The sequence below is a fragment of the Faecalibacterium sp. IP-3-29 genome (assembly GCF_023347335.1).
GTDB classification, from domain to species: domain Bacteria; phylum Bacillota; class Clostridia; order Oscillospirales; family Ruminococcaceae; genus Faecalibacterium; species Faecalibacterium duncaniae.
Map to the genome: position 1 here is coordinate 2,522,881 of NZ_CP094471.1, position 115,343 is coordinate 2,638,223.

Consider the following 115,343-nt stretch of genomic DNA (forward strand, 5'->3'; position numbering starts at 1 on the left):
TTGGTTCGGGTTTGCTATGTAGCGATAAGAAAGTCAAAAATTTGCTCCGACTCCTTCGGGAGCCGAGCTGGAACTCTAAGTAAATATGTTATATTAAATTGTTGGGATAGACTACCACAAAAATCGCAGTGTGTCAACGTGAACTTGTCGGGGCAAGGCCCCTCCATCTTGCTACGCAAGACCGTTCTGTCGCTTAAAAGCCCCACTGGGGCTTTCATTGCTGCGCTACGCTTCGCAAACGCGAACTTTTGAGAACACGCCATTTTCGGCAGATTGCGAGAAAATGCTCTGAAAACTTTGGCGAAAAGAGAGAGCCGGATGGCTCGTTTTACTTATTTGTTTTTTACCAGCAGTGACTGATACGGTTCCAGCTCCACATCCGCCAGCCAGACGGAAGTGCCTTCCGGGGTGTGGTACTCGCCACCCAGAGCGTCCAGACTTGCCCCCGCCGGGTACTCGGTAAAGTTGAACAGTCCCACCAGCGTTTCCTCGCCGCGCTTGCGCACCAGCGCCAGCACACCGGGGTTGTGGCTGTCCCATGTGGTCACCCACGCATCCGGGGCAAAGCAGGGGTCTGCCCGCATTTGGCGCAGCTGCTCCATGCCCTGCCACAGCTGGTTTTGCAGTGTGCCCTTTCGGGTGCGCTGCTTGGCATCTTCCCAGTTGAATTTGCTGCGGTGCAGGTTGCGGCTGTCCTCCACACGGTCAGGGTCGTTTTTGTAGTCCCAGCCATTGAGCTGTGCAATTTCATCCCCGCAGTTCAGCATGGGGAAACCCTGCAAAAACGCCATGGCAGTGTGCAGCAGAAGATCACGCTTCACGGCGTAGTCCAGTGCGGTCTTATCGTCCTTTTCCAGTGCCTGTTCGATACCGCACAGGCTGGCGGTGGTGCCGCAGCTCCGGGCATCGCCGGTGGCGGGGTCGTAGTTGTACAGCTCGCCCTTTGCCCAGCTACCGGGGAAATTGCCCTCGTAGAAGTGGTAGAGATATTCTTTATGCTTCTGCGGGTCGATGCTCAGCCGTTTTTCCACCGCCTCGTCCAGACCCCAGCCGATGTCATCGTGGCAGCGCAGATAGTTCACGAACCAGCAGTTGTCCGGCAGGGCGTGCAGGGCATCCAGCTGCGCCTTCAGCAGCCGGGTATCCCGGCTGGCAAGGGCACCCCACAGGTTGACCATGGTGGACACGTTGTAGAGCATGTGGCATTCCGGCTTTTCCGGGGTGCCGAAATAGGCGGCAAGCTCCTTGGGAGCCATGACTACCTCGCCCTTGAGGATGACCGCCGGGCAGACGCATTCCAGCACCATGCGGAGCATCCGCACGATGGTGTGCACCTGCGGCAGATTGCGGCAGGTGGTGCCCAGCTGCTTCCAGATGTAGGGCACGGCGTCAATGCGGAACACCTCTACGCCAAGGTTTGCAAGGTGCAGAATGCTCTTGGTCATGTCCACGAACACCGCCGGGTTGGCGTAGTTCAGGTCCCACTGGTAGTCGTGGAAGGTGGTCAGCACCCACTTGTGCATTTCTTCGCACCATGTAAAGTTGCCGGGTGCGGTGTTGGGGAACACCTGCGGCACGGTCTGCTCGTACTGGTCGGGGATGGTGCGGTCGTCATAGAGATGGTAATAGGCCTGAAACCACGGGTCGCCCGCCTTTGCCGCCATGGCCCAGCGGTGGGTGCTGGCGGTGTGGTTCATGACAAAATCCAGACACAGGCTGATGCCGGCTTTCCGCAGTTCACGGGTCAGGTTTTCCAGATCCTTGTTGGTGCCAAGGGCAGGGTCTACGGAATCGAAATCCTCCACTGCATAGCCGCCATCGTTGTGGGGATGGGGCATCTGCAGCAGGGGCATCAGGTGCAGATAGGTCAGCTTCTGCTCCTTGAGGTAGGGCAGTTTCTTTGCCAGTTCTTTCAAATTTCCGGCAAAGAGGTCGGTGTACATGGTCATGCCGAACATATTGCCCCGCTTGTACCACTCCGGGTCGGCAGAGCGCGCCTTGTCCAGTGCTTTCAGCTCGGCACTGCGGGCGTTGTAGGCTTCTGCCATCTCCCGCTCCAGAACTTCCAGCCCTTCCCGGTTGTGGTACAGTTCCATGAACAGCCATTCCAGTTCGTCCTTGTGCTTGGCAAACCGGGACTCAAATTCCTGTTTTGTTGCCATGGTTCAGCCCTCCACTTCTGCAAGGGTGGGCATGGCGGGGATGGCACCGTGACGGCTGGTGGTGATGCTGGCAGCCTTGTTGGCAAAGGCCAGAATGCCTTCCAGCTTGTCCACGGTCAGGGTGTTCAAATCCTCCTTGCAGAGCTTGGACAGAGCAGCCCCAAAGAAGGTATCGCCTGCGCCGTTGGTGTCGCCCACCTTGCAGGGGACGCCAGCCACATGGCCGGTCTTGTCCCCAAAGCGGTAGAATACGCCGTTTGCACCCAAGGTGACAAAAATCAGCCGGATGCCGTTCTGTGCCAGTTGTGCCGTGCCGCTTTCGCAGTCGGTGGTGCCGGTGAGCAGGGGCAGCTCTTCATCAGACACTTTCAGAATATCCACCAGCGGCAGGGGAGCCTTCATCTGGGCAATGGCATCCTCTTTGTTCTTCCAGAGGTTGGCACGGTAATTGGGGTCATAGGTGATGGTAGCCCCCAGTTTTTTGGCACGGGCGGCAGCGTCCAGCGTAGCGGTACGGGAGGGGTCAGCGGTCAGGCTGACAGAACCGAAGTGGACGATTTTGGCAGCTTTCAGAGCCTCGTCCGAAATATCCTCTTTGCACAGCATCACGTCAGCGTTGGCACTGCGGTAGAAGCTGAAATCCCGCTCACCGGTGGCATCCACCGAAACAACAGCCATGGTGGTGGGGTGGTCTGCATCCACAGCCATGCCGGAAACGTCCACCTTGTTCTCTTCCAGAACCTCTTTCAGGTAGCGGCCAAAGGCATCCGCACCCACCTTGCCGATAAAGGCGGTCTGTGCGCCCAGCCGGGCGGCAGCCACAGCCAGATTTGCCGGGGCACCGCCGGGGTTTGCGGCAAACTGAGGAATGCCCTTTTCATCCTTGCCGGTCTGGGTCAGGTCGATCAAAACTTCGCCAATCGTTAAAATGTCCATGGTTGCTCTCCTTATCATTCATCATAGTGGGGTGTCTGCTCCGGGAACTGCTGGCTGATCTTTTCTTCAATGCCATAGGCGGCATTGAAATCGTTGTACAGCAAAAAGAAGCAGACGAACCAGATAAACCACACACCGAGGAAAGGCACAAGAAAGCCCGTCCACGGCAAAAACAACACAAACAGCAGCCACCATACCAGCTGAAGTACGGCTGCACCCAGAACGTGCTTGCCGTATTTCAGGCAGAATAGCACGGCATTTTGCAGGCGGTGAAGGTTGCTTTCTTCAAACAATACCACCTGCGGCCAGAACGCAGTAAACAGCATGAACAGAATCAGCAGCCCGGCCAGAAAAACAGCCATGGTTCCGATACCGGGCAGACGCTCCCCGGAGAACAGCACCATGCCGAAAAACAGCTCGATGCCAAGTGCCAGGCTGAACACCACACCGGGCAGAAGGGATGCTTTCCAGTTTTGTTTCATGCCCTTGCAGTAGTTTTCCCACCAGCCCCGGGGCGCATCCCGGTAGCTGCGGAACAGCGCGTCCATCATGCAGGAAATGGCCGGCCCCACCAGCAGTCCGCCCACCACGCAGACCGGGATCAGCACCAGCAGACTGGAAGAAAGCAGGGCGTACCCCACCCCCAGCCCATAGGGGATGCACAGACCCAAGGTGACAAAATCCGCAAAGAGAAAGCTTTTCCAGTCTCGTTCCAGCAGCTCCTGATACCGGGGCAGACCAGTGGCGCGTTGACCATGGATGACCGGGTCACTCGGAAAGAATAAGCCCATTTCTACGCCTCCTTAATAGGTGCAGCCGTTCAGAAATTCGGTCAGTACAGCCAGTGCATCGCCGGTGTAGCTCTCCTGACAGGAAAGCTCCCACTCTATGGCACTGGTGCCCTTCTGTCCAAAGGCGGCAACGCCAAAGGCATAGGGGTTGCTCTTGTCCTGATAGGCAAACTGAATGACAGTGTACTCCTGCCCGGCGGCAGTCAGGGTCTGTGTGTCAGAAATATCGTAGTTCTGCTGTGCCAGCTCCTGCCAGCCGGAAACAGCGGAAGCTGCCTTTTCTTCGGTCTTGTTTTCCTGTACCACCAGCGTCAGCTGGGCATCATAGAGATCGACTGTCTTACCCTCGCTGTTTTCATAGGGCTGGGGTTCTCCGTTGACCCAAGAAGCATAGTACAGGCCGTTGGCGGCAAGGATATCCTTGTTGTCCAGCAAGGTGAAGTCCTCCGGCGGGGCAGGGGCAACCAGCGTTTTGCCTACCGGAGCCGTCCCATCCGCATTTACCAGCGGATCACTTTTCAAATTTTCATCCTTCACACCGCAGCCAGTACAGAGAACTGCCGCCAGCGCAAGTGCTACAACACACAACCAGTTCCGTTTCATGGAGTTGCTCCTTCCGTCAGAATCTCCCACAGCCGCTGTGCTCCTTCCCGGGCAAGGGCGGCTTTTTCGTTCTTGGGCTCTTCATAAAAGGCCCTGCGGCCTAAAAATAATCCGTTTACCAGTTCTGCGCTGCTGCCAGTAACGGTGGTTCCCAACACGGTGGTCTGATACGTTCCAAGGTCGTATCCGGCCAGCACCGGGCAGTCTGCCCAAGGCACGGTCTTTCCGGCGGCGGTATAGTCGTTGTCGCCCGGCGGAGTGCCGTCCCAGTTGGCAAGTGCCTGATAGTCCAGCTGAAAATGCGCCGGGTCATCCAGCAGCAGAAAATAGCTTTCCTCGGCGTTCATATCCGCCAAAAACTGCATCTGTGCGGCAAGCGCGTAAGTAGAAGCGTTTTCCACGTCCTCAGTGTCGCTGACATACTGGTTGAGCTTGACCGAAACGATTCCGTCGCCGTTCAGATCTTCGCCATACTGCGCAAAAGCGGCTTCGATGGCGTGGGCTGTATCCTCCGGCAGAGCACTTTTGCCCACATAGGCGATCTGATAGTCCGGCAGGGTTTCGCCCCAGTGCAGGGCGTTGCCCAGCCAGCTGATGCCGACCCAAAGCGCCACAGCCGCAATAATAAGGTAGAGCCAGTGGTAATGCAGCCAATTTTTGAACCAGTACCACCGGCCTTTTTCCGGGGCGGTCATGCCTTGGTGGTGCCGCCGTAGGCGTAGCGCACCGGCAGACACAACAGGGAGGGAGTGTTAGCGTGGGAGTCCTGCAGCACCAGATCCACGCAGGTCTCTGCCATGGCTTCTACCGGCTGGATGATGGTGGAGCAGTAGTAGTCCTGATCTCCAAAGGCGCGCAGACCGTCGTAGCCGATGACCTGCACATCCTCCGGTACGCGCTGCCCCATCCGGCGCAGCATCTTGATGACGGCGACCGCCAGCTTGTCGGTGACGCAAAAGATGCCGTCAAAGGCCAGCCGTCCGTCCTTCAAGTTCTCTTCTAGAAAGTGCTCGAACTCACTGAGCGGCGCGTCATCCATCAGGATCTTTTGGGTGCAGGGCAGCTGCATGGCTTCACACTCTGCCACAAAACCGTCCCGGCGTTTGTTGGTCTCGCTGGTCAGCGGGGAGCCGATGCGCAGGAATGCCAGATTTTTGCAGCCGTTTTCCACCAGCTTCTGGGCCGCCAAGCGCCCGCCGTTGTAGTTATCAGAGGCCACGCAGGTGGTGCTGCCACTGAGATAGCGGTCGATGGACACCGACCGCACATCCGGGGGAATCTTCAGGTCGGGGTTGTAGGTCAGGGCAATGATGCCATCCACCTTGTTCTGCGCCACCATCTGCACCATTTCCTGCTCCTTGGTGTAGTCGTATTCCGTATCGCACAGCAGCATCCGATAGCCGCGGTTCACCAGCGCCCGGTTGATGTAGTGTGCCACCATACTAAAGAAAGGGTTGAGCAGATTGGGCAGGATGACCGCCACGGTGTAGGTGCGGTTGTTCTTCAGCCCCTTGGCGTAGGCGTTGATGTGGTAGTCCAGCGTCTTGATGGCCTGTTCTACCTTTTTACGGTACTCGTCACCCACTGGGATGCCGTTGATGACCTTGGATACAGTGCCCAGAGAGACCCCTGCCTCCTTGGCCACATCCTTCATAGTAGGGGCGGTGTTCTGTTTTGCCATGCGGGCCACTCCTTTGTTCGTGAAACGTTTCTATTTCAAGTGGATATATATCAAAGGAAATCTTGCTGTATTCCTGCTAACTCTGAGGTTCTTGCAACTTCAGTATAGCATGGTTTTTCCAGAATGTAAAGACTTTTTTCGTGAAATTTCATGAACCGTTTCACGAACGCACGATGATGCATTTTGCACAAAAACATCCTACCGCAAGTGTGCAAAACGTTGAAAACATGGATACAAGGCATTTTTTGCGTAAAATCCTGTTGACACAAAAACGCTGGCGTGTTATCTTTGTGTTGCAAGCCGTGTAACGTTTCACGGGAAACGACAAAAAACGCTCCCCGAACGGCAGGGAACCCCGCCCACGGGCCTGTGGGCAGCGTAAAAACAAGAAGGAGGAGTTTTTATGACGCAGACCTCGCCAGCTGCTGCACGTCAGCTGGACGCTATCCCGGTCCACCGCAAAAGCCTCAGCCAACGGCTGCGGGAAAACTGGCAGCTCTATGTGATGCTGCTGATCCCGGTGGTGCTGACCATCGTTTATAAGTACTGGCCCATGTACGGCATCCAGATCGCCTTCCGGGACTTCAAGGCAAGCCGGGGCATCACCGGCAGCGAGTGGGTCGGCCTGTACTGGTTTGAACGGTTCTTCACCGCACCCAACTGTGTGCGCATGATCAAGAATACCGTGCTGCTGAGCCTGTACAGCCTGCTGTGGAGTTTCCCCATCCCCATCATCCTGTCCCTGTGCATCAACCAGCTGCGCTTTGCAAAGTTCAAGCGGGTGGTGCAGACGGTGCTGTATGCACCCCACTTCATCTCCACCATGGTCATCTGTGGTATGATCAAGATTTTCCTCAGCCCCTCGGGTGGTCTGCTGAACCTGATCCTGGGCACCAGCGTGGACTTCCTCTCGGAGAGCGCCGCCTTCCGCACCATCTATGTGGCATCCGGCATCTGGCAGGAAGCCGGATGGGGTACCATCATTTATATGGCTTGTCTGGCTGCTGTGGATACCAGCCTGTACGAAGCCGCTAAGATCGATGGCGCGTCCATGTTCCAGCGTATCCTGAACATTGATATCCCGGAACTGGTACCCATGATCGTGCTGCAGCTCATTATGAGTGTAGGCAACCTGATGAACGTGGGCTTTGAAAAGGTGCTGCTGCTGCAGACCGAACTGAACAAGGCCACCAGCGACATCATTGCCGTGTACGTCTATGAACAGGGCATCATCAACGCCAAGTACAGCTATTCCACCGCTGTGGGTCTGTTCAACACGGTGGTCAACATCATCCTGCTCATCATCGTCAACCGCATCGCCAAAAAGGCGGCAGACGTCAGCTTTGTGTAAAGGGGGCGAACCGTTATGGCAAAAAACATTGCAGCATCTCGTCAAAAGAAGCCCGGCGGTCTGTCCGATAAGGTCAGCGACATCGTTCTGGTGGTCATCTGCGCCGCCGTCATGCTCATCGTGGCCTATCCGCTGTACTACGTTCTGGTGGCGTCCTTCTCAGACCCCTACGACGTGTACGCCGGCAAGACCTTCCTGCTGCCCAGCCAGTTCACCCTGAAGGGCTATCAGGCTGTGTTTGCAGACAGTGCGCTGTTCTCCGGTTTTATGAACAGCATCAAGTACACCGTCATCGGCACCATCTACTCGGTGGTCATGATCTATCTGGTGGCATATCCGCTGAGCGTCAAAGACCTGCCCGGACGCAAATACATCAGTCTGTTCTTCGTCATCACCATGTATTTCGGCGGCGGTCTGGTACCTACTTACCTGATCGTTAAGGAAACGGGTCTGCTGGGCAGTATGTGGGCACTGTTCCTGCCCGGTGTGGTGGCTGTGGGCAACGTGATCATCGTCCGCAACTTCTTCGAGAACAACATCCCCCGGGAACTGCTGGAAGCCGCCGAGATCGACGGTGCCTCCAAGTGGACCGTCTTTGTAAAGATGGTCATCCCTCTGAGCCGTTCCATTATGGCCGTTATGGTGGTGTACAGCATGGTGGCCTACTGGAACGACTGGTTCACCGCTCTGATCTACCTGAGAGCCGATCAGGCTCCGCTGCCGCTGGTGTTGCGCAATATCCTGATCAAGAGCTCCACCAGCGCCAGCCAGTCCTCTATGGTAGCGGGCGGCTTTGCAGAACTGAATAAGCTGACCGAAATGATCAAGTTTGCTTCCATCATCGTGGCAGCTGCCCCCATGCTGATCGTTTACCCCTTTGTACAGAAGTATTTTGAAAAAGGCTTCATGGCAGGTGCAGTCAAGGGCTAAAATTGCGACCGCGGCCTGCGGCCGAAACAGGGAGCAATTTTTGGCGCAGCGGTCTGCAAGACGCGAGTGCCGCCCAAGGCACGAAGCGGATGCAGGGCACCGCAAGAGGTTTTAAACGACCGCAGCCTATTCCAGAAAACGAAAAGAACCTGATATAACATTACAGAAAAGGAGAACAACCATGAAAAAGATGATCTCTCGCCGCAATTTCCTGAAGGTTTGCGCCGTTGCCGGTTCTGCCGTGGCACTGTCTGCCTGCGGCGGCAGCAAAAAGGCCGCTGCACCCGATCCCTCCAACACCGACCAGACCAGCTTTGACATCGTGGGCGGTCAGTCTGCTCTGAGCCCCGGCTACAACGACAACGAGGTGCTGAAGAAGCTGGCAGATAACGTGGGCGTTAAACTCAATTACGAGACCATGAGCGACTCCCTCAGCGAGCAGGTGAACATCCGCATTGCAGGCGACCAGCTGCCGGACGCCTTTATGGGTGTAGGCTTCTCCAACTACGATATCGCCAACTACGGTGCAGACGGCACCTTCCTGGACCTGACCCCCTATATCAACGCCGAGATCATGCCCAACCTGACCAAGATCCTGGACGAGCATCCCAACATCCGCGCCGCTATCACCATGAGCGACGGCTGCATCTACGGTCTGCCCGCTGCCGAGCAGATGGGCACTGCCGGTATCGGTGACGACGAGGATTACAGCATCTTCACCATTCCGCAGTTCTCCATGATCAACAAGCGCTGGCTGGACGAGCTGGGGCTGGAAGTGCCCACCACGCTGGACGAGCTGCACACCGCCCTGAAGGCCTTCAAAGACAACGATATGTCCGCCAAGGTCTACGGCAACGCTCCCGGCAGCACCATCCCCATGTCCACCGGCTTTGACGAGTGGTGCTGGGGTCAGAACATCTTCTACGCAGGCTTCGGATTCACCAACTGGCCCAACGATGTGTGCAACGATCTGGTGCTGCAGAAGGACGGCAAGTGCCGCTTTGTCTGCGCCGAGGACAACTACCGCAAGGCGATCACCTACTTCCACGACTGGTACGCCGAGGGTCTGATGGACGTGGAGATGTTCAGTCAGGATACCAACCAGCTGCTGGCTAAGGGCGCACAGGGCTATCTGGGCGTTTCCACCTGGTGGTACATCGAGGAGCTGATGGGCGATTACTCCAAGGACTATGTGTTCCTGCCCGTACTGGACGGCCCGGACGGCACTCACAACGTCACCGTGCGTACCGGCGGCGGCACTAACAGCGGCAACCTGAACGTGACCAACAAGTGCCAGAGCCCCGCCAACCTGCTGAAGTTCTTTGACCAGTGGTATGACGGCGAGACCGTGATGCAGCTGCAGTACGGCCCCATCGGCGTGTTCTTCACCGAGCAGGACGCCAACGGCAAGTGGAAATCTATCACCGAGGAAGAGGCCAAGGCAAAGTACAACAAGGGTGCCGGTGAGCTGAAATCCACCTACGAGGTCTGGGGTCCCAAGCTGATCCTCAGCGAGTACTACGACAAGTACTTCTACATGGAGGACCGCGCCATCGAGCGTCTGACCGACCTGAAGGACTTCTGGATGCCCTTTGTGGACGACACCACCACTTACCCCATCGACTGCGTGTTCACCAGCGAGGAACTGGACACCATTGACCGCTACCGTGCAGATTTTGAGAATGCAGTCTCTGAGCAGGAAGGCCTGTGGCTGAAGGATGGCGGCCCCTCTGATGACGAGTGGAGCGCATACCTCGACACCCTGACCAACAGCTGCGGCATGGACAAGCTGCTGGAAGTCTACCAGAACGCTTATGACCGCTACAAGGCCAACGTCTGATTTTGAGCGACAAGGAGGCATCCGCGATGCCAAGTGAAATTTTGAACAAAGCCCGTGCCTACGAGGCCAAGCACGGCGCTGCCATTTCCCCGGCGGAACGCCCTGCTTACCACATGACCCCTTATGTGGGCTGGCTGAACGACCCCAACGGCTTCTCTTATTATAAAGGGAAGTATCACCAGTTCTATCAGTATAACCCCTACGATGTGCGTTGGGCGCCCATGCACTGGGGTCACGCCGTCAGCACCGACCTGCTGCACTGGGAGTATCTGCCCTGTGCGCTTGCACCGGATTCTCCGGCAGACAATGGCCCCGGCTGCTTCTCCGGCTCGGCCACCCAGATGGATGACGGCAAGCAGCTGCTGATGTACACCAGCGTGGTGGCAGAAAAGCAGCCCAATGGGGAGATGCGGGATATCCAGACCCAGAGTATTGCCATCGGTGACGGTCTCGACTACGAAAAGCCTGCCTGCAACCCGGTGCTGACCCAGAAGGATCTGCCGGAAGGCTTCAGTAAGTTTGATTTCCGGGACCCCAAGATCTGGCGTGAGGCCGATGGCACCTACTCTGTCGTCACCGTCTGCCTGGCCGAGGACGGCAGCGGCGCAGCGGCACTGTTCCAGAGCAAGGACGGCTTCGACTGGCACTTTGTCACGGTGCTGGAACGCTGCAACAATCAGTACGGCAAAATGTGGGAGTGCCCGGACTTCTTTCCGCTGGATGGCAAGCAGGTCTTGATGCTTGGCCCCATGGAGATGCTGCCCAAGGGCGAGTTCCACAACGGTCACAACGTGATTGCCTTCATCGGCAACTACGACGAAGCCACCCACACTTTCACCAAGGAAAACGTGCAGCTGATGGACGGCGGCATCGACTTCTACGCCACCCAGACCACCCTTGCCCCGGATGGCCGCCGGATCATGACCGCATGGCTGCAGACATGGTCGGACACCGAGGATAAGCCCAAGGGCTGCAAGTGGTTCGGGCAGACCATCTGCCCGCGCGAGCTGCACATCAAGGACGGCCGCATTGTTCAGGCCCCGGTGCGGGAGCTGGATGCCGTCCACGGTAAGCGCACTTTCCACGAAAATGTGACGGTGCAAGGCGAAACTTCTCTGGAAGGCATCAAGGGCCGTGTGGCCGACCTGACCGTCACGGTGCAGCCCGGCGAATACCGCTCCTTTACCCTGAAGCTGGCCGCCGATGCAGACCATCACACCAGCCTGACCTACGACCCCTACACCTCGCAGCTGACGCTGGATCGCAGCTATGCCGGTTCCCGTGCCGACATCGTGCATACCCGCAGCTGCAAGGTGCGCAGCCAGAACGGTGCGCTCAAGCTCCGCATCCTGCTGGATAAGAACAGCATCGAAGTTTTCGCCAACGATGGCGAGCAGACCATGACCGCATGGATCTACACCCCCCAGTCTGCCGACGGCATTGCCTTTGCTGCCGATGGCGAAGCAACTGTTACAGTGGAACAGTTTGAGCTGAATCTGTAACCTGATATTCCCTTCATTTCTCCTTCATCAATACAGCCCCGCTTTGGCTTCTCCTTCGCCAAAGCGGGGCTGTGTTTGTTATGTCATGGATTTTCCAGCCTGCCGTGGTCACAGCCAAGTGACAGGTAGTGCTCAATCTCCCCTCTCAGCACAAGCTGAGCATACTCCAAAGGCTTATTGTATAGCAGTCAGTCCAGCTCTGCCCGCTGTGCCGGGGTGTTGCCGTATTCGTCCTCCACGGCGATGCAGTCGATGGCAAGGGTAGTGCCACCCTCGAACCGGGCTTCCACCCGGTTGGTGTCCATGTTGTAGAGGCAGGAAAGCAGTTTGTTCATAAGAAAGCCTCCATGTTTTTCACATTTACTTCTTCTGCGGTGGAAAGTTCCGGCTTGTCCGTTTGCAGATTCATGAATCCGCTTTGTGATGCAGCCCTTTGCAGGTCTGCACCCATCCACCACACGCTCCAATTTTACGCTAAATGCGAACAACGCTCTTTTTGCTCTGCACAAAATCCTACATCGTTTGGCGTAAAATTGGCGTATGGCGTAGTTTTCGCTGGAAATCCGTCAAAAGAAAAAGCCCGAAACTTCTCAGTACATCAAGAAGTTTCAGGCTTTGTTTTGCTTAAATTGGGAATTTACTGCTCAATCGGCTTCATCGTGGGGAACAGCAGAACATCGCGGATGGAGGCGCTGTCGGTGAGCAGCATGACCAGGCGGTCCACACCGAAGCCCAGGCCGCCCGTGGGGGGCAGACCGTACTCCAAAGCGTTGACGTAGTCGTAATCCACCTGAGCCTTGCAATCGGGCTCAATGGCCTTGCGCTCGGCGACCTGACGCTCAAAGCGGCCCTTCTGGTCGATGGGGTCGTTCAGCTCGCTGAAGGCGTTGCCGTACTCGGTGCAGTCGATGAAGTACTCAAAGCGCTCGGTAAAGGCGGGATCATCCGGTTTGCGCTTGGCCAGCGGGCTGATCTCGACAGGGTAATCATAAATGAAGGTGGGCTGGATCAGCTTGTCCTCAACAAAGGCATCGAAGAACTCGGCCAGAATGGCACCCTTGGTGGGAACCTCGGGCAGCTCCACATGATGCTCCTTGGCAGAGGCAATGGCATCCTCGTCGGACTTCCAATCGTTGAAGTCCACGCCGGAATACTTCTTGACAGCCTCCACCATGGTCAGGCGCTCCCAGTGGCTCATATCGATCTGCTTGCCCTGATAGGGAATGACCATGCTGCCGCAGATCTTGAGGGCCAGGCGCTTGTACAGCTCTTCCACCAGATCCATCATGCCGTGGAAATCGGTAAAGGCCTGATACAGCTCGATGCTGGTAAATTCGGGGTTGTGCTTGGGGTCCATGCCCTCGTTGCGGAAGATGCGGCCAACCTCATACACGCGGTCCATGCCGCCCACGATCAGGCGCTTAAGGTACAGCTCAGTCTCAATGCGCAGCACCATGTCCATGTTCAGGCTGTTGTGGTGGGTGTAGAAGGGGCGGGCGGAGGCACCGATCTCAAAGGGGGTCAGGATGGGGGTATCCACCTCCAGGAAGCCCTTCTCGTCCAGATAGGCGCGGATCTCCTTCAGGATCTGGCTGCGCTTGACGAAGGTATCCTTCACCTCGGGGTTGGCGATCAGGTCCACATAGCGCTGACGGTAACGCATCTCGGTATCGGTCAGGCCGTGGAACTTCTCGGGCAGGGGGCGCAGGCTCTTGGCCAGCAGGGTCAGCTCGGTGGCACGAACGCTCAGCTCGCCGGTCTTGGTGCGGAACACCTCGCCCTTGACACCGATGATATCACCCACGTCCAGCTTCTTGAAGGCGGCATAGGCCTCCTCGCCCAGCTCGTCGCGGCGGACATACAGCTGGATATCGCCCTTGTCATCGCGCAGGTGGGCAAAGCTTGCCTTGCCCATCACGCGCTTGGACATCATACGGCCAGCCAGCGCGACCTGCTTGCCACTGTCGGTCTCGTTGGGCAGATCCTTGAACTCTTCCTTCAGGTCGGCAGAGTATGCGTCCTGGGGGAACTTGGTCAGGGTGAAGGGGTCGTTTCCGGCAGCCTGCAGGTCGGCCAGCTTCTGGCGGCGCACCTGCACCTGCTCGCTCTCAGACAGGCCCTGAGCGGGGTTTCTCTTTTGCTCTTCCATGGTTTCCTCCCATTCAGGCTCAGTTTGCGGCGTGGGTGATGGCCAGCACTTCGTACTCGACGGTCTGGCCGGAGGGCAGCAGGACCTCAGCCTTCTCGCCCACGGCCTTGCCCAGCAGAGCGTGGCCCACAGGGCTCTCGTCGCTGATCTTGCCGTTGATGGGGTCAGCCTCGGTGCGGCCAACGATATCGTACTCCTCGGCCTCATCATCGCCGATCATCTTGATGGAAACGTGGGTGCCAACAGAAACGCTGTCCACGCTCAACTCGCTCTCGTCGATGATCACAGCGTTCTTGACCATCTGCTCCAGCTCGGTGATGCGGTTTTCCACCAGACCCTGGGTGTTCTTGGCTTCATCGTACTCGCTGTTCTCAGAAAGGTCGCCGTGGCTGCGGGCTTCCTTGATCTCCTCGGCCAGCTCCTTGCGGCGGACCGTCTTGAGGTATTCCAGTTCGTCCTGCATCGCCTTCAGGCCGGAAGCGGACATCTTGATTTCTTGTGCCATTTTGGATCTTCTCCTTGTCTATTGGATTGACGCAGCCGCAAAGCCGCGCACGAATGCTATTATGACTGTTCTATTATAATAGCAAGCCGGGAGCTTGTCAATAAAAACCACGGCGCTAGAGCGGAAAAAGCGGCGGTTTCGGCTCCCGCCCCTATGCAGAAGCGCCCCACCGGTTCCCCGGCAGGGCGCTTCCACAGGTTATTTGGGAATAGAGAATGGTTCGGTTGTGGGGGCAACCCCCCAGTCGCTTTCAGCGACAGCCCCCGCTAATAGGGGGGCCCTTGGCATGGCGGATAGTTTCACCTTTTTGCCAAGGCCGCCCCTATTAGGGGCGGTGGCATCCCGAAGGGATGACGGTGGGGTTTACTTTTCCTGTGCCTTATTCCACACGCGGATCACTTCAACACGGCTCACGGAATCGGTATCCACATAGGTCTCGCCGTTGTCCTTTGCGGCCTTGAGCAGATCGTTTTCCACAGCCCAGGCAATGGCCTTCTGGGTATCGGTGGCATCAGCGGGCAGAACTGCGGCGGGTGCGGGCTTACCGGCATGGTTCCACACCAGCAGGGCCAGCTCGGCACGGTTTGTGGGGATGGCAGTACCGGCGGGCAGAGCGGTTTTCAGGTACAGCTCCGTACCCAGCTGGTAGCCCGTCCAGCCAAGAACAGCTGCACCTACACCGGCGGTGGCCACGACAGCCACAGTTCCCAGCACGTCGGGTTCTTCCACATCGGCCATGCGGTACATTGCACGGATGGTCACACCCGTATTGGGCATGATGAACTGTGTCTTTTCAGCACTGGCATCAAAACCACCGGTCAGCTCAGTATTACCGGTGATTTCCCAGCGGTCAAAGACCATACCGTCAGGAATCAGAGTGGCATCTGCTTCCAGAATCACAGTATCACCAGCACGGGCGGCAGTGATCTCCTTATCCTTTGCGCCGTCGGCAGTTACGCTGTAAGCCTTACCGTCGGTCAGGTTCAGAGGGTAATAGCCTTCCTCGCTCTGTGCGGTCAAGATGATAGTGCCTTTGTCCTCACCGTTCAGCTTCAAAGTCAGCGGGTTGGTATGCTTCTGCTCTTCGGTCAGGGTGAAATCGGTATCACCGGCAACAGACCAGCACTTGAAGCCATCTGGGGCGGTAATGGTGACTTCCTGCTCGCCGACAACACCGGCGGTGGTCATACCGTTCACGGTGCCGCCATTCACAGTTACCCAACGGACAGCAGGGTTCTGCTCACCAAAGTTTGTGTAACGGCTGAATACACCGCTTTCAATTGTACCATTGTTGGTAAAGTAACTTGTGGCAGTGACATCCTTAACAGTGCCATTGTTGGTTACACTATTTCTGATGATGCCGTTCTGGAGTATGCCGTTATTTGTGATACGCCATTTTACTGCATTGTTTTCAAGATCAGCAGTGTACCAATCTTCAATTGTCATGGCTTTGTTCAGTTCTTTGGTCTCCACACCGCTGTTATAAGTCCAGCCATCATACGGGCTGCCGAAATACGAACCGAGGCTATCAACCGGTAGACCGTTTTCGATTTTTAAGGGAGTTGCGATTTTGCTGACGGTAATTTCGACATCTCTGTCGGTCGGCATGGTAAAAGTCAGGGTAGCATAGTCTCCATCACGACCAGCAACAGCACCGGGCAAAGTGGTTTCATCTACTTTCTCACCATTGATGAACCAACCACTAACTTTCTTTCGAGTATCTTTGAAAGCGATTGTTACTTTTGGATCACCAACGGTATATACATGATCCTGTAAGTCTTCATTAATTATGCAACCTTGAGCAGTCAATTCGTGTGCGTCTGTCAAATTTGACTTTAATTTGAATACTGCACGATTAATTGTACCCGAATTGGTTTTTATCATTTCATAGTAAGTTCCGCCATTGATAACGCCACCGGCACTATTAATGATTTGATGTACATAGCAATCGTTTATCGTACCGGAGTTATTAACATATCTATACTTTCCGCCATTGATAGTTCCCTGATTATATAAAACAATTTCATTCCGGATTTTTGACCCCTTATATGAATAACCAGAAGCGATAGTCATTGTACCAGAACCAGGCTTGTTTCTATATGGTGTCCACCACCAACCTTCACCAGTGCATTTATCAAGTGGACCAGTAGCGTTTGTTGTAATATTTGTTCTAGTGACAGTTACACCATTAACTACAATTGAGCCAGGTGTCTCGTCTGGTACTTTTGGATACCCTTCCTCGGTAATTTCAAGACCTCCGACTTCAGATGGCACGATATCATTTCCAGCTGCAAACGCCGCAGTGGGCAGAATGGTCAGAGCCATACCAATCGCTAAGACAGCGCTGACAAGTCGTTTCAACTTCATATCGTTTTCCTCCTTTTATGAATTACTCCCAAAATATAACCATGCCCGCACAAAGCAAAAAGAGCGCCGCACCGGCCAAATGGCTGGTACAACGCTCTGCGTTTTGTACTTTGGGAATCTACCGCCCCTTGAGGTGATGCCCATGTGCGGTATGGTTGAGAAAGTGCGGCTGGCTGCCATATTACAGGCCCTTTAGCTTTGCGTCGCAGCCTTTCGACTGGTTTGCCGATTCTTCTGTTTCAATGTGGCATTTTACACAAAAATCATAAGACTTTTTTTTTTTTTTGTCAATAACCCAAAACCATCTTTGGCAAGTTGCACAAAAAGGGAAGTATCTGTATGGCATTTTCGGATAGCAGCATCTCCCCGGGGAGAAGTGTTCCGTTTGGGAAAAGGCGGCGTGTTTTCTCGCTTTTTCGTTGAAATATGCCAGGTTTTATGATATAGTAGTAGTCGTTTTTACGTTTCACTCCCCTATTCTCCCTGCGGAAAGGAAGCATCCATGAACCTGACAAAGCAGTTCTTCAAGTATGTGTCGCAGAATATTTTCGGTCTGATCGGCACATCGTGCTATATTCTGGCCGACACCTATTTCATCGCCCAGGCGGCGGGCACCGACGGCGTGACCCTGCTGAACCTCTGCCTGCCCATGTACAACCTGATCTTTGCCTTCGGCTCGATGATCGGCCTGGGTGCGGCCACCCGGTACGCCATTCTGCAGGCGCAGGGCGAGGCGCGGGCGCAGCGGTTTTTTTCCAACGCCATCCTCTGCGCCTGCCTGATCGCCATCCCGTTCATGCTGGCAGGCGCGTTCTGCCCGGGCACGCTTCTGCAGCTCATGGGCGGCGATGGGGACATTGTGGCGCTGGGCCTGAACTACACCCGCATCTTCCTGCTGTTCACGCCCTTCTTCATGTGCAACTACATCTTCTCGGCCTTCGTCCGCAACGACGGCGACCCGTCCCTTGCCATGGTGGCCACCCTGAGCGGCAGCCTGTTCAATGTGGTGTTCGATTACATCTTCATCTTCCCCATGGGGCTGGGCCTGCCCGGCGCGGCGCTGGCAACGGCCATCTCGCCGGTGCTCAGCATCGCCATCTGCAGCCGCCACTTTTTTCAAAAGAGCAACACGCTCACCTTTGTCCGGCAGGACCCCTCGGCCCGGCTGCTGGTGCAGAGCTGCCAGCTTGGTATCTCCGGTTTTGTCGGGGAGCTTTCCTCTGCCGTGACCACCACCGTGTTCAACTTCCTGCTGCTCCGGCTGGCGGGCAACGTGGGCGTGGCCGCTTACGGCGTAGTGGCAAACTTTGCGCTGGTGGCAACAGCCATCTTCAACGGCGTGGCCCAGGGTGCCCAGCCGCTGATCAGCCAGTGCTACGGCAAAAACGAGATGACCGGAGCAAAAAAGCTGCTTCTGCTGGGCTGCGGCACTGCGCTGGCGCTGGCGGCGGTGTTGTACAGTGCCGTGTTTGGCTTTACCGATACCTTTGTTGCCCTCTTCAACAGCGAGAGCTCTGCACTGATGGCCGAATATGCCCACAGCGGTATGCGCATCTACTTCCTGGGCTACTTCTTTGCAGGCTGTAATATTGTTGCGGCGGGCTATCTGGGTGCGGTCAACCGCCCCACCGAGGCCACCATCACCTCGGTCAGCCGGGGCGTGGCCGCCATCGTCACCTGCTCGCTGATTCTGAGCGCCCTGTTCGGCATGAACGGCGTGTGGTCGGCCTTCCCCGCCGCCGAGGCCATCACGCTGGCCCTGACGGTGTTCCTGCTCAAGCGCCCGCAGTCTGTGTGCGGCTGAACGCCTCCACGGAAAAGAGCCGGGTGCTGCCCCGGCTCCTGAACATTTTAAATATACAGTGCCTGCTCCCGCTGGCTTTCCGCCGGGCTGAGGGGCCGTGCTGTCTGACCGGCCAAGGCCCGCCACTGTGCGGGGGATTGGCCGGTCTCTTTTTTGAACACCCGGCACAGGTAGTTGGCCCCTGAGAAGCCGCACAGGCTGGCAATGACATCCAGCGTGTATTCCCGGTGCAGGAGCAGCCGCATGGCAGCTTCCACCCGCACGGTGGTCAGGTATCGCCCCGGGGGCACCCCCACGGCGGCGGTAAAGGTGCGGACAAGGTGGCTCTTGGAGACTCCCAGCCGCTCACTGAGCTCTTCCACGCCGTACAGGCCAGCGTAGTTCTGGCGGATATCCTCAATGGCGGCCTCCACCAGCGGCGGCAGGGGCGGGGCGGCGCTGTCGGCCCCCGCAAGCTCACAGAGCAGGGCAAAGGCCAGCTGGCTGGCAACCCGGCTGCGGGGTGTATCGGCCTCGGCGGCAAGGCGGCCCAGCAGCTCTGCGGCGGCGGGGCAGGTCTCGCCCCGGGCCAGGAACGGCAGCTCCGTCAGCCCGGCAAGGAACTGCACCGCCGCCTGCCCGGTCAGCTGGATGCAGAGCAGGTGGCTCTCCCCTTCCGGGGTCAGGGTCAACGGGGCGCGGCTCAGCACCAGATGGCCCGCCGCCGCGCTCTGGGGCGGCAGGATCAGTGCGCTGCCCGCCGGGGAGGGCGAGGCATCGGTCAGGCTGGCAGTGCATCTGCCGCTGGAGATCAGGCAGACCCACAGCCCCTCGCCGGTCAGGGTCAGGGGGTCTTTGGGCTGGATATCCCGCACCACGCCAAGGGCTGCGGTGCTTGTCCAATCATAAAGCAATATCTGACACCTCAAATCAATAAAATGCTATTTTATATCACAAAGTTATCTGTTATTATAATATCAACGAGAGCGTGCACCGTCAAGGTGCCGTAACATAGAAAAATTTTAATGGAGGCAATGACCTATGGCTTCGATTAGCTGCCAGCACATCTACAAGATCTATCCGGGCGCTACCGCTCCTTCTGTTACCGACTTCAACCTGGAGATCCAGGATAAGGAGTTCATCATCTTCGTCGGCCCCTCTGGCTGCGGCAAGTCCACCACCCTGCGCATGATCGCCGGTCTGGAGGAGATCTCCAAGGGCGAAATGTACATCGGCGGCCGCCTGATCAACGACGTTCCCCCCAAGGATCGTGATATCGCCATGGTGTTCCAGAGCTACGCTCTGTACCCCCACATGACCGTTTACAAGAACATCGCTTTCGGTCTGGAGCTGCGCAAGACCCCGAAGGACGAGATCGACCGCCGCGTTCACGAGGCTGCCAAGATCCTGGAGATCGAGCACCTGCTGGACCGCAAGCCCAAGGCTCTGTCCGGCGGCCAGCGTCAGCGTGTTGCTCTGGGCCGTGCAATGGTTCGTAACCCGGCAGTCTTCCTGCTGGACGAGCCCCTGTCCAACCTGGATGCTAAGCTGCGTACCAGCATGCGCACCGAGATCATCAAGCTGCACAAGAAGCTGGCTACCACCTTCATCTACGTTACCCATGACCAGACCGAGGCTATGACCATGGGCGACCGCATCGTTGTTATGAAGGACGGCATCATCCAGCAGGTCGATACCCCGCAGAACCTGTACGACATGCCCTGCAACATGTTCGTTGCCGGCTTCATCGGCAGCCCCCAGATGAACTTCCTGGACGGCACCGTGACCAAGAACGGCGATCAGTACGCCATTGACCTGGGCGGCGACACCATCCCCCTGCCCAAGGAAAAGACCGCTGACGGCAAGCTGGATTCCTACGTTGGCAAGAAGGTCAAGATGGGCATCCGTCCTGAGGATATCGACGACGAGCCCGAGTTTATGGCAAAGCACCCCGACTGCCACCTGGAGGCTCAGGTCGATGTGTCCGAAATGATGGGCGCTGAGATCTACCTGTACCTGGAGTACAAGGGCAACAAGATGACCGCCCGTGTCGCTCCCACCTCCAAGGCACGCAACGGAGACACCGTCCGCGTTGCATTTGATCCGCACAAGGTCCACGTCTTTGATGTCGAGACCGAGCAGACCATCCTGAACTAAGTTCTCCAGGGATCATCTTTTGATCCTCCTAATAAGCAAAAGCCGCCGGGAAGCGATTTCCGGCGGCTTTTGTCTAAGAGAACACACATTGGAACATTATAAGGGAGATTTCACCATGGAACACATGATGCTTCTGGTCACCTACCGTATGCTCCCCGGCCAGCGGGACGCTTTTCTGCAGGAGGTCGCCGCTGCCGGAATCCTGGCAAAGGTCCAGCAGGAGGACGGTTTTGAGCGCTACGATTACTACCTGAGCGCCGCCGACCCGGACGAGCTGCTCATCGTTGAGGAGTGGGACTCCGAAGCCCAGCAGCAGGCCCACGTAAACACCGACCACATGGCCCAGCTCCGCGCCATCAAGGAGAAGCATGTCGCTTCCACCGCGATGCAGCGCATTGCCAAAGCCGACTGAGCACGAGAGGATAGAAAAGCACCCGCGGCCTGCTGGCTGCGGGTGCTTTTTCCGAAGGAGAGAACGGAATGCTCAGCCCTTGACGCCGCCCAGTGCAACACCACGGACGATGAACTTGGACAGCAGCAGATAAACAATGATCACAGGCAGGATGGCAATGGCCACCAGCATATAGACCTTGCCCATATCGAACTTGAGGAAGTCGGCACTGCGGAGCTGTGCAATGAGGATGGGCAGGGTCTTTTTGTCTGCCGTATCCAGCACCAGTGCGGGGATGAAGTAGTTGTTCCAGCTGGACACAAAGGAGAAGATGGCCTGCACCGCCAGAGCGGGCTTCATAATGGGAAGCACGATATGGTTGAAGGTGTAGAACTCCCCTGCGCCATCGATGCGGGCGGCTTCCACGATCTCCATGGGCAGGCTGGCATCCAGATACTGCTTCATAAAGAAGAACACCGCCGGGGCCGCAATGCTGGGGATGATGAGGGGAATGAAGCTGTTCTTCAGGCCCATCTTTGTGATGAGCTGCAGGAAGCCCAGCGCCGAGACCTGGGTCGGCATGGTCATAATGAGCAGGATGATGGCAAACGCCGCCTTTTTGAACCGGAAGTTATAGGCGTAGATGCCGTAGGCTGTCAGGGCCGAAAAATAGACGCTGAGGGCAGCCGAGCAGCCGGACACGATCAGGCTGTTCCGCACACCAGTCAGCACCGGGATGTTGGCATCTGACAGCACATTTTTCAGGTTGGTCATCAAGGATCTGCCCGGCAGAAAGGAAAAGCCCTTCTGGATCTCAAAATGGGTACGGGTGGAATTGATGACCAGCACATAGAAGAAGAACAGGCATAAAAAGCTCAGCAGCACCAGCGCCGCATAGCACACCGTGCGGCGGGCCGCAAGGGTCGCTTTTTCGGATTTTGTCTTGACTGCGTGTGACATTATGCTTTTCCTCCCTTCACCTGTTTGGCCGCCTGCCTGCGGGCCTTGCGCTCGGCCCTGCTCAGGCCGTCGTCCTCCTTGGTCAGGGCCATGTAAACGATCACGCAGAGCACTGCGCACACCAGGAACAGCACCACCGAGACCGCGCCGGCCATGCCGTAGTTCTTGCTGAACAGGTGGTTGTTCAGGTACATGATCATGGTGGTGGAGGTGCGGTCGGGGCCGCCCTTGCCGTTGGTCAGGATCTGCGGCACATCGAACATCTGCAGGCCGCCGATCATCGAAGTAATCATCACATAGACCAGGATCGGCCGAATGAGCGGGATGGTGATCTTCCAGAACATCTGGTTCGGGGTGCAGCCGTCCAGCTCCGCTGCCTCATACAGGGTGGGGTCCACGCCCATGATGGCCGCCATCAGCATGATGGTCGTATTGCCGAACCACATCAGGAAGTTCATCAGGCCGATGAGGCCGCGGTTGCCCCAGACACTGTTCAGGAAGCTGAAGGGCTCCTTGAGGATGCCCATGCCCACCAGTGCAGCGTTCACGGGGCCGTTATCCGAGAACAGGGCAAAGAACAACATGGCAAATGCCGAAGCCATGATGAGGTTGGGCATGTAGATGACTGTCTTGAAGAAGGTCTGGCCCTTCAGCTTCAGGCGCAGGTCGGTGAACCAGGCCGCCAGCAGCAGCGAGATGGCGATCTGCGGGATGAAGCCGATGATCCAGAGCAGCAGCGTGTTGCCAAAGTATTTGGGCAGGTCAGTTGCAAACAGGGTGATGTAGTTCTTCAGGCCCACAAAGGTGGGGCCGATGATCTTCAGGCCGCTGCGGTAATATTCAAAAAAGCTGTAATAGATCGTAGACCCCAGTGGAATGAGCTGGAACAGCGCAAAGATGAGGAAGAACGGTGCAATGAAGATATAGCCCCACTTTGCATAGCTGATCGAGCCGTTCTTCTTTGGTTTTGCTCCCATAGTAACTGCCCTCCTGACGTACACTGCCCAAAGCAAAACGGGGCGGGCGGGATCAGCGTCCGGCCCGCCCCATTCAGATTCGGTTCAAAAGGTTTTCAGGTTCCGGCTGCGCTTATGCGGGCCAGACCACATCGGTCAGCTCGGGGTACTTTTCCTTGATGGCGGTCTCGAAGTTTGCCTTTGCGGTATCCTCGTCCACCGTGCCGGTAAAGTAATCCTTGAAGGCATTCTGGAAGCTCTCGTTCAGGCCCTGATCGTACGGGCCTGCGTTGGACATATCGATCTTCTTTGCAGCTTCTGCAAACAGGGCAATATGGTTCTGGCCGCCCAGGAAGTCGGAGGCATAATCGCTGTTTGCGATCTCTTCCATGGCCTTCTCGTTGTTGGTGTAATCCTGCGTATCCAGGGTGATCTGCTTCATAATGGCTTCGTCGCAGGTCAGCTTCTGCATCACGTCGCGGATGATATCGGTATTATCGGTACCGGCTGCCGCGCAGATCCAGGTGCCGCCCCAGTAATAGGGCTGAGGGCCTTCGCAGACTGCGTAATCGCCGTAGATGCCGTTGCCCACTTCTTCCTTGCCGCCCTCGGCCACAGGGGTCTCCAGAGAGTTGCCCAGCAGGGTGAAATTGATGCCCCAGGTGGAATAGAAGAAGCCAAACACCTTGCCGCTCGGGCCCTGATCGGCTGCCCACTGGCTGTCCCACAGGCTGGACTTATTGTTGTAGCCCTTATCGGTGTACTCCTTGGTTTGATCGACCCACTTCATAATGTTGGGGTCTACCTTGACGGTCGTGCCGTCCACCCAGGGAGCGTCCACGTTGTTGGAGAAGGTGCGGTAAGCATCATCGAAGCCGGACAGCATCTTGTAGCCCTTGGCATAGGCCTGTGTAGCCACCTCGTTGAACTTATCCCAATCGGACAGATGGCTCTGCACCTCGGTGGGATCATCGGTGCCCAGCACTTCCTTGGCGATGCTGCGGCGGTATGCGAACAGACCGGGGGTCGCCTGCCAGGTGGTGCCGCGCTGGCTGCCGTCCACGCTGACAATATCCTTGGTGTACTGGTACTGACCAGCCAGATCGGCATCGGTCAGGCCGATGTCTGCCTTGACATCCAGTGCGTAATCGGAATCCACATACTTCAGTGCGTAGTCAGCCTCGATCAGGAAGATATCTACCTTGTCATCATCGGCGGCGGAGTCCTGATTCAGCAGGGCCTCATCCAGCTTATTCTGGTAGTTGTTGTTCTCGTTGGCGTTGATGGTCCACTTGACAACGGTGCCATCTTTCAGGGTGGTGGTGGATTTATCCTCAGCAATGGAGGCGACCTCGGGGTAATAGTTATTGAAGCGGCCCTGGAACTCGTCGTTCCAGCACCAGATATTCAGCACCTTGCCCTGAGCTGCCGGAGCAGCGGAAGCGGCGGAAGAAGCTGCGGCAGAGGATGCCGCGCCGGTAGAAGAAGAGGAGCCGCCGCATGCGCTCAGCGCTGCACTGATGGTAACTGCACCGGAAGCCAGCAGGAAATTACGACGCGAAATCTTTCTCATAATGAAAAACCTCCTTCAATGGTTTTCGTGAAAAAGCGTTTCAAATTCAAGGCTCCGGTTCGCCCGGAACCAAATCCAACCCATTCATTCGATGCTGCGCACCGAGCCGCCCTCCAGCAGTTTTCCTGTCACCGGGATCTGCTCGGCCAGCGTCACACGGGGGTGCTCGATCATCTGCACCAGCTTATCTGCTGCCATCCGGCCCAGCATTTTGGTGTTCTGCTGCCAGGTCACCAGCTGGGGTTTCATCACGCGGGAGAGGTAAATGCCGTCATATCCCATCACGGAAATATCCTCCGGGATGCTCAGGCCCGCTTCCTGCAGAGCGATGCAGCCGCCCATGGCCGAGAAATCATCGGGGAAGAGGATGCAGGTGGGCCGCTGGAGCAGTGCCAGCAGGGCCCGGGTCTCCTCGGCACAGCGGTCGGGATCGTGATACACACCGCTGCGCACATATTCTTCGGGGACCTGCAGCCCCAGCTCCGCGCAGCTCTTGTAGAAGCCCGCCAGACGGTTCTCCGTCACCGCCGTGCGCTCGCCATGGATAAAGGCGATGCGGCGGTGGCCGTTGGCGTAGGCGTACCGCACCAGCGCCGAAAGCCCGTTGACATTATCGGAAAGGACCGCCATCCGGTTGTTGAACACATGGTCGATGGTCACCACCGGCACATCACTGTTGACCAGCTCCACCACCTGCGGATCGTTGAAATCCACGCAGGCGATCACCGCTCCGTCCACGCCCCGGTAGTGGCAGTGCTCCAGATAGGTCATTGTTCTGCCGCCGAGGTTCCGGTTGACAAAGGTGATATCGTAGCCCAGCTTTTCCACCTGCACCTTGAAGCTGTCCAGCACCGCCGAGAAGTACTCGTGGGCCAGGCCGCTCTGCCGCTCGTCCACAAACAGAACGCCAAGGTTGTAGGTACGGTTGGTTTTCATCGCGCGGGCCGCCATATTGGGCACATAGCCCATCCGGCGGGCCGCCTCGCGGACACGGTCGCGGGTCGCAGCAGAGATGTCCGACTGGCCATTGAGCGCTTTGCTCACCGTTGCCACCGAGACACCGCATTCACGCGCCAGATCTTTTAAGGATGACATTTCGCCGCCCTCCCTCACAGGGACCCGCTCAGGGCTCCCGAGCGAATCCTAAATCGTTTTCGCAATTTCAATATAGCGCATTTTGCACTAAAAATCAAGCAGAAGAAGAAAAGTTTTATCTCAAAAGGCTACATTTCAGCAGGTTGCGAGATTTCATTTCCTCAGAATTATGCAGTCTGCATCGTTTTCGTTACATTTCGTTACCGTTCGATAATTTTTTCGTTCCCATACCGGTTTTTACCCCTGAACCAGCCCGCTGCACCCTTGTTGTATATTTCAGGTCCGCTCTTGATTTTTCCCGCAGGATAGACTATTCTTAGGGTGACAAGTGCCTTTCCCACCCTTGGGCCGCAAGTTCTAAATCGTTTTCGCCATCAAATGATTTCAGCATTTCCGGTTTACCCTATAAGGAGGAACAAGGCTATGAGATTCGGACATTTTGATGATGCGCGCCGGGAATATGTGATCGACACGCCCCGCACTCCCCTGCCCTGGATCAACTATCTGGGCAGCGAGGACTTTTTCAGTCTGGTGTCCAACACCGGCGGCGGTTACAGCTTTTACCGGGATGCCCGGCTGCGGCGGCTGACCCGCTACCGCTACAACAATTCCCCGCTGGACATGGACGGCCACCGCATCTACATCAACGATGGCGGCACCATCTGGAACCCGGGCTGGCAGCCCGCCAAGACGGAACTGGACCGTTACACCTGCCGCCACGGTCTGGGCTACACGATCCTGCAGGGCGAGAAAAACGGCATTGCGGCCGCTCAGGAACTTTTTGTGCCCCGGGGCGATGCCTGTGAGATCGACCGGCTGACGCTGGAAAACAAGACCGCTGCCCCCCGCACGCTGGACGTGTTCAGCTATGTGGAGTTCTGCCTGTGGGATGCCATGGACGACAGTTCCAATTTCCAGCGCAACTTTTCCACCGGCGAGGTGGAAGTGGTGGAAAGTGCCATCTATCATAAGACAGAGTACCGGGAGCGCCGGGATCACTACGCCGTGTTCTGGGCCAACGCCCCTGTTACCAGCTTCGACACCAGCCGGGATGCCTTCTGCGGCGTGTACGGCGGCCCCGCCGCACCGGAAGCGGTCAAAGCCGGTCACTGCTCGAACAGCATTGCCCACGGCTGGGCTCCGGTGGGTGCCCACCATTTCCATCTCACGCTGGCACCGGGCGAGAAAAAGAGCATCATCTTCGGGCTGGGCTACATTGAAAACCCGGTCGGGGAAAAATTCAGCGCTCCCGGCATCATCAACAAAGCCCGGGCCGAGGCCATGATGGCCCGCTATGCCACCGACGCACAGGTGGATGCCGCCCGCAGGGCACTGGCCGACTACTGGCAGGAACTGCTCTCGGGCTGGCAGCTGACCTCCGGCGAGGAAAAGCTGGACCGGATGGTGAGCCTGTGGAACCAGTATCAGTGCATGGTCACCTTCAACATGAGCCGCAGTGCCAGCTATTACGAGAGCGGCATCGGCCGCGGCATGGGGTTCCGGGATTCCTGTCAGGATCTGCTGGGCTTCGTCCACATGATCCCTTCCCGCGCACGGGAGCGCATTCTGGATATTGCTGCCACCCAGTTTGAGGACGGCAGTGCCTACCACCAGTACCAGCCCCTGACCAAAAAGGGCAACCGCGACGTGGGCAGCGGCTTCAACGATGACCCGCTCTGGCTCATTGCGTGCACCGCCGCCTATCTGCGGGAGACCGGTGACTGGTCGATCCTGGACGAGCCGGTTGCCTTTGACAACGACGTGACCAGAGCACAGCCCCTGATGGAGCATCTGCGCCGGAGCTTCCGCTACACCCATACCCATCTGGGCCCCCACGGCCTGCCGCTGATCGGCCGGGCCGACTGGAACGACTGCCTGAACCTGAACTGCTTTTCGGAGCACCCGGGCGAGAGCTTCCAGATCACTGGCCCCAGCGAGGGCCCTGTGGCTGAGAGCGTGTTCATTGCGGGCATGTTCGTGAAATACGGCCGCGAGTACACCGAACTCTGTGACCACCTGCACCTCACCGAGGAGGCCGCCAGTGCCCGCACCGCCATTGACGCAGTAGAACAGGCCACCCTGACCGCCGGCTGGGACGGCGCATGGTTCCGCCGTGCCTACGATGCCTTTGGTGCCCCCGTAGGCAGCAGGGAATGCGACGAGGGGCAGATCTTCATCGAACCCCAGGGCATGTGCGTGATGGCCGGGATCGGCCGGGAGACCGGTCAGGCCGAAGCCGCACTGAAGAGCGTGGAGGAGCGGCTGGACACCCCGTACGGCGTGGTACTGCTCCAGCCCGCCTACACCACCTACCGGCTCAATCTGGGCGAGATCTCCAGCTATCCCCCGGGCTACAAGGAGAACGCCGGTATCTTCTGCCACAACAACCCCTGGATCAGCTGTGCTGAGACCGTGCTGGGCCACGGTGACCGGGCCTTTGCTGTCTACAAAAAGACCTGCCCGGCCTATATCGAGGACATCAGCGAGATCCACCGCACCGAACCCTACGTTTACAGCCAGATGGTGGCAGGCCGCGATGCCCCCACCTTCGGCGAGGCCAAGAACAGCTGGCTGACCGGCACGGCGGCATGGACCTTCGTGAACGTGAGCCAGTACATTCTGGGCATCCAGCCCACTCTGGATGGCCTGCGCGTTGACCCCTGCATCCCCCACACGCTGGCAGGCTACACCGTCACCCGCCGTTACCGGGGTGCCGTGTACCACATCCGGGTGGAGAACCCCCACGCCGTGCAGAAGGGCGTGCAGAGCGTCACCGTGAACGGTGCTCCTATTGCAGGCACCCTCCTGCCGCTGGCAAAGGCCGGTGAAGGTGTGGAAGTTGTCGTGACCATGGGCTAGGCGCATAGCTTCTGTTTTGTAGAATTGTAAAGCTCCCGTTTTTCAGCTTTTTCTGAGAAGCGGGAGCTTTTGTTTGTGATTCATTGAATTCACAGTGGATTCGTGCTATTCTACTAATAAATCTGAAAAGCAGCGGGAGGATTTTCTATGAATGCGCATAAAGCGACAATCACCAGCATTTTTGATGGAACCACATTGATTGAGATTCCATTTTTTCAACGTTCCTACGTCTGGGACAAATATCTTTGGGAGCGCTTCCTAAATGATATGGAATTCACGGTCAAAACAAAGTCCCCACATTTTCTTGGTACCCTGATTTTCAAAGACAACGGAACGCCAAAATCGTCCGAGCCTTATTCCACGCAGTTGCTTCTGATCGATGGTCAGCAGCGATTGACAACATATCTCATCTTCTTGAAAGTTCTCTGTCTAAAGTTAGGGCAGTCTCTTACATTTGATTCTCATTATCGATTTCCAGACACGAATGATTTGAGCCTTCAGCATGGAAAAAACGATCGTCCCGCCTTTGAAAAGGTAATGGGTATGACCGCACCAGTTTCTATTACAGATGACTTTTCAAAATCCCGTGTCGTTCAGGCTTACAATTTTTTTGTAGAATCATTGGATACATCCAAATTAAATTACACCACGATCGTTGGAAAAACTCACTTTGTTCGGATCGACCTGGATGCGAATGATGATGAACAGCAAATATTCGATTCTCTGAACTCTCTTGGAGTCAGCCTGACCACCTCTGAACTGCTCAAGAATTATTTTTTCAGTCGTAATAACCTGACAGATTATCAGACGATCTGGGAGCCTGTCTTTGATAATAGCGCCGCAACAAAAGAATACTGGGATACCATTATAGAGACCGGCCGCATTCGCCGTCCTCTGATCGACATCTTTTTTGATGCTTATTTTCAATTGTTCATCCAAAATAAAAAATACAGTATCAGCACAGAGGACAAGTTGATTTATGCCCGCACAGATCGACTGTCAAATTCCTATCAGAGCTTTGTGGACAACTACTGCGGCGGAAGCAAACAGATCATCCTTTCCTCTCTGAGGGAGTATGCCGAGTTGTTCCGTAAGACATTTCAGCCGGATATCTGCGATACTACAATTCCATCCACATTTGGTATCGAGCGGCTGAATGTGGTTATCTTCGGTCTAAAAACAACAACGCTGATTCCGTACGTTCTCTATCTTGCCAAGAATATTTCTGATACGAATGCTCTGAACCAGATGTATGGTATTCTTGAAAGCTACGTTATGCGTCGTATCGTGACCCATGCAACATCTAAAAACTATAACAACCTTTTCCTTTCTTTGATTGCTAATGAGATTCTGGATGCTGACGATCTGCGCACTCGATTACAGGCCGCTAGTGGAACGAATTCTTATATTCCGACAGATACTGAACTTCGGGATGGTTTTGAACATTCTAAACTGATGAACCTTTATTCTAAAGGTGTTCATTATCTGATTGAAAGCCACATCCACCCCGCTCAGAGTGCTGTCGTGCTGCATGGTTTCAACAATTACAGTCTTGAGCATCTGATGCCCAAAAAATGGCGCAACAACTGGCCCGCCTGCCCTACCCCGCTGGACGCAGAAAAAAGAGATTCTATCCTTCTGACTCTGGGAAATCTCGCAATCATCCCACAGTCTTTGAACGCCTCCATCCGGGACAGTGACTGGAGCACAAAGAAAGCCGGAAAGGGCCAGGAAAAGCCCGGTCTTACGCTCTGCGCATCGGGCCTTTCCACGCTTCAGGATGCCCTGACAAAAACGGACTGGAACGAGATTGAGATTCAGGCCCGTGCCCTCTGGCTTTACAAACAGGCACAAAGTCTCTGGAAACTTTAAACCATTCAAAAAATGCCGCCGCACGAATTTGTGCGACGGCATTTTCAGCTTCAATTACAGCATCCTGGAAAGGAAAGCCTTCAGACGAGGATGCTTGGGGTTCGAGAAGAGCTCCTGCGGGGGCTCATCTTCCTGGATCCTGCCCTCATCGATGAAGATGACGCGGTTGGATACCTCGCGGGCAAAGCCCATCTCGTGGGTGACCACCAGCATGGTGATGCCGGTGTGGGCCAGCTCCTTCATCAGCTCCAGCACCTCGCCGACCATCTCAGGGTCAAGGGCGGAGGTGGGTTCGTCGAACAGGATGACATCCGGGTCCATGGCCAGAGCACGGGCAATGGCAATGCGCTGCTGCTGGCCGCCGGAAAGGCTCTTGGGGAACACATTGGCTTTATCGGACAGGCCGACACGGGCCAGCAGCTCCTCGGCGCGCTTGGAAGCCTCCTCCTTGCTCTTGAGCTTGAGCAGCTCCGGGGCCAGGCAGAGGTTCTGCTTGACGGTCAGGTGGGGGAAGAGGTTGAAGTGCTGGAACACCATGCCCATCTTCTGGCGCACGGCATCGATGTGGGCATCATCCACCTCGATGCCCTCAAACTTGATGGAGCCGCCGGTGGGGATCTCCAGCCGGTTCAGGCAGCGCAGGAAGGTAGACTTGCCGCAGCCGGAAGGGCCGATCAGGCAGACCACATCGCCGCGGTAGATGTCGATGTCGATGCCCTTCAGGACATCCAGGGTGGGGGTGGGCTGCTTTGCGCCCTTTTTGGCCTCACCGCCGTAGGTCTTGGTCAGACCACGGACTTCCAGGATCTTTTCAGCATGATTAGCGGTCACCTTGCGCCATCCTCCTCTCAAACTTCGACAGCAGCCATGTAAAGAGCATGACTAAGACCAGATAGACCACTGCAACGCCCAACAGGGGGAACATGGCCTCGTAGGTACGGTTCATAATGCCCTGCGCCGCATACAGCAGCTCCTTGCCGCCGATAACGGTGATGAGCGAGGTATCCTTGAGCAGGACGATGAACTCGTTGCCCAGTGCAGGCAGCACCGCGCGGATGGCCTGCGGAATGACAATGACCACCATGGTGGTCATGTAGTTCAGGCCCAGGCTGCGGCCGGCTTCCATCTGGCCGGGGTCCACCGCCATCAGGCCGCCGCGGATGATCTCCGAGACGTAAGCGCCCGAGTTGATGCCCAGTGCCAGCGCACCGACCATGGTAAAGTTGCGGCTGTTGGAAAAGATGACCATGCTCATAATGAGCAGCTGGACCATCATGGGGGTGCCGCGGATGATGGTGGTGTACACCTGACAGACGGCATTGAAGAAGCCCAGCACCGGGTTCCTGCGGCCGGGACGCTGCTGGTCGTGCGCAACACGCACCAGTGCCACCACACTGCCCAGCACCACGCCCAGTGCCAGCGCAATGGCGGTGACCAGCAGCGTAGTGCCCACGCCCTGGATGTACTGCACCCAGCGGTCGTTCAGGATGAACGCCTGATAGAATTTGAAGAACATTTCCTGCCCGAAGTCCAGCTTCGTGCCGCTGTTGAGCAGCTCTTTCAGCAGTTCGTATTGTGCGGCCATTCGCATCCTCGCTTTCTAAAATTGTTAGAATTTTGTAACCTGTTCTTTCCAAAAAAGGGGAGGTGCCCCAGATGGGGCCGCCTCCCCGTGATACAAGGTACAGCTGAATTATTCAGCGGTGATGTACTTGTCCACGATGGACTGCAGGGTGCCGTCAGCCTTCAGCTCTTCCAGAGCGGCATTGACAGCATCCTCCAGAGCGGAACCCTTTGCCAGACCGATGGCGTAATCCTCCTCGGCGTAGCTGGTGTCCAGAATGACCAGACCGGGGTTGGCGGCAACGAACTCCTTTGCAGGGGCATTGTCGATGACAACTGCATCAACCTGGCCATTGTTCAGAGCCTGCACAGCGGTCAGGCCGTCGTCGTATGCGACCACAGCGTCATCGCCAAAGTCATCAGAGCAGTAGATGTAGCCGGTGGTGCCACGCTGGGTGCCGATCTTCTTGCCTGCCAGATCATCGGGAGAGGTGATATCAGAGCCCTCGGGAACGATGATGGACTGGATGCCGGTAGCGTAGCTGTCGGAGAAGTCCATCACAGCCTTGCGCTCGTCGGTCACGGTAACGCCAGCCATGACAATATCGGCCTTGCCCTGCTGCACGCTCAGCAGTGCTGCGTCGAAGTCCATATCATCGATCTGCAGCTCCAGGCCCAGCTTCTCAGCAATGGCCTTGGCGGTGTCGATGTCGATGCCCTCAAACTCACCGGCATCGGTGGTCATCTCGTACGGAGGGAAGGCAGCGTTGGTGGCCATGGTCAGCTTGCCAGCCTCAACGGTGGTCAGCTCAGCGGCAGCGCTGGTGGAAGCAGCCTCGGAAGAAGCTGCACTGCTTGCAGTGGAAGAAGCGGTGCTGGAGGCGGAACCGCCGCAGGCAGTCAGAGCCAGAGCGGCAGCGGTCAGACCAGCGGCAGCCAGAAAGCTGCGGCGATTGATCTTTTTCATATTCAAACACTCCTCTGTTGATTGTATAATTTTTCACTTTCCCGGCACGATGCGCTTCATCGTGTCATCAAGGAACAGGATTAGTATATGTTGTACAAATAAAAAAGTCAAGTGTTGTGCAAAAAATCGGAACAAATGAAACCCTTTTGAAAACATTTATACATACAGCGGCCCATTCTTAATGCATATATACATTTTTGGCTCGGTATTTTTGCCTTTCCATTGCGTTCTGCCGTTGAATGCTCCCGCATAACCAACGAGACCGCCCGGTGGGCGGTCTCGTTTTTGTTTTATCGGCGTTTCTGTGGCAGGGGGATGCCCAGCACCAGGGCAATGCCCACGGCCAGCGCCACGGCGATCTTGAAGGTGGAGATGCCGTTTGCCAGCGCCAGAGCGTTGTCGCCCTGAATGAAGTAGTAGGCGCTGTAATAGATGCCCGCACCGGGCACCAGCGGAAAGATGCCGGTGAGCAGGAACACCGTCACCGGTGCTCTGAGGGTCATCGCAAGGATGCGGGCCAGCAGCGTCAGCGGAATGACCGCCAGCAGCGAGGCCGCAAAGGCTTCCATCCCGAACAGCTCCGCGATCTCGTATACCAGCCACCCCACTGCGCCCACCAGCCCGCAGTAGGGCAGGGTGCGCCTGGGGCAGGCAAAGAGGATGGCAAAGCTCAGGGTGCCCGCCCCGGCCAGCAGGAACTGCAGGGCCAGACGGCCCAGCTGCTCCCCGGTGAAAAGAAGTTCTGTCATACCACGGCCACCCCCTTCAAAAAGGCATAGAGACTCAGCACAAGGCCGGTACCGATGGCGATGCTGGCCGCAATGAGCAATGCGTCGATCATCCGGATGGTGCCGGACAGGTAATCGCCCTGCACAAAGTCCCGGATGCCCATGGTAAAGGCGATGCCGGGGGTCAGGATCATCAGAGTACCGATGATGGCGTGACTGGCTTCAGTGCCCAGCAGGCTGCAGCCCAGAATACAGCACAGGGTGATGAGGGCGGCGGTGGAGATGGTTCGGAACCCGCCCCCCACGCCGTGCCGCCCGCAGAACAGCAGGTAGGCGTTGGCCGCAACACCGGCCGCAGCGGCGGCAAGCCCGGCTTTCAGGTCGCCTCCAAAAATCAGCGCAAAGCAGAACGCGCCGCCCATGCCCGCCGCAAGCTGCACCCAGTCCTTCGGAAAAGGGATGCACCTGGCCTGAGCCAGCCGGGTCTCGGCCTCATCGATGGTGTCCACTTCCCCGGACGCGATCTGGCGGGAAAGCTGATTCACCGCCGCCACCCGCCCCAGGTGGGTGGTACGGGTGGGCACGTTGCGCACCTCGCTCATCTCCGCCGTGCCTGCGCTGGCAAAAATGCCGTTGGTCAGCACATAGACATGGAACTCCCGCAGGTGGAAGCTGGCCGCCATGATCTCCATGGTCTGCTCCACCCGGAACACTTCTGCCCCGTTCTCCAAAAGGGTCTGACCGGCCGCCATAATAAAATCCATGATGCGGCGGCGCTGTTCCCCGTCCGGATACAATTCCCTCTCTGCCATGCTGTGGTCTCCTTAAAATTGGCATAAAAAATGACCGCCTCAACGTTTCAGTGCCTGAGCGGTCATTTTTCTTGACGAATCTATTTGTAGTATAGTCAATCTCCGGCGGCTTGTCAAGCAGGCACGCCGTTTTTTCAGAACTTGAACAGGTTCACGATCCGCTGCCACAGGCGGGTGAAGAAGTTGCCTTCCTGCACATCGGCGGTGGTCTGGGCGGTAACATCCGCAGCGGCGACCGTCTCACCGGTCTTATAGATGAACTTCACGCTGCCGGAAGCATCCTCGGACTTACCGGCAAAGCTGGTGTAGTCCTCCAGACGGCTGGTCATCTCGTCCAGCACGGTCTTCAGGCCGTGGATCTGCTCCTCGTCCAGAGCACCGGTCAGCTTGGAGATACCCTCCTCATTGAACTGGTTCAGGCCATCGTTCAGCCGGACCGTGCCATCGCTGAGCTGGCCTGCGCCATCATTCAAGGTGGTCACGCCGTCATACAGGGTCTTGGTGCCATCGGCCAGCTGGGCGGCACCGTCCTTTGCGGAGTGGGCACCGTCAGCAGCGGTGGCAACACCATTGGTGTACTGGTTGACACTGGACACGAAATACTGGATCTGCGCCAGGCTGTTCTTCAGGGCACGGACATCTGCGATATCCTGGCTGTTCTCAGCCTGATACTTCAGCTCGTCATGCACGGTCTGTTTTGCGCTGGCAGTGCTCAAATCAAGCATGGCGCTGAACATGGAGGGGTCGTAGCTCTGCATCAGCCGCAGAGCAGCTTCCAGGTCGTGGTTGGTCTTGGTTGCGGAGAGATACAGGGCAATGTCCAGCTGGCTGTCCTTGAAGCTGGGCTCCTGCTCCCAGACGGTGCGCACCATCTTCTTGCGGGCAGCGGCCAGTGTCTTTTCGTTCATGGTCAGCACTTCGTCAATGACGGAAGCGTAGTTGTGCCAGGTCATGGGGGTGTCGATCAGGCCGCCCTCCATCAGGGTGCTGTTGGCAGAGGCCAGAACACCATCGGCCACCTGCTGGGCACCGGCCTGCAGGGCAGCGTTATTGGAGCTCAGGGTATCCAGACCGTTGGTCAGCTGGCCCAGACCATCGTTCAGGGTGGAAGCGCCGCTGTTCAGCTGAGAAGCGCCGTCCAGCAGGGCCAGGGTACCGTTGGCCAGCTGGGAAGCACCGTCCACCAGTTGGGCGGCACCATCCATCAGCTGGTTCATGGCATCGTTCAGCTGGCTGATGCCATCGGTCAGCTCGTTGAGGCTGCTCAGGTCAAAGGCATTGGTGCCCAGCGCATCGGCGTTGGTGGCACAGGCCAGCATGACCTGCGGCGCGGTCAGGTTCTCAACATCGGCTTCCACGGTGACGCTGTCCTGCAGATAATCCTCCACAGTGGACAGGTCATCGGGCAGCAGGCCGTCCAGAGAGTCCTTCACGCCGGGCAGGCAGACAAAAGCGGCCACGCTGCTCTTGGCGGCGGATTCCAGCATTCCGTGCTCGGCGCTCAGGTTGGTGGCATCCTGACCAAAGATCACGCCCACAGCAGTGATGAGCGGGGTGACAACGGTGCGTTCCTTGCCGTTGACGGTCACGGTGCCGGTCTCGTTGTTGGTCAGGTCGACGGTCACGGTCAGGTGGCCGCTCTTGCCGATCAGGTTCTCAAGGCTGTCGGTCACGCCGTCCAGCGTATAGGTGACATTTGCGGTGATGGGCAGGGCCTTGTCGGTATTGCCCTTATAGTACACGTCGGTGTCGTCGGTGTTCCAGACCAGCTTTTCGCCGTCCTGGGTGAACGCGGCATCGCTCTCGGTGTTCTGGATATCGGTCAGAGTGCTCTCATCGGTGACATTGGACAGGCCGGAAGCGCTGTACAGGTGCTCGCTGACGGTGGTGGACTTGATGGAGCCGTCGGCGTTCATCACGGCGTAGACCGTCTCATCCTTGGAATAATCGGCCTTGGCGGCTGCAAAGGCGGGCAGGGTCATGCCTGCGGCGAGAGTCAGCGCCAGCGCCGCACTGGCGAAACGAAGCGATTTTTTCATGGTAATTACTCCTTATCAGACTTCTTGGCGTTGGAAGATTCAGGGACCAGCCAGTGCATGGTGGTGTGGCGGATGACCCAGTCCAGCAGCATCAGGGCGGCGGGCAGAACGACCAGAATGACAGCCATACTGATCAGTGCGCCGCGGGAGATGAGCCGGCAGATGCTCTGCAGCAGCTCCATCTTACTAATGGCGGCCACGCCGACGGTTGCGGCAAAGAAGGTCAGGCCGCTGGTCAGGATGGACTGGCTGCAGTGCTCCAGCGACTGCTGGGCAGCTTCCTGCGGGGTGCGGCCATAGCTGCGCTCCTCGTGATAACGGGTGGTCATCAGGATGGAGTAGTCCACAGTCGCGCCCAGCTGGATGGTGCCGATGACGATGCTGGCGATGAAGGGCAGCTGGGTACCGGTGAAGTACGGGATGCCCATATTGATGGAGATGGCGGCCTCGATGCTGGCAACCAGCAGCACAGGGATGGACAGGCTCCGGAAGGAGATCAGGATGATGGCAGCGACCGCCATGATCGACCAGACGTTGACGTTCTTGAAATCCACGTCCGCAACCTCGATCAGATCCTTGGTCATGGCACCCTCGCCGGTGATGACACCGTTGGGGTCAACCGCCTTGATAAGGTCGTTCATCTCGGTCAGCTGGTTGTTGATGGCATCGGTGCCGGTCTTATAGGAGCTGTTGGCCAGAATGAGCTTGTAGCCGCCGGACTGCAGGATCTCGGTCACGCTGTCGGGCAGCAGTTCGGTCTGAAAGCCCGGACCGGTGATGGAATCCAGGCTCACCACCTGGGTGATGCCGTCCACGTCCTTGAGCTCATCGCAGAGGTCAGATACCTGCGTTGCGGTCAGGTCCTCATCCACCAGAATAAAGTGGGAGGTGGTCATGCCAAAGTCCTCGCCCAGCTTGTTGGTGCCAACGATACCGGTCAGATCCTGGGGCAGCGAGTCGAACAGGGTGTAGTAGACCTCAGTCTTTTGCTGGGCCACCACAAAGGGCACCAGCAGCACAAGAAAGACGACCACGATGGGCATTGCGTGCTTGGAAACAAAGTAGCTGAGCTTGGTCAGCTTGGGCACGATGGTGCGGTGCTTGTACTTTTCGACCTGCTGATCAAAGGTCAGGATCAAAGCAGGCAGAATGACGATGGTGCAGATGACACCCAGCGCCACACCCTTTGCCATAACAACACCGATATCGCGGCCCAGCGTCAGCCGCATGGCGCACAGTGCCAGGAAGCCCGCAATGGTGGTCAGGGAGGAAGCGGTGATGGAGGTCATGGTCTTGCAGATGGCGGTCACCATGGCTTCCTCGTTGGAGGAGCGGAGTTCCTTTTCCTCCTGATAACGATGGAGCAGGAAGATGGAGAAGTCCATCGTCACGCCCAACTGCAGCACCGTGGAAAGCGCCTGGGTGATGTAGCTGATCTGACCCAGGAAGATGTTGGTGCCAAAGTTGTACGCAATGGGGAACAGCAGGCCCAGCATGAACAGCACAGGCGTGATGGTGCTCTCCAGCGAGAGGAACAGCACCAGCATACTGGCACCCACAGCGCACAGGATGTACAGCGGCATCTCTTCATTGATCAGCGCCTTGGTATCCTGCAGAATGACGCTCATGCCGCCAAAGTAGCAGTCGTGCCGCAGCACCTGTTTGATCTGCTTGACGGCGTTCATCGTCTCGTCGCTGGCGCTGGGCGCATCAAACCGGACGATGAGCATGGTGGAATCATTTTTACCGAACATGAACTGCTGGACATCCGCGGGCAGCATCTCGGTGGGGATGCTGGGGTCGATGACATCGCTGAGCCAGAAGGTCTGTGTGACACCGGGCACCGCATCAATGTCCTTCTTCATGGCGATCAGTTCATTGGTAGGCAGGCCTTCCACCGTGATCATACCGGTGGAGGCCAGATGGAAGTCGTCCTCAAGCGCTACCTCGCCGATCATGGAGTCAAGCTCCTGCGGCAGATAGGTCAGGACATCATAGTTGATGCGGGTAGCAACCGCGCCGATTGCGGAAGGGATCAACAGCAGGACCGCTACTGTTAAGATCAGCTTGCGCAGACGCACGATGCTCTGTGCGATCTTTTTCATGGGAACCCTCCATACGAAAGTTGATTGGATCTGCCCTAAAATGACCCGTGGTCATTTCTGAGCAAGCACTATTATAACCAATCGACGCAAGGTGTCAAGATAGAAAATGACCAAAAGTCAGTTTTCTTATCACAAAGCAAAAATTGTATAGCTTGTCCGGGGGCTTTTGCTCTTGCGCTCTTCCCTTCTCCCTGCTAAAATATTGTTTACACGACAAAACAACGTCAGAAAAGAGGATGCAGCAAGCTATGAGCACCGTGGAAGGAAAGAAACAGGAAAAGCGCCGTGCGCTTCTGGACGCAGCTTACGAGCTGTTTCTGGAGCGGGGCACCTCCAAGACCAGCGTGGAGGATATCACCTCCCGCGCCAAGGTGGGCAAGGGCACATTCTACCTCTATTTTGCCGATAAGGGTTCGGTCACGCAGGCCCTGCTGGCCCGGGTGAGCTACCAGCTGCTGGACAACGCCTGTGCCGCCGCCGAGCAGCACGCCGCCGAGCTTACCAGCTTCCCCGACCAGATGATCTTTGTCATCGACCATATCATCGAAGCCCTGCGCGCGGACACCCTGATGCTCCGCTTCCTGGAGCGCAGCTTTGTCTGGCCCGGGCTGGATCAGATCGAAGCCAGCGGCGAGGCCGAGCCGCTGATGCGCAAGGTCCTCCAGACCGTGATGTGCAGCCCCGAGATGGCGGGCCGCACTGAGCGGGAGATCTACCAGCGCATCACCGCCCTGGGCAGTATGTGCATATCGGTGTGCTACACCTCTGTATTGGAGGGCAAGCCTGACAACATCGACAACATGAAGCCCATCCTCTACGACATCATCCGCCGGGCGCTCTGAGCACCTCTCCCCTGCCAGCCCCCGCAAAGGGGCCTTTGCGCCAATCCCTCGGGGCAAAAAACGGAAAAGGCAGACTTTTTTCAAAAAAGCCCTTGCAATTGCGCGAAAAATGTGGTATTATATTCAAGTCGATACGACATCTGGACGGTTAGCTCAGCTGGTAGAGCATCTGCTTGACGTGCAGGAGGTCACAGGTTCGAGTCCTGTACCGTCCACCATACAGTTCGTACTCGAACCCGATTCTTTATGAAAAAGGGTTTGGGTACGTTTTTTGTTTATCGGAAGTTCTGCGGAAGGACTACTCGGAACGGTAAACGAGCAAAGGCAGGGTATCACTATGATAGTGGTATCCTGCCTTTTGCTTTGCGGAATCAAGTTCGCTTTGTGCGAACTTGGTCGTCCCCCTATATGGCGCGTTTGGGAGTAGTCGCTGCGTACGTGCGTACCGGGAGCCTGTACACCTCTGACAAGGTGTAACACACTAGACTTTGTGCCAAAGTCTGTGTGCCAAGGGGCCAAGCCCCTTAGAATCCCTGCGGAGCGTGTACGCACGTACGCAGAAAAATGGCAAAATTTCACTATATCGGGGTGTTCTTTCATTGGAGAGTATGGTATACTCGGCTTAGTTCAACAAATAAGAATTTGAGGAGATAGAATCGTGAGAACATATGAGAATAAGGATGAACTTAAAAACGAGATAAATAAAAGCTTTGCAAAGTATATATCAGAATTTAATGATATTCCGGAACCTTTAAAAGATAAGAGGATTGATGAGGTTGATCGAACTCCAGCAGAAAATCTTGCTTATCAGGTTGGATGGACAACGCTCATTCTTAAATGGGAAGCAGACGAAAGAAAGGGTCTTCAGGTCAAAACTCCCTCCGATAATTTTAAGTGGAATCAGCTTGGTGAATTATATCAATGGTTCACAGATACATATGCACACCTGTCACTGCAAGAGCTGAAAGACATGTTGAATGAGAACATTGATTCTATTTATGCAATGATCGATTCACTAAGTGAGGAAGAATTGTTTAAACCACATATGAGAAAATGGGCCGACGAGGCAACTAAAACAGCCGTCTGGGAAGTATACAAATTCATACATGTTAACACAGTGGCTCCGTTTGGAACCTTTAGAACGAAGATCAGAAAATGGAAAAAGATGGCACTATAACTTCCAGTTTGCTGTACTCGTTCCTAGCAGGGTTTGGGGCAGGCACGCCCCAACAAGAAGCTGTCCCAAAGGGGCAAGAATTTTCAAGAATTGAAAATTTGTGGCCACGGGACGATTCTTGCTCTCACCTTTTTCGCTGCGTTTCGCAATTTTCACATTTCAATCTGCTCGCAGATTGTTGACAAGCTGCGCTTGACCCGATACTATAAAGGCAAGTCGAATACGCGCCAAGGAGGTGCAACCATGACCGCCGTGATCTACGCCCGCTATTCATCTGACAGCCAGCGCGAAGCGTCCATTGAAGGACAGCTGCGCGACTGCAAGGACTACGCCGAGAAGAACGGCATCACCGTGGTCGGCACCTACATTGACCGTGCCTACTCCGCCAAGACGGATGACCGCCCGGACTTCCAGAGGATGATTAAGGACAGCGCAAAGAAAATCTTCGATGTAGTTCTGGTCTGGAAGCTCGACCGCTTTGCCCGGAACCGATTCGATGCCGTGAACTACAAGTACCAGCTGGAAAAGAACGGTGTCCATCTGGTGTCTGCTATGGAACCCATCTCGCAGGGGCCTGAAGGCATTATGGTGGAGAGTATGCTGATCGGCATGGCGGAATACTATTCCGCCGAGCTCGCCCTGAAAGTGGCGCGCGGTGAGCGCGAAAATGCCCTTCAGTGCAAGTATAACGGCGGGATCGTTCCGCTGGGCTTCACCATTGGCAAGGAGGACAGGCTGTACCATATCGACCCGGAGACAGCTCCCATTGTGCAGGAGATCTTCACCCGGTACGCCAACGGCGAGCCTGCCGAGAAAATCGCAGCATCCCTGAATGAGCGAGGGCTGCGCACCCGCACCGGGAAGCCGTTCGTAAAGAACAGCTTCTTCCAGATCTTCCGCAACCGCCGCTACATCGGCGAATACCGCTACAAGGACATTGTGACGCCGGGCGGCATTCCGGCTATTGTTGACCAGGATTTGTTCGACCGGGTGCAGCAGCGTTTCGAGCAAAACAAGATCGCCCACGGTCGGCCTGCAAAAGAGGATGTGAGCTATCTGCTGACCACTAAGCTATTCTGTGGCAAGTGCGGCACCCTGATGGGTGGCGAAAGCGGCACCAGCCACATGGGAAACACCTACTACTACTACAAGTGCGGCAACGCCAAGCGCCACGGCAAGGCGCACTGCGACCTGAAAGCCATCCGCAAGGAGCCGCTGGAGCGGTTCGTAGTGGACACCGCCATTAAGGTGATTTTTAACGACGAAATCATCGAACGGCTGATAGATTTAGTCATGGAAGCCCAGCAGAAGGAGAACACCCGGCTGCCTGTCCTGAAAGACCAGCTCCGGGACACGGAGAAGCGGCTGACAAACCTTCTGGAAGCCATTGAACAGGGCATCCTGACCCCGACCACCAAGCAGCGCTTGGACGAGCTGGAAGCCCGGAAAGAAGCTCTGAACACCAGCATTCTGGAAGAAGAACTGAAAAAGCCCGTCCTGACCCGTGAGTGGATTCGGTTCTGGCTTGAAAAATTCCGCAAGGGTGACGTGGGCAGCACGGAACACCAGCGGCAGATCATTGATACCTTTGTCAACTCGGTCTACGTTTTTGATGACCGGGTCGTGCTCAATTTCAACTTCACGGACGATTCCAAAACCATCTCCCGTGAAGAGGTGTTGGGTTCGAGTGCTGTGGACAATGCTCCACCAAACGTAAGGCCGTTTACCTGAAAAGGTAAGCGGCCTTTTCTTTTGGGTAGCTTAAGCGAGCGACAACCACCAGCTCTGCTGGTGGAATAAAAACGGCTTTAGCCCTAGACAAAGAGAAACCTCCCCGTAGAATAGAGTGTGGGTTTGCCAACCACATTCTAGGAACAGGGAGGTTTATCTTTGAAATGAAAGATAACAAAGACGTAGATAGTTTAAGCCATACCACGTGGAGATGTCAATACCATGTAGTGTTTGCACCGAAATATCGGGGAATGGTAATTTACGGTCAGATCAAAAAGGATATAGGGCAGATACTGCGCCAGTTGTGCGAACAAAAAGGTATTGAAATCATTGAAGCGGAGGCCTGCCCTGACCATATCCACATGCTGATAAGTTTTCCGCCGAAGTACAGCATTTCCTACGTCATGGGATATCTCAAAGGAAAGAGCAGTCTCATGATTTTCGACAGACATGCAAATCTGAAGTATAAGTATGGCAATCGGCATTTCTGGGCCAGGGGATACTTCGTGGATACGGTAGGAAAGAACAAAAAGAAAATCCAAGAGTACATTAAAAATCAACTGCAACAGGACCAGATTGCCGATCAGTTGAGCTTTAAGGAGTTCGTAGACCCGTTTACGGGTAGCAAGGAAACTAAGGCGTAAATAAAAAGGCCCCTTGAGGGACCTGCCACGAGAAAGGAATGCAGTTGACAGACCCATTCGTGGCCCCTTAAGGGGCTTTGCTAGTATTATGCCCTTCTAGGGCTTACTCAAGCCACCGGCTCAGCCGGTGGTTTTGACTTCTTCTTCCATTGTGTACCTCCAAATAAAAACAGGACAATCCATTTGGACTGTCCTGTAAAAAGTGAAGGGGAGCATCCAAAGATACTCCCCAGTAGATAATTATTTTTTCCTTACCATGCAACGCTTTTTGAAGAATGCGATGCCGTAGCAGAGAATGTCATCATAGTCATCCCTGAAATCTGCCGCATACATCCGGTCGTCGATTTGCTGAATGGCGGTATCACAGGCATCTGGCAGAGCATCCAGAGTTTTGGCATACTTGGCTTCAAAAATTGCCACGCGGCCATTGCGGATATCCTTTACGATAACATCGCTACGACCCTCGCCATGCTCTTTGTTGGATTCTACCACATAGCCAGCACCAGTAAAGATGCCTGCAAGGAAAGCGTGGTAAAAATCCTCCCGATAGTCATGGTAGCTGATGGTCATGCGCAGCAGCTTGGTCATTTCTTTTGTCAGAGCTTCGCTGTTTCCGCTCCAGACTGCATCAAACAAAGGGCTGCGGTTCCATGCCTTTGCACTGTCATCAAACCATTTGCTTACAGTGGTTTCAAAAATTTCCCGAATCTCTGCATTTGGAATCATCAGCGCAGAGCAGCCATCCGGCAGCGAATCTGTCAGATCCTTATCCCGCACCTTGGTCAGATAGCCTGTCAGATACAGCACACTCCAAAGATTTTCCTCAGAGGAGTGCAGATAATCGTAGGTCAGGTTTTCTTCAATATGCTGGACAATGGAGCCGCCAGCCATCAGCGTTTCGAGCTTCGTGGTGATATTGTCACCTGCATAGTCGATAAAAGAACGGATAATAGCATTATCGCTGGTGTTTTTCCAATAGCTTTTCGGCTTCTGTGCTACACCATACTGGAAATCTCGCAGATAACTGATCACGTCCCACGGACAATAAATGTCTGCATCGCCAAAATGATAACCGTCGTACCATGCCTTGATTTCAGCAGACTGTGATTCAAGACCAGCATCTTTCAGCATTTGATCTACATCTGCCTGTGTGAAACCAAAGGATTCGCTCAGCCGGGGAGAAAGAATCGTATCCGAAACGAAATTGTTCGTCCCGGTAAAAATGCTTTCTTTGGCAATTTTCAGGCAGCCAGTAACAACAGCAAAGTCGAGGGAGGTGTTGTCTTTGAGCGTGGTGCTCATCATAGCCCGCATCACGTCCAGCATCTGCGAATAATATCCGTTGCTGCTGGCTTTGGCAATGGGAACATCATACTCATCCAGAATGACGACCGCCGACTTTTTGAAATGGATTTCCAGCATCCGGGTCAATAGCAAAAAGCAGCTTTTGGTTTCATCCATTGATGCAGTGCGTCCCAGAATCCGCTTAAAGATGCCTTTGTCATCGTCGGAAATAGCATCGTCGTCCAAAAGAAACTGATAATCCTGAAATGCAAATGCCAGCTTCATGCACAGCATTCCATAGGCACTTTCAAAGGTCAGACCGTCCGTGTCCTTGAAAGAGAAAAAGACCACAGGACACTGATTCATCCACTTTTTGCAAAGTTCCGTATTTTTGGAGATCGCCAATCCCTCAAACATCTGCTTGCTGTCTTTGGTGATGTCCAGAAAATTTGCGAGAGTGCTCATACCGAGAGATTTTCCGAAACGACGAGGGCGAGTAATCAAGTTGACTTTAGGAATGCCGCCATCCAGAATCTCTGCAATCAGATTGGTCTTATCAATATAATAATATCCTTTGGTACGAATCTCTGAGAAATTTGAGATCCCAACAGGAAACTGCAAATCTGCCATGCAATGCTCCTTTCCGCTCATAGAGATGAGCTTTCAGAACTTACTACTGTAAGTGTACCATGAAATATAGAATCATACAAGAATCAAGTGACATCGAAATAGAGCAGTTTTATTATGCTACGTTCAATCTGGTGGCTTTATAGCAGTCTGCGCACATTCCATCATGGGTAGCTGCAAGTTCTGCCGCCTGCATGATGGAGCCATCTTTCAACTTAACTCTCTTGATGGGTTGATTACAGCGGACACAGATGCAGGGCATGGGCGGCTGTTCCTGCTTCGGGGTAGAGGATCTCGGTTTCGGCTGCTTTTGAGGTTCAGCCTCCGGCTGCGGTGCAGCATCTTCCGGCAAATCCTCTCCGGCATAAACGTACAGGCCAAGGCCAAACATAGCAAGGTTCTTCACCAAGCACCGCATGATAGCTTTATTCACATCGAACATGGAGGCTGCTTCTACGGTGCGTTCTTCCATGCCGATCTTTTCACGGCGGCGGGTCTGCGGATTGTAGTCCCATTTCGGGGTGGTATAGGTGTAAGGCACAGCTTTCATGGCTTTGTTTGCGCCATCCAGTACAGGCAGCCACATTTCGTGCGAAATGCCCTCAATCGTGACCGAGGTATACACCATGAAGCCGGTTATGGGGTCATAAACATAGGGCAGACCGTTGAATTTCTTGACCTCATAGCTGGCAGCGGGATACAGCTTCTTCACCTCTGCCCAGGCATACGCCCAGCTCACATACTTCAGCTCGGTATTGCCGGACTTCTTGACCTCCACATGGTCTTTGAAGTCGATAGCAAATAATTTTACGAATGGATTTTCCATAAGAATGCCTCCAATTCTGATAAAGAAAAAAGGGCACAACAGCGTCAACTGTTGTGCCCCATGATGTGAAAATTACGGATTGAGCAGAAAATCAATGATGTTTCGATGAATGATTCCGTTTCGGCTTAAATTCATCAAATCACCACTGATAACATACTTAGGATAGTTGTCGTGCAGCCGCTCAAGATTACCGAACTCCCGTTCTTCATCGGCGGGAGTGATCAGGTAAGCAACCTGAATATAGAGCTTTTCATCTCCACGGTAGCAGATAAAATCAATTTCGGTGTCGTCCATCTTGCCGACATGAACTTCATAGCCACGGCTCCGCATTTCCAGATATACGATGTTCTCATACAGCTTGTTGCTGTCAAGCTTTTCGCTTTTCTTGATAACATTCCGCAGGCCAAGATCGACTGCATAGTACTTTTCTGTGCTGGACAGGAGCGCTTTTCCTTTGATATCATAGCGGCTTGCATTCAGAAGGATAAAGGCTTCCTTGAAATAATCAACGTAGTTCAGTACGGTAGCAGTGGTTGTCTTGATTCCTTCCGAAACCATGCGTCCACTGATATTACGGGCAGAAAACGGATTGCCGATATTGTCCAGCAGGAATGCAAGGACATTACGTAATGCGGTCTGTTCGCGAATATTGTGGCGTAGCATGATGTCACGGACAATGATAGCCTCGTAAAGATCGTCCAGATAGGTGGTGATTGAATGATCGTCAGGGAGGAAGAAACGCTGCGGAAAACCGCCGTACTTCAAATAGTCTGCGAAGAGCTTTTCGTCCGAAGTATAGGTTCCGTTTTCAATGCATTGCTGTTTTGCTTCGGCCAGCGAAAAGGGGAAAACCTGAATCTGGATGTATCGTCCGGAAAGATAGGTTGCCAATTCGCCGGAAAGCAGCTTGGAATTGGAGCCGGTCAGGTAAATATCACAATCGAAATCGACACGAAGAGAATTGATTGCAATCTGCCAGCGCTCCACCTCCTGAATCTCATCCAGAAGAATATAAATTTTGCCGGTGCAGCCTTCCGCTTTTTCTGCGATGTAGTCGTAAAGCGTTTCTGCAGTACGGGTGCTGCGGAAGCGCATGGACTCAAAATTGGCCTGAATAATGTTCTGTGCGGGAATGTTGCGCTGAAGGAGCACGTCCTTGATCTGACCGAGAAGGACTGTTTTTCCACAGCGCCGGATTCCAACCAGAACTTTGATCAGATCCTGATCGATAAAAGGAATGATCTTATCCAAATAACTTTTGCGCAGAACCATCGTGCATCACCTCATATTCTTATCTTAGCATACAATTATTGTTGTGTAAACAGTATTGTGCTTTTCTATTAAACAAAAATAGCTGAAGCGCAAATTTTGTGTGTCTATAGGCGTACAAAAATTATGCTGCATGGATAATGGTAAACCTGCGGCTGCTTACATTCTTGCTGTACCGATTGAAAATATCGGGCTGTTCTTTCTTCAAACGCTGGGAGTCTACCCGTTTACTTTCGGAGGATATCCACGACACCTTATAGCCCGGTGCTGTGCCATAGGCGGCATCCTGCATTTGCAGCTTGATCTGCTGCTCAATAGCTGTTTTCTCCTGTCCCATCTGCTCGATTTGATCAGAAAGCTCCTGCCGCTTGTCCAATAGATTGCGGATGGGATTCAGATCGGCAGTTTTGTTTCGATCATCTGCAGAGTACAGCTGATTGATCTGCTGCGTATCCCCTTCGCTTCCGGTAGGTACAGGCGGAATTTCGGGCATCACGTTGTATTTCCAGAAGTGCTCTTCTCTGGCAATGAGGTTGTTCAGAACTTCTTTGTCGGTTGTGATCTTGTGAATCACCAGCTCCTTCCCGAAAATCAGAGCAGCAATGTACCAGCAGTCAAAACCGCTGACAGCCAGATAGTGATTGACCTGAGCCATGTAATGTGCAGGGATTTTTCCATCAGCCCATTTGTCCGCAGAAAACGGCGAGACCGTTTTGCACTCCAACCCGGCTTTCTGCCCAACGATCAGGCGGTCAAAATCTGCCAGAAGCAGCGGATGTTCCTCACTCTGGTAAATGGCATTTGCTCGGCGTACCTTCAGACCGGTGGCCTCGGTGAAGCGTTGTACTACATAATCCTCCAAATCACGGCCCTGCCGCATGGCTTCGTTGTCGATATTTTCAATGGTATCGCTGATTTTATCGTGGTACACCTGAAATGCCGAGCGGTAGGGATTCAGGCCAAGGATAGCCCCGGCATCCGTGCCGGTAATGCCGCATTTGCGGTAGCGGAGCCAATCCTCTTTGGACAGGTTCAAAGTTGAAATCAATCTTTTCATGCGCTTTGCATCCTTTCTTTCATAATAGATTCGCAAGAATGAAGTCATATTCCACCAAGTCTTTCATGATGGTGGAAAAGTCGCTGGCCAATGAATGGCAAGAGCCAACCCACAGGTCATAAAGAAAATCCAGAATATTATTTTGCACCCTGAGATGGTTCCAGTAGCGCTCCTCCAGTCTGCCCTCGGATTCCAAAACAATAATGGCGGTGCTGATGGTACTTTTCATCGTGATCTCATAAGCCATGGTAACGCTGATTTCAGAAGCACTCTTCTCAACGTTGTCAAAAAATTCCGTGAATTCCCTGAAAATGCGGTTATTTACATCATTCATGGCTTGCTCCTTTATGCTGCGGCCAGCACCATCTTGTAAGCCTTGTCGATCATGGGGTTGCCCTCTGCGGTGCGCAGGAACAGGTTCTCGTTGTAGTTTTTGGTCTTGCGGAGAGGATCTGCGTGGGTAGCAAAATCAGAGACTGCGTTGATAAAGCGCCAACCGTTTTTGCCGACCCATTCCAGATCCGGTGCGTTATAATAGCGAGCCTTCAGATCTTCCTGCAAGCGCAGGTTATTCTTCCGCTGGCAATCGGACAGGTCCTCAGAAATCGGGAAAAACTCATTGATGAACTCCTGCACCTTGTGATCGGATAAATCGATGCGAGCCAGCTCTTCGCCACGGTTGCCGAGTTCAACCATATAGTTGCTGGCCAGCTGCAGGGTTTCACGGGCATCCTGCACGCGGAGCAGAACATTTTCGGTGTGGCGTGCAGTCCAGCTGCGCTTTGCTGTATTCAGCGCAAGGTTCAGAGTATTCTGGCAGACCACACGGATTGGAGTCGTGGCCACTTTCACACCAGAACTGCCGTCATGACTGTTGAAGATCACAAGATATGGTACTACCTGATCTCCAGCGATAAGATATTTCCTCGGAAGCCTTGCCAGCATCCAGACCTTCTTGCCGCCCTGCAAAGAACCGGCAGTTTCGTAAGTAACACCTTCACCCAGCAGGTCATCGGTGAACTGAAATGCTTCTTCGTTCTGCACAATGCGGTAGCGGTCAGATACCACGCCCAGAACAGCATCATCAGTGCTGCGGACATTTGCGCGATAGCCGGGGATCATAGCACCCGTGCCGGAATAGATATTACGGCTTTCCACCTGCCAATCCAGACCGGCCAGTTCCAAGGCTTCACGGCTTGCAGGGGCATCCATGATGATACGGCCAAGGCCGTGCCAAGGGGTCTCACGGACAGAGAACATCGTTTCAACATTTGCGGGCATAGTAAAATCTCCTTTTCAGTGTACTGTGATCAATTGTTGTTTTCCATTTCTTCAGCGATGCGGACGAGGACTTCCACCAGGACGGTGCCAACCTCTTTGACGATTTCGGACCAAAAGTTCATAATGCTTTCTCCTTTCTGCGCAGCTGCGCTTTAAAATACGATGGTAATAATGATAGTGATGGTGCGGAATAACAAAGTGCTCACCTCCAGACATAAAAAGCCCCTGAGTCTTTCGACTCAGAGGCTTTGGATCATGATTATTATATCTGGGTGAAAAATGGAAATTTGAGAAAGCTAAAGAGAGGAATTTATCATAAAAAATTATAATGCAGGACGAATTTGCGCTAAAAGAAGTTGGTCCGCCGGAAGCCACGGAACAGAATCAAGCTCCTCTTTAGTCAGCCAGCGTGCAGCCTCGGCTTCTTTCAGCACCAGTTTGCCGGAGACCACCTCACACCAGAAACAGTCCATGGAAAGATGAAAGGTCGGATAATCGTATTCAATGGTACCAATCAAATCGCCTACCGCGATCTCGGCATCCAGCTCTTCCCTGATTTCTCGTTTCAGCGCCTGCTGCGGGGTTTCACCCGGCTCGATTTTGCTGCCCGGAAATTCCCATCCGCCCTTATACTCACCGTAGCCGCGGGCGGTGGCATAAATTCTATGTTTCGTCTGAATATCGTCGCAGATCACGGCTGCAACAACGCGAATCATTTTCATGAAAATCTCCTGAATTATTTTTCATAATAGAGTGGATAACCCAGTTTTCTCAATTTGGATTCGATTGCTCCTGTAGAACGTTTTAGAATCAAAGAAATTCGTTTGATGCTGTTCCCCTGCTGGTGGAGCCGCAGTAATTCACGTTCTTCTTTTTGCGACCATGCTGTTCCAGCGCGAGAATAACGCTCTGCCTTTTTGTTTCGAGGAAGAGACTTCAGATATTCAGCGGTAGATTCAATGGAGCAATGTTCCAATACGATTTTTAATGCTTCTTGAATTTCTTCCTGAGCACAACTATCATTTTCAGACAGAATCCAACCGGTTAAAGGATTAATACCTTTTGCAAGAGTTTCAATTATGGTGCGAGCCAGCATATCGTCCATAGTATGTTACCCCACGATCAATTTGTTGGTCTTTTTGAGGAACTTTGCAGGAATCGGGCGGTCCAGCTTCCATGTGATATTCATGGGACGGGAGCCCTCATGCTTCACATAGTTCACCGTGCCCAGATAGGTATACGCTCCTGCACCGCCAAAACGGGCATCTGCCTTGAACTCACGCACGAACAACAGCACACGGCTTCCTTTTTCCCGGTGATGGATGTAGCGCTGCCCGGTGGCAGAGTTTTCGGCGGTGGTGCTCTGGCTCTGCCAGTGGAACAGGCTTTCATTAATGGAATAATCCTTGTACATGGTGGTGGGAGAGTAATCCTTGTCCGCTTTGTTCAGGGTCACAAAGAATACGTCCAGCTGCTTTTCCGGCAGCCACTTCACGCCCTCGCGGACAGTGGCGGGCTTCAAAAAGTCCAGTGCTACCAGCAGCTGGTCGCGGGTATAGGTGCAGTGCAGGTCCAGCGGACAATCAAAGCCTACATCCACAGGTTCGTCGATAAAATCAATGCGGTCATATTGATACTGCAAAAGTGCCTGCAGTTCCCCCAGCAAAACGGGACTATCCGAGAGGGCATACAGGTTATCGAGAACTTCTTCATCCTCCCAGCTTTCTGCAGCCTTACCCCAGAGAGTTACACAGAACATTTGCATCATCCTCTTCTCTACTGGTGATAGAGCCGCAAAGTCGGTGTTGTCCAATTTTGGCAGAAGCCCCAGCAAAAAACGAATCCACCTGCGGGAATCGATGACCGCAAAGCGTGCAAAGGCTTTGGTCATAGTTTCTTCCAAAGGTTCTGTAAAATCGGATGCCGCCCCTGCGCGGACGCACAGCCTGCTGAAGCAGACCTTTTTGCTGTAAATTGCACGGGGGTCAAGATGATAGTAGTCGAGGAAGTTCCCCAGTGTCAGGGGCAGGCCGGTATCCTCGGTGAAGGCAGCCGCCCGCGCCACAAGCCCGGAGGTGCGGTCATAGGAGGCGCTGATATTATCCAGCACATATTTTGCAGCAATTTTCTCCAGCTGAATGTAGCAGCCCTTAGGCGCGGAGACAAAGCCCTCCTTGAGCTCCCGACTGACGCTTCGGGTGGTGTTGGAGAGCAGTGCTGCGAATTTCTCCTCAAAATTATACTTTTTGTTGGCCTGCCCGATGAAATTCAAAACAGTCAGGCAATCCTTGTTTTCTGCCAGACGTAAGCCTCGCCCCAGCTGCTGCAAAAACACGGTCAGCGACTCGGTAGGACGCAGGAACAGCACCGTGTTTACCTCGGGGATATCCACGCCCTCGTTGTAAATGTCCACCACAAAGAGAAAACGGAGTTCCCCGGAAACCAGCCGCTGCTTGGCGGCGTTGCGCTCCTCGTCAGGAGAGTCGCCGGTCAGTGCCATAGACGGGATGCCGTGGGTATTAAAGTAGCGCGCCATGAATTGGGCATGAGCGATGGAAACGCAGAAGCCCAGACCCTTCACCTCGTCGATATCGGTGACATATTTCAGGATGGAGTTCACCACAAGGTCAGCGCGGCGCTCCGCCACCATGCCGCTGAGGGTGTACAGGTTGGATAGCTCGTTTTTGTCGTAGCCGCCGGTACGCCATTTCAGACTGCTCAGATCTGCGGTGTCAGTGACGCCGAAATATTGGAAGGGACAAAGTAGTTTCCGGTCAATGGCCTCCGGCAGACGGATCTCGGCGGCAATGCGCCCGCCGAAATAGTCCAGAACGCTTTTGCCGTCCATACGTTCCGGGGTAGCAGTCAGCCCCAGCAGGATCTTCGGCTGGTAATACTCCAGCAGCTTCTGGTAGGTGGGCGCAGCTGCATGGTGGAATTCGTCTACAACGATGTAATCGTAGAAATCCGCTGCCGTTTTAGCGGCAAGCTCCTGAGAATTGAAGGTCTGGATGGAAACAAACAGATGATCAATGCTGTCGGCTTTGTGGCTGCCCACATACAGTTCTCCGAAATTGGCATCCTTCAGCACCGCCCGGAAGGTGTACAGGCTCTGCTTCAGAATCTCCTCTCGGTGTGCCACAAACAGCAGACGGCAGGGCTGCCCCGGATGCTGTTTGCAGAAGCGCTTGTAATCCAGTGCGGAGATCACAGTTTTGCCGGTGCCGGTGGCGGCGACTACCAAGTTGCGGTTGTAACCCCGAACGGTGCGCTCGGCATCCAGTCGGTCCAGAATTTCCTGCTGGTAGGAATAGGGCAAAATATCCAGGGTATAGATCCCGCTGTGGTCGGCCTCGCTGTATTTTTCGGCTTTCAGGGCGCGGGTCAGCCTTTCCCGCTGCCCTTCATCGTAATATTCAAACTCGCTGGAGTTCCAGTAGCTTTCAAAGGTGGCTGCGATCTTTTCGATGGTCTCCGGCAGGTCCTTTCGGGTCACCTTGACGTTCCATTCCAGACCGCTGGAAATTGCCGCATTAGACAGGTTGGAGGAGCCAACATACGCTGTGGTAAAGCCGGTGTCCCGGTAAAACACATAGGTTTTTGCGTGCAGGCGGGTACGCTTGGTGTCATAACTGACCTTGATCTTTGTATTGGGCAGCGCGCGCAGCTCCTCGATGGCTTTTACGTCCGTAGCGCCCATATAAGAGGTGGTGATGATGCGCAACTCACCGCCGCTTTGCACAAACTGCCGTAGCTCGCCCATGATGAGGCGCAAGCCGCTCCACTTGATAAAGGAGACCAGCATATCAATGCGGTCGGCGGAAACGATCTCCTTTTTCAGCTCCGTGTACATCTGCGGCTCATGGATAGCGCCGGTAAACAAGGAACTTTGCGCAATGGAGGTCTCCGGGCGGTCAAGGTCCTTTGCGCTTTTTCCTGTAGCAAGGCGCGGGTCATTCTGCTGCAAAAGCGCAAGAAGCTGCTCTGCCCGCTGGTCAACACCGAGCGCGGCAAAGTCAGCTTCCTGTGTGGTGTTCTGGATGGTGGTCACGATCTGGTTTGCCAGCTGGATCTGCGCCTCGATGCCGCCGCCGTTGTCCTGCACGTTCTCAAGACCCTTCTGCACCACGTCGGTCAGATACTGCGCCAGCACCTTGGCAGCCTCCGCCGTGTCGATGGGCGCAGTAGACTTGCGGGCTTCCGGGATCTCTGCAAGCTCGCGGTTCAGTGCGTTATTGATGACCTGTTCGTACAGACCGGGGTAGAGCATAGGTGCACTTCCTTACCGTTTTCTTTTATTATAGCGCCCGTTAGAAGAATATTCAATGATCGAGGATAAACCGCATCTGATTGAAAAAGAAGTTCTTAATCTCAGAAAATATACGGTATCTGCATTGCTTTTATTAAAAATAATAGAGCTCGTGATAATTTGTATGATGCTACAATAAAAAGAGACTGATGCAGTGCAACAGTCTCTCGATAGCAATGAGGCTTATATAACGGGTGTTTTTTTATAAAAATCCACAGCAGTGCCTCCCATTCCAAGAGTGGTTTTGATGCCAACTCCGCCATGGGATGCAAAAGAGAGCAACGCGTTCCAAAGTTCCAGAAGCGGCGGTGCAAGGCGTGCCTCGATGGTCACATTGCCTTGAAAGGCTGGAATGCGCGTTTCTTTCAACAGATAACGTGTGGTATGGAGATTATAATCCACAATATGAAGCCCCTGCTGTAAAGCTTGCAGTGCATCAGGATCGATAAGGGCATATTCTGGAAAGGCAGTGTTCCAATGCGCAATCAGACTTTGCAAAAGCAGAGTTTCCTGCGGGAAAATAGTATAGCGGCCGGACTGCTTGAAGGCGCAAGGCGACAGAAAAGCAATTTTGGCACGGGTTTCGCTGTGGGAACGTCCAGAACGGATCAGTTCTTCAGCGGAGACTGCCGGAAAGATGCGAACCTCTGAAACGGGGAGTGTTAATTCATGCAGAGGGATTTCCTTTGCAGATTCCAAAACGGGGAAAACTACCTGTCGAGCAGCGTCATTCAGCAGATTGACCGTCCAGATCAAAGACTGCTTTTCCGGTGAAAAACATAGAAAATGCGCAATGGGATGTTCCCCTTGCAGATGCATCTGCTCTCCAAATTCAGAAGAAATCTGTGACATCAGCCAGCCATACAGACGATAGGACCACGACTGGGGAATCCGCACATCATTGGGCGGAGATAAAACCAGTTGAATCTGCTGGATCATAAGATACTCACCCCGCAATATCCATAGGGATAAAGCCGGCCACGAAAGCGAGCATATTTCATGGTGTGCGGGGAAATGCCATTTTCGGCATCACGCTCATGCTTGTGGTTGCGGAACATTTGTTTCATTTGTTCTGCCGTCCAGCGCAGCCCCTCTTCTTCACCCAGATAGGGGTACGCCAGCGACTTGGCAAAAAAGCCGGAGCCGCCGCCAAGGATCAGGTGTGGCTGCCGCGGCAGGTTGACTGCACCGCTTGGCGGAGTGAAGTGCCTGCTATACGTCTGCGCATAATAAGTATCAAACTGCTGAATGGCCTCCAGAAGGGACTCCTTGGTAATGCGCCCCTTCAGCACCGACTGATCCAGCGTCAGCTTGAAGCGTACCTTAGTACCAGACGCTGCGCATTCCCGACACATGGGGATGCCGCGATTACTGCCCTTCGCAAAGGAACCGTTCACAAGTGCATCAAATTTTCCGACAAGGACCATCTGCGTATCCGGGATGGGGAGGCTGTCGGAAACTTGAATGCCACGGAAAATGCTGTTAACGGCGTCCGAAGCGATGTTTCCATCTTTCAGAGTGTGCAGATGCAGCTGGTTGACATATTTCTCTTCCGGAAAGGTGGCCCGGCGGTTTGGCGCAAGGCTGTGTCCGGTACTGCGGTCAGCCAATACCGCACTCAGCAGCCATGCGGTACGCAGCGCACCCTTGATGCTGCTGCCGGGAATGTAGGCGTGGCCCTGTGCATCACGCTGGAAGGCATGGATCTCTTTCAGCGAGTGCTCAGCATCCAGAGCATCTCCCACCTCGATCTGATAGCGCGTCAGTGTTTTCAGTTCTGCATCGGAAATGCCGCAGTCTTTGCTCAGAAATGCCCAGAGATTGGACTGCTCGCTAAGCATAAACTGCCCGTACTTGTCCACCAGATCGTGCTCGACCAGAAAGCTGAAAAATTTTTGCTCGTCCAGAAAGGAGACTTTGCCATTGCGGGTGTTGTACATGTACTCTTTTTTGGTATAACTGCTGCCATTGCCAACAAACAGAGGTGCCCATACATTCAGAGTAAGGTCAAAGATCTGCAGATGATCCTGCTGAATCATAATGTCACCCCCATAAAGATCGGTTTGGAATAGCGGTATACCGGATGCACATCCGACAAACCAACATCATACAAAGCACCCTGATAACGATTTTGCAGGACAGATCCTGCCGAAAGGGCATACTGCGTTTTTTTCTTCAGTGGAGTTTCCACACGATCGGAGGCCATAAAGCCGCTGCGGCGCACCAGCTGGAAGGAGGCACCCTCTAATGCATTATCCAGTTCATCTGTCTGCGGCAGGCTGGTGCTCAGCAGCAGATAAGGAGCATGCTCGGCAGAAAGAGCGTGATACATCCACTCCGTCTGATCGTCAAAAGGTTCGTTCAGATAAATCTTGTCTACAATATGGAACTTTCCATAACCAGAGCTGACTTTGCCGCCGATGCCGGTAGCGCCCAGCCAATCCAGCAAATACTCCAGATCTTCATCCTGACCATCTTCGGTAAATCCGCAGATGAAATACAGTCCGCAGTCCGGCGCAAAACGGAACAGTCCAACCTGATACGGCGTGGTATCCCCCTGCATGGGAACGGCTGCCTTGGTCTGCTCATAGTGGGTGCCAAAGCTTTCCGGTTGCTCGTCAGGGGTGAAATGACCTTCATGCAGGCTTCTGGCGTAGCGGTCAAATTCCAACACAGGGACCCATGCTAGCTTTTTTACCTTTTTACGCAGGGTGGTTTCCACTTCCTCAGTGGATTCCGATGCGGCAATGGGCTTTGGCAGGTAAAACGTTTCGCCATACCAGGGCATTGTATCGCTGAGCAGGAATTTTCCCTGCCGGACCTGCGCACAAAGCTGTTCTAGGGCTTCTTCTCCATGCTGGACGAGGGTCTCATGGCAGAAGGCAGAAAACAGGGTATCTGCCCGCAGGGTTTCTTCGGAGGTATAAAGTGACAATGCGGAGTCGGCTCCTCCGAAATGAACAGCTGTGTCAAACTGCAGCTTAAGCAGAAAATAGTTCATAACTATCCACCTCATCAAAGAGGGATTTCAGGCGGCTGAGATCCACCTGCGCGCCATAGCCTTCCAGCGCAAAGTTTTTCAGGCTGACACGGCCGCTGCCGCGGGAACCATGGCCGCCCAGATAATCCATCTGCAGCAGCTTCATGCCTTTGGCCAGAAGAGAAAGATCCTCCTCGACCTGTGCCGGGTCGGTCACATCGTAAACGATGCTGACACCGAACTTTGCGCCGGCGATCACACGCTCAATCTGGCGGGGATTGGCCACGGAGTTTGCACGGGAAATTGCGTTCTCGGTCTTGACCTCGGTCACACCCACATTGGAAAGCTCTTTGGCATTGGACAAAAAGGCATCCGCAAACTGCAGGCGGGAACGACGCACCGGTTCCGAGGAACCGAACAGGCGGAGGATTTGCTCGGGGTCTTTGTCGCAACTTCCGGCTTTTGCCATTGCTTCGATATCCTGATATGTGCTGCGAGCCAGCAGGGTACGCAGCTTGCCTTTCAGACTGCTGCCGGGTACGATGGGATAACCGGTATAGGGGTCACGCACCACCGGGCTGTCCACAGCACCAATGGCAGAAAAGGCAGAGGAACCGCCGATGTGCATACCAGTGCGCACTTCCAGATCGCACCGGATCAGAATTTTTCCATACATATAATTACCCCTCCTTGCTGCTAAAGTAGCAGTGAAAAGCCACCAGCGCTTCCATGTAATGAGCAAAACGGATCAGATCCGCACGGTCATCGGAAATGCCTTTGAGGTATTCCAGCAGGTTTGTCTGCCTTACAAAGGTCTTTACAGTATCATCACGATTGTCACGTCCACACTCGTAAGCCACCCGCACACGCATCAGGTTGAGCTTGACCACACTTTCGGGTCGCAGTTTCTCCTCGGTGCGGATGTTTTCCTCGTTATAGATATCTGTCACAAGGCTCAGCAGGTTGCGGATCTTGCTAGTGGTCACTTTTTTGGGCTGGCTCATCAGGCTGCGCATAATACGCTCGGCTTCGTCTACATAATCTTCCGGCACCTTTTTCGGCGTGATCTCCGGCGGCAGCTCTTTCTGCGGTCCATAGCTGCTACGGCTGTTATAGCTGCTGGAACCGCTGCGGTTTCCGTTGTAGCTGTTGCTATATCCGCTTCGGCTGTTGTTATAGCTACCGCCGCCATAGCTGCGGCCATTATCATTCCATCCTGCCATCTGTGTCGCCACCCTTTCTGTTCTGATAGACATAAATATAAATTGCGGTGATGAGCTGGTGACGCTGCACGGCGTCTAAAGCCCAGTCCATCATGCTGTGAGAAAATTGCTTGTAGAGCGGATAGTCCGGCGCGCTCTTTTTGGGGGAGAGCCGCGCCAGCAGGTAAGCGTACCGTGCAAGGTTGATGCGGTCGTTTTCTGCTTCCCGCAGCAGTGCCAGCAGGTTGTAGAGCAGGGCGTTTCCGTGCTCAGCGTTATCCCTGCCGAAGAAGCTTTGCAGGCAGCCGACCTTTTCGGTCAGGACCTTTGTGCGGAACGTATCCCACGCATAGATATGTCCCTGCTCCGGCTGCACCAGCAGATTGCCCTTTGCATCCCGGACCGCTTTGCGCTCCGGCGTGAACAGTGCCACTGCATTTTTGCCGGGCAGATGCTTGGCGGCTTCTTCCAGCGCGGCGGTTTCCTCGGCGGAAAGCCGGATGGGGTAATGGTCATCAAAGATGCCGATGCCTGCGCTGAGTGTCAGTGCCCCGCAGGAAAATGCAGTGAAATTACTCTGGATGCGCTGTGCTGCTTCCAGAACATCGTTCCATGCGCCCACAAGGAACACATCATCGCCACCGGCGTAGACGATGCTTACATGCAAGCCCTCTAGAATGCCGTTGATGTAGCACTTGAAAAACAGCGACATCTGCCGGGAGAACGCCGAGGTGCGGGACAAGGTAACATAGTGCATCCGTTTGACCGGGTCTTTCTCGTTCTCCTGTTCAAAACCGGAGATGAAGGCATGGCCGAGGTTATCCACATCCATACGGCAGACCGAAATGCGGCGCACGCCCTCGGACTGCTCTGCCAGTTCTTCCATGCTATTGCTGGCGGTGTAATCGCCAACATACAGGTTGGTGCTGTAAGTAAGGCCGGTGGACGGTACATTTTTGGTATATACACGCGCGACCGGCTCGCCGGAAGCCAGCCGTTTGCGGGCAGAGAGCTGATCCGTCAGGGACAGATATTCGCTGCCGCCATCCAGTGCAGGCAGCGTGCAGTCATCGGCAGCCGAGGGCTGACGGCTTACTACCAGAACGCGCTTGTTCTGGATCTTAATGGAAAGATCTACGAACAGTTTGCACCAAGGGCAGAGATCATCCTTCAGGTTGGCACTGGTGCCGCACACCTTGCATTCCCGGCCATCCGGGTAAGCGGCGGTACTGTTCAGCTGCCGCAGATCCTCTGCGGTATAGCGGTGGAACTTGTGCTGCTCCAGCAGACGGTTCACCCGGCGGAACAGCTCTTTGTAGGGGCTTTTTTCAGCCGGGGTATTGGTCAGGTCGTTGCCGGAGCACGGTGTCCATGCGTTGGCCAGAAACAGCTGGGTGCCGAACTGCTGCTGCAGCCAGCGGTTGAACTGCCGGTTCCACCGGGTCAGGGTATCGGCCACGGCGGCAGTATTGGGCAGCAGCACATAGCAGTGCCCGCCGCCGCTGTAAATCAAGTTGGCGCGGGACACGCCGCACCCGGCCAGAAGCTCGTCCAGATAGTGCTCCATGAGCAGCTCCAGAAAGAACGACCGGCTGCGCAGGGAGCGCAGGGCGTTTTCGGTATGGACAGTATAAAGGAACTTCTGAATGCGGGAAAAATCGGCGGTATAGAGCAGAAACGCGCCCTTCTGGCAAAAATCCTTCTCCTGCTCAAAAAGTGCCTTGCGCAGGTCGGTGATGTTGGTTGCCTGCACATATTCGCTGATGCATGCCGCAATGGCTGCGGTGGTCTTGGCGTGGTCGAACAGGGAAACATCCGGGCTTTCGCCGGTAAAGGTGCTGGACGGAAAACAACTGAACTGCGTTTCCAGCAGCCCCAGCAGCGAGTTGATCCACTCCGGCTGCGGCTGCAGATCCGGCAGACACTCGCTCAGCTTGCGTACGGCATCTGCATAGACGGAAGCGGAAAGCGGCTGCTGCTGCCGTGGCAGCTTCAGGCTGCCGTCCTGTGGCTGCGCAGGCATCATCCAGCCGGGGTGAGAACCGTTCAGGTGGGTGAACACCGAGTCCAGCGGAAGATCCCGCCGGAAGGAACTGCTTTCGCCTTCGACCTCCCGGCGGTCTGCGGCGGCAGAAAGATCATCTGCCAGATAAACGATATAGGCCGGGGAATCGGCTGGCAGAGCCTTTGCAGCACCGCGCAGCGCGGCGGCGTGGTGGTAGCGCACACAGTCCAGCGCCGGTGCCCAGCCTGCACCGAACAAAACGCCGTGCAAAAACTGGTAGCCCTGTTCACTGTGGCTGCCGCGCTGCCCACCGGCACGGTACACCGCTTTGCCGGTGTCGTGCAGCAGTCCGCCATAGGTGGACTGCAGGGTGAGAACGTTCAAAATACCATCTCCTTTACGGATTGTGGAACAATTGCACAATAAACGGAAAACGTATTTGCTGATTTTGTAAGAGATGCTTGGAATTGGCTTTATTATAACACATTTTGTAGCTATGCAAAAGCCGCAGCAGAGAAAATATCACAGCAGCTGCAATCGTTCCGTTCATAGAGGGACAGCCCATGGAAGACAAAGAGTTAAGATTTGCAAAAGAAAAACTCCGCATCTTTTGGTGCGGAGTTTTTTGTCCCCTTACGGGGATAAGTTACAATCAATCGCAAAGCTAGCAAGCGCAATCGCAAGATTCGCGTTATCGTCCCCTTACGGGGATGGTACTAAAATCTCTATCCAGACTGCAACAATAGTCCAGTTTTCGCCCCCTACGGGGATGGTACCCAAGCGGTTGATTTGGGAGGCCTTGCTTGCCCGTCTTCGCCCCCTTACGGGGATGGTACTCAAGGATGAGCGTAAGGCGTATGTTGAGCGGGGTTCTCGCCCCCTTACGGGGATGGTACCCACGGCGACGCAGATGCCGCCCTGCTTCTCGGGTTTTCGCTCCCTTACGGGGATGGTACCAAACACGCAACAACATGGAGGTACAAGATTATGGTTTTCGCCCCCTTATGGGGATGGTACCAAGAAGCCGATGGTTCGAAAGGTCTGGTCTCAATTTTCGCCCCCTTACGGGGATGGTACCATTCAGGCCAAGCCGAATGTACCGCATTGTTAGTCTTCGCCCCCTTACGGGGATGGTACACTAAATATATCACAGAATATCGTAAAATGAAAGAGCTGAATGCCTGAAAAATATTCACTTTATTGAAATGAAGTAAATCCGCGCGAAAAGGACAACGATAAATTCTGAATCATAACTGTGCCGTGGAGGATAGAAAGAAAACCCTCTTTCAGGGCGAGCCATAGCGGCGGAAGCCTGCAAAGGCGAAGATGCTGCGCTTCAGGGTGCTGCCGTCCGGGTAGGTGGTCTCCTGGCTCTTGCGGCGGGAGCAGGCGGCCAGCGTGGGGATGCCCGCGGCTTCCAGACGCTGGGCCACCCGGTACACAAAGGTACACTCGCCCTGACAGAGCACGGCATCCGGGCTAAGGTGCAGGATGAGGTCAGTATATACCGTGGCAAGGGAGTCCAGCACGGCCTCGTTGGTGGCGGGGTCGATGGCAGGAAAGGCAAGGTCTATCACCTTGCCGTAGACCTGTGCCGCAGCCTTTTGCTCGGCACTCCACAGGGCAGAAGGATGATTGGTAAAGTTGATGAGCATAGGGCATTCCTCCTTGACATTGCAAAGAGAAAAAGCCCATGGAATGCGGATAGTTAAGCAAGAAACTTAAAATTACTTTTTCTTAAAAATAATGCTCATTACACCCAACGCAACGAGACACATGAAAAGCGTGTACATAGCGTGTACATAGAATGACATCATCTCCCCTGTCTTGTTTTTGTTTGCCCCCTTACGGGGATAGTACTAGTATGATGAACGTCAAGAACATGGAAGTCGGATTATCGCCCCCTTACGGGGATGGTATGATCGAGCAGGCAGAGCACGAAATTCAGGGCACGTTTTCGCCCCCTTACGGGGATGGTATACTAAATATATCACAAAACATCGCAAAACTGAAGAGCCAGAGGCTAGAAAATGTTCACTTTATTGCAATGATGTGCTTTTGCGCTGAAAAGAACGGCCATAAATTCATTCAGCCTGCCTTGTGCGCGGGGCGGTTTCATGGTATGATGCTGATAATGGATCTTATAAAAAGGAGTGTTGTCCTGTGCTAAAGACTTATATCACCACCGTACCTTTGCAGGGAAAGCTGGACCCCATGCTGTACCAGCGGGAGCGGGCAGATGCGCCTACGGCTACCTGTTTCCCCATCGTGCAGGTGATGCGGGATACCCTTGAACCCGGGGACACGGTGCAGCTACTGGCCATCCGGCAGGAAAATGCCGATACCGCCCGCAACTATCGGCAGCTGTTGGAAGAGCTGCCGCAGCTGGGCATTGCAGAAGATCAGGTGCGGCAGATCGACCTGCCGGAGGATCAGCGCCCGGAAACGCTGATCGGCCTGTGCCGGGATCTGGTGGATGCCCTGCCGCAGGTCACCCGGGTGTATGCCTGCATCACTTACGGCTCCAAGAGCATCCCGGTGGTCACGCTGACGGCATTGACTTGTGCCGAAGCTACCCATACGGAGCTGGAAGTAGGCGGTGTGTATTATGGTGAGGTCAAGCGAGAAAACGGACAGGTGCTCAGCGCGCGTCTTTACGATATGGCAACACTATATCAGCTTGCCGGGCTGGTAGGTACCATGCGTGACAGCAAGACCGCCGAACAAGTGTTCCATCAGCTGATTTGGATGAACGAGCACCGGGAGGACTAAGCAGCGATGAATGATGTGAAAACATGGGCGGACATTGATGCTTCGCCGCTGCTGCAGCTGCCGCCGGAACAGCGTAAAAAGCTGCACGATGCCAATGATGAACGGTTCCGCACGTTCTGGGCGGAATGCTTTCTGACCACACAGACTCCCGGAAGGGGAGAAGATGCATGGAACAGCGTGGATTTCTGCAAGGCGTTTCTGGATGCGTTTGATTTTTGGGAAGCAAAGCCGGGGCAGACCTTCAGTATGTATCTGCGCACCGCTGTCCGTCATGCACAGGCACACGACCAGCAGCAGGAAGAAATGGCTGTGACGGGTTTCGGACGCGAGACGAACCGCAAAATCAAAAAAGCGCTGGAGTACATGGAAAAGAACGGAATTATAGAGAGTATGCTCTGTCGTGACCCGGAAAAAGAACAGGTGATCGCCGATATTGTCGGGGTGGGCGTAAAGACCCTGCGGGAAGCACTGCGCAATAAGCAGTCGGTACTCAGTCTGGACGACACTGGTGGAGAGGATTCGGCGCTGGGCGACCGGGTAGTTTCCCAAGAAAAAAGCGTGGAAGAAAAGGTGGAGCAGAGCAGTGAAATGCTGGCATGGCTGCACCGCGGCATAGGGCTGATGAACCTGCAGCAGAAGGAAAAATACGGCAAGACAGCTGGCCCGTTGTGGAGCAGCGTGCTGATGGGCTTTCTGCGCAACAATGACGCACTGGATCCGGCAGAGGATGCACCCGCGCGGCTGGCAAACTGCGATGATCTGCGTCCGCTGGAACAGGACAACTGCCTGTGGGATATCCTGCTGCTGCACCGGTATGTGGAATTTACGGTTCGGCCGCCCTATGCACCCAAGGCACGGGAATGCGCTGCCGTCCATGCGCTGCTGGAGCCGGGGCGCAACCCGGCGCAGGATAAGACCGTGGCAGAGTTTCTCGGGGTGAGCAAAGCGGCTGTATCGCAGCGGCGCAAAACATGGCAGCAAAAACTGATGCAGATGAAAGCGGAACAGGAGGAGGTATAAGATGGAACGCAGTGTATTGCTTTTATATATGAGCCCCTTCGGCAAAAATCCGAACATTCATACCCAGACCAACGAAGCGGCGGTTTTGGAGCTGAAAAAGCACAAGGAAGGTCCGGATTGTATTCTGGCACTGTGCAGTGAGCTGGTGCGCACCAGCCCTACCGTGCATCTGCCGGACGGGAAAACCTGCACCACCGTGGAATATTTCCGGGATGTATTCCTGCCTTCGGCGGGCATTCCGGCAGAGCGGCTTGTGGTGATCCCGGTACCGGACAGCATGGACGACAAGGCACAGTTCCGGGCTGTCTCTCTGCTGCTGGGAAAAATTGAAGCGGAAAATACCCTTTCCATCGACCTTTCCGGCGGCATGCGGGACACGGCGATGCTTCTGGTAACAGCAGCTCGCTGTATGCGTGACCTGCGCGGTGTGGAGACCCGCAGGGTGATCTACTCCGAACTGCTTCCGGATGGCACTTCCCGCATCCATGACAGCAGTCAGCTGTACAGCCTGTTCGACCTCATCACGGCCATGGACGAGTTCTTTTCCACCGGCACTGCACAGAAGCTGAAAGGCTATCTGTGGAGCGAGGGCGAAAGCGACCCGGCTCTGCACACACTGCTGGCCCGGATCAACCAGTTCTCGGATGATCTGGCGCTGTGCCGGGTGCAGGCGCTGAATGAAGACCTGAGCCAGATCGCACAGGCACTGCAGGCGCCGCCCAAGGAGAGCAAAAATCTGACCAGCTTGTTCTTCCACCTGCTGAATGACCGCTTCCGCACAGAATTTGAAGGTCTGCTGGCTTCCCCCAAAAACAATCTTCCTGTGCTGGTAAGCTGGTGCGCAGAACACGGCATGTACCAGCAGGCGCTGACATTGCTGTGCGAGCAGATGCCGGCCTATGTCTGCCGTCATCTTTTTGTGCAGCCTACAGAAACCGGCTGGGCATATCTGGCAGAACAGAATCAGAATAAGGGCAAGGCGTGGGTATATCCGCTGTTCCACTTCCATTTCTGCCGCCTGACTTTGATGCAAAAGGAGTATCCCTATACAACGGATCTGCGCCTGACCCACAGCAAGGACGATGCAGATGGCAATATGTTGTTTGGTGTGGCAAATTCCAAAGAAATGCATGCCTATATGGATACGATCCTCGCTTCCGGTCAGCTGGTGATCGACCCGGAGGTCCGGTGGCAGATCGAGGACGCGGCACTGTTCTACCAGCGTGTGATGCAGTACCGCAACCAGATCAACCATGCCAGTGATACGGCTTTTGGTCTGCAAAGCGACCGTATTCTTCCGTTGGACACAGCCCACATCGAACAGACCCTGCAGGATGTGGCCGATTATCTGCAGGAGATCCGCCCCATGAAGCCGGATGTTCCGGAAGGCGTCAAGGCGCTGCCTGTCACAAAGACGATTCCGGCAGGCGCAGTTCCCAACTTGTAAAATAGAATATAAGAAAAAGCAAAGCACCTCCGCTGCTGGCAAACGCCAGTGGCAGAGGTGCTTTTTTGTCCCCTTGCGGGGATAAGTTACAACATCCGGCTTCTAATGCTTATATTCGTGGAAAGCTGTTTCCGTCCCCTTGCGGGGATAAGTTACAATGGGAACAAGCTGGATGTGGCAGTGGATACGCACGAGTTTCCGTCCCCTTGCGGGGATAAATTGTAATGTCATGGAGCAGGCTTCTGGGCGGATTGACCGGCTGTTTCCGTCCCCTTGCGGGGAACTCATTGGATATCAAGAAGCATGGGCAGACTACCGATGGTTTCCGTCCCCTTACGGAGTATAAATTTACTATATCACACATTGAGTCAAAAGAAAAGAACCATACACCGGAGAAGCGCGAATGGAGTAGAAAAGATAAGCCATAAAGATCACCTCGATTCGGCAGAAGGGGCGTCAAAGCCCTGAATGGGCAAGCCGAGGAAGTATTCCTCGATGCGGTCCCAGAGCTGCTCGCTGGAAAAGCCGCTGGTGAACAGCCAGCTCATCAGCCGCACAGCATCGGTGTGGCGCTGGGCAATGCGCTCCAGCAGGTGGTTGCGGTAAAAGCCGCGGTCAGCCAGCTCCAGGGTCTGGGTCTGGTTGATATAGAGGTACAGGCGGCTGTTGGAGCCGCCCAGCAGGGCAAAGTGGAGCAGGTCCAGCTCCTCCAGCACGCCCAGAGCCGGGGTCAGACGCTCGCTGCTCTGTACGGAATCGTTCACCGGCAGATAGCGGCAGGTCTCGCCGCTGTGCAGAACAGCAAAGCTCTGCTCCAGCCAGTGGAAAAACTCGCTGATGAACGGGTCCACGACGCTGTACTCTGCGCCTTCCTGCGTGGTGCCGCGGCGCAGCACACGGGTGCGCTGCAGGCGGGGCGAATGCTGCTGCCAGGACTGCACAGCCGCCAGCACCACGCGCACTGCACTGGTGGCACGGGTGCTGCTCAGACCCGCGGCCTGCGCCAGCCGGGCGGCGGCATCCCGGTCGTAGAGATACTGACCGCTGCGGGCAGCCTCGAAGAAGATCTCCTTCAGGGCGCGCAGCAGTACGGAAAACCGAGCATCCGCATTGGCGTGCCACTCCAGCGTTAGCTGCATGGCGGGGGTCAGGTGCAGCTGGGCATTCAGCGGCAGCTTATCGCTGTGGGTGTACAGCAGATACTTGAACTGCGGGAAGGAAAAATCGTTCTGCCAGCGGCTGCTCCACAGGCGGGCAAGGTCTACGTCGTAGACTCCGGCGGCCTCATCCTGCAGGGTGGCAGCACCGGTACAGATGCGGTTGACTGCAGCGGCATCGGCGCTGCCGAGCAGGAAATACCCGTGGGTGAACAGAGGAGAGGGCCGCATGATGAAGGGCGCATAGCCGCGTGCTTCGCTGTCCTTCTGGATCAGCAGCATGGCGGTCTTGACCTTGGCCAGCGGGTCCTGCTGGTGTTCGCCGTTAGGGCTGGCAAAGATGTAGGCGAAGCTCTCGGCGTCCACCAGAAGCTCGTTGCGGTGCTTGGTGGCAGTGGCCGGCTGGCTGGCGCGGTGCTGGCGGTACAGCTGCAGCACCTTGCGCATCACCTGCACCAGCTGCCAGGGCTGAATGCTGGAAAGGCCGTGCAGGCGGTTGATGTGCTTGAAGTCGTTGGCCATGTGCTCGTATACGGCACGACCGTGGATCTCCGGGTCACGGGCGGCGCGGCCGATCTCCTGTGTGTAATCACACAGGTTGCCGGTGGGGGCAAAGTGCAGCACAAGGGCAATGTCCGGGATGTCGATGCCCATGCCAAAGGCCTTGGTGGCCAGCATGATCCGGCGCTTGCCGCTGCGGAAATCCTCCAGATTCTCCGCTTTGGCTTCGCCGGAAAGCTGCGCGTGGTAGCGGGTCACAGCATTGCCCAGACGCTGTGCAAGGCAATGGGTGTAGAAGCGCTCCAGCAGACTGACGGTGGGAAAGTAGATCAGGGTCTTCTGCCCCTGCTCCAGCGCGGTGGTGATCTGCCCGGTCAGAGCCTGGAACTTGTCCAGCTCGTACTCCCGGCGGCCGGTCACGCGGGGCACCTCCCGGATGCACAGCTCGATGTTGCGGCGGCGCACGCAGCCCAGATAAACGATGGGGTCCGGCGACATGTGCAGGCTGCGCAGGGTCTCGCGGTACATGTCCTCCTCGCCGCCATAGGTGGCCGTGGCCGTAAAGGTGGCGGTGACAAAGGCATGCTGGCGCGGACCGTTCAGCTGCTGTTTGCGCAGCTTGTTCACGTAGTCACCCAGAAACCAGTAGTCCGGGCGGAACTGCTTGCCCCAAGTGGTCACAATATGGGCCTCGTCCACGATCAGCAGGCCGATGGCACGGTCACCGATCAGGTCGGAGATATCGCTGCGGCTCAGCAAGGACTCCGGCGAAAGATACAGGATGTCGCAGCGGCCCTCCTGCACCTCCTGCGCAATGGTCTTTTTGACCATGGGCGGGATGTCGGAGTTGATGGTGCGGGCCTTGGCGTAGCGGTGCTTCTCCATGCCCTGCACCTGATCGTTCATCAGGCCGATCAGCGGCGAGATCACCAGCGTGACCATCCCGTATTTCTCGGCCAGATCAATGGCCGGGATCTGGAACATCACGCTCTTGCCCGCACCGGTGGAGGCAGTCACGAACAGGTCGCGGTAAGTCTGCCCCGCGCGGCAAAGCTCTGCCTGCTGGATGAGGTCATCGATGATGTCCTCTTGGGTGATGGTGCGCAGCTTCTTCTCGCCGCGATGCAGAGCGTCCAGGTCGTAGACATCCAGCGGGAGAAAGTCCGGGTAACCCCAGTGCTGCTGCAGAAGGGTGCGCGCCTCCGGGCAGACGGGGCGCTCCGGCTGCATTGTCTGCGCATGCGCTCTGGAAAGCTGACCCGGAAAAGCGCCAGCCAGCGCCGCAAGGCTGTCGGCAAGACCAGCCTCATCGCCGATGAAGCTGTCGGCTGAAACGCAGAGCGTTTTGCCACGGCGCAGCTGCTGCACAAGGCAGAAATAATTGGCTTCTCCGGTAAGCGCAAAGGTAGAACTGCTGGCGGCGGTTTCGGGAACCGTATGTGGTGCTGCACCAAACGATACGCGCTCGACCTGCGGGTACTGACGCAGCAGAGCGTCCAAAGGAATGCAGCAGGCAATGCCTTCCTCCGTATGCAGCAGGTTGGAGTAGACACGCAGGCAGGGTTCAATGCCGGGCAGCGGAGTATCCTGCGGCGTTTCCGGGTCAAAGTGGCTCAGAAGGCCGGACTGCATCTCCGGCGTAAGCGTCACAGACACAGGGAGCAGCGTGCGGTAGCAGGTGTTCTGCACCAGAATGATGTGCGGGAACTCCTGCGCAAGGGTATCGGCATGCAGGGCAAACTCCTCTGCGGTGATCACACAGGGGTTCTGCTGCAGCAGACTGCTCAGGTAGCGGGACAGGCGCTGCTGCAGCAAAGCATCCAGAGAAGGACGCGGAAGACCGGCGTCCTCCGAAGAAAAACCCCACAAGACAAACAGAGTATCCTCAGCAGCATGGGCGGAAAGATAAGAACAAAGCAATGTATTCATGGCAAAATCCTCCATCAGGTCAAAAAATCAGGCAGCAAAAAGAGTGAATGAGGAGCGGCGCTTCAGCATCTCCCGCAGGTGGCGCTCGGCACGCACCTGAATCTGGCGGATACGTTCCCGCGTGACGCCCAGCTGCGCACCGATCTCGTCCAGTGTACGGCAGCGGTCATCCGGGATACCGTAGCGCAGCCGGAGAACAGTGGACTCGCGTTCGGGAAGCTGAGAAAGAAGCAACCGGACTTCCTGAACGGTCTCGTTCTCGCTCACAGTGTCCACAGGATCGGGGCTGACGTCATCCGCCAGAAGCTCCGCAAGCTCGGTGTCGTGGCTCTCGCCGACCATAAGGTTCAGGCTGGTAACGTTGAGGTAAACGAGCATGTCGCTCAGGTAGTGGCGCGCCTGCTCCACTGTGCAGGAGTGACCGCTGCTGGCTTCAGCTTCGGCAATGGCATGCCAGAGATCCGGACCATCTAGCTGCATACAGGTAGTGCAGACGACACGCACCCGGCAGAGCGTGTCAAAATAGTGTACCGGGATGCGTACCGTAAGGCCGGTGTTGATGGCTTCGCGCAGGATGGACTGGCGGATCCAGTAAGCGGCGTAGGTCAGGAAGCTGTAGCCCTGCAGCGCATCGAACCGCTGGATCGCAGTAAACAGTCCCAGAATGCCGTTCTGGAAGTTATCCTCCTCGGTCAGGCAGCTATGGGCGAGCAGCTGCGGAACTCTGCGGGCCATCAGGTGGACAAAACCGGCGGTCTTGCGCACGAGGATCTCCTTGGCGCTCTCATCACCCTGTTGTGCCAATACGCAGAGCTGCTCGTTGGTCATGGACCAAAGCTGCTTGGAGGTAAAGTCGCTGCGGCAGAAAGAAGCGGCCTTTCTGCTGCTGGGTATAGCGGCGCTGGTATCCACTAGGATGCCAATCCCCGCCAGCTCGGCCAGCAGATGTTCTTGCTCCTGCTGAGAACAGGAGCCAAACAGCGCCTCAAAGCCTTGCGCAGACAGGTGATTGCCGTTCGTCAGCATCGGGCGTACACGATTCAAAACTGCATTATATTCCATGGTAAAACCCCGCTTTCACTTCCAACTGTAAGTGTCTTCGCTTAGTAGAAGCCCATGGATGCAATAGAGTTAAGTCTTTTGAGAAAAAAATTTATGGTTATCTTTTTGGAAATGTCAGTCAAATAAAAAATCAATGAGTTCTCTTATAAAGGTATAGAATTAAGCAGCAAGGACAGAAAACCTTGCCAAAGAAACAAACTATACAGAGCTTTTTGCGTATGATATAATAAAATTATAAATCTTAATTGGGAATATCGTTTTAGGAGGCCACCATGGAGCCAATGAAAGCAACCAGTGTCAACAGCCGTGCAGAGGAGCTGTTTGTACAGCTTTTCTGTGAGGCTTTTGGACCTGAGAAAACCGAAAATTTGCAGGTCCAGTACCCCTGCGTGGACATCTATGGACGGCATCGCTATATCGACTTTGCGCTGGAATCTCCTGAATCCAAAATTGCGATTGAGATAGACGGCGAAACCTACCATAACCCAAGCAAGGTGTCTGAGAACAAGTATGCGGATGACCTCCTGAAGCAGAATAGCTTGATTTACGACAACTGGAAAGTATACCGATGGATTTATAGCCAGCTTGAAAAGCAACCGGAAAAGATTAAGGATGAGCTGATTACCTTTTTGGGCAGCAGTCCCATGTTCAAGGCATTTGAAGCAGACCTGCCGGTGCAGATGGGACTGACCATCGAACTTCGGGATTACCAGCAGGAAGCCATCGACAACCTCAAGAAGATGCGTGAGGACGGCAAAACCATTGCGCTGCTGTACCATGCAACCGGCGTAGGTAAAACTATCACAGCAGCAACGGATGCCAAGGCAGTGGGTGGGCGCACGCTGTTTCTGGTCAACGCCCTGAAGCTGGCATCTCAGGCAAAAGAGACCTTTGCTAAGGTCTGGCCGGAAGCGACTTTGGGAGAGTACACCGGAAGTCAGAAGGATATGACCCAGACGGTCATTTTTGCAACGGTGCAGAGTATCTCCAAGGATCTGGAAAAATTCTCCCCGACAGATTTTGATTATTTGATCGTGGATGAATGCCACCATGCAGCGGCTAATACTTATCAAAAAATCTTTACCTACTTCCATCCGAAGTTTATTCTGGGCTTGACTGCAACACCGGAGCGCAGTGATGGCGAGGATATGCTGGAGTTGTTTCAGAATGTTGCCCACAAAATGGACCTGAAGACTGCAGTGGAGCGCGGTGTACTGGTGCCGATTCGCTGCATCCGGGTCAAAACCAACATTGATCTAACCGATGTGCGAATCAATGGTATCAAATACAACTCGCAGGATCTGGAAAGTAAGCTGTTCATTCCGGAGCGCAATCAGTTGATTGTTGATACCTATCTGAAGTACGTGAATGGCAAGAAGACTGTGATTTTTTGCGCAAGTGTAGATCATGCGGCGGAGATTGCGAAGCTGCTGCGCGACAATGGGGTGAAAGCAGAGGCTGTTTCCGGGCGTGACCGGGTAGAAATCCGGGATAAGATCCTGAAAGATTACGAAACCGGTTCGACGAATGTTCTTTGTGCCTGTGACTTGCTGAATGAGGGCTGGGATAGTCCTCATACCACAGTGCTGTTCATGGCACGACCCACAATGTCTAAAACAATCTATATGCAGCAGCTTGGGCGAGGCACCCGCCGCTGTCCGGGAAAAGATGACCTGCTGGTGATTGATTTTGTAGACAACGCCAATATGTTCAATATGCCATACAGTCTGCATCGGGTGCTGGATATTTCAAAATATCAGCCCATGGCCTATGTACTGGCCCCGGAGAACAAGCGGAAGCTGGATCAGGACATGCTGTTCAAGGGAGAAAAGCCGGAAGCGTGGCTGGATGTGCCAATCGACGTGTCCGACTATGAGATCATTGACCTTTTCAACTGGCAGAACAGCGTCAAGGATATGATCTCGCAGATTGAGTTCGTCCGGATGGTGGATGTGCAGTCCGAGACGGTGGAACGCTACATTAAGGACGGAAAAGTCAAACCGGACCTTTCGATTCCCTTTGGTGATAAGCGGATGTTCCACTATCTCCGGGAGGAAAGCATCCGCAACATTGCGAAACAGTATGGCTGGGATCTCATTACGCCGCAGAATATGGCGGACAAGTTCATGAAGTTCATCGAAACGATGGACATGAGCTACTCCTACAAGCCGGTGCTGCTCAAAGCAATCTATGAGTATATGGACACCAGCGGCAGAGTCGCTCTGCCGGACGTGGTGGACTACTTCATCGACTTCTACGAGGACCGCAAGGCGCACGGGATGATCGCAGAGAAATCCACCAGCATTTATCAGAAGGGCGGTTATACCCGGAAGGATGTGGAGAAGAACATCCTCTCCAACCCCTTCAAGCGCTTTGAGGATATGCGATTCCTGATGCGCTGCAAGGACGTGGAGACTATCGAGGTAAACCCGATCATCTTCCGCAAGCTCACACGGGAAGATTGGCTGCATATTGTGGATGTCTGCGATAAGAGCCTTGAAAAATATTATTTGCGGCTCAAAAAATGATATGAACTTCGATAATTGACTGCGGGTGACGTGCATGATGAAAATAGTGAGAAATATGATTCGGTGTAAAAAGTGCGGGGACAGTATTGAAAGCTGTTCTGTACATGATTTCAAGTTTTGTTTTTGTGGATCATGTGCTGTCGATGGGGGAAATGAGTATCTCCGTAGGAGTGGAAACACGGAAGACTGGGAAGAATTATCTGAAACGCAAAGTGTAGACGATTGAAAATTAAGTTGAGAACAATCTTTAAAGCCGAAGTTCAGCGGCAAGCAAAAAAAGCTCTTGGCCTTTAATATAGGGGCCAAGAGCTTTTTTACATCTTGTCTTGGAACATAAAAGAAGGTACAATGGTAGAAAAGAGAACGTGCATCAGTCAAATAAGGTGGTGGAGGCGATGGGCGTACATTATGCACACGGAAAGATGTGTAGCACATGTGAGTACAGTTGGTGAGTGTAAAATTTATTTTGAAGATTTCATGCCCTACGGTCTGGTACTGAAAGAAGCGAATGACTTTGATGCTCGTGTGATCAGCTTCTATTCTAGGGGCATTCAAGAGTATTGCCAGCAGCGGTGCAAAGAGTGATTAGATGTTGGAGGAATTTGAAAATGTGGTTGGATAATGCTTCAGAAGTAGATATCTTGTTTTATGAACCATATGCAAACGTCATTGCAGACATTTCTCAGAATCCAAATTACAAACCATTAACCATCGGAGTATTTGGAGTCTGGGGTGCTGGAAAATCAACCCTTCTTAAATTGATAAAACAGAAAATTGATGAGAAAGCACAGAAAAAGGAAAAAACATTATGTATTAATATTAATGCTTGGATGTTTGAGGGATATGAAGATGCAAAAGTGGCTTTGATGGAGGCACTTTTGCGTGAAATTAAAGAACACAAAGACATTCCCTCTAAAGTAAAAGACGGCATATCAAAATTGTTGAAAAAGCTTGACTTATTTAAACTTGCGACGAAGGCCGTATCGGTAGGGGCACCTCTGATTGCATCGGCTGCAACGGGAAATCCAGTGCCTTTTATGATCAGCATTTCTACGAATGCTGAAGCAATTGGCGAGAGTGTTAAGAATACAGCTAATGCTGTTCAGTCGATTCGGGATGATTATATTAAAACTGACGAAGTAAATGATGAAAATAGTGTTGTTAATAATGTCAGAAAATTCAGAGAAGAATTCCAAAAGGCTCTTGAAGATGATGCAATTGAAAATATTATTGTCTTAATCGATGACTTGGACAGGTGCCAGCCAGATCGAATTATAGAGACATTAGAGGCAATTAAACTTTTCTTGTCAGTAGAAAAAATGACTTTTATTATTGCAGCAGATGAAAATGTTATTCAGTATGCCATAAGAAAAAAGTATCCACCAATTGAAAATTACACAGTGAATTTGGATAAAGAATATATCGAAAAAATTATTCAATTGCCAATTTATATACCAGAACTGTCATCAAAAGATATAGAAAATTATTTGATGTTCTTGGTTGTACAAGAGTACTGCCCAAAGGAGCAGTTTGAAGCTTTTTTAGAAAAGATAAAAAAAGAAAAGCTTCTCATATCGGATGATGTTATCGATGTGCAGAAAATAAAGGAAAAGGCGATGGATTTTATTGGAGATGAGAATAAAAGAAAATTTGAAGAAACAGTAGATGTTATTGCCGGAATAAAAGCCATTGTTGCAGGAAATTTAAAAGGTAATCCTAGACAAACAAAACGATTTTTAAATACCTATATAACAAAAAAGAAATTGGCAGAATTGTATTTTGGAACTGATGAAGGCGCTCTTGACACACGAGTATTGGCCAAACTCCTTGTTCTTCAAAAGCTGGATAATGACTTGTTTATACAGTTAAATGAGTGGAATAAAAGATTTACAACGGAAAATGAAGAATTTAAAGCAATGCTTGAGTGCATAGAATCGCCTGATAATGAAAATGAGAAATTTAAAGCATGGAATATTCCTTCGATAATTAAATGGGTTGAATCTGAGCCAAAACATTTGGAGAAAATACGTTTGGATCGGTATTTCTACTTGACAAGGGAATCTCTAAAAAAGGCAGATGTTGATATTTCAACGCTTTCGGCAGCTGCAAAGGATGTCCTGGAACATATTGGAAGAGCAGCGCGCGGATTGATGCCTCAGATTGTAGAGAAGATAGCGGCTTTGAACGCGGTTGATCAGTCAAAGGTTTTCGAGGTCGTCACTCCTAAAATCAAGAAGGGTGAAATTGAGTTTTATATTATAAGAAGCTTGTTTGTGAATTTTGAGGCGTATAGAGATAAAATCTGTAATGCATTGGAAGGATATTCAAAAAAGATAACGCTTAGAAGTGTACCGGCGATTAGAGAAATGAGAGCAGCAGATTTAAAAAAAGTAGATGATCTTCTTGCTACTTGGGAAAAATCGGGGATACTTGAAAAAAAGATTATGGAAGAAATAAAAAAAGAAGGAAAATAAAAAATGGGAACTTCTAAAGGATATATTCCGCCGACTAAACCAGAATGGAGTAATGCCAAAAGGGCTATATCATCTTTTTTACGAAATCGGGATGCAGATTCAAGAGTAAACGCTATTCAGAAATTTGGTGAGGCAATGAGTTCTGGAGCTGCAGTTGGCACTACATCATTTGCCAACGCTGTTGGTAATATTTTGGGGTTTGCCTATGATATTAGACAGCAGGGCTTAGAACAAGGTTTGATCGATTTTGGTCGATCAGATTTAATTGAAAAATCTTCGAATGAAATATTGCATGAACTACTTTATCAATTTACAAATAATTCCTCTTCGCTAGAAGATTCATTGGCGGCAGATTCACTATCTCAGGCTCTTGATAATTTGCAAATAGATTCCGTAGATCAATTGGGAAATGTGGATTTGGACAGTTTGTTAAGAGAAATGGTTACCTCATTTGTGCAGATCAGTTTCGATGTGAATTTTGAAGAGAAAATAGGAAAAGGTCGTACAAGTAACGAAAAATTTGAGATATTAGATGAAATGCATTCATACATAGCTGATGCACTACATGATTCATTGTCTGATAAGGAAATAAAGCAAATTAATCTTAAGGACATCGGTGCAGCAAATGTTGTTAAAGAGGCATTGAACGAAGCATATGATGTATGCACGCGTTTTTATGGGGGGACAGCCTAATGAAATTTTGGATAAAAAAAGAAAACGATGCGGACCCGGACATTGAATGGAATGACGCTTATATTCTTACATTAAACAGGGACTCAAAAAGCACTATCTATTCTGGATTGCCCAATATATGGTATCATTTGGGTCAGCAAAGAATGAATTCGATTTACGAAGATTTATTTGTAATAGGACTTAGTGTGTTTGCCTTAGATAAAAGGATTTCGAGAAGTCTATTTTTGGATTCATGGACACGAAAAATAGAGGTTTCTATTCCAGTTTTAGAGCGGGACAAATGGGATAATTGTAAAATCCAATGGAGCAAGATTCTTTCTTTTTTGACAGGAGATGAGTGGAAGGTTTCTTTTCGGCAGGCGACTACGGAATACGGTTCACATAAGAACAAAAATAGAAAATATATAGATTTATCTGGATGCGATTGTGTTAGCTTGTTCTCTGGAGGTCTGGACTCATATTGCGGTGCGATAAAACTATTGCAAGAAGGACACTCTCCAGTATTGGTTGGGCATAATGAATATCCAAAGCTTCGTTATATTCAAGAACAATTCTGTGAAAATTTCAACGAATGCTTTCCTTCCCAAAAATCAGTTTTTCTTGGCTTTACCGCTGGAGCAAGAGCGCCATTTAAGACGGATGAGCAGTTGTGCAGAGTGGAAAATACTTCTAGAGGACGTTCTTTACTGTTTTTATGTGCGGCGGTTTCTATTGCTGGCATCATGGGAAAACAAGTTCCGGTGTATATACCTGAGAATGGATTCATTGGCTTAAATGTGGCTCTTACAAATGGCCGAAAAGGATCCTGTAGTACTAGGACAACGCACCCTTATTTTTTAAATTCACTAAATGAGCTGATTGCAAGTGTTGGAATTCAAAACCATATTTCTAATTTCTTTGCTTTTAACACCAAACGAGAAATTGTGAATATGGTTTCCGAAACAGATGCATTTAAAAGGTGCTATAAAAATACTATTTCATGCTCGCATCCATGTGTAGCTAGATACAATCGTGTGGGTTCTAGAGAATATCCTGTAAACTGTGGATTTTGTTACCCTTGTATTATTCGGAAGAGCTCTTTACAAGATGTTGAGTCGAAAGAAAATGAGGTCAGAAAGGCATCGGAATTCATTGAAGCAGAAGCGGATAAAAACAAATCTGCAGATCTATTTGCGGTTTTAAGTAGTATTCATAGATACAAAAATTTTTCGGATAAAGAGATTGAACGATTGATTCGTTGTACGGGAAAACTTGATTTTGAAGAAGTTCAAGCATTTAAACGAGTCTATAAACAAGGTATGAATGATTTGATTGAATATTTTTCAGATGATTCGAAAATAGAAGCATATATGTAATGATGAACTTAATAGATACACATTTCCATTTGGATCATTATAAAAACTATCTGGAGATGGCCAGAAATATTACAGAACTAAAACAGTATACAATCTGTGTAACAAATTCACCTGGTGTTTTTTGGACGTGCAAAAATCAAATTACAGAGACAAAATATTTAAAGTTTGCTATAGGCTTTCATCCGCAGGAGTCGACATTAGATGAAAATGATATAAAAGATTTTATGAGACTTATAATGTTGACTAATTATATTGGCGAAGTAGGATTAGATTATTCGGCGAAATCGTATATGGACAAACAACTTCAATTAAGATTTTTTGAACAGATTGTGGAGCTTTGCGCTTCGGAAAATAAGTTGATGACGATACATATCAGGGGAGCAGAAGAAGATGCTATTCGTATTTTGGCAAAATACAATCCCCAAAAAGCAATTGTGCATTGGTATACGGGAAATCGCGACCATATGTTGAAATTAGTGGATTTAGGTTGCTATTTTTCGATAAACACAAACATGGTAAATAGTTGTAATGCGGAAAAATATCACTTGTTGCCTTTAGAACGGCTTTTAATAGAATCTGATGGCCCGTACACGAGAGTTAATAAGAAAAAGTATGTTCCTTCTCTTCTGCGGGATGCTTATGATGAAATATCAGTCTTCTATAAGAACTTTGATATGATCAGCAATATTTATGAAAACTTCAAAAGAATACTATCGGTTTAGATTAATAAAGATAGAATATATTCTAATATATTGCTATATAGAAGTTACAGCAGGAATGGTATGATACAAGAAAAATAGATGTGTGAAACTGGAAGAAAGTAATGAATGAGGTAATAGTCTATCATATCATGCACACGGAAAGATGTGTGGCACAGGTGAGCACGGCTGGTGAGTGCAAAATTTATTTTGTAGATTTTATGTCCTACGGTCTAGTGCTGAAAGAATCGAATGACTTTGACGCTCGAATCAATAATGTGATCAGCTTCTATTCTTGGCGTGCATCCAGACTGATACCGTACGACCGTACTTATGCAAAGGAAATCTTGAATAGCATTGGTGTGTCCCAGAGCAATACGGATAGGGAACGTGCCTGGATTACGCTTTCTTACCATTGCTTATCTTTGTTGGATGTGTTCTGGGTAAAAGCAGAAAATGAGACAGTTCGGTTCGAGGAGATCAACCTTTACACGCATTCTCTGAGCAATGACTTTGTGGATATTGCACTGTGTGGACATCAGAAGACTGTAACAAATGCCCATTTTCTGGCTGATGATTTGTCCACGGGTGGATGCTACCCCAAGGCGTGGGTGCACAAAGAGGATGGCTTTTACCTTTATAAAGGCGGTGGAAGAAACGCTGTTGAGCGCGAAGTGCTGGCAAGTAAAATTTGCCGATGCTTTGACTGCCATCAGGTTCTGTATGAGCAGGGGATGTTTGAGAACGAGCCAGTTTCCATCAGCAAAATTATGACTTCACAGCGGTATAGCCTTGTGACGTATGCAGCCTATGATGTCTACTGCACAAACCGTGATTGGAATACGCTGGATAAAATTCTGGAACTGGATGCTCACGGATACTATATGATGAACATTCTGGATTATCTGGTGGGCAACACTGACCGCCATTGGGAAAACTGGGGCCTGTTGGTGGACAATGAGACGAATCAACCTATCCGTCTGCATGACCTGATGGACTTTAATCGAGCGTTCCAGCAGTATAACACGCTGGAAGGTGCAAACTGCCTGACTGTTGGAAAGCGGCATTTGAGCCAGAGAGAAGCGGCTATGGAGGCAGTACAAGCGATTGGCCTAAACCAGATTTGCGATGTAGAGAGTTCTGTATTTGTTGGATATGAGCAATATGGCGAAATGTTCAGCAGCAGATTGGAAGAAATGACCTCTGAATTTGTGCGAGATTGCGGTGAATGAAAACTGCCGTTTGTAGCAGATCTGTAGCAAATTGCTTTGATTTAACGAATCATCGCTCTAAAAATCAAAAAGTCATCATGCATCACACGCAGGGGGTCTGGGGTTCGAGTCCCTAATTCTCCACCATACAGTTCGTACCCGAACCCGATTCTTTACGAAAAAAGGTTCGGGTACGTTTTTGTTTATTGAAGTTTACCGCAGCAACCGAACGGTAAATGAGCAAAGGCAGGGTATCACCATGACGGTGGTATCCTGCCTTTTGTTTTGATATGTTTTATCAGTAGATCACAGCATCCGTTGCAGTATAGCCTTCGAGAGAATTCTCCTTGACCTGAATACAAATATAAGTGATTTCAGAATTGCTTGCAGCAAAGAACTGACGTTTTGCCACGGGAGAAATCTTCAGCCAGTCGCCTGCTGCAAGGCTGATTTCTTCGCCATCGATAACGACCTTGCCTTTGCCGGAAAGAACACCGTAGATTTCCTCATTTGCCTTGTGGGAGTGGACAAACGGAACATTTGCTCCCGCAGGAAGCGTATTCAAGCTGATCTCCGCACCAGTCAGGGCGAGCTTTTCATGAAGCTCCGTCCGATTTTCTTTTCCAACTGTCATTTTTGTGTAGCTTGCCATTGTAAGCACCTCCATTTTGATTCGCAATCTTTCATTGCCTGAGCTAAGTATAGAAGCTCGCACATTCAAAAACAAGTACGCACCTTTTTGTAACTGTACACTCAAAAATGAATGTGCTATACTACTATATACAGAGGTGACTGATATGCGTACAAAAGAAGAACTGCCGGAATGTCCGGTTGCAACAGCAGTATCCCTGATTGGCGGAAAATGGAAACTCTTGCTTCTGCGCAATCTGAAAGAGCGTCCATGGAGATTCAATGAGCTGCAAAGAAGCATCGACGGGATCTCGCAGAAAGTTTTGACCGAGAGCTTAAGACAGATGATTGATGATGGGCTTGCCTACCGCCGTGATTATCACGAGAATCCTCCCAAAGTAGAATATGGGTTGACCGATCTCGGAACGGAAATGTTACCAATCGTCAATGCACTTGCAGACTTTGGCAATTACTATAAATCAGTCGTTGATCGGTCATGATCGATATTATGAAGCAGGGTTTAGGGCAGGCACGCCCCAACAAGACCGCGTTTGCGAAGCAATGAACGCCCCAGTGGGGATTTCAAGCGGCAGAACGGTCTGCGTTAGCAGATGGAGGGGCTTCGCCACAACAAGTTCTGAAAAAAGACTACTCAGAGCGATAAACAAGCAAAGGCAGGGTATCATCATTACGGTGGTACCCTGCCTTTTGCTTTGCATCCCTTATATTGCACGTTTCGGGTCAATCGCTGCGTACGTCCGTACATGGCCGGTACGCACGTACGCAGGAAAAAGGGCAGGTTCTTGCATATAGGGATTTTCTTTCGGCTGTCGGTATGGTATACTCGGTTTAGTTCAACAAATCGGAATTTACTTCTACTTAGACATACAAACTGTTGACAGTAAAACTCCTATATAGTATTATTTGATAAAATACTATATAGGAGTTTTTTGTGTGAAAATGAATGGCGGATTTCTTGTTACCAAAATAAAACAACTTGGAGATCGAATCTTTGAGAAGATTCTCAGCGAAAAGAATATTGATGCGTTTAACGGAGCCCAAGGGCGTATTCTTTATGTGCTGTGGCAGGAAAATGGAATCTCAATCAGGTCACTCTCAATCAAATGTGGATTAGCGTTAACTTCTCTTACTACGATGCTGGAAAGAATGGAAAATCAAGGGCTGATAAGCCGTGTTCAGTCTGAAACGGACAAAAGGAAAACACTCCTGTTTCTGACTGAAAAAGCATATGCCTTAAAGGACGAATACGATTCTGTATCTGATGAAATGGGCAGTATTTACTACAAAGGTTTTTCGGAGGAAGAAATTACCCGGTTTGAGGAATGCCTCGACCGTATCAGAAAGAATCTTGAGGAGTGGCAGAAATCATGAGTGTTTGCATCAAAGATCAGATTCAAAACATGAATATCGTCATCGGATGTACAGTGGGGTGTGTATATTGCTATGCCCGCAATAATGTGAAACGCTGGCATATGATTGATGACTTCGCTGACCCTGAATTCTTTCCGGGTAAGCTCAAGATGATGGAAAAGAAACGTCCGCAGAACTTTCTTCTTACCGGTATGAGCGATCTTTCCGGCTGGAAGTCAGAATGGAGAGACGAGGTATTTGAAAAAATCCGTGAAAATCCACAGCATCAGTTCCTGTTCCTTACAAAGCGCCCCGATCTGCTGGATTTTGATACCAATCTGGAAAACGCATGGTTTGGCGTTACGGTGACGAGGAAAGCAGAACTGTGGCGTATCGACGCCCTTCGGAAAAACGTCAGAGCAAAACATTACCATGTTACCTTTGAGCCGTTATTCGACGATCCCGGCACAGTTGACCTTTCCGGAATCAATTGGATCGTTGTGGGCACCATGACCGGAGCTCAGAGCAGGAAGATTCATACGGAGCCGGAATGGGCATGGTCTCTGGCGGACCAGGCACATAAGCTCGGCATTCCGGTGTTTATGAAGGAAGACCTTGTCCCTATCATGGGGGATGAAAATATGATTCAGGAAATGCCGGAAGAATTTAATAAAGTGTTAGAGGTACAGAAATCATGGAAGAAGTAATAAATGGAATCCTCATTCGTGAGGTGGAAACAAAGAACATCATGACTAAGTCCAGTCTGCCGGTAGGCGGTTACTCGGTCAATCCCTATGTGGGCTGTACACATGCCTGCAAGTATTGCTATGCTTCTTTTATGAAACGCTTTACCGGGCACAAGGAGGAATGGGGCACTTTCCTTGATGTGAAGCATTGGCCGAAAATTAAAAATCCGAAGAAATATGCCGGACAGCGGGTGGTCATCGGTTCTGTGACGGATGGCTACAATCCACAGGAGGAGCAATTCGGGAATACCAGAAAACTTCTGGAGCAGCTGATCGGCAGTGACGCAGATATTCTGATCTGCACAAAGTCGGATCTTGTGGTACGGGATATTGATCTGCTGAAGAAGCTTGGACGTGTAACTGTTTCATGGTCGATCAACACACTGGATGAAAATTTCAAGAACGATATGGACTCTGCTTCGAGCATTGAGCGCCGTATCTCTGCTATGAAGCAGGTATATGAAGCAGGTATCCGTACAGTCTGTTTCGTATCCCCGGTATTTCCCGGTATCACGGACTTTGAAGTCATCTTTGAGCGGGTAAAGGATCAGTGCGATCTGTTCTGGCTCGAAAACCTTAATCTTCGGGGCGGCTTCAAAAAGACAATTATGGATTATATCGCCGAAAAATATCCTGATCTTGTACCGCTTTACGATGAGATCTATAACAAGCATAACCGCAGCTACTTTGAAGCGCTTGAAGTAAAAGCTGCGGAAATGGCTAAGAAGTATGATTGTCCCTTTGTGGATAATGAAATGCCTTATGGCAGAGTCCCGCAGGGACATCCGGTGATCGTAGATTATTTCTATCATGAGGAAATCCGTGGGACAGAAAATACCGGAAAAAGAAATCGTTAAACAGAAATTTTGTAAGAACTTTGAACGAGGGAGAATCCTTGTCCGAAGGGCAAGAAGGTGCAACCGAGAAGATTTAGAACAATTCCAGTTTGACGGAGTAATGGATATGAAAATCCGAGAAGTGAATGAGAATAAAAAGCAGTTTATATCATTATTGTTATTAGCTGATGAACAGGCGAGCATGGTTGATCGGTATCTTGAAAAAGGAACTATGTATGTGCTTGAAGACAATGATGTAAAAGCTGAATGTGTTGTCACCGATGAAGGTAACGAAATACTTGAAATTAAGAATATCGCAGTCGATCCGGAAAATCAGGGAAAGGGCTATGGCAAAGCACTAATTGATTTTCTTGCCGGTAAATATGCAGATGAATATTCTGTTTTGCAAGTTGGAACAGGTGACAGTCCATTGACGATACCATTTTATGAAAAATGTGGATTTGTTCGTTCTCACAAGATTCCTAATTTCTTTACCGATAATTATGACCACCTAATTTATGAGGGCGGTGTACAACTAATAGATATGGTATATTTGCAAAGACATATATAACTTCCAGTTTGCCGTACTCGTTCCCAGCAGGGTCTGGGGCAGGCACGCCCCAACAAGACCGCATTTGCGCAGCAAGACGGAGGGGCCCCGCCCCGACAAGTTCCTGCAGAGGCACCACTCGGAACGGTAAACGAACAAAGGCAGGGTATCATCACGGTGATGATACCCTGCCTTTTGATATTATAGTATCCTCGTTTTTGTTCAGCAAATCGAAAGGTGTAAGAGAGGTCTCCGGGCGGTTGAGGTTCTTATGAACCATCAGTCCTTCTTCTCTGCAGTGCGGGCAAAGAAGTTGGCAAGGAGGGCACCGGAAATGTTATGCCACACAGAGAACACAGCACCGGGGATGGTTGCCAGCGGATACTGTGCAAAGTGGGCGGCAGCCAGCGAGGTGGCCAGACCGGAGTTCTGCATACCGACCTCGATGGAAATTGCACGGCACTTAGTGGAATCCAGCTTCAGCAGTTTGCCCACGCCAAAGCCGGTGAGGTAGCCCAGCAGGTTGTGCAGGATGACCACGGCCAGGATCAGCAGACCGCTGGTCATGATCTTGGCAGAGTTTGCGGACACAACGGCGCAGATGATGAGCACGATGGCAGTGGTGGAGATCAGCGGCAGCACACGGACGGCATTCTGGGTGAACGTATGGAAGAAGTGATTGACCACAAAGCCCAGTGCGATGGGAACCAGCACCACCTTGACGATGGACAGGAACATGTTCACGGGGTTCACCTCCACGCGCTGACCGGCATACAGCAGAGTGAGCAGCGGGGTGAGGAACGGAGCCAGCACGGTGGAAACAGCAGTCATGCCAACAGACAGTGCAACATCGCCCTTGGACAGATAGGTCATCACGTTAGAGGAGGTGCCGCCGGGGCAGGTGCCCACAAGGATGACACCGATGGCCAGCTCAGTGGGCAGATGGAACACCTGGGTCAGCGCCCATGCCAGAAAGGGCATCAGGGTGAACTGTGCAATGCAGCCGATGATCACGTCCTTCGGGCGGCTGAACACCACCTTGAAATCCTCCGGCTTCAGGGTGAGCCCCATGCCGAACATGACGATGCCCAGCAGGGTGTTGACCCATGCGGTCTTTACCACGCTGAATGTGCCGGGGAAGAACAGGGCCAGCGCTGCCACCACAATGACGATGCCAGCCATATACTTGCCTACAAAGTCGCTTACTTTTTCCAGTGTTTTCATGTTAAACTCTCCTTTTCCAGGTCCTGATTTTTGCGGATGCAAAGGCAATGAAACATCCGGAAAATGGCTTTCCCGCAAATAAAAACGCCTTTATCCCTTACGGTTTGTAAGAGACAAAGGCGTAGATCCTCTGCGGTACCACTCTTATTGCCGGTGCAAAGCCCGGCCCCTCAGTGCGCATCCAACAATGCGCGGCCCGTGATAACGGGGGCCTGCCGTTCCCGCTTACTGGGGCGCAGATGCCGCCCATTCAGCCGGAAAGCTCGGAGAGGATCTTCCCACGGACACCCTGCACTGCCTTGCACCATCCGGCAGCTCTCTGCAGCATTCTTTCCGGGTACTCTTTCTCGTCATAGCCGAATATTTCACTGCCCCGGAGTATACTCCCCTGCAAGGGGAAAGTCAAGTGATGCGGCCCGTCGGATTTTTCATCTGGTTTTCCTCCGGAGTGAAAGCATTTCAGACAAGGGCAGTGCCGGTGTCTGTGAAAGGCGATCCGGAGGCAAAGCAGAAGAGGCCGCCTTGTCCGCACAGCGAACAAGTGATATACCAGAAAGCTCGGTCTTACGACCGATTTCTCAACTTTTTCTGCCAAAAAGTGGTTAAGATGCGGCAAAGATTTTTCTTTTTGTGCTTTCGGTTTTCCGCGGAGCATTCTTTCCTCTGTTGCTGCGTGAAGTTGATTTTTCTCAATTTTACACGATATTCCGTAAAATTGTTCGTTCTCGTTTTCCGGTTCGTCTTTTTACTGCACCACCGGTTTCACCGGACATGCAAAACACGCCGCCAAATTTCGAAATTTTGGCTGTTTATTTTGAAGCCAAGAGATGGTATATAAAATTTGTCAGAACATTTTGCGGGCAGCGAACCTGCATTCATGCAGCCGTTTCAAAGCGGCGTGACAATTTTGATAGAGAGGTGATTGGTGTGTTTTGGTATCATTGTGTTATGGAACGACTTTATCATCCCGCGTGTGGTGCGTATACATCCTTTGGCATCGCCGCGTATTCTACATCTCACGGACGACACCGAAAACTGCGGTTCATCTCAGATGTCTCCGTTGACCCGGTGCGGGTCCTTCGCCTGGCCGCGCGCTGTACCGCGTGCCAGCTCGATCCGTCTCAGCTGATGGATGTGGTGGAGGATCTGCTGGCGGCATAAGGCCGCTTTTTGCGGGAGGAGTTTTTTCTGTCACAATTCTATGGTATACTGGTAGAAAAAACGCCGGAGGATACCACCATGGCAGAAACGAATCAGACCCAGCGGGAAGAAGAGCTGGCCCGCCGTGAGGCACTGCTTGCCCAGCGGGAGGCCCAGCTGGAAAAGGAGCAGGCAGAACTTGCCGCCGCCAAAGCCCAGAGCGCTGAGCGCAAAAAGACCCTGCTGGACAACAACGACCCGAATTTCGTCAACCCCAAGGAAAAGCTCTACGATAAATTCCCCCTCACGGTCCACCAGATGGACATCATCATTGGGGTGCTGTTTGCCCTCATTCTTCTGTTTCTGGTGCTGGGCATGACGCACACCAGCTTTTTCGGGCTGTTCGGCGGCTGAGCCCTGCCCGCCCCACCCGCGCAGGAACCAATAAACGCACGAAAGCCCCGGCCGGAGCCGGGGCTTTCTGTTTGCTGCAAATGCCTGTTACAGCAGGACGTATTTCAGGATGAACAGAACGGTCAGCACATACATCAGGGGGCTGATCTTCTTCTCCTTGGCCTTGCCGGTGATGACATTCAGCAGGGTCCAGGAGATGACACCGATGGCGATGCCCTCAGAGATGCTGTATGCTGTGGGCATTGCCAGGATGGTCAGGAATGCGGGGATGCCCTCAGCAGGATCGTCGAACTCGATCTTCAGGGCAGAACCCATCATGTAGAAGCCAACGATGATCAGGGCCGGAGCGGTCGCAAAGCTGGGGATGGTCAGGAACAGGGGGCTGAACACCACGGCCAGCAGGAACAGCACACCGGTGGTCATGGAGGTCAGGCCGGTGCGGCCGCCCTCGGTCACGCCGGAAGCGCTCTCGACGAAGGTGGTGGTGGTGGAGGTACCCAGCACGGCACCGGCGCAGGTGGCGATGGAGTCGGCCATCAGCGCGCCCTTGATGTTGGGCAGTTTGCCCTCCTCATCCAGCATATCGGCCTTGGAAGCAACACCGATCAGGGTGCCCAGGGTATCAAACAGGTCAACGAAGAGGAAGGAGAACATCACGGCGAAGAAGTTCAGGATGCCCACGCCGGAGAAATCGGTCTTGAACACCTGACCAAAGGTCTTGCCCAGAGCAGAGAAATCGAAGCTGATGAAGCTGGTAGGGATGACACTGTACATACCGGCATCGGGGTTGGGGATGTAGATGCCGGTCAGCTCGCAGAGGATGCCCAGCACCCAGGTGATGAGGATGCCGTACAGGATGCCGCCCTTGACCTTTTTGACCAGCAGGATGGCGGTGATGAGCACGCCCACCAGCGTGAGGATCGCACCCACGCCGATGCTGTGGAAGGTCTCACCCTTGAAGTGCTGATAGGTGACGAGGGTGGAATCGCTGTTCACGATCAGCTTTGCGTTCTGCAGGCCGACGAAAGCAACGAACAGACCGATGCCCACGCTGACAGCGCTCTTCAGGGTCATGGGAATGGCATTGAAGATGGCCTCACGCACATTGGTCAGGCTCAGCACAATGAAGATGATGCCCTCCACAAAAACGGCCATCAGGGCCAGCTGCCAGCTGTAGCCCATGGTCAGGACGACAGTGTAGGAGAAGTAGGCGTTCAGGCCCATGCCGGGAGCCAGAGCGAACGGATAGTTGGCCAGCAGAGCCATCAGGGCAGTGCCAACGAACGATGCCAGCGAGGTGGCGATCAGGACCGCATTGGCATCCATGCCCGAAGCGGACAGGATGCTGGGGTTGACCGCAAGGATGTAGGCCATCGTCATAAAGGTGGTGACACCCGCCATGAGTTCGGTCTTGACATCGGTGTGGTTTTCTTTCAGGTGAAAGATCTTTTCTAACATGAAAGTTCCTCCTGTGTTATAGTAAAAACAAAAACCGCCGCGTGGGAACCGGCGGAAACAACAGCCCCCATTGTAGCAGAACTATTTTCCCCTGTCCATGGGCGAAACACAGAAAATTCACGAAAAGTTCAAACTTTCTTGTATGGGTATGACTTATCCGAAGGCTTTTTGGCGTTTTATGGAAATTTTTCTTTTCAATCATAGAGTTTGTGCCGCTCCGTATATCCCCATAGTCTGTATTTGCGATAAAATCCACCTCCTATTCACAAGAAAGCGCCCCCGCTCACTGCGATCTTACAGTGAACGGGGGCGCTGTGCTTTTTCATAGAAAAGAGCGGATTTTGCAAGAAAAAATCTCCGTAGGCCCGGGAGGCTTACACCTGATGCTCTGCGATCCACTGACCCATCTGCTGGGCGATGGCCTTGATCGAGCCATCCTCAAAGGGAACCTTCAGCCCGGCGGTCTGCATCAGCTCCGTGTAGCTGGCCAGACCGGCACGGCGCACCAGCTTGAGGTAGCGCTCCCAGGCATCCTTGTGGTCCTTGAGGCTCAGCAGGAAGAACTGCAGCGCGGCCATGGTGGACAGGCAGTAATCAATATAGTAGAAGGGGCACTCATAGATGTGGAGCTGACGCTGCCAGCCGGCACCGCGGCCATAGAAGGGCAGGTTGTCGAAATCGATCCAGGGGCGGTACTTGTGCTCCAGTTCCAGCCAGACGGCGTTGCGCTCATCCGGGGTGAGGTCGGGGTTCTGGTACATCCTGTGCTGGAACTCGTCCACGATGCAGCCATAGGCCAGGAAGAGGAAGCTGTCCTCGGCGTGGAGCAGGGCGTATTTCTCAGTGTCCTTGCCAAAAAGCAGGTGGTGCCAGGGAGCCGTCAGGAACTCCATGGCCATAGAGTGGATCTCGGCGCTCTCCATGCCGGGGCACTCGAGGTCTGCGGGGACCTTGGGGTCACGCTCGGCCACATAGCCCTCAAAGGCGTGGCCGCACTCGTGGGTCAGCACGTCCACGTCAGCAGAGGTGTTGTTCCAGTTGGCAAAGATAAAGGGGGCCTTGTAGGTGGGCAGGCTGGTCATATAGCCGCCGGACATCTTGCCGGGGCGGCTCTCCACGTCGAACAGCTCATTGTCCTGCATGAAGTCAATGAATTCTGCGGTCTCGGGGCTCAGCTCGTGGTACATGGTGCGGGCGGCGGCCATCCGGGCATCGTAGCCGGGGATGGGAGAGGGGTTGCCGTCCTGAAACGCCACAGGCAGGTCGGAGAAGGTCAGGTGGGAGATGCCGGTGCGCTTGCAGCGCAGCTCGATCACCTTTTTCAGCTCGGGCACCACATCGCTGGCCACCTGGTCGCGGAACTTCCGGATCTCGGCAGGGCCGTAGCCGATGCGGTTCATCCGCACATAGGAAAGCTCGCTGTAATCGTGGTAGCCCAGGATCTGCGCCTGTGCGTTCAGGTTCTTGACGATCTTGGTGTACAGGCCGTCCAGCTCGTCACGGTGGGCATCGAAATACGCGGCCTCAGCCTCGTAGGCGGCGCGGCGGACGGCAGGGTCCAGGTTCTCCTTATAGGGGCCCAGCTGGGGAATGGTCAGCTGCTTGCCGTCAAACTCGACCAGTGCGCCGCCGTACACCTGCTGGTACTGGCTGACAAGGGCGTTGTACTCCTTCTGCAGCTCCACGGTGCGGTCATCCATGCCCAGCACGGCATTCTTCATGCCAGCCACGCAGGTGGTGCCAAAGGCTTCGGTCAGCGCGTCCACATGGGCGTTGGCCAGAAATGCCCGGCTGATCTCCACCCGTGCGTTCTCCACGGCGGGACCGTTGGCATCAAAGAAATCCTGCTCGGCCTTCCAATAAGCGTCACGGGTGTCGCAGGTGTAGTGGATGCTTGCCAGCTGTGCGGCGGTGCTGTAATCGGCAAAGGCGCGGCTCTGCTCGTAGTAAACATTCACCAGCTCCTCGCCGCTGGCTGCTCCGGCGGCCTTGGCGGCCAGCGCCTTGCACTGGCCCAGCAGGGCATCAATGTCCGGGCGGGTATAACTCATTTCGCTGAATTTCATGGGATTCATCCTTTCGTTCCTTCTTGTCTGAGTGCTGAACCCATATTAGCACGTTTGGGGAAAAAGGGCAATGGAAAAGAGGAACTGCCCCTGTGGAGGAAAGTGTGTCAGAATTGTAAAAGATAAAATATTTTAGCTATTATTCTTGACTTATCCGACGATTCAGATATAATGGTCGTGTTCGCAAGAAACCTCAAACTTTTTAGATAATAAAAATACAAGTCAATCAAAGGAGAATATTACCATGACGTTTGAAGAAATGAAGAAGATCGTTGTTGACACCCTGAACTGCGAGGAGGACAAGGTGACCATGGAGGCCAGCCTGACCGAGGATCTGGAGGCCGACAGCCTGGATGCCGTGGAGCTGAACATGGCGCTGGAGGATGCCTGCGGTGTGTCCATCCCGGACGAGGAGCTGGCAAAGCTCAAGACCGTGGGTGACATCTACAACTACATCACCGCACATATCTGAGGAAACATGCGATGAATGATATCCGAGATCTGCTCCCCAACCGGATGCGGGAGCGCACTTTCCAGCTGAAGGCCAAGCGGGATGCCGGAGCTGTCTGGCACGAGCCGCAGTTTGTGGAGTGCAAGCAGTGCGGCCGCCGCGCTGCCCGCACCCTGTGGGGCAAAAGCCTGTATGTCTGCCCCAACTGCGGCTATCACATGCCCATTGGCGGGTATTACCGGCTCAGTCTGGTGCTGGATCACGGCAGTTTCCGGGAACTGGACGCTGACCTTGATCCGCAGGATGTGCTGAACTTCCCCGGATACGGGGAAAAACTTGCCGCCGCCCAGAACAAGACCGGCCTGCACGAGGCTGCTGTCACCGCCGTCGGCCGCATTGGCGGCGTGGCCTGCGTGGCAGCCGTGCTGGACAGCCGGTTCTTTATGGGCAGCATGAGCACGGCTGTGGGCGAGAAGATCACCCGCGCCGTGGAGTACGCCACTGCCAAGCGCCTGCCTCTGGTCATCTTTTCGGCCAGCGGCGGCGCGCGGATGCAGGAGGGCATTTTCAGCCTGATGCAGATGGCCAAGACCACCGCCGCTATCCAGCGCTTTTCGGCAAAGGGCGGGCTGTACGTCAGCGTGCTGACCCACCCCACCACCGGCGGCGTGACCGCCAGCTTTGCAAGCCTGGGCGATATCATGCTGGCCGAACCGGGGGCACTCATCGGCTTTGCCGGCCCCCGTGTCATTGAGCAGACCATTGGTGAAAAACTGCCCGCCGGGTTCCAGCGCAGCGAATTCCAGATGGAACACGGCTTTGTGGATCAGGTGGTGCCCCGCAGTCAGCTGCGGGATACGCTGATCCAGGTCCTGCAGCTTCATGCCGGAGGGAAACACGAATGATAAAAGATATTTTGGAGCAGCTGGCCCCGCTGGACGCACAGATCGCCGCGCTGAAGGGCAGCGGCAGTGACATGGAGGCCATCACCGCCCATGCGTCCGAACTGGCAGAGCTGGCGGTGGAAGAGGACGAGATCCTGCGCTCCTGCGGCCCGCTGACTGCCGAGGATCGGGTCTTTCTGGCCCGTCACCCGGAGCGTCCGCACATCGACGAGACGATCTCTGCCCTGTTCACGGATTTCTTTGAGCAGCGCGGCGACCGGCAGTGCAAGGAGGACGCGGCTATTCTGGGCGGCGTGGCCCGTTTCCACGGGATGCCGGTGACGGTCATCGGCCACCGCAAGGGCTCCACGCTGGAGGAAAATCTGGCCTGCAACTTTGGAATGCCGGGGCCGGAGGGTTACCGCAAGGCTCTGCGCCTGATGAAGCAGGCTGAAAAATTCGGCCGTCCCATCATCACCTTTATCGACACGCCGGGCGCTTACCCCGGCAAGGATGCCGAGGAGCGGGGGCAGGGCGAGGCCATTGCCCGGAATCTGATGGAGATGAGCGGCCTGACGGTACCGGTCATCGCCGTGGTCACCGGCGAGGGTTCCTCCGGCGGCGCGCTGGCACTGGGTGTGGCCAACCACATCCTCATGCTGGAAAACGCGGTCTACTCGGTGCTGAGCCCCGAGGGCTTTGCCAGCATCCTGTGGAAGGACTCTTCCCGCAGCGGCGAGGCCTGTGAGATGATGAAGCTGACGGCGCAGGATCTGTACCGCGGCGGCATCGTGGAAGAAGTGATCCCGGAGCCGGTGGGCGGTGCCCAGCGCTGCCACGCGGCCCTGTTTGAGCGCATAGATGCCGCTCTGCGCGCCCACCTGAAAGAATTGTGCCGCATGAGCGACCGGCAGCTGGCCGATCAGCGCTATAAAAAGTACCGCCAGATCGGAGAAACGAGGAACGCATGAATGGTTTACAGCTGATCGCCACCGGCGGGGCACTTCCCGGACGGACGATCACCAATGACGCGCTGAGCCGCATGGTGGATACCAGTGACGCATGGATCACCAGCCGCACCGGCATCCGCACCCGGCACTGGTGCACCGAGGACGAATCTGCCGCCACGCTGGCCATTGCGGCCGCGCGGCAGGCCCTTGACCGCAGCGGCCTTGCCCCGGCGGACATTGCCTGCTGTGTCTGCGCGACCCTTTCTGCCCCGGATGCCACCCCCAGCGTGGCCTGTCAGGTACAGGCGGCGCTGGGCCTGCCCGAAAACCGGCCCGCACTGGACATCAACGCGGCCTGTTCCGGTTTTCTCTATGGCATGGCCGTGGCGCGGGGAATGCTGACGACTCTGGGCGGGCAGTATGCCCTCGTCATCGGGTGCGAAGCGCTTTCCCGCCTGATGGACCCCACCGACCGTTCCACCTGCGTGCTGTTCGGCGACGGGGCCGGAGCCGCCATTTTCCGGCTGGCAGATACCCCCTTTGCGTTGACGCTGGGGGCACGCGGCAGTGATGTCCTTCATGCGGGCGGGCCGAGCCGGGAAGGCTCTGCCCCCATCACCATGGACGGCAAGGCGGTGTTCCGCTTTGCGGTGGATGCCCTGCCCAAGTGCCTGCACACGGTGCTGGACGAGACCCGGCTGACCCTCGAGGATCTGTCGTGGGTGGTCTGCCATCAGGCCAACAGCCGCATCATTGACCACTGCATCAAGGCTCTGCAGGCCGACCCGGCAAAATTTTATAAGAACATGGATCGCCACGGCAACACCAGCGCCGCCAGCATTCCGGTCGCCCTCAACGAGCTGGCCGAGAGCGGGCAGCTGACCCCGGGCAGACCGCTGGCCTGCATCGGCTTTGGCGGCGGCCTGACCTGGGGCGGCGCGATTTTTCAATACAAAGAGTAAAAATCATGTTCGGCAAACGGGCTCACCCTCTCAGTCACCTTCGGTGACAGCTCCCCCAAAGTGGGAGCCTTTGGCAAAACCGAAAAGTTTACCGTACTGCCAAGGGCTCTCCCCTTGGGAGAGCTGTCGAGCAGAGCGAGACTGAGAGGGCGAGGACGCTTACCGATAGGATAAAACTATGAAACTTTTAAACGAGATCTTAGGAACGAAATACCCCATCATCCAGGGCGGCATGGCAAACATTGCCACCGGTGAGTTTGCCGCCGCCTGCTCCAATGCAGGTGCACTGGGCATCATCGGTGCGGGCGGCATGAATGCCGACACCCTGCGCGAAAATATCCGCCGGTGCAAACAGCTCACTGACAAGCCCTTTGGCGTGAATATCATGCTGATGCACCCGCAGGCAGATGAGTTTGCCCAGATCGTTGTGGAAGAAGGCGTGCAGGTGGTTACCACCGGCGCAGGCAACCCGGGCAAATATGTTCCCATGTGGAAAGCGGCGGGCATCAAGGTGATCCCCGTGGTGGCTGCCGCCGTGCTGGCAAAGCATCTGGAGAAGCTGGGCATCGATGCCGTGATCGCCGAAGGGACCGAGAGCGGCGGCCATGTGGGCGAGATGGCCACCATGGCGCTGGTGCCGCAGGTGGTGGACGCAGTGGATCTGCCCGTCATTGCGGCGGGCGGCATTGCCGATGGCCGTCAGCTGGCAGCAGCCCTTGCGCTGGGTGCCTGCGGCGTGCAGGTGGGCACCTGCCTGCTGGTGAGCGAGGAGTGCCCCATCCACGAAAACTACAAGGCTGCCCTGCTCAATGCCAAGGACAGCGACACCATCGTGACCGGACGCATCGGCGGTTCCCCGGTCCGGGTGCTGAAAAACCGGATGAGCCGTGAATATGTCCGGCAGGAAAAGGCCGGTGCCGATAAGATGGAGCTGGAAAAGTACACCCTGGGCAGTCTGCGCCGGGCCGTGTTTGAAGGCGACACCTCCACCGGCAGTCTGATGGCCGGTCAGGTGGCCGGAATGCTCCACGAGGTGCGCCCCGTGGCGGACATTCTGGATGACCTGTGGAACGGCGGGAGGCAGCGTATCCACGCGCTGAGCGAGGAATGCTGACGCTCGGAAAGAAAGTCCTGTCTGTGCCCATTCTGCAGGGCGGCATGGGCGTGGGCGTTTCTCTGGGCGGGCTGGCCGGTGCCGTGGCGGCCTGCGGCGGCATGGGGTGCATCTCCACCGCCGATGCAGGCTACCGGGAGCCGGACTTTGCCCGTGACCCGGCCAGCGCCAACCACCGCGCCCTGACCGCTGAGATCCGGAAAGCAAAGCAGATCGCAAACGGTGCCGGTATGGTGGCCATCAATGCAATGGTGGCCACGCAGGACTATGCCGCCGCCATCCGCACCGCTGTGGAAGCGGGCGTGGACGCTGTGGTGTCCGGCGCGGGTCTGCCGCTGGAACTGCCCGGCCTTGTGAACACGATGGAGGTCGCCATCGCGCCCATCGTTTCCAGCGGGCGGGCGGCAAAGCTCATCCTGCGCCGCTGGGCCAAGGAGTTCGGCCGCACCGCCGATTTTGTGGTCATTGAGGGCTGCAAGGCAGGCGGTCATCTCGGCTTTGCGGAGCAGGACCTGTTCTCCGGAAGCTGCCAGACGCTGGATGAGATCCTGCCGGAGGTGCTGGCCGAGGTAAAGCCCTATGAGGCGCAGTTCGGCCACAGCATCCCCGTGTTTGTGGCGGGCGGCGTGTACACCGGGGCCGATCTGGCTCACTTTACCAGACTGGGTGCCGCAGGCGTTCAGCTTGCCACCCGCTTTATCACCACCTACGAGTGCGATGCATCCCAGGGGTACAAGGACGTTTTGCTGAATGCAGGTTCTGAGGATGTGCGCATCATCCACAGCCCGGTCGGAATGCCGGGCCGGGCGCTGAACACGCCGCTGGTGCAGGCCATGGCGGAGGGCAGACGCTTCCCGCCCCGGCACTGTGCCCGCTGCCTGAAGACCTGCGACCCTGTCAAGGTGCCCTACTGCATCACCCATGCACTGATCGAAGCGGTCAAGGGCAACCTGGAGGAAGGACTTTTCTTCTGCGGGGCCAATGTGGGCAGGCTGGACCGGATGTACACTGTCCGTGAGCTGATGGATGAACTTGTGACCGAATGGAGGCAAAACCAATGAAGCTTGCCGTTTTGTATGCCGGTCAGGGTGCCCAGCACCCCGGCATGGGCAAAGAATTTTACGAAGCATCTTCCGCTTTCCGTGCCGCGTTCGACGCTGCAGACCTTCCGTTTGATCTGCACCGCGTCTGCTTCGACGACCCGGACGGCGTTCTGAATCAGACCGAATACACCCAACCCTGCATGGTGGCCTTTGCCTGCGGCGTATCCGCCGTTCTGGCCGAGCAGGGGGTCAAGCCCGCTTATGTGGCCGGTCTCTCTCTGGGCGAATATTCCGCGCTGGAAGCCGCCGGTGTATTCACCGCCAAGCAGGCCATTGAGCTGGCAGCCTACCGCGGCAAAGCCATGGCCGACGCGGCCAGCGGCATCGACTGCGGCATGACCGCAGTGCTGAACCTCGACCGGGTTCCCCTTGCAGAATGCTGTGAGCAGGCATCCGCGCTGGGCTGTGTGCAGATCTGCAACTACAATTGCCCGGGCCAGCTGGTCATTGGCGGCGAAAAGGCCGCAGTGGACAAGGCTGCAGAGCTTGCAAAGCAGGCCGGTGCCCGCCGGTGCATCCCGCTCAAGGTGAGCGGACCGTTCCACACCCGTCTGATGGCTCCCGCCGGGGATGCCCTGGCAAAGCGCTTTGCCGCCGAACCCTTTGGCGAGATGAGCGTTCCGGTGCTGTTTAACTGCCTGGGCCGCGAAAAGGCCGAGAGCGACAGCATCCCGGCCCTGCTGGTCCGGCAGGTACAGAGCAGTGTCTACATGGAGGACACCCTGCACCGTCTGGATGAGCTGGGTGTGGATCACATTCTGGAGGTCGGCCCCGGCAATGCGCTCTCCGGCTTTGTGAAAAAGACCCTGCCCGGTGTGACTTGTGTGTCGGTGGAGACCCCGGCGCAGCTGGACACCGTTCTGAACGCATGGAAGGAAGAACAATGAACGAAGAAACCATCATCCGTACCGCCGTTGTGACCGGCGGAAGCCGGGGAATTGGTCGGGCCGTGTGCGTACAGCTTGCCCGGCAGGGCTGCCATGTGGTGGTCAACTACTGCCACGGCGAAGCGGCCGCCGCTGAGACCGTGTCTCTGTGCAGGGCCGAAGGCGCGCAGGCTGTGGCCGTGCAGGCCGATGTTTCCACCGCCGAGGGCTGCAAAAAGCTCTTTGAGGAGGCGGTGAACGCCTTTGGCCGGGTGGATATCCTTGTGAACAATGCAGGCATCACCCGGGACAACCTGATCCTGCGCATGTCCGAAGCAGACTTTGATGCTGTGCTGGACGCAAACCTCAAGGGTGCGTTCCTCTGCTGCAAGGAAGCGGCCCGCCGGATGGTGCGCCAGCGCTGGGGCCGGATCATCAATCTGAGCAGCGTCGTTGCCCTGCGGGGCAATGCGGGCCAGACGAATTACGCCGCCAGCAAGGCCGGGCTCATCGGCCTGACCAAAAGCCTGGCCCGGGAGCTGGCCAGCCGCAATGTGACAGTAAACGCTGTTGCGCCCGGCTTTATTGAAACTGATATGACCGCCGCCCTGCCGGAGGCTGTCCGCACCGAAATGGCAAAGGACATCCCGGCAGGCCGCGCAGGCCAGCCGGAGGACGTGGCAAACGCGGTGGCGTTTTTTGCCGCAGAACAAAGCAGCTATCTCACCGGGCAGGTGCTCTGTGTGGACGGCGGCATGGCAATGTAAAAGGAGAAATTCTTTATGGAAAAACGCAGAGTCGTGATCACCGGTCTGGGCACCGTGAACCCGCTGGGCAACACTGCTGCCGACAGCTGGGCTGCCGCAAAGGCAGGCCGGTGCGGCATTGGCCCCATCACCCAGTTTGACACCACCGATTTCAAGTGCAAGCTGGCCGGTGAAGTGAAAAACTTTGACCCCGAGACCGTTGTGGACAAAAAGGAAGCCCGCAAGATGGCCCGCTTCACCCTGCTGGCACTGGCTGCTGCAGCCGAGGCCATTGCCGACAGCGGCCTGAACACGGAAGCAGAGGCCAAAAACATCGGTGTGGTCCTTTCCAGCGGCATTGGCGGCCTGCCCACCATCGAGGAGCAGCACACCCGCGGGGAAGAGAAAGGCATGGAGAAGGTCAGCCCCTACTTTGTGCCTATGTCCATTGCCAACATGGCGGCGGCACAGGTGGCCATCCGCTTTGGCCTGAAGGGCATGTGCACCTGCCCGGTCACGGCCTGCGCCGGCGGCACCAATGCTGTGGGCGATGCCTTCCACCGCATCCGGGACGGTTACGAGACCGCCATGGTCTGCGGCGGTGCCGAAAGCTGCATCAGCCCGCTGGGCATCGGCGGTTTTACCAGCATGAAGGCGCTTTCCACCGCCACCGACCCGGATGCTGCCAGCCTGCCCTTTGATGCCCGCCGCGGCGGTTTCGTGATGGGCGAGGGCAGCGGTGTGCTGGTTCTGGAAGAGCTGGAGCACGCCCGGGCACGCGGTGCGCATATCTACGCCGAGGTGGTGGGTTATGGTGCCAACTGCGATGCCTACCACTTTACTGCACCGGCTCCCGGCGGCGCAGGTGCCATCGACTGCATGAAGCTGACGCTGGCCGATGCCGGCATTGCTCCGGAGCAGGTGGATCACATCAACGCCCACGGCACCGGCACCCACATGAACGATGCCTGCGAGACGGCTGCCATCCATGCCGTGTTCGGTGAGCACGCAAAGCAGCTGACCGTGGTCAGCACCAAGAGCATGACCGGCCACCTGCTGGGCGGTGCGGGCGGCATCGAGGCCGTGTTCACGGCACTGGCCCTGCGAGACCAGTTTGCCCCGCCCACCATCCACTACGAGCAGCCTGATCCGGAATGCGATCTGGACTATGTGCCCAATGCAGGCCGTGCACAGACCATGACCTACGCACTGAGCAACAGCTTGGGCTTTGGCGGGCACAACGCCTGCATCGCCCTGCGCAGATGGGAGGGCTGAGCCATGGCAGAACCGCGCACCGTGCGGGAGAACGCAAACGCTCTGAACAGTGAGCAGATCGCAGCCCTTCTGCCCCACCGCTACCCCTTTGCCCTCGTGGACCGTATCCTGGACTACGAGCCGGGTCAGTGGGCCATTGGCCGCAAGTGCGTATCCCGCAATGAAGAATTCTTCTGCGGTCACTTCCCGGGCCAGCCGGTCATGCCAGGGGTGCTGATCCTGGAAGCACTGGCCCAGACCGGAGCCGTGGCGGCGCTGAGCGTTCCCGAAAACAAAGGCAAACTGGCCCTCTTCGGCGGCATCAAAAATGCCCGCTTCCGCAAACAGGTCACCCCAGGGGATGTCCTTACGCTCCATTGTGAGCTGGTGGAACAGCGCGGCCCGGTGGGCATCGGGAAGGCATCCGCTTATGTGGATGGCAAGTGCGCCGCCACAGCGGAGCTGACCTTTGTGCTGACCGAAGCAAACACAGGGGCTTAAGGCGCTTTGTGCGCAGCAATTGCCCCAATACCATATCATATATAAAAGGCAGGATACCATCGCCATGATGATATCCTGCCTTTGTTCGTTCCTGTTTACCGTTCTGAGTAGTCCTTCCGCAGAACCTCTTGCAAACAAAAAAAGTACCCGAACCCTTTCTCGTAAAGAATCGGGTTCGAGTACGAACTGTATGGTGGAGAATTAGGGACTCGAACCCCAGACCCCCTGCGTGTGATGCAGGTGCTCTAACCAGCTGAGCTAATCCTCCGAATCGGAACAAGAGAATTATACCACAACCGAAGTGGATTGGCAAGCCCTAATTTTGATTTTTTCGCAATTTTTTCCCACTGCGAGGCAGTTGCTCTTTTGCGCAAAATAGTGTATACTGAAATTGCGCATTCCAGCGCAAAAAGAGAGGTTTTTTCAATGCTGACACTTCGTGGGATCATTACCATTCTGGTGCTGGCAGGGCTGTTTGCCCTGGCAGTGGTCTGGATTTCCAAGCAGGGCGGCTGGAAAGGCGAAGGCTGCGGCGGCAACTGCGCCTCCTGCCACCAGCACTGCGATACTCCGGAAAAGAAAAAGCACTGACTGCAATGCCCCCGGATGGCTGTCCGGGGGCATTTTGCGTCACAGGGCACCGTAGCGGGCGGCAAAGACAGCTACAGTGCTCAGCAGATCGAGCTGGGCTTTCTGGTAGGTGGTGCGTCCGATGCAGAGCCGCTCCAGCACATCCTCCTCCTTGCGGCGCTCCAGGTAGCGCAGCTGGAGCAGGCCTGCACGGATGGGGTCGGCGGTGCGGTAATACTCCTGCGTCTGCTGGATGGCCCGGGCCCAGCCCCAATTGGCCGGGCTGCGGGCCCACTGGCGGGTACCGTAGTTCTGCAGGGCCTCCCGGGTCTTTCTGCGCTGTTCAGCGGTCATCACGCCGCCCCCTTTCTTTGGCACATCCGGGTGCCCGGGCCAAAGAAGCAGGCATCCCGCTGTTCCATGGTCAGCCCCAGCATGGCAGAAAGACGGTCGGCTTCGCTGACTTTGAAATCGCTCTCGTCGTTCAGCTTCTGATGCAGGGCGCTGCTGCTGATGCCCAGCACCCGTGCCACATGGCCCAGCTTGAGGCCCTGGCTTTCAATGTAGGCGCGGATCTGTGTGGTATTTGTCATCAAAGGTTCTCCTTTCATCTGGATCTCTGCGTGTCGTTTCACAATCTTTGGTTGTATTATAGTTCGACGTTGATTTTTTGTCAACTATTTTACCAAAATCGCGCGAAAATCGTTGATTTTTAAGAACTTTTCTGATATACTCACGGCAGAACATTCTTTTTCAAGAAAAGCGAGGTCTCTGCCATGTCAGAACTTTCCCGCCGTATCTTACAGCGTCGGCTCGAGCTGGGGCTCTCTCAGGAAGAGCTTGCCCAGCGGATGGGCTACCGCTCCAAATCCTCCATCACCAAGCTGGAAAAAGGGGTCAACGACATCCCGCAGTCCAAGGTGGAGGAGTTTGCCGCTGCATTGGAGACCACACCCGCATGGCTGATGGGGCTGGAAAACACTGCGTTTGTCCCGCCGGGGTTTGAGCCCCTGCCCGAAATGGTGCGGGTGCCGCTGGTGGGCAGCATTGCCTGCGGCTCCCCCATCACCGCCGAACAGAACATCGAATGCTACATCGGTGTTCCTGCCGCATGGCACGCCGACTTTGCCCTGACCTGCCACGGCAGCAGCATGGCCCCCACCATCTGCGATGGTGACATCGTCTGCATCCGCTGCCAGCCCGAGGTGGAGCAGGGCGAGATCGCCGCCGTGCGGATCGGCGGCGAGGCCACCTTAAAGCATTTTCACCGGCAGGGCGACACCGTTATGCTTCTGGCCGACAACGCCGCCGTCTGCCCGCCCATGATCTATGCCGGGCCACAGTTGAACGAGATCCAGATCGAGGGCAGAGCCGTGGGCTTCTGCAGAGGTTTATAATATGAGCAACGAAACCATGACCCTGAAGGTCATCGCACACATCCACACCGCCTTCCCCACCAAGTTCGGCATCCCCCGGCAGAGCGGGCTGGTGGACGGCCTGCGGGGCGAGATCATCTTCACCCCGGAATACCGCAACGCCGATGCCCTGCGCGGACTGGAGGATTTCAGCCACATCTGGCTGGTGTGGCAATTCTCCGGCGCGGTGCGGGAGAGCTGGTCTCCCACCGTCCGGCCCCCGCGCCTGGGCGGCAACACCCGGATGGGCGTGTTTTCCACCCGCTCCCCCTTCCGGCCCAACCCGCTGGGCCTTTCCAGCGTCAGGCTGGAGTCCATCGAGCACCGCCCGGAGGTGGGCCCGGTGCTCATCGTGCGGGGCGCAGACCTGATGGACGGCACCCCCATCTACGACATCAAGCCCTACATCCCCTACGCCGACTGTCACCCGGACGCGGCGGCAGGCTTCACGGCACAGACCCAGACGCACAGGCTGCGGGTCGAATGCCCGCCGGAGCTGTGGGAGACCGTACCCGCCGCCGAGCGAGATGGCCTGCGGGGCGTGCTGGAAAACGACCCCCGCCCCTCCTACCAGCACGACCCGGAGCGGGTATACGGAATGGAATTTTCGGGATTGGAAGTCCATTTTGTCGTAGATGGTGCTGTTCTGACCGTGACCGGCATCACCCGCCGCTGAGAGGTGCCGCCGTGGAACTGCGTACCATCAACACCTTTTTGCATATTGCGGAGCTGCACAGCTTTTCCCGTGCGGCACGGGAGCTGGGATATTCCCAATCGGCTGTCTCCGCACAGGTGGCCCAGCTGGAAGCTGAATTGGAAACGCCGCTCTTCGACCGGGTGGGCAAAACGGTCCGCCTGACCGATGCCGGGCAGACCTTTCTGACCTATGCCCGCTCCCTGCTGGCCACTGCCGAGCAGGCCAAGGCGGCCCTGCAGCCTGCCCGGCAGGTCAGCGGCACCCTGCGGGTGGCACTGGCAGATTCGGTCTGCAGCACCTTTCTGCCCGACCTGCTGCAGCGGTATCACGCCCTCTGCCCGCAGGTAGAGCTGGTGCTCCGCACCGCCACCGACGATGAGATGCTCCAGATGCTGGGCTCCAATCAGATTGACCTGGCATACACGCTGGACAAGCCGCTGTTGCAGCCCAGTTTTGTGCTGGCTGTGGATGAGCCGGAGCCCATCTGCGTGGTGGCCCCCGCCGGGCACCCATTGGCCGGGCAGGCGGAAGTCACGCTTCAGGAACTGGCCGGGCAGGAGTTCCTGCTGACTGAGCGGGGCATGAGCTACCGCGATGCCCTCGACCAGTGCATGGCAGCGCAGGGGCTGGCCATCAAGCCCTTTCTCGAGCTGGGCAGTGCTTCCCTGCTCTGCCAGATGGTCGAGCACGGCATGGGCCTCTCTTTCCTGCCCGAGTACATCGTGCAGAATGCCCTCGCCGCCGGAACGCTGTCCCGCCTGAATGTCCCCGCCTGCCGCGTGGAGATGCGGCGGCAGCTGTTCTACCACAGGGATAAATGGCTCACCCCCCAGATGAAGGCATTCATCACGCTGGTGCAGAGATAAAGACAGCGATAAAAAACAAGCCTTTCCGTTGGTGTCACACTGAGGTGCACCACACGGAAAGGCTTATTTTTCGTTATTTTTTCAACAGGTCGGAAAGGCACTGCACCGTCCGGCCATGGTAGCCGGTGACAGTCTCGGCGTGGAGCAGGCTGCTCAGGACGCTTTCCTCCACACACTCGGCCACTGCCCGGAACAGCGGGTTGATGGCATCATCGTGGAGCATCTCCATGGGCAGGAGAGCTTTGTCCGAGTAATGCGGCATCCGGTTGGCCGTGGTAAAGGCCAGAACGATCTCACCCGAACCGTTGCCGCAGGCACTGCCGGTGCGGGAAAGCCCCACCAGCGCCCGGTGGCAGAGCCGCCGCAGCTGGCGCTCGCTCAGGGGGATATCCGTTGCCAGCACCGTGATGATGGAGCCCTTGTCCTCATGGGGCGGGATGCGGGCTTCCAACAGCTCGTGGATGGGCGTGCCCGCCACGATGAGGTCATCGAAGGTGGCATGATTGGAAAGCACCAGTGCCCCGATGGTGTAGGACTTACCGTCCAGCTCCACCAGCCGGGAGGCAGAACCGATGCCGCCCTTCAGCCCATGGCAACGCATTCCGCGTCCGGCACCCACTGCGCCCTCGGCGAAATCAGCTTTACAGTCTGCCAGAGCGGCAGCCACATGTGCCTCGGTGACATGCAGGCCCCGGATATCGTTCAGGCCGCTGTCGTTGCACTCGCAGACGACCGGGTTCACACTGCCGGTGGTCTCGCAGATATCGGGGTTGCGCTCCAGCATATATTTGACCAGCGCCGTTTCCACAGTGCCCACACTCAGGGTGTTGGTAAACAGGATGGGGGTCTCCAGTGTACCCAGCTCATCGATCTGGACAAGGCCGGTGGTCTTGCCGAAGCCGTTGATGACATGGCAGGCCGCCAGCACCTTATCATGGAACACATCCCCGGGGTGGGGCAGCAGCGCGGTCACACCGGTCTGGATATCGCCATCCGCCAGTGTGCAATGGCCCACCGTCACGCCCGGCACATCGCTGATCTTATTGCGCTCCCCGTGGGGCAGATGTCCCACCCGGAAGCCCCATTCATTCTTATCGATTCCCATAAATACCTCTCCGTTATTGCTTTTCAATACCGCCCCTCCTGATCCGAAAGGCAGAAAAACAGTCGTGCGTAAACCCGGCTTCCCCATGGGGGAGCTATCGCCGCAGGCGGTTGAAGGAAGTCACTCCTCAGAGTGCTTCACGCGCTGCATCTCTCCCAGATCATAGGGGGTGTTCTGGTAGACGTAGTAGTTCAGCCAGTTTTCATACAGCAGATGGGCGTGCGCGCGCCAGCGGAAGAGCGGCGGCTGGCTGGGGTCATCGTTGGGGTAGTAGTTTTTGGGCACTGCAATGGGCAGGCCCTTGGCAACATCCCGCTTATACTCCGCATCCAGCGTGTATTTGTCGTACTCCGGGTGGCCGATGACAAAGATCTGCCGGCCGTTCTCGGTGCTCATCAGGAAAGGCCCTGCCTCATCGCTCTCGGCAAGGATGCGCAGCGCACCGCAGTGGTCGATATCCTCCCGGCTCATGGCGGTGTGGCGGCTGTGGGGAGCATAGAACACCTCATCAAAGCCGCGCACCAGCGGGTTGGAGGGCCGGATGACCCGGTGCTCGAACACGCCGAACATCTTGGCAGGCAGCAGCTCCTTGCGGATGCCGTAGTGGTAGTACAGGCCCGCCTGAGCACCCCAGCAGACATGCAGGGTGGAATAGACGTTCGTCTCGCTGAAATCCATGATCTCGCACAGCTCCGGCCAGTAATCCACCTGCTCAAAGTCCATGGTCTCCACCGGAGCGCCGGTGATGATCATGCCGTCGTAGCGGTTATGCTTCACCTCGTCGAAGGTCTTATAAAAGGCCTCCAGATGAGCCGCCGAAACGTGCGTTGCCTCATGGCTCATCGTCTGCAGCAGGGTCATGTGCACCTGCAGCGGCGTGTTGGCCAGCAGCCGGGCAATCTGGGTCTCGGTGGCGATCTTGGTGGGCATCAGGTTCAGGATCAGGATCTCCAGCGGGCGGATATGCTGGGACGCTGCCCGCTCCCGGTGCATGACAAAGACGTTTTCCTCGTACAGGGCATCGTAGGCTGGGAGCGTTTTCGGGATGATGAGGGGCATAGATGGTTACTCCTTTGGTGCGGATATTGATAGCGGCCTCGCCCTCTCCGTCACGGCTTACGCCGTGCCACCTCCCCCAAAGTGGGAGGCCTTGGCAAAACCACAAAGTTTATTTTTCGCCAGAGGCTCCCCCTTTGGGGGAGCTGCTGAACGAAGTGAAGCTGAGAGGGCGAGCCCGTTTGCCTTTTAAATCTTATCCAAAGCCTGTGCGATATCTGCGATCAGATCCTCGGCGCTTTCCAGACCGCAGCTCATGCGCACCAGCTCTGCGGGCACACCGGCGGCTTTCAGCTGCTCATCGTTCATCTGGCGGTGGGTGCTGGAAGCCGGGTTCAGGCAGCAGGTGCGGGCATCGGCCACATGGGTCTCAATGGCAGCCAGCTTGAGCTCCTTCATAAAGGTGCTGGCAGCTTCGCGGCCGCCGGCCAGACCAAAGCTGACCACGCCGCAGCTGCCATTGGGCAGATACTTTTCAGCCAGTGCGTGGTAGGGGCTGGACTCCAGGCCGCAGTAATTCACATAGGCCACCTTGGGATGGCTTTCGAGGAACTTTGCCACAGCCATGCCGTTGGCGCAGTGGCGCTGCATCCGGACATGCAGGCTTTCCAGGCCGAGGTTCAGCATATAGGCATTCATCGGGGACTGCATGGAGCCGAAGTCCCGCATCAGCTGAGCCGTTGCCTTGGTGATAAAGGCACCCTCTTTGCCAAAGCGTTCGGCGTAGGTGATGCCGTGGTAGCTGTCGTCCGGGGTGCACAGGCCGGGGAACTTCTCGGCGTGGGCCATCCAATCGAACTTGCCGCCGTCCACGATGGCACCGCCCAGCACTGCGCCGTGGCCGTCCATGTACTTGGTGGTGGAGTGGGTCACGATATCCGCGCCCCACTCAAAGGGGCGGCAGTTGACCGGCGTGGGGAAGGTGTTATCCACGATCAGGGGCACGCCGTGGGCGTGAGCAGCCTTGGCAAACTTCTCGATATCCAGCACGGTCAGGGCGGGGTTGGCAATGGTCTCGCCGAACACCACCTTGGTGTTGGGCCGGAAAGCGGCGTTCAACTCCTCCTCGGTGCACAGCGGGTCCACAAAGGTGGCCTCAATGCCCATCTTCTTCATGGTGACAGAAATGAGGTTGAAGGTGCCGCCGTAGATGGTGCTGGATGCCACGATATGGTCACCAGCCTCGCAGAGGTTGAACAGGGCAAAGAAGTTGGCTGCCTGACCGCTGGAGGTCAGCATGGCGGCGGTGCCGCCCTCCAACTCGCAGATCTTCTTGGCCACAAGGTCACAGGTGGGGTTCTGCAGGCGGGAGTAGAAGTAGCCGTCGGCTTCCAGGTCGAACAGCTTGCCCATATCCTCGCTGGTGGCATATTTGAAGGTGGTGGACTGGATGATGGGGATCTGGCGGGGCTCGCCATTGCCGGGCGTATAACCGCCCTGCACACAGATGGTATCACGGTTCATTGCAACATACTCCTTTACTGGGTTTGTCCGAATAGTACAATTCCCCGCAGGAGCACATGCCTCCGGCGGGGAATTGAAACGTTGAATTTAAACTCCTGCTCCGAGGGCGAAATGAGGAGAGAACTCCTTCCGTCAAAGCCTTTCGGCTTTGCCACCTCCCTCAAAGAGGGAGGCTTTAAGGCTCCCTCTCCGAGGGAGCTGGCGCACGAAGTGCGACTGAAGGAGTTACTTCCTCAGCCGCTTATCGCTTCTGGTGGCCCAGAAGGTGCCAACGGTCTGGAAGATCTGCACCAGCAGCACCAGCAGGATGACGCAGACGATCATAATGTTGGTCTGGTAGCGGTAGTAGCCGTAGGAAAGGGCGATCTTGCCCAGACCGCCGCCGCCGATGACACCGGACATGGCCGAGTAGCCCAGAATGGTGGTCAAAGCTGTGGTCATGCTGGAGATCAGGCCGGGCAGGCACTCGGGGATCATTACCTTGGTGATGATCTGGAACGGGGTCGCACCCATGCTCTGGGCGGCTTCCACCACACCCTCATCCAATTCGCGCAGGCTGGTCTCCACCAGACGCGCCACAAACGGGAAGGCCGCCACCACCAGCGGGACGATGGTGGCCTTGGTGCCTACGGTGGTGCCCACGATGATACGGGTCAGCGGAAAAACGCAGATCATCAAGATCAGGAAAGGCACACTGCGCAGGATGTTGATGATGATATTCAGCAGGTGCATCAGCCAGCCGGGCAGGGGCAGAATGCCGTCCTTATCACCGGCCACCAGCAGCACACCCAGCGGCAGGCCGATGACCAGAGAGAACGCGGTGGAGAGCAACGTCACATAGAAGGTCTCCCAGATGGCAAAGCCATAATCTGCAATGGTCATTCTCCGGTCACCTCCTCCACCGTAATGCCGGGCTGCGCCCGCATGTAGGCAGCAGCCTGTTTTGCTTCATCCAGGTCAGCGGGCAGCTTGAGCAGCATGGAGCCGTAGCACTGGCCGCTCAGGTCGCGGGTATCGGCGCTGAGCACCGACACCAGAATACCCTTTTCGGCGGCAAGGCTTGCCACCAGCGGTTTTGCGGCGGAAGAACCGTTGAAGGTCACACGCACCACATGATCGTCCGGCGCAAAGCTGGATAGGTCACGGGCTGCGCTGCCGCCGTTGGGAGCCACCAGACGCTTTGCCGCGGCGGTCTTGGGGTTGGCGAAGATCTCCTTCACCTCGCCCTGTTCCACCACAACGCCGCCGTCCAGAATGGCAACGTGATCGCAGATCTCCTCCACAACGCTCATCTGATGGGTGATGACCACCACCGTGATGCCCAGCTTCCGGTTGATGTCCTTGATCAGGGTCAGGATGGAGTGGGTGGTGTTGGGGTCCAGCGCGCTGGTGGCCTCATCGCAGAGCAGGACCTTGGGGTCAGTTGCCAGTGCGCGGGCAATGGCAATGCGCTGCTTCTGGCCGCCGGAGAGCTGGGCCGGGTAGGCGTTGGCCTTATCGGGCAGGCCCACCATTTCCAGCAGTTCCTTGGCGCGCTTTTCGGCTTCCTCTTTCTTCACACCTGCCAGCTCCATGGGGAAGCAGATGTTCTTCAGGCAGCTGCGCTGCATCAGCAGGTTGAACTGCTGGAAGATCATCGTGATCTCCCGGCGGCGCTGGCGCAGCTGGGCGGGCGTGAGCTTTTCCATCTCCACGCCGTCAATGACCACGCTGCCCTCGGTGGGGCGCTCCAGTAGGTTGATGCAGCGCACCAGCGTGGATTTGCCCGCGCCGGACATGCCGATGATGCCGTAAATCGAGCCATCCGGGATGGTCAGGCTGATGTCCTTCAGCGCATTCACTGCGCTGTCCTTCATCTGGAAGGTCTTGGAAAGGTGTTTGATCTCGATCACAGAAATTGCTCCTTGCTGTTGAATAAACTCCTTCAGTCAAACCCTTGCGGGTTTGCCAGCTCCCTCATGGAGGGAGCCTGAAACAGAACGGTCAGGCAAAGGCCCCATCCCCGAGGGGGCTGTCACCGCAAGGTGACTGGGGGAGTTCGCTTAACCCTCGATCGGGCTCAGGTCGCTCTGCTTGCCGCCGTAGATGCCCATGGGCTCAACGTGGATCCCGGCAACGGAGACCAGGTGGGTGCCCTTCTCCTCATTGAAGTTGTCCAGGTAGGGCTGATGCTGGAAGTAGTTGGTGTCGCACTGGCCATCCTCAACGATGGTGTTGGGGATCACATAGTCATCGTACTCCTGGATGTCCAGGGTAATGCCCTTGTCGGCCAGGATCTGCTTGCAGACCTCCAGGATCTCGCAGTGGGGAGCAGGGGTGGCAGCACAGCTGACGGTCTCGCCGTTCAGTGCGTCATAATCAATGGAAGGATCATAGCCGTCGGTGGGGTCCTCCACAACGGAGACCACAGCGCCGCCGTAGCTCTCGGTCATAAAGTCCTTGACCTGCTGGCTCTGCAGGGCAGCGACCAGAGCCTTGATCTTGGGCTCCTCCTCATTGCCTTCCTTGCAGACCAGAACGTTGACGTAGGCAGAGGTGCCATCCTCCATGGCCAGAGCGTCGGTCATGGGGTCCAGACCGGCGGAGATGGCGTAGTTGGAGTTGATGACAGCGTAGTCCTCATCCTGCAGGACGTTGGGCACCTGAGCAGCCTCGACCTCGTCCACATTGACATTCAGGGGGTTCTCCTCGATATCATTCTTGGTGGCGGTCAGGCCTGCATCTGCCTTCAGCTTGAAGAAGCCGTTCTTCTCCAGCAGGGTCAGAGCGCGGGCCTCGTTGGTGGTGTCGTTGGGAACGGCGACCTTGATCTTGTCCAGCTTGGCAGCGGTGGAGGCAGCCTCAGAGGATGCAGCGCCGGAAGCGGCGGAGCTTGCGGTGGAGGAAGAGCCGCCGCAGGCGGTCAGGGCAGCGGCAGCAGCGGCCACGCCGGAAACTTTCAGAAAATTACGACGAGTGATCTTAGACATTTTGTTTTCCCTCTCTACTTTTACAAAAATGTTTTTGTGCGGTGCGGCACAATCCGCACCCTTTGCACCGGAAGCAAAATAAAAAACGCTTCCGTCCTCAGCGGGCATACACCCACAAGGACGAAAGCGTAAAACTTCCGTGGTACCACCTTGGTTTACTGTCCCCTCACAGAGACAGCCTCACTGCTGCGGCGTTTTGCAACGCGACAACCGGACGCTGTAACGGGCGCTCCCGTCGCAGGCTTAGCACTCTTGCACTTCGCCCCCGCGGCTCCGAGACCATTTTCAGTTCCCTGTTTCCTGCCCTTTTCCACCGCCCGGGCTCTCTGGAAGGATCAATGCGAAAACCTACTCTTCTCTTCACAGCCATTTTTGTGATATTGCATACATAATACCCCACTCTTCCGGGTTTGTCAACCCTTTCAACGAAGTTTTTCAGTAGGGAATTGCCCGCTTACTGCCGGTCGGCATCCTGCTCCGTGCTGTACAGCACCATCAGGTGGTTGGCGCTGGCTTCCAGCTGGGATTTTGCCTGACGGAGGTTCGCTTCTTCGGTCTCGTTCATCTTTTCGGGCTTATCTTTGCGCAGGCAGCGGCGCAGGCTGGCAAGGTCGTTCTTGACTCGGTTCTTCTCGTCCTTGTCCAGCTCCTTTTTGCACTTAGAGAGGGCCTCATCCACCTTGTAAGCCAGCATCTCGGCCTGATTGTGGAGCTCCAGCCGCTCCCTGCGGCGGGTATCCTCCTCCTCGTAGGCGGCGGCATCGGCCATGGCGCGCTGGATCTCGTTCTCAGAAAGATTGGTGCTGCCGGTGATGGTGATGTTCTGCTCCCGGCCGGTGCCCAGATCCTTTGCAGACACCTTGACCACGCCGTTCACATCAATGTCAAAGGTGACCTCGATCTGGGGCTTGGAGGAGAAGCCGGAGCGGATGCCGGTGAGCTTGAATTTGCCCAGGCTCTTGTTGTCGCGGGCAAAGTGGCGCTCGCCCTGCAGCACGTTGATCTCCACGCTGGTCTGCATGGGGCGGGCCGTGGTAAAGATCTGGCTCTTGCGGGTGGGAATCATACTGTTGCGGGTGATGAGAGGAGTGGCCACGCCGCCCAGTGTCTCAATGGACAGCGTCAGCGGGGTGACATCCATCAGCACAAGGCCCTGCGCGGCCGCACCGGTGGCACCGGCCAGCTTTCCGCCGCCCTGCAGCAGACCGCCCTGCACGGCGGCACCCATGGCCACGCATTCATCGGGGTTCAGGGTATGGCTGGGCTCACAGCCCAGCAGCTCCCGGACCTGCCGCTCCACAGCTGGCATCCGGGTGCTTCCGCCCACCAGCAGGACTTTGCCCAGCTGGCTGGCGGAAATCCCGGCATCCCGCAGGGCGTTCTGCACCGGCTGAACGGTGCGGGCCAGCAGGTCACCGGTCATCATCTCAAACTGGGGGCGGCCCAGGTTCAGATCCAGATGGTGGGGGCCATCCTTGCCCACCGCGATAAACGGCAGGTTCAGCTGGGCGGAAAGCGCACTGGAAAGCTCCTTCTTGGCCTTTTCCGCTTCCTCCTTCAGGCGGCCCATGGCGGCGGGGTCCTTGGTCAGATCGATGCGGTCAGACCTGCGGAACTCCGCCACAGCCCACTCAACGATGCGCTCGTCAAAGTCATCGCCGCCCAGATGGGTATCGCCGCCGGTGGCCAGCACCGTAAAGGTGCCGTCCTCGATCTCGATGATCGAAACATCAAAGGTGCCGCCGCCCAGATCATAGACCAGGATCTTCTGGGGAGCTTCGTTGTCCAGGCCGTAAGCCACCGCGGCGGCGGTGGGCTCGTTGATGATGCGCAGAACATTCAGGCCCGCAATGCGGCCCGCGTCCTGAGTGGCCTTGCGCTGGCTGTCGTCAAAATAGGCAGGCACCGTGATGACGGCCTCGGTCACCGGTTCGCCCAGATAGCTCTCGGCATCGCGGCGGATCTTGGTCAGGATCATAGCGCTGATCTCCTGTGGGGTCAGGTCTCTGCCATCGATATGCACCCGATGATCAGAACCCATGTACCGCTTGATGCTAGACACCGTACGACCGGAGTTTGTGGCGATCTGGCGCTTTGCCGCGCCGCCCACCAGACGCTCGCCATCCTTGGTAAAGGCCACCACGCTGGGGGTGGTGCGCTCGCCTTCGGCGTTGGTGATGACCACAGGCTTGCCGCCCTCCACCACCGCCACGCAGGAGTTGGTGGTGCCAAGGTCGATTCCGATCACTTTGCTCATAGTGCTTGTCCTCTTTTCTTCGGCGCAGAATATTTCCTTGAATATCTTACCGGTTTCCTATGACGATTTCTTAGAACAAATGTAAAGAAACTGTGTTTCAGGCGTTTTTATCGTCGGCCAGCAGCTGATCGGTCAGCAGTTCAGCCTCCCGCAGCCAGTCGGCAGCATCCGTTTCGCCCTCGGCCTGCAGGATCCGAAAGCCCTGCACGGCTTCGGCCACCTGCAGCAGCGCCTTTTTGCGGGAGAGGTACTGGGTCTCGTACTGGGCAAGACGCAGGCAGACCTGCGGGGTGTAGGCGATGTCCGGCACCTCCCGGGCAGCGCTCTGGGCGCGGCGGTAGTATTGCAGGGTCTCCGCCATCTCCCCGCCCGATGCGGCACAGTCATCCCCCAGGGCGATCATGGCCTGCACCTCCCCGGCCTGCGCGGCCTTTTTCCACATCCGCCGGGCCTGGGTCTTATTCTTCCGGACACCCCGGCCATAATACAGGCAGTCCCCCAGGGCAGAAAGCGCCTCTGCGCTGCCCGCCTCGGCGGCGGCAGTGTAGCTGGCCGCTGCCTCCGGCCAATCTCCGGCCCGGGCGGCGGCGTGCCCGGCTTCCAGCTCCTGAGCGCCGGGGTTGTCGCTTCCCCGCTCCGATCTCAGCAGCCCGCTGAGCAGGGAGACATCCAGCGTGGCAGAGCTTGTCCACGGGTCCAGCACTACACCATCGATGCCGTCCGTTTCCAGCGCATACTCCATGGCGCTGCGCAGGCTGCGCTCCACCATGGGGCGGGTTGCGCTGGCCTTTTCCGCCTCGGCGTTCTTTACCGAGGTGAACAGCGGCAGATAGTGCCGCTCTTTCCGGGCGTGGAGCAGCCAGGGCGGCAGGCCCTCAGCCCGCTCCTCCGGGATGGGCAGATGCGCCCAGGGGGCGGCCCCGCTCTGGGGGTCCACCGCCGCATCCAGCGGCACCAGTACCTTGGTCTGCAATTCCAGCGCATAGTTCAGGGCGTTCATCAGGCTCCAGAAATGTTCCTCGTTCTGCTCCCGGTACAGCCGCGCCACGGCCTCCTCCACAAACGGGCAGCCTGTGCCCACCGGCCCGTACTGCGGCGCAGTCCGCTTTTTTCCGCTGCCCACCGGCCGGAAGCGCCGACCGCCCATGTTGTATGCCATTTGCCTCACCCTTCTTTTTCATCAATAGGATAAGTATAGCAGGAATCCGCAAATTTCACAATATTTTCCCGCAGGCAGCCGAACGCAAAAACAGCAGGCGGCTGCACATGGCCGTCTGCTGTTCGGTTCACTCTTCTGCCGGTTTTGCCGCATCGTCCAGATAGTCCTCGATGCTGCCGATGCTGTACCGGTTCTCGTTGGCTTCCACGCTCCGTGCACTGGCATCGTAGCAGGCTTCCAGAATGGGCATCACTGGCTGCTGGCCCTCCGGGTCGGTCAGATGTCCGATGGCCCGGGCCTCATAGTAGTTGTCGATGATCTGGTTCACGATCCGTTTGCGGTCACGGAGCGGAGTCTGCAGGTTGGCCAGCTGCTCCTGCCGGATGCCGCAGCTGTTGCTGCCGTGGTCACCGAACAGGATGTAATACTCCTGCTCGATCTCCAGCGGTGCAGCCTGATGCAGATAATAATCCGCCAGTGTCCTCCGCTTCTTTTCGGTGCTGAAGCCCTTGATATCCTCCATGCCGCGCGGAAAGAGTTCCGGATGCCGGATCCACATTTCATAGGGCCCCACCGGCAGGTGCAGAGTATCGAATACATCCAGATAATCCTCCAGCGCAATGCGGATCTCGCCCCGCTCCCATTTCTGAATGGTGCGCTTGTCCCGCCCCAGCATATCCGCAAGCTCCTGCTGGGATCTGCCCGCCACGTTCCGGGCAAAGGCAATGGCTTCCCCGATTCGGTTCCGGTAGTTGGTCATATTCTTTCCCTCCTGACACACACTTGTCCACCAGGCATTCCAACGTCTGGCGACATAAAATACTTTCCTCTGGATAAAAGGATACTGGTTTGTCCCGCCTTCTGTCAAGAGTCGTGAATTCAATCCATTTACGTCAAATTCTTGTAAAATGTGTCAAACATGCCGGACAGCCGCCTTTTTTGCAGCGATTTCGCCGCTCTGTGGGGCAGCCGCTCCCTGTCTTAAACAACGTTCGAGCCATTTTGTCCTTTTTCACCTGCCGGAGGCGGCCGGATGTGTCAGGTACACCACGCCATGCAACGCAAAATATTTTTTGAAAAAAATTCCTCTTCGGCAAGTTTTTCCCAGCGCATCCGTTTCCATACACGCAAAAACCGCCCATAGCTGTCAAAAACAGCCATGGGCGGGTGCTTTTTCTTTATGCCAGTTTATTCAGCCTTACGGCAACGTAGGGGTCAGGGAGCTTGAGCTCGTCAGCAAGGTCGGCTTCAGATTCGTACTTCTCCGCCGCCATGCCCACCACAACGCTGCACACGTCAAAGCGTCCGGCGGGCGAAAGGGCCGTGACCTTGGCTTCTCCATCGGCAATGGCGGTCACCACGCCATCCGCATCCACGGTAACGACACCCGGGTTGCTGCTGACCCATGTAATGGGCACGCTGCCGCCGCCTTCCACCGCAACGGTGGCCGTCAGGCGCTCCTGGGTGCCCACGATGCGGAGCAGCAGGTCACTCTTGTTCAAAGTCACCTTGCCGATATCCGAAGTCACCGTGACGCTGCACCGCAAAGCCTGGCCGTTGGAGACCATTGCCGTGATGGTGGTGGTGCCCGCCGCCTGAGCCGTGACAAGGCCCTTGTCGCTGACCGTAGCCACCTCAGGGTTGCTGCTCATCCACTGGTAGACATAGAGAAAGGAGTGGTCGCTGTTGGTCAACTGGAGCTGATGGGTGGGGTGCAGGTCATTGTACTGCAGCACAAGGCTCAGGCTGGTGGTATCCAGCGTGGGCTTTTTTCTGGCTGATTCTTCATTTTTGCGGGTCACGGTCACCTTGCAGGCGGCACGTTCGCCGTGGTCGGAGATGGCGGTGATGATGGCAGTGCCTGCATTGCGGCCCGTCACCTTGCCGTCGCCATCCACCGTGGCAACATTGGAGTTGCTGCTCATCCAGACGATGAAGTAATAATCGCTCTGGCCGCTGGTGTACAGGTAGCCCTTGGGGCGGGGGTCATCATCGGTGATCTCCAGCTCCATCTCGGTCAGCTCCAGTTCCAGCTTGGAGCCGGTTCCGGTCAGGCCTGTCAGCACACCGGGCGCGGCCTGCGCGGGCAAAGGGGCAGCCAGCAGGGCCCCGCTCAGAGCCAGCAGGGCCAGAAGCCGCCCCGCGGTTTGGAATTTCCATTTCATTGGGTCGAACTTCCCTCCTTGTTTCATCCCATGGGATCAAAGGAATGCCGCACACATGGAAAAATTTCGCGTCCATGATTTTTCTCACTACTGATTCATTTTACACGTCCGGCCAATGTGGGTCAAGTTCTTCGCCCAAAGTGCTGTGCTTTCGCACCCGATTTCGTCGGGAATGCCAGTTTTTCCGGAAAATTTTGTGCAAAAAGAACGCCGCAGTCCCGGCGTGGGAGCTGCGGCGTTCCGGACAGGATCAATAATTGTGCTTTTTCAGCTCAAAGTAGCTCTGGGGATGTGCGCAGACCGGGCACTTCAGGGGAGCCGACTTGCCGATATAGGTGTAGCCGCAGTTCCGGCACTGCCAGACCTGCTGCTCTTCCCGGGCAAAAACCGTGTTGTTCTTCAGGTTCTCGGCCAGCTCACGGTAGCGCTCCTCGTGCTCTTTCTCGATCTGCGCCACCATGGTGAACAGGGCAGCCAGCTGGGTAAAGCCCTCTTCCTTGGCCTCTGCGGCCATCCGGGGGTACATCTCGGTCCACTCGTCGTGCTCGCCGCCGGCTGCCATTTCCAGGCAGGTCATGGTATCGGGGATGGAGCCGCCGTTCAGGGCCTTGAACCACATCTTGGCGTGCTCCTTCTCGTTGGCAGCCGTCTCCTCAAAGATTGCTGCCAGCTGCTCATAGCCCTCCTTCTTGGCCACGCTGGCGAAGAAGGTATACTTGTTGCGGGCCTGGCTCTCGCCTGCAAAGGCTTCCCACAGGTTTTTCTCGGTCTTGGTACCCTTGAGTTCCATATTCGTGCTCTCCTTTTGTTTGTGCGGTGTATCATTTCGCCGCCGGTGACCGCCGGGGCGTTCCTTCTGCACTGATTATACCAGAGTTCCGAATTGAAATCAAGAATAATTCCTATTTATTTTGAGAATATCTCTCAGTTATGCTGTTTCAGGGCGCAGACCGCAATGCTCAAAGCACTCCATGCCGCCTGATACATCAGGACAGCTGCCACCGACAGGGTGCCGATGCTGCCCGCGTAGGTCAGCAGAACACCGATGACCACCGAGAACCAGACCGAGACCATCTGCACCGTGGTGGCGCTCGTCTCGGCGTTCTGGGCCTTTTCCGCCGCGCGCAGGCCGCCGATCAGGCTGGCAAAGCCCTTATCATGCAGCATACAGCAGCGGGCGGTCTCGTCCGGCTGGGCAGGGGTCAGCGCGCTGCACTGCTCCTGATCCAGCAGGGTGATCATCCCCTCGGGCAGATGATAAGCCTCGGTGATGTGGCGGGCCGTCAGGCTGGGGTCCTCACAGGTGACCAGCAGGCGGATGTTCTCCCGCTGCAGCACCTCCAGACCGCGGGCGGCGTTGCGGCCGCCCACATAGTGGAGCACGAACATGGCGTGCAGGCTGCCGGAAACAGCCAGATACAGGATCTGCAGCGTGCCGTTCTGGGAGTGCTCATCCTCGTACTCCTGCTCAGGCAGGGGCACGCCCTCCCGCTCCATGTACAGCCGGTTGCCGATGAGCACCCGGTTGTTATCGCACCAGGCGGCAAAGCCAAGGCCGTGGTGGACCTCCAGATCCTTCACAGGGTACAGGATCTC

102 protein-coding genes, 2 tRNA genes, 1 pseudogene, 1 riboswitch and 2 other annotated features (1 of these 108 running past the window's edge) are annotated in these 115,343 nt (G+C 55.0%); of the genes and pseudogenes, 46 read left to right on the plus strand and 59 right to left on the minus strand.

Going from position 1 to position 115,343, the window contains the following annotated elements; all coding sequences use genetic code 11:
• Positions 1-332: 332 nt before the first annotated feature.
• From MTP40_RS12075 to MTP40_RS12100, 6 genes are read right to left on the minus strand one after another with little or no spacing between them, the layout of a single operon-like run.
• Positions 333-2,162 (minus strand): amylosucrase, encoded by a 1,830-nt coding sequence (locus MTP40_RS12075; protein WP_112121393.1) that lies wholly within the window; start codon positions 2,160-2,162, stop codon positions 333-335.
• A 3-nt stretch (positions 2,163-2,165) separates the two neighbouring features.
• A complete protein-coding gene (locus tag MTP40_RS12080) occupies positions 2,166-3,098 on the minus strand; it encodes a carbohydrate kinase family protein (protein WP_112121392.1) in 933 nt (310 codons plus the stop codon).
• 14 nt (positions 3,099-3,112) lie between these two features.
• The gene (locus MTP40_RS12085; protein WP_112121391.1) at positions 3,113-3,889 is read right to left on the minus strand and encodes a hypothetical protein; all 777 of its coding nucleotides are present in this window, start codon (positions 3,887-3,889) and stop codon (positions 3,113-3,115) included.
• A 12-nt stretch (positions 3,890-3,901) separates the two neighbouring features.
• Positions 3,902-4,492, minus strand: coding sequence for a hypothetical protein (locus tag MTP40_RS12090; RefSeq protein ID WP_112121390.1), 591 nt, complete (start codon positions 4,490-4,492; stop codon positions 3,902-3,904).
• Positions 4,489-5,187: a hypothetical protein gene (locus tag MTP40_RS12095; RefSeq protein ID WP_055186450.1), complete on the minus strand. Its 699-nt coding sequence runs from the start codon at positions 5,185-5,187 to the stop codon at positions 4,489-4,491. The genes MTP40_RS12090 and MTP40_RS12095 overlap by 4 nt, the downstream gene beginning before the upstream one ends.
• Positions 5,184-6,173 carry a LacI family DNA-binding transcriptional regulator gene (locus tag MTP40_RS12100; RefSeq protein ID WP_055186449.1) on the minus strand — a complete coding sequence of 330 codons (990 nt, stop codon included), beginning with the start codon at positions 6,171-6,173 and terminating at the stop codon, positions 5,184-5,186. Before MTP40_RS12100 ends, MTP40_RS12095 begins: the two co-directional genes overlap by 4 nt.
• 403 nt (positions 6,174-6,576) lie before the next feature.
• Between MTP40_RS12100 and MTP40_RS12105 the strand changes: the two genes are divergently transcribed.
• From MTP40_RS12105 to MTP40_RS12120, 4 genes are all read left to right on the plus strand, one after another.
• Entirely contained in the window at positions 6,577-7,524 is a 948-nt protein-coding gene (locus tag MTP40_RS12105; RefSeq protein ID WP_055186448.1) for an ABC transporter permease, read from the plus strand.
• 15 nt (positions 7,525-7,539) lie between these two features.
• A complete protein-coding gene (locus MTP40_RS12110) occupies positions 7,540-8,454 on the plus strand; it encodes a carbohydrate ABC transporter permease (protein ID WP_112121389.1) in 915 nt (304 codons plus the stop codon).
• A gap of 181 nt (positions 8,455-8,635) precedes the next feature.
• Positions 8,636-10,294 carry a substrate-binding domain-containing protein gene (locus tag MTP40_RS12115; protein WP_238057043.1) on the plus strand — a complete coding sequence of 553 codons (1,659 nt, stop codon included), beginning with the start codon at positions 8,636-8,638 and terminating at the stop codon, positions 10,292-10,294.
• A gap of 26 nt (positions 10,295-10,320) precedes the next feature.
• Entirely contained in the window at positions 10,321-11,796 is a 1,476-nt protein-coding gene (locus MTP40_RS12120) for a glycoside hydrolase family 32 protein (protein WP_112121388.1), read from the plus strand.
• Positions 11,797-11,879: 83 nt separating this feature from the next.
• On the opposite strand, the pseudogene MTP40_RS12125 reads toward MTP40_RS12120, so the two are convergent.
• The 4 genes and pseudogenes from MTP40_RS12125 to MTP40_RS12140 all read right to left on the minus strand — a co-directional run bounded on the left by MTP40_RS12125 (position 11,880) and on the right by MTP40_RS12140 (position 16,817).
• Positions 11,880-12,131, minus strand: a pseudogene (locus tag MTP40_RS12125) (DUF6061 family protein).
• 302 nt (positions 12,132-12,433) lie between these two features.
• Complete coding sequence (lysS, locus tag MTP40_RS12130) at positions 12,434-13,945, minus strand: lysine--tRNA ligase (protein WP_005935370.1); 1,512 nt, start codon at positions 13,943-13,945, stop codon at positions 12,434-12,436.
• A 19-nt stretch (positions 13,946-13,964) separates the two neighbouring features.
• Positions 13,965-14,450 carry a transcription elongation factor GreA gene (gene greA, locus MTP40_RS12135; RefSeq protein WP_097771648.1) on the minus strand — a complete coding sequence of 162 codons (486 nt, stop codon included), beginning with the start codon at positions 14,448-14,450 and terminating at the stop codon, positions 13,965-13,967.
• A gap of 363 nt (positions 14,451-14,813) precedes the next feature.
• The gene (locus tag MTP40_RS12140) at positions 14,814-16,817 is read right to left on the minus strand and encodes a hypothetical protein (RefSeq protein ID WP_249259452.1); all 2,004 of its coding nucleotides are present in this window, start codon (positions 16,815-16,817) and stop codon (positions 14,814-14,816) included.
• 161 nt (positions 16,818-16,978) lie between these two features.
• Positions 16,979-17,054: riboswitch (cyclic di-GMP riboswitch) on the minus strand.
• Between the two features lie 265 nt (positions 17,055-17,319).
• Here MTP40_RS12140 and MTP40_RS12145 point away from each other — a divergent pair.
• A complete protein-coding gene (locus tag MTP40_RS12145) occupies positions 17,320-18,621 on the plus strand; it encodes an MATE family efflux transporter (RefSeq protein WP_249259453.1) in 1,302 nt (433 codons plus the stop codon).
• A gap of 47 nt (positions 18,622-18,668) precedes the next feature.
• Here MTP40_RS12145 and MTP40_RS12150 read toward each other — a convergent pair whose 3' ends face one another.
• Positions 18,669-19,514: a helix-turn-helix domain-containing protein gene (locus tag MTP40_RS12150; protein ID WP_249259454.1), complete on the minus strand. Its 846-nt coding sequence runs from the start codon at positions 19,512-19,514 to the stop codon at positions 18,669-18,671.
• A 127-nt stretch (positions 19,515-19,641) separates the two neighbouring features.
• Here MTP40_RS12150 and MTP40_RS12155 point away from each other — a divergent pair, with 127 nt between their 5' ends.
• Together MTP40_RS12155 and MTP40_RS12160 are read left to right on the plus strand one after the other, a co-directional pair.
• Positions 19,642-20,757 carry an ABC transporter ATP-binding protein gene (locus MTP40_RS12155; RefSeq protein WP_097771644.1) on the plus strand — a complete coding sequence of 372 codons (1,116 nt, stop codon included), beginning with the start codon at positions 19,642-19,644 and terminating at the stop codon, positions 20,755-20,757.
• A gap of 115 nt (positions 20,758-20,872) precedes the next feature.
• Positions 20,873-21,169, plus strand: a complete 297-nt coding sequence (locus MTP40_RS12160; protein WP_035394851.1) for a putative quinol monooxygenase — start codon at positions 20,873-20,875, stop codon at positions 21,167-21,169.
• A 72-nt stretch (positions 21,170-21,241) separates the two neighbouring features.
• Here the strand turns inward: MTP40_RS12160 and MTP40_RS12165 are convergent, their stop codons facing one another.
• The 4 genes from MTP40_RS12165 to MTP40_RS12180 form a co-directional block, all read right to left on the minus strand.
• Positions 21,242-22,108 carry a carbohydrate ABC transporter permease gene (locus MTP40_RS12165; protein WP_117534424.1) on the minus strand — a complete coding sequence of 289 codons (867 nt, stop codon included), beginning with the start codon at positions 22,106-22,108 and terminating at the stop codon, positions 21,242-21,244.
• The gene (locus tag MTP40_RS12170; protein ID WP_242888627.1) at positions 22,108-23,085 is read right to left on the minus strand and encodes a carbohydrate ABC transporter permease; all 978 of its coding nucleotides are present in this window, start codon (positions 23,083-23,085) and stop codon (positions 22,108-22,110) included. The genes MTP40_RS12165 and MTP40_RS12170 overlap by 1 nt, the downstream gene beginning before the upstream one ends.
• A gap of 112 nt (positions 23,086-23,197) precedes the next feature.
• Complete coding sequence (locus MTP40_RS12175; protein ID WP_249259455.1) at positions 23,198-24,637, minus strand: twin-arginine translocation signal domain-containing protein; 1,440 nt, start codon at positions 24,635-24,637, stop codon at positions 23,198-23,200.
• Positions 24,638-24,721: 84 nt separating this feature from the next.
• Positions 24,722-25,732 (minus strand): LacI family DNA-binding transcriptional regulator, encoded by a 1,011-nt coding sequence (locus MTP40_RS12180; protein WP_249259456.1) that lies wholly within the window; start codon positions 25,730-25,732, stop codon positions 24,722-24,724.
• A 423-nt stretch (positions 25,733-26,155) separates the two neighbouring features.
• On the opposite strand from MTP40_RS12180, the gene MTP40_RS12185 reads away from it, so the two are divergent.
• Complete coding sequence (locus MTP40_RS12185; protein WP_249259457.1) at positions 26,156-28,591, plus strand: GH36-type glycosyl hydrolase domain-containing protein; 2,436 nt, start codon at positions 26,156-26,158, stop codon at positions 28,589-28,591.
• Positions 28,592-28,738: 147 nt separating this feature from the next.
• A complete protein-coding gene (locus MTP40_RS12190; RefSeq protein WP_249259458.1) occupies positions 28,739-30,463 on the plus strand; it encodes a DUF262 domain-containing protein in 1,725 nt (574 codons plus the stop codon).
• Positions 30,464-30,517: 54 nt separating this feature from the next.
• Here the strand turns inward: MTP40_RS12190 and MTP40_RS12195 are convergent, their stop codons facing one another.
• From MTP40_RS12195 to MTP40_RS12225, 7 genes are all read right to left on the minus strand, one after another.
• Entirely contained in the window at positions 30,518-31,270 is a 753-nt protein-coding gene (locus MTP40_RS12195; RefSeq protein ID WP_370569101.1) for an amino acid ABC transporter ATP-binding protein, read from the minus strand.
• Between the two features lie 13 nt (positions 31,271-31,283).
• Complete coding sequence (locus MTP40_RS12200) at positions 31,284-32,048, minus strand: amino acid ABC transporter permease (protein ID WP_097773339.1); 765 nt, start codon at positions 32,046-32,048, stop codon at positions 31,284-31,286.
• A 108-nt stretch (positions 32,049-32,156) separates the two neighbouring features.
• A complete protein-coding gene (locus tag MTP40_RS12205; protein ID WP_097773338.1) occupies positions 32,157-32,993 on the minus strand; it encodes an ABC transporter substrate-binding protein in 837 nt (278 codons plus the stop codon).
• A gap of 290 nt (positions 32,994-33,283) precedes the next feature.
• Entirely contained in the window at positions 33,284-33,742 is a 459-nt protein-coding gene (locus MTP40_RS12210) for a threonine/serine exporter family protein (protein WP_156059793.1), read from the minus strand.
• Complete coding sequence (locus MTP40_RS12215) at positions 33,739-34,533, minus strand: threonine/serine ThrE exporter family protein (RefSeq protein WP_249259459.1); 795 nt, start codon at positions 34,531-34,533, stop codon at positions 33,739-33,741. The genes MTP40_RS12210 and MTP40_RS12215 overlap by 4 nt, the downstream gene beginning before the upstream one ends.
• 134 nt (positions 34,534-34,667) lie before the next feature.
• Complete coding sequence (locus tag MTP40_RS12220; protein ID WP_249259460.1) at positions 34,668-36,572, minus strand: hypothetical protein; 1,905 nt, start codon at positions 36,570-36,572, stop codon at positions 34,668-34,670.
• Between the two features lie 5 nt (positions 36,573-36,577).
• The gene (locus MTP40_RS12225) at positions 36,578-38,677 is read right to left on the minus strand and encodes an efflux RND transporter permease subunit (protein WP_154276939.1); all 2,100 of its coding nucleotides are present in this window, start codon (positions 38,675-38,677) and stop codon (positions 36,578-36,580) included.
• Between the two features lie 248 nt (positions 38,678-38,925).
• Here MTP40_RS12225 and MTP40_RS12230 point away from each other — a divergent pair, with 248 nt between their 5' ends.
• From MTP40_RS12230 to tnpA, 5 genes are all read left to right on the plus strand, one after another.
• Positions 38,926-39,519, plus strand: coding sequence for a TetR/AcrR family transcriptional regulator (locus MTP40_RS12230; RefSeq protein WP_117477167.1), 594 nt, complete (start codon positions 38,926-38,928; stop codon positions 39,517-39,519).
• Positions 39,520-39,661: 142 nt separating this feature from the next.
• A tRNA-Val gene (locus tag MTP40_RS12235) sits at positions 39,662-39,737 on the plus strand.
• A gap of 440 nt (positions 39,738-40,177) precedes the next feature.
• Positions 40,178-40,696, plus strand: a complete 519-nt coding sequence (locus MTP40_RS12240) for a ClbS/DfsB family four-helix bundle protein (protein ID WP_120079920.1) — start codon at positions 40,178-40,180, stop codon at positions 40,694-40,696.
• A gap of 243 nt (positions 40,697-40,939) precedes the next feature.
• Positions 40,940-42,427, plus strand: coding sequence for a recombinase family protein (locus MTP40_RS12245; RefSeq protein WP_249259461.1), 1,488 nt, complete (start codon positions 40,940-40,942; stop codon positions 42,425-42,427).
• 164 nt (positions 42,428-42,591) lie between these two features.
• Positions 42,592-43,071, plus strand: a complete 480-nt coding sequence (tnpA, locus tag MTP40_RS12250; protein ID WP_249259462.1) for an IS200/IS605 family transposase — start codon at positions 42,592-42,594, stop codon at positions 43,069-43,071.
• A 240-nt stretch (positions 43,072-43,311) separates the two neighbouring features.
• Here tnpA and MTP40_RS12255 read toward each other — a convergent pair whose 3' ends face one another.
• The 16 genes from MTP40_RS12255 to MTP40_RS12330 all read right to left on the minus strand — a co-directional run bounded on the left by MTP40_RS12255 (position 43,312) and on the right by MTP40_RS12330 (position 61,566).
• The gene (locus MTP40_RS12255; RefSeq protein ID WP_207684599.1) at positions 43,312-44,985 is read right to left on the minus strand and encodes an AAA family ATPase; all 1,674 of its coding nucleotides are present in this window, start codon (positions 44,983-44,985) and stop codon (positions 43,312-43,314) included.
• Between the two features lie 112 nt (positions 44,986-45,097).
• On the minus strand, positions 45,098-45,808 hold the full coding sequence (locus tag MTP40_RS12260; protein WP_207684600.1) for a Sak single strand annealing protein: 711 nt from the start codon (positions 45,806-45,808) through the stop codon (positions 45,098-45,100).
• Positions 45,809-45,880: 72 nt separating this feature from the next.
• Positions 45,881-47,080, minus strand: a complete 1,200-nt coding sequence (locus tag MTP40_RS12265) for an ATP-binding protein (RefSeq protein ID WP_207684601.1) — start codon at positions 47,078-47,080, stop codon at positions 45,881-45,883.
• A 121-nt stretch (positions 47,081-47,201) separates the two neighbouring features.
• On the minus strand, positions 47,202-48,134 hold the full coding sequence (locus tag MTP40_RS12270; protein WP_207684602.1) for a YqaJ viral recombinase family nuclease: 933 nt from the start codon (positions 48,132-48,134) through the stop codon (positions 47,202-47,204).
• Between the two features lie 19 nt (positions 48,135-48,153).
• Positions 48,154-48,468, minus strand: coding sequence for a DUF3848 domain-containing protein (locus MTP40_RS12275; RefSeq protein ID WP_242700898.1), 315 nt, complete (start codon positions 48,466-48,468; stop codon positions 48,154-48,156).
• Positions 48,469-48,479: 11 nt separating this feature from the next.
• A complete protein-coding gene (locus MTP40_RS12280) occupies positions 48,480-49,415 on the minus strand; it encodes a DUF932 domain-containing protein (RefSeq protein WP_207684603.1) in 936 nt (311 codons plus the stop codon).
• 323 nt (positions 49,416-49,738) lie between these two features.
• Positions 49,739-50,137 (minus strand): (deoxy)nucleoside triphosphate pyrophosphohydrolase, encoded by a 399-nt coding sequence (locus MTP40_RS12285; RefSeq protein WP_249259463.1) that lies wholly within the window; start codon positions 50,135-50,137, stop codon positions 49,739-49,741.
• Between the two features lie 14 nt (positions 50,138-50,151).
• Positions 50,152-50,520 carry a hypothetical protein gene (locus MTP40_RS12290; protein ID WP_249259464.1) on the minus strand — a complete coding sequence of 123 codons (369 nt, stop codon included), beginning with the start codon at positions 50,518-50,520 and terminating at the stop codon, positions 50,152-50,154.
• 6 nt (positions 50,521-50,526) lie between these two features.
• Positions 50,527-53,685 (minus strand): DUF3427 domain-containing protein, encoded by a 3,159-nt coding sequence (locus MTP40_RS12295; protein ID WP_249259465.1) that lies wholly within the window; start codon positions 53,683-53,685, stop codon positions 50,527-50,529.
• A gap of 222 nt (positions 53,686-53,907) precedes the next feature.
• Positions 53,908-54,663 (minus strand): CRISPR system precrRNA processing endoribonuclease RAMP protein Cas6, encoded by a 756-nt coding sequence (gene cas6 / locus MTP40_RS12300; protein ID WP_207684605.1) that lies wholly within the window; start codon positions 54,661-54,663, stop codon positions 53,908-53,910.
• Positions 54,660-55,763, minus strand: coding sequence for a type III-A CRISPR-associated RAMP protein Csm5 (gene csm5, locus MTP40_RS12305; protein ID WP_207684606.1), 1,104 nt, complete (start codon positions 55,761-55,763; stop codon positions 54,660-54,662). Before csm5 ends, cas6 begins: the two co-directional genes overlap by 4 nt.
• Positions 55,760-56,725, minus strand: coding sequence for a type III-A CRISPR-associated RAMP protein Csm4 (csm4, locus tag MTP40_RS12310; protein ID WP_207684607.1), 966 nt, complete (start codon positions 56,723-56,725; stop codon positions 55,760-55,762). Before csm4 ends, csm5 begins: the two co-directional genes overlap by 4 nt.
• On the minus strand, positions 56,706-57,380 hold the full coding sequence (gene csm3 / locus MTP40_RS12315; RefSeq protein ID WP_207684608.1) for a type III-A CRISPR-associated RAMP protein Csm3: 675 nt from the start codon (positions 57,378-57,380) through the stop codon (positions 56,706-56,708). The genes csm4 and csm3 overlap by 20 nt, the downstream gene beginning before the upstream one ends.
• Positions 57,381-57,384: 4 nt before the next feature.
• Entirely contained in the window at positions 57,385-57,927 is a 543-nt protein-coding gene (csm2, locus tag MTP40_RS12320; RefSeq protein ID WP_207684609.1) for a type III-A CRISPR-associated protein Csm2, read from the minus strand.
• On the minus strand, positions 57,911-60,295 hold the full coding sequence (gene cas10, locus MTP40_RS12325; protein ID WP_249259466.1) for a type III-A CRISPR-associated protein Cas10/Csm1: 2,385 nt from the start codon (positions 60,293-60,295) through the stop codon (positions 57,911-57,913). The genes csm2 and cas10 overlap by 17 nt, the downstream gene beginning before the upstream one ends.
• Before the next feature lie 902 nt (positions 60,296-61,197).
• Positions 61,198-61,566 carry a hypothetical protein gene (locus tag MTP40_RS12330; RefSeq protein ID WP_207684611.1) on the minus strand — a complete coding sequence of 123 codons (369 nt, stop codon included), beginning with the start codon at positions 61,564-61,566 and terminating at the stop codon, positions 61,198-61,200.
• Between the two features lie 209 nt (positions 61,567-61,775).
• Between MTP40_RS12330 and MTP40_RS12335 the strand changes: the two genes are divergently transcribed.
• The 4 genes from MTP40_RS12335 to MTP40_RS12350 are packed head-to-tail and all read left to right on the plus strand — an operon-like array spanning position 61,776 to position 65,150.
• Positions 61,776-62,081: a hypothetical protein gene (locus tag MTP40_RS12335; RefSeq protein ID WP_207684612.1), complete on the plus strand. Its 306-nt coding sequence runs from the start codon at positions 61,776-61,778 to the stop codon at positions 62,079-62,081.
• Entirely contained in the window at positions 62,075-62,683 is a 609-nt protein-coding gene (locus MTP40_RS12340) for a TM1812 family CRISPR-associated protein (RefSeq protein ID WP_207684613.1), read from the plus strand. The genes MTP40_RS12335 and MTP40_RS12340 overlap by 7 nt, the downstream gene beginning before the upstream one ends.
• A gap of 6 nt (positions 62,684-62,689) precedes the next feature.
• Positions 62,690-63,703, plus strand: a complete 1,014-nt coding sequence (locus MTP40_RS12345) for a hypothetical protein (RefSeq protein WP_207684614.1) — start codon at positions 62,690-62,692, stop codon at positions 63,701-63,703.
• 1 nt (position 63,704) lies between these two features.
• On the plus strand, positions 63,705-65,150 hold the full coding sequence (locus MTP40_RS12350; protein WP_207684615.1) for a TM1812 family CRISPR-associated protein: 1,446 nt from the start codon (positions 63,705-63,707) through the stop codon (positions 65,148-65,150).
• A gap of 431 nt (positions 65,151-65,581) precedes the next feature.
• Here the strand turns inward: MTP40_RS12350 and MTP40_RS12355 are convergent, their stop codons facing one another.
• Both MTP40_RS12355 and MTP40_RS12360 read right to left on the minus strand, forming a co-directional pair.
• Positions 65,582-68,737, minus strand: a complete 3,156-nt coding sequence (locus tag MTP40_RS12355; RefSeq protein WP_207684616.1) for a DEAD/DEAH box helicase — start codon at positions 68,735-68,737, stop codon at positions 65,582-65,584.
• A gap of 27 nt (positions 68,738-68,764) precedes the next feature.
• Complete coding sequence (locus tag MTP40_RS12360; protein WP_207684617.1) at positions 68,765-69,799, minus strand: sigma-70 family RNA polymerase sigma factor; 1,035 nt, start codon at positions 69,797-69,799, stop codon at positions 68,765-68,767.
• Between the two features lie 272 nt (positions 69,800-70,071).
• Here MTP40_RS12360 and MTP40_RS12365 point away from each other — a divergent pair, with 272 nt between their 5' ends.
• The 7 genes from MTP40_RS12365 to MTP40_RS12395 all read left to right on the plus strand — a co-directional run bounded on the left by MTP40_RS12365 (position 70,072) and on the right by MTP40_RS12395 (position 78,779).
• Positions 70,072-72,327, plus strand: coding sequence for a DEAD/DEAH box helicase family protein (locus MTP40_RS12365; protein ID WP_207684618.1), 2,256 nt, complete (start codon positions 70,072-70,074; stop codon positions 72,325-72,327).
• A 37-nt stretch (positions 72,328-72,364) separates the two neighbouring features.
• The gene (locus tag MTP40_RS14545) at positions 72,365-72,553 is read left to right on the plus strand and encodes a DUF7695 domain-containing protein (RefSeq protein ID WP_242700903.1); all 189 of its coding nucleotides are present in this window, start codon (positions 72,365-72,367) and stop codon (positions 72,551-72,553) included.
• Between the two features lie 382 nt (positions 72,554-72,935).
• Positions 72,936-74,801 carry a KAP family P-loop NTPase fold protein gene (locus MTP40_RS12375; RefSeq protein ID WP_249259467.1) on the plus strand — a complete coding sequence of 622 codons (1,866 nt, stop codon included), beginning with the start codon at positions 72,936-72,938 and terminating at the stop codon, positions 74,799-74,801.
• Between the two features lie 3 nt (positions 74,802-74,804).
• Complete coding sequence (locus MTP40_RS12380) at positions 74,805-75,494, plus strand: hypothetical protein (protein ID WP_249259468.1); 690 nt, start codon at positions 74,805-74,807, stop codon at positions 75,492-75,494.
• A complete protein-coding gene (gene qatC / locus MTP40_RS12385) occupies positions 75,494-76,849 on the plus strand; it encodes a Qat anti-phage system QueC-like protein QatC (RefSeq protein ID WP_147323026.1) in 1,356 nt (451 codons plus the stop codon). Before MTP40_RS12380 ends, qatC begins: the two co-directional genes overlap by 1 nt.
• Positions 76,849-77,571 carry a TatD family hydrolase gene (locus MTP40_RS12390; RefSeq protein WP_113621481.1) on the plus strand — a complete coding sequence of 241 codons (723 nt, stop codon included), beginning with the start codon at positions 76,849-76,851 and terminating at the stop codon, positions 77,569-77,571. The genes qatC and MTP40_RS12390 overlap by 1 nt, the downstream gene beginning before the upstream one ends.
• Positions 77,572-77,717: 146 nt before the next feature.
• Positions 77,718-78,779 (plus strand): hypothetical protein, encoded by a 1,062-nt coding sequence (locus tag MTP40_RS12395; RefSeq protein ID WP_249259469.1) that lies wholly within the window; start codon positions 77,718-77,720, stop codon positions 78,777-78,779.
• A gap of 277 nt (positions 78,780-79,056) precedes the next feature.
• On the opposite strand, the gene MTP40_RS12400 is transcribed toward MTP40_RS12395, so the two are convergent.
• Positions 79,057-79,410, minus strand: coding sequence for a cupin domain-containing protein (locus MTP40_RS12400; RefSeq protein WP_080788749.1), 354 nt, complete (start codon positions 79,408-79,410; stop codon positions 79,057-79,059).
• A 145-nt stretch (positions 79,411-79,555) separates the two neighbouring features.
• Here MTP40_RS12400 and MTP40_RS12405 point away from each other — a divergent pair, with 145 nt between their 5' ends.
• The 5 genes from MTP40_RS12405 (at position 79,556) to MTP40_RS12425 (ending at position 82,912) form a co-directional block, all read left to right on the plus strand.
• Positions 79,556-79,888, plus strand: a complete 333-nt coding sequence (locus MTP40_RS12405; protein ID WP_005943481.1) for a winged helix-turn-helix transcriptional regulator — start codon at positions 79,556-79,558, stop codon at positions 79,886-79,888.
• A gap of 454 nt (positions 79,889-80,342) precedes the next feature.
• Positions 80,343-80,780, plus strand: coding sequence for a radical SAM mobile pair system MarR family transcriptional regulator (locus MTP40_RS12410; protein ID WP_249259470.1), 438 nt, complete (start codon positions 80,343-80,345; stop codon positions 80,778-80,780).
• Entirely contained in the window at positions 80,777-81,466 is a 690-nt protein-coding gene (locus tag MTP40_RS12415) for a radical SAM mobile pair protein A (protein WP_249259471.1), read from the plus strand. The genes MTP40_RS12410 and MTP40_RS12415 overlap by 4 nt, the downstream gene beginning before the upstream one ends.
• On the plus strand, positions 81,454-82,362 hold the full coding sequence (locus MTP40_RS12420) for a radical SAM mobile pair protein B (protein ID WP_249259472.1): 909 nt from the start codon (positions 81,454-81,456) through the stop codon (positions 82,360-82,362). Before MTP40_RS12415 ends, MTP40_RS12420 begins: the two co-directional genes overlap by 13 nt.
• Positions 82,363-82,468: 106 nt before the next feature.
• A complete protein-coding gene (locus tag MTP40_RS12425; protein WP_117477155.1) occupies positions 82,469-82,912 on the plus strand; it encodes a GNAT family N-acetyltransferase in 444 nt (147 codons plus the stop codon).
• A 258-nt stretch (positions 82,913-83,170) separates the two neighbouring features.
• On the opposite strand, the gene MTP40_RS12430 is transcribed toward MTP40_RS12425, so the two are convergent.
• Entirely contained in the window at positions 83,171-84,115 is a 945-nt protein-coding gene (locus tag MTP40_RS12430) for a bile acid:sodium symporter family protein (RefSeq protein WP_249259473.1), read from the minus strand.
• 106 nt (positions 84,116-84,221) lie between these two features.
• Positions 84,222-84,478 (minus strand) — a binding site (T-box leader).
• 303 nt (positions 84,479-84,781) lie between these two features.
• Here MTP40_RS12430 and MTP40_RS12435 point away from each other — a divergent pair.
• Together MTP40_RS12435 and MTP40_RS12440 are read left to right on the plus strand one after the other, a co-directional pair.
• On the plus strand, positions 84,782-85,276 hold the full coding sequence (locus MTP40_RS12435) for a DUF6514 family protein (protein WP_249259474.1): 495 nt from the start codon (positions 84,782-84,784) through the stop codon (positions 85,274-85,276).
• A gap of 78 nt (positions 85,277-85,354) precedes the next feature.
• Entirely contained in the window at positions 85,355-85,669 is a 315-nt protein-coding gene (locus MTP40_RS12440) for a hypothetical protein (RefSeq protein ID WP_097771623.1), read from the plus strand.
• Positions 85,670-85,756: 87 nt separating this feature from the next.
• Here the strand turns inward: MTP40_RS12440 and MTP40_RS12445 are convergent, their stop codons facing one another.
• The gene (locus tag MTP40_RS12445) at positions 85,757-87,127 is read right to left on the minus strand and encodes an NCS2 family permease (RefSeq protein ID WP_227612823.1); all 1,371 of its coding nucleotides are present in this window, start codon (positions 87,125-87,127) and stop codon (positions 85,757-85,759) included.
• Between the two features lie 374 nt (positions 87,128-87,501).
• On the minus strand, positions 87,502-89,193 hold the full coding sequence (locus MTP40_RS12450) for a M3 family oligoendopeptidase (protein ID WP_097773434.1): 1,692 nt from the start codon (positions 89,191-89,193) through the stop codon (positions 87,502-87,504).
• A gap of 244 nt (positions 89,194-89,437) precedes the next feature.
• Between MTP40_RS12450 and acpP the strand changes: the two genes are divergently transcribed.
• From acpP to fabZ, 10 genes are all read left to right on the plus strand, one after another.
• Positions 89,438-89,665 carry an acyl carrier protein gene (acpP, locus tag MTP40_RS12455; protein WP_005935295.1) on the plus strand — a complete coding sequence of 76 codons (228 nt, stop codon included), beginning with the start codon at positions 89,438-89,440 and terminating at the stop codon, positions 89,663-89,665.
• An 11-nt stretch (positions 89,666-89,676) separates the two neighbouring features.
• The gene (gene accD / locus MTP40_RS12460; RefSeq protein ID WP_249259475.1) at positions 89,677-90,549 is read left to right on the plus strand and encodes an acetyl-CoA carboxylase, carboxyltransferase subunit beta; all 873 of its coding nucleotides are present in this window, start codon (positions 89,677-89,679) and stop codon (positions 90,547-90,549) included.
• A complete protein-coding gene (locus MTP40_RS12465) occupies positions 90,546-91,499 on the plus strand; it encodes an acetyl-CoA carboxylase carboxyltransferase subunit alpha (RefSeq protein WP_249259476.1) in 954 nt (317 codons plus the stop codon). Before accD ends, MTP40_RS12465 begins: the two co-directional genes overlap by 4 nt.
• A complete protein-coding gene (locus MTP40_RS12470) occupies positions 91,496-92,440 on the plus strand; it encodes a beta-ketoacyl-ACP synthase 3 (protein ID WP_207697726.1) in 945 nt (314 codons plus the stop codon). Before MTP40_RS12465 ends, MTP40_RS12470 begins: the two co-directional genes overlap by 4 nt.
• A gap of 178 nt (positions 92,441-92,618) precedes the next feature.
• Positions 92,619-93,554 carry a DUF561 domain-containing protein gene (locus tag MTP40_RS12475; protein ID WP_097773325.1) on the plus strand — a complete coding sequence of 312 codons (936 nt, stop codon included), beginning with the start codon at positions 92,619-92,621 and terminating at the stop codon, positions 93,552-93,554.
• Positions 93,548-94,615 carry an NAD(P)H-dependent flavin oxidoreductase gene (locus MTP40_RS12480; protein WP_249259477.1) on the plus strand — a complete coding sequence of 356 codons (1,068 nt, stop codon included), beginning with the start codon at positions 93,548-93,550 and terminating at the stop codon, positions 94,613-94,615. The genes MTP40_RS12475 and MTP40_RS12480 overlap by 7 nt, the downstream gene beginning before the upstream one ends.
• Complete coding sequence (locus MTP40_RS12485) at positions 94,612-95,544, plus strand: ACP S-malonyltransferase (RefSeq protein WP_156059807.1); 933 nt, start codon at positions 94,612-94,614, stop codon at positions 95,542-95,544. Before MTP40_RS12480 ends, MTP40_RS12485 begins: the two co-directional genes overlap by 4 nt.
• A complete protein-coding gene (gene fabG, locus MTP40_RS12490) occupies positions 95,541-96,290 on the plus strand; it encodes a 3-oxoacyl-[acyl-carrier-protein] reductase (protein WP_154276937.1) in 750 nt (249 codons plus the stop codon). Before MTP40_RS12485 ends, fabG begins: the two co-directional genes overlap by 4 nt.
• A gap of 15 nt (positions 96,291-96,305) precedes the next feature.
• Positions 96,306-97,544, plus strand: a complete 1,239-nt coding sequence (fabF, locus tag MTP40_RS12495; RefSeq protein WP_249259478.1) for a beta-ketoacyl-ACP synthase II — start codon at positions 96,306-96,308, stop codon at positions 97,542-97,544.
• 3 nt (positions 97,545-97,547) lie between these two features.
• Positions 97,548-98,024, plus strand: a complete 477-nt coding sequence (gene fabZ / locus MTP40_RS12500; protein ID WP_097771632.1) for a 3-hydroxyacyl-ACP dehydratase FabZ — start codon at positions 97,548-97,550, stop codon at positions 98,022-98,024.
• A 191-nt stretch (positions 98,025-98,215) separates the two neighbouring features.
• Here the strand turns inward: fabZ and MTP40_RS12505 are convergent.
• Positions 98,216-98,292, minus strand: a tRNA-Val gene (locus MTP40_RS12505).
• Between the two features lie 158 nt (positions 98,293-98,450).
• Here MTP40_RS12505 and MTP40_RS12510 point away from each other — a divergent pair.
• Positions 98,451-98,615 carry a FeoB-associated Cys-rich membrane protein gene (locus tag MTP40_RS12510; protein ID WP_098924342.1) on the plus strand — a complete coding sequence of 55 codons (165 nt, stop codon included), beginning with the start codon at positions 98,451-98,453 and terminating at the stop codon, positions 98,613-98,615.
• Between the two features lie 39 nt (positions 98,616-98,654).
• Here the strand turns inward: MTP40_RS12510 and MTP40_RS12515 are convergent, their stop codons facing one another.
• Positions 98,655-98,948, minus strand: a complete 294-nt coding sequence (locus tag MTP40_RS12515) for a hypothetical protein (RefSeq protein WP_005935258.1) — start codon at positions 98,946-98,948, stop codon at positions 98,655-98,657.
• Positions 98,948-99,187 carry a helix-turn-helix domain-containing protein gene (locus MTP40_RS12520; protein ID WP_099357280.1) on the minus strand — a complete coding sequence of 80 codons (240 nt, stop codon included), beginning with the start codon at positions 99,185-99,187 and terminating at the stop codon, positions 98,948-98,950. Before MTP40_RS12520 ends, MTP40_RS12515 begins: the two co-directional genes overlap by 1 nt.
• Before the next feature lie 183 nt (positions 99,188-99,370).
• On the opposite strand from MTP40_RS12520, the gene MTP40_RS12525 reads away from it, so the two are divergent.
• The 3 genes from MTP40_RS12525 to MTP40_RS12535 are packed head-to-tail and all read left to right on the plus strand — an operon-like array spanning position 99,371 to position 101,572.
• The gene (locus MTP40_RS12525) at positions 99,371-99,991 is read left to right on the plus strand and encodes a LexA family protein (protein ID WP_249259479.1); all 621 of its coding nucleotides are present in this window, start codon (positions 99,371-99,373) and stop codon (positions 99,989-99,991) included.
• Position 99,992: 1 nt separating this feature from the next.
• Entirely contained in the window at positions 99,993-100,685 is a 693-nt protein-coding gene (gene tsaA / locus MTP40_RS12530; RefSeq protein ID WP_249259480.1) for a tRNA (N6-threonylcarbamoyladenosine(37)-N6)-methyltransferase TrmO, read from the plus strand.
• Between the two features lie 11 nt (positions 100,686-100,696).
• On the plus strand, positions 100,697-101,572 hold the full coding sequence (locus MTP40_RS12535) for a LysR family transcriptional regulator (protein WP_215696552.1): 876 nt from the start codon (positions 100,697-100,699) through the stop codon (positions 101,570-101,572).
• Between the two features lie 73 nt (positions 101,573-101,645).
• Here the strand turns inward: MTP40_RS12535 and MTP40_RS12540 are convergent, their stop codons facing one another.
• The 12 genes from MTP40_RS12540 to MTP40_RS12595 form a co-directional block, all read right to left on the minus strand.
• Positions 101,646-102,677, minus strand: coding sequence for a DmpA family aminopeptidase (locus MTP40_RS12540; protein ID WP_097771671.1), 1,032 nt, complete (start codon positions 102,675-102,677; stop codon positions 101,646-101,648).
• Positions 102,678-102,797: 120 nt separating this feature from the next.
• Positions 102,798-103,736, minus strand: a complete 939-nt coding sequence (metA, locus tag MTP40_RS12545; protein WP_227612829.1) for a homoserine O-acetyltransferase MetA — start codon at positions 103,734-103,736, stop codon at positions 102,798-102,800.
• A 186-nt stretch (positions 103,737-103,922) separates the two neighbouring features.
• Positions 103,923-105,197 carry an O-acetylhomoserine aminocarboxypropyltransferase/cysteine synthase family protein gene (locus MTP40_RS12550; RefSeq protein WP_097771608.1) on the minus strand — a complete coding sequence of 425 codons (1,275 nt, stop codon included), beginning with the start codon at positions 105,195-105,197 and terminating at the stop codon, positions 103,923-103,925.
• 225 nt (positions 105,198-105,422) lie between these two features.
• A complete protein-coding gene (locus MTP40_RS12555) occupies positions 105,423-106,079 on the minus strand; it encodes a methionine ABC transporter permease (RefSeq protein WP_154276926.1) in 657 nt (218 codons plus the stop codon).
• Positions 106,076-107,089, minus strand: a complete 1,014-nt coding sequence (locus MTP40_RS12560; RefSeq protein WP_156067288.1) for a methionine ABC transporter ATP-binding protein — start codon at positions 107,087-107,089, stop codon at positions 106,076-106,078. Before MTP40_RS12560 ends, MTP40_RS12555 begins: the two co-directional genes overlap by 4 nt.
• A 150-nt stretch (positions 107,090-107,239) precedes the next feature.
• Positions 107,240-108,166, minus strand: coding sequence for a MetQ/NlpA family ABC transporter substrate-binding protein (locus MTP40_RS12565; protein ID WP_035394877.1), 927 nt, complete (start codon positions 108,164-108,166; stop codon positions 107,240-107,242).
• A gap of 113 nt (positions 108,167-108,279) precedes the next feature.
• Positions 108,280-108,539: a binding site (T-box leader), on the minus strand.
• Positions 108,540-108,620: 81 nt separating this feature from the next.
• Positions 108,621-110,423, minus strand: a complete 1,803-nt coding sequence (gene dnaK, locus MTP40_RS12570) for a molecular chaperone DnaK (RefSeq protein ID WP_249259481.1) — start codon at positions 110,421-110,423, stop codon at positions 108,621-108,623.
• A 97-nt stretch (positions 110,424-110,520) separates the two neighbouring features.
• Complete coding sequence (locus MTP40_RS12575) at positions 110,521-111,582, minus strand: SseB family protein (RefSeq protein WP_207684590.1); 1,062 nt, start codon at positions 111,580-111,582, stop codon at positions 110,521-110,523.
• 127 nt (positions 111,583-111,709) lie between these two features.
• Positions 111,710-112,342, minus strand: coding sequence for a helix-turn-helix domain-containing protein (locus MTP40_RS12580; protein WP_117477145.1), 633 nt, complete (start codon positions 112,340-112,342; stop codon positions 111,710-111,712).
• A 418-nt stretch (positions 112,343-112,760) separates the two neighbouring features.
• Positions 112,761-113,747: an Ig-like domain-containing protein gene (locus MTP40_RS12585; RefSeq protein ID WP_227611172.1), complete on the minus strand. Its 987-nt coding sequence runs from the start codon at positions 113,745-113,747 to the stop codon at positions 112,761-112,763.
• A gap of 250 nt (positions 113,748-113,997) precedes the next feature.
• The gene (gene rbr / locus MTP40_RS12590) at positions 113,998-114,537 is read right to left on the minus strand and encodes a rubrerythrin (protein WP_249259482.1); all 540 of its coding nucleotides are present in this window, start codon (positions 114,535-114,537) and stop codon (positions 113,998-114,000) included.
• Between the two features lie 134 nt (positions 114,538-114,671).
• Positions 114,672-115,343, minus strand: partial view of a cell envelope biogenesis protein OmpA gene (locus MTP40_RS12595; protein ID WP_249259483.1) — the end only. The gene runs 1,944 nt beyond the window's last position; 672 of the gene's 2,616 nt are visible here — the last part of the coding sequence; the start codon falls outside the window, past its right edge; its stop codon occupies positions 114,672-114,674.

Excerpts from the sequence above, each read along its gene's own strand:
- MTP40_RS12075 (WP_112121393.1), bottom strand. The coding sequence starts at position 2,162 with ATGGCAACAAAACAGGAATTTGAGTCCCGGTTTGCCAAGCACAAGGAC.
- MTP40_RS12080 (WP_112121392.1), bottom strand. The coding sequence starts at position 3,098 with ATGGACATTTTAACGATTGGCGAAGTTTTGATCGACCTGACCCAGACC.
- MTP40_RS12085 (WP_112121391.1), bottom strand. The coding sequence starts at position 3,889 with ATGGGCTTATTCTTTCCGAGTGACCCGGTCATCCATGGTCAACGCGCC.
- MTP40_RS12090 (WP_112121390.1), bottom strand. The coding sequence starts at position 4,492 with ATGAAACGGAACTGGTTGTGTGTTGTAGCACTTGCGCTGGCGGCAGTT.
- MTP40_RS12095 (WP_055186450.1), bottom strand. The coding sequence starts at position 5,187 with ATGACCGCCCCGGAAAAAGGCCGGTGGTACTGGTTCAAAAATTGGCTG.
- MTP40_RS12100 (WP_055186449.1), bottom strand. The coding sequence starts at position 6,173 with ATGGCAAAACAGAACACCGCCCCTACTATGAAGGATGTGGCCAAGGAG.
- MTP40_RS12105 (WP_055186448.1), top strand. The coding sequence starts at position 6,577 with ATGACGCAGACCTCGCCAGCTGCTGCACGTCAGCTGGACGCTATCCCG.
- MTP40_RS12110 (WP_112121389.1), top strand. The coding sequence starts at position 7,540 with ATGGCAAAAAACATTGCAGCATCTCGTCAAAAGAAGCCCGGCGGTCTG.
- MTP40_RS12115 (WP_238057043.1), top strand. The coding sequence starts at position 8,636 with ATGAAAAAGATGATCTCTCGCCGCAATTTCCTGAAGGTTTGCGCCGTT.
- MTP40_RS12120 (WP_112121388.1), top strand. The coding sequence starts at position 10,321 with ATGCCAAGTGAAATTTTGAACAAAGCCCGTGCCTACGAGGCCAAGCAC.
- lysS (WP_005935370.1), bottom strand. The coding sequence starts at position 13,945 with ATGGAAGAGCAAAAGAGAAACCCCGCTCAGGGCCTGTCTGAGAGCGAG.
- greA (WP_097771648.1), bottom strand. The coding sequence starts at position 14,450 with ATGGCACAAGAAATCAAGATGTCCGCTTCCGGCCTGAAGGCGATGCAG.
- MTP40_RS12140 (WP_249259452.1), bottom strand. The coding sequence starts at position 16,817 with ATGAAGTTGAAACGACTTGTCAGCGCTGTCTTAGCGATTGGTATGGCT.
- MTP40_RS12145 (WP_249259453.1), top strand. The coding sequence starts at position 17,320 with ATGAACCTGACAAAGCAGTTCTTCAAGTATGTGTCGCAGAATATTTTC.
- MTP40_RS12155 (WP_097771644.1), top strand. The coding sequence starts at position 19,642 with ATGGCTTCGATTAGCTGCCAGCACATCTACAAGATCTATCCGGGCGCT.
- MTP40_RS12160 (WP_035394851.1), top strand. The coding sequence starts at position 20,873 with ATGGAACACATGATGCTTCTGGTCACCTACCGTATGCTCCCCGGCCAG.
- MTP40_RS12165 (WP_117534424.1), bottom strand. The coding sequence starts at position 22,108 with ATGTCACACGCAGTCAAGACAAAATCCGAAAAAGCGACCCTTGCGGCC.
- MTP40_RS12170 (WP_242888627.1), bottom strand. The coding sequence starts at position 23,085 with ATGGGAGCAAAACCAAAGAAGAACGGCTCGATCAGCTATGCAAAGTGG.
- MTP40_RS12175 (WP_249259455.1), bottom strand. The coding sequence starts at position 24,637 with ATGAGAAAGATTTCGCGTCGTAATTTCCTGCTGGCTTCCGGTGCAGTT.
- MTP40_RS12180 (WP_249259456.1), bottom strand. The coding sequence starts at position 25,732 with ATGTCATCCTTAAAAGATCTGGCGCGTGAATGCGGTGTCTCGGTGGCA.
- MTP40_RS12185 (WP_249259457.1), top strand. The coding sequence starts at position 26,156 with ATGAGATTCGGACATTTTGATGATGCGCGCCGGGAATATGTGATCGAC.
- MTP40_RS12190 (WP_249259458.1), top strand. The coding sequence starts at position 28,739 with ATGAATGCGCATAAAGCGACAATCACCAGCATTTTTGATGGAACCACA.
- MTP40_RS12200 (WP_097773339.1), bottom strand. The coding sequence starts at position 32,048 with ATGGCCGCACAATACGAACTGCTGAAAGAGCTGCTCAACAGCGGCACG.
- MTP40_RS12205 (WP_097773338.1), bottom strand. The coding sequence starts at position 32,993 with ATGAAAAAGATCAATCGCCGCAGCTTTCTGGCTGCCGCTGGTCTGACC.
- MTP40_RS12210 (WP_156059793.1), bottom strand. The coding sequence starts at position 33,742 with ATGACAGAACTTCTTTTCACCGGGGAGCAGCTGGGCCGTCTGGCCCTG.
- MTP40_RS12215 (WP_249259459.1), bottom strand. The coding sequence starts at position 34,533 with ATGGCAGAGAGGGAATTGTATCCGGACGGGGAACAGCGCCGCCGCATC.
- MTP40_RS12220 (WP_249259460.1), bottom strand. The coding sequence starts at position 36,572 with ATGAAAAAATCGCTTCGTTTCGCCAGTGCGGCGCTGGCGCTGACTCTC.
- MTP40_RS12225 (WP_154276939.1), bottom strand. The coding sequence starts at position 38,677 with ATGAAAAAGATCGCACAGAGCATCGTGCGTCTGCGCAAGCTGATCTTA.
- MTP40_RS12230 (WP_117477167.1), top strand. The coding sequence starts at position 38,926 with ATGAGCACCGTGGAAGGAAAGAAACAGGAAAAGCGCCGTGCGCTTCTG.
- MTP40_RS12245 (WP_249259461.1), top strand. The coding sequence starts at position 40,940 with ATGACCGCCGTGATCTACGCCCGCTATTCATCTGACAGCCAGCGCGAA.
- tnpA (WP_249259462.1), top strand. The coding sequence starts at position 42,592 with ATGAAAGATAACAAAGACGTAGATAGTTTAAGCCATACCACGTGGAGA.
- MTP40_RS12255 (WP_207684599.1), bottom strand. The coding sequence starts at position 44,985 with ATGGCAGATTTGCAGTTTCCTGTTGGGATCTCAAATTTCTCAGAGATT.
- MTP40_RS12260 (WP_207684600.1), bottom strand. The coding sequence starts at position 45,808 with ATGGAAAATCCATTCGTAAAATTATTTGCTATCGACTTCAAAGACCAT.
- MTP40_RS12265 (WP_207684601.1), bottom strand. The coding sequence starts at position 47,080 with ATGGTTCTGCGCAAAAGTTATTTGGATAAGATCATTCCTTTTATCGAT.
- MTP40_RS12270 (WP_207684602.1), bottom strand. The coding sequence starts at position 48,134 with ATGAAAAGATTGATTTCAACTTTGAACCTGTCCAAAGAGGATTGGCTC.
- MTP40_RS12275 (WP_242700898.1), bottom strand. The coding sequence starts at position 48,468 with ATGAATGATGTAAATAACCGCATTTTCAGGGAATTCACGGAATTTTTT.
- MTP40_RS12280 (WP_207684603.1), bottom strand. The coding sequence starts at position 49,415 with ATGCCCGCAAATGTTGAAACGATGTTCTCTGTCCGTGAGACCCCTTGG.
- MTP40_RS12285 (WP_249259463.1), bottom strand. The coding sequence starts at position 50,137 with ATGAAAATGATTCGCGTTGTTGCAGCCGTGATCTGCGACGATATTCAG.
- MTP40_RS12290 (WP_249259464.1), bottom strand. The coding sequence starts at position 50,520 with ATGGACGATATGCTGGCTCGCACCATAATTGAAACTCTTGCAAAAGGT.
- MTP40_RS12295 (WP_249259465.1), bottom strand. The coding sequence starts at position 53,685 with ATGCTCTACCCCGGTCTGTACGAACAGGTCATCAATAACGCACTGAAC.
- cas6 (WP_207684605.1), bottom strand. The coding sequence starts at position 54,663 with ATGATCCAGCAGATTCAACTGGTTTTATCTCCGCCCAATGATGTGCGG.
- csm5 (WP_207684606.1), bottom strand. The coding sequence starts at position 55,763 with ATGATTCAGCAGGATCATCTGCAGATCTTTGACCTTACTCTGAATGTA.
- csm4 (WP_207684607.1), bottom strand. The coding sequence starts at position 56,725 with ATGAACTATTTTCTGCTTAAGCTGCAGTTTGACACAGCTGTTCATTTC.
- csm3 (WP_207684608.1), bottom strand. The coding sequence starts at position 57,380 with ATGTATGGAAAAATTCTGATCCGGTGCGATCTGGAAGTGCGCACTGGT.
- csm2 (WP_207684609.1), bottom strand. The coding sequence starts at position 57,927 with ATGGCAGGATGGAATGATAATGGCCGCAGCTATGGCGGCGGTAGCTAT.
- MTP40_RS12330 (WP_207684611.1), bottom strand. The coding sequence starts at position 61,566 with ATGCTCATCAACTTTACCAATCATCCTTCTGCCCTGTGGAGTGCCGAG.
- MTP40_RS12335 (WP_207684612.1), top strand. The coding sequence starts at position 61,776 with ATGATGAACGTCAAGAACATGGAAGTCGGATTATCGCCCCCTTACGGG.
- MTP40_RS12345 (WP_207684614.1), top strand. The coding sequence starts at position 62,690 with ATGAATGATGTGAAAACATGGGCGGACATTGATGCTTCGCCGCTGCTG.
- MTP40_RS12350 (WP_207684615.1), top strand. The coding sequence starts at position 63,705 with ATGGAACGCAGTGTATTGCTTTTATATATGAGCCCCTTCGGCAAAAAT.
- MTP40_RS12355 (WP_207684616.1), bottom strand. The coding sequence starts at position 68,737 with ATGAATACATTGCTTTGTTCTTATCTTTCCGCCCATGCTGCTGAGGAT.
- MTP40_RS12360 (WP_207684617.1), bottom strand. The coding sequence starts at position 69,799 with ATGGAATATAATGCAGTTTTGAATCGTGTACGCCCGATGCTGACGAAC.
- MTP40_RS12365 (WP_207684618.1), top strand. The coding sequence starts at position 70,072 with ATGGAGCCAATGAAAGCAACCAGTGTCAACAGCCGTGCAGAGGAGCTG.
- MTP40_RS14545 (WP_242700903.1), top strand. The coding sequence starts at position 72,365 with ATGAAAATAGTGAGAAATATGATTCGGTGTAAAAAGTGCGGGGACAGT.
- MTP40_RS12375 (WP_249259467.1), top strand. The coding sequence starts at position 72,936 with ATGTGGTTGGATAATGCTTCAGAAGTAGATATCTTGTTTTATGAACCA.
- MTP40_RS12380 (WP_249259468.1), top strand. The coding sequence starts at position 74,805 with ATGGGAACTTCTAAAGGATATATTCCGCCGACTAAACCAGAATGGAGT.
- qatC (WP_147323026.1), top strand. The coding sequence starts at position 75,494 with ATGAAATTTTGGATAAAAAAAGAAAACGATGCGGACCCGGACATTGAA.
- MTP40_RS12390 (WP_113621481.1), top strand. The coding sequence starts at position 76,849 with ATGATGAACTTAATAGATACACATTTCCATTTGGATCATTATAAAAAC.
- MTP40_RS12400 (WP_080788749.1), bottom strand. The coding sequence starts at position 79,410 with ATGGCAAGCTACACAAAAATGACAGTTGGAAAAGAAAATCGGACGGAG.
- MTP40_RS12405 (WP_005943481.1), top strand. The coding sequence starts at position 79,556 with ATGCGTACAAAAGAAGAACTGCCGGAATGTCCGGTTGCAACAGCAGTA.
- MTP40_RS12415 (WP_249259471.1), top strand. The coding sequence starts at position 80,777 with ATGAGTGTTTGCATCAAAGATCAGATTCAAAACATGAATATCGTCATC.
- MTP40_RS12420 (WP_249259472.1), top strand. The coding sequence starts at position 81,454 with ATGGAAGAAGTAATAAATGGAATCCTCATTCGTGAGGTGGAAACAAAG.
- MTP40_RS12425 (WP_117477155.1), top strand. The coding sequence starts at position 82,469 with ATGAAAATCCGAGAAGTGAATGAGAATAAAAAGCAGTTTATATCATTA.
- MTP40_RS12430 (WP_249259473.1), bottom strand. The coding sequence starts at position 84,115 with ATGAAAACACTGGAAAAAGTAAGCGACTTTGTAGGCAAGTATATGGCT.
- MTP40_RS12440 (WP_097771623.1), top strand. The coding sequence starts at position 85,355 with ATGGCAGAAACGAATCAGACCCAGCGGGAAGAAGAGCTGGCCCGCCGT.
- MTP40_RS12445 (WP_227612823.1), bottom strand. The coding sequence starts at position 87,127 with ATGTTAGAAAAGATCTTTCACCTGAAAGAAAACCACACCGATGTCAAG.
- MTP40_RS12450 (WP_097773434.1), bottom strand. The coding sequence starts at position 89,193 with ATGAAATTCAGCGAAATGAGTTATACCCGCCCGGACATTGATGCCCTG.
- acpP (WP_005935295.1), top strand. The coding sequence starts at position 89,438 with ATGACGTTTGAAGAAATGAAGAAGATCGTTGTTGACACCCTGAACTGC.
- accD (WP_249259475.1), top strand. The coding sequence starts at position 89,677 with ATGAATGATATCCGAGATCTGCTCCCCAACCGGATGCGGGAGCGCACT.
- MTP40_RS12465 (WP_249259476.1), top strand. The coding sequence starts at position 90,546 with ATGATAAAAGATATTTTGGAGCAGCTGGCCCCGCTGGACGCACAGATC.
- MTP40_RS12470 (WP_207697726.1), top strand. The coding sequence starts at position 91,496 with ATGAATGGTTTACAGCTGATCGCCACCGGCGGGGCACTTCCCGGACGG.
- MTP40_RS12475 (WP_097773325.1), top strand. The coding sequence starts at position 92,619 with ATGAAACTTTTAAACGAGATCTTAGGAACGAAATACCCCATCATCCAG.
- MTP40_RS12480 (WP_249259477.1), top strand. The coding sequence starts at position 93,548 with ATGCTGACGCTCGGAAAGAAAGTCCTGTCTGTGCCCATTCTGCAGGGC.
- MTP40_RS12485 (WP_156059807.1), top strand. The coding sequence starts at position 94,612 with ATGAAGCTTGCCGTTTTGTATGCCGGTCAGGGTGCCCAGCACCCCGGC.
- fabG (WP_154276937.1), top strand. The coding sequence starts at position 95,541 with ATGAACGAAGAAACCATCATCCGTACCGCCGTTGTGACCGGCGGAAGC.
- fabF (WP_249259478.1), top strand. The coding sequence starts at position 96,306 with ATGGAAAAACGCAGAGTCGTGATCACCGGTCTGGGCACCGTGAACCCG.
- fabZ (WP_097771632.1), top strand. The coding sequence starts at position 97,548 with ATGGCAGAACCGCGCACCGTGCGGGAGAACGCAAACGCTCTGAACAGT.
- MTP40_RS12510 (WP_098924342.1), top strand. The coding sequence starts at position 98,451 with ATGCTGACACTTCGTGGGATCATTACCATTCTGGTGCTGGCAGGGCTG.
- MTP40_RS12515 (WP_005935258.1), bottom strand. The coding sequence starts at position 98,948 with ATGACCGCTGAACAGCGCAGAAAGACCCGGGAGGCCCTGCAGAACTAC.
- MTP40_RS12520 (WP_099357280.1), bottom strand. The coding sequence starts at position 99,187 with ATGACAAATACCACACAGATCCGCGCCTACATTGAAAGCCAGGGCCTC.
- MTP40_RS12525 (WP_249259479.1), top strand. The coding sequence starts at position 99,371 with ATGTCAGAACTTTCCCGCCGTATCTTACAGCGTCGGCTCGAGCTGGGG.
- tsaA (WP_249259480.1), top strand. The coding sequence starts at position 99,993 with ATGAGCAACGAAACCATGACCCTGAAGGTCATCGCACACATCCACACC.
- MTP40_RS12540 (WP_097771671.1), bottom strand. The coding sequence starts at position 102,677 with ATGGGAATCGATAAGAATGAATGGGGCTTCCGGGTGGGACATCTGCCC.
- metA (WP_227612829.1), bottom strand. The coding sequence starts at position 103,736 with ATGCCCCTCATCATCCCGAAAACGCTCCCAGCCTACGATGCCCTGTAC.
- MTP40_RS12550 (WP_097771608.1), bottom strand. The coding sequence starts at position 105,197 with ATGAACCGTGATACCATCTGTGTGCAGGGCGGTTATACGCCCGGCAAT.
- MTP40_RS12555 (WP_154276926.1), bottom strand. The coding sequence starts at position 106,079 with ATGACCATTGCAGATTATGGCTTTGCCATCTGGGAGACCTTCTATGTG.
- MTP40_RS12565 (WP_035394877.1), bottom strand. The coding sequence starts at position 108,166 with ATGTCTAAGATCACTCGTCGTAATTTTCTGAAAGTTTCCGGCGTGGCC.
- dnaK (WP_249259481.1), bottom strand. The coding sequence starts at position 110,423 with ATGAGCAAAGTGATCGGAATCGACCTTGGCACCACCAACTCCTGCGTG.
- MTP40_RS12575 (WP_207684590.1), bottom strand. The coding sequence starts at position 111,582 with ATGGCATACAACATGGGCGGTCGGCGCTTCCGGCCGGTGGGCAGCGGA.
- MTP40_RS12580 (WP_117477145.1), bottom strand. The coding sequence starts at position 112,342 with ATGACCAACTACCGGAACCGAATCGGGGAAGCCATTGCCTTTGCCCGG.
- MTP40_RS12585 (WP_227611172.1), bottom strand. The coding sequence starts at position 113,747 with ATGAAATGGAAATTCCAAACCGCGGGGCGGCTTCTGGCCCTGCTGGCT.
- rbr (WP_249259482.1), bottom strand. The coding sequence starts at position 114,537 with ATGGAACTCAAGGGTACCAAGACCGAGAAAAACCTGTGGGAAGCCTTT.